This is a genomic window from Bradyrhizobium retamae, assembly GCF_001440415.1.
GTDB lineage: Bacteria > Pseudomonadota > Alphaproteobacteria > Rhizobiales > Xanthobacteraceae > Bradyrhizobium > Bradyrhizobium retamae.
Window position 1 is genome coordinate 115,344 of the sequence record NZ_LLYA01000225.1, and the last position, 111,445, is coordinate 226,788.

Annotated in this window: 101 protein-coding genes and 5 pseudogenes (1 of these 106 running past the window's edge); 49 read left to right on the forward strand and 57 right to left on the reverse strand. The window is 62.8% G+C overall.

Features of this window, described 5'->3' with window-relative positions:
- A protein-coding gene (locus CQ13_RS39085) for an AraC family transcriptional regulator (RefSeq protein WP_057848074.1) crosses the window boundary here: on the forward strand, positions 1-483 show its final stretch. Its footprint begins 528 nt before the window's first position; the window shows 483 of its 1,011 coding nt (coding positions 529-1,011); the start codon falls outside the window, past its left edge; its stop codon occupies positions 481-483.
- 583 nt (positions 484-1,066) lie between these two features.
- Here the strand turns inward: CQ13_RS39085 and CQ13_RS39090 are convergent.
- The 4 genes from CQ13_RS39090 to CQ13_RS39105 all read right to left on the reverse strand — a co-directional run bounded on the left by CQ13_RS39090 (position 1,067) and on the right by CQ13_RS39105 (position 4,173).
- A complete protein-coding gene (locus tag CQ13_RS39090) occupies positions 1,067-1,537 on the reverse strand; it encodes an MgtC/SapB family protein (protein ID WP_057848075.1) in 471 nt (156 codons plus the stop codon).
- Positions 1,538-1,623: 86 nt separating this feature from the next.
- Positions 1,624-2,541 carry a hypothetical protein gene (locus tag CQ13_RS39095; RefSeq protein WP_057848076.1) on the reverse strand — a complete coding sequence of 306 codons (918 nt, stop codon included), beginning with the start codon at positions 2,539-2,541 and terminating at the stop codon, positions 1,624-1,626.
- A gap of 280 nt (positions 2,542-2,821) precedes the next feature.
- On the reverse strand, positions 2,822-3,094 hold the full coding sequence (locus CQ13_RS39100; RefSeq protein WP_063800251.1) for a PilZ domain-containing protein: 273 nt from the start codon (positions 3,092-3,094) through the stop codon (positions 2,822-2,824).
- Between the two features lie 308 nt (positions 3,095-3,402).
- Positions 3,403-4,173, reverse strand: coding sequence for an SDR family NAD(P)-dependent oxidoreductase (locus CQ13_RS39105; protein WP_057848078.1), 771 nt, complete (start codon positions 4,171-4,173; stop codon positions 3,403-3,405).
- A 149-nt stretch (positions 4,174-4,322) separates the two neighbouring features.
- On the opposite strand from CQ13_RS39105, the gene CQ13_RS39110 reads away from it, so the two are divergent.
- From CQ13_RS39110 to CQ13_RS39130, 5 genes are all read left to right on the forward strand, one after another.
- Positions 4,323-5,720, forward strand: coding sequence for a CoA transferase (locus CQ13_RS39110; protein ID WP_057848079.1), 1,398 nt, complete (start codon positions 4,323-4,325; stop codon positions 5,718-5,720).
- Between the two features lie 167 nt (positions 5,721-5,887).
- A complete protein-coding gene (locus CQ13_RS39115) occupies positions 5,888-7,099 on the forward strand; it encodes an efflux RND transporter periplasmic adaptor subunit (RefSeq protein ID WP_430649741.1) in 1,212 nt (403 codons plus the stop codon).
- Between the two features lie 29 nt (positions 7,100-7,128).
- Positions 7,129-10,251, forward strand: coding sequence for an efflux RND transporter permease subunit (locus tag CQ13_RS39120; protein WP_057848081.1), 3,123 nt, complete (start codon positions 7,129-7,131; stop codon positions 10,249-10,251).
- Positions 10,252-10,355: 104 nt separating this feature from the next.
- A complete protein-coding gene (locus CQ13_RS39125; RefSeq protein ID WP_245309616.1) occupies positions 10,356-11,843 on the forward strand; it encodes a hypothetical protein in 1,488 nt (495 codons plus the stop codon).
- Positions 11,844-11,858: 15 nt separating this feature from the next.
- Positions 11,859-12,767 carry a methylenetetrahydrofolate reductase gene (locus tag CQ13_RS39130; RefSeq protein WP_057848082.1) on the forward strand — a complete coding sequence of 303 codons (909 nt, stop codon included), beginning with the start codon at positions 11,859-11,861 and terminating at the stop codon, positions 12,765-12,767.
- Here CQ13_RS39130 and CQ13_RS39135 read toward each other — a convergent pair.
- Entirely contained in the window at positions 12,755-13,666 is a 912-nt protein-coding gene (locus tag CQ13_RS39135; RefSeq protein WP_245309617.1) for an amidohydrolase family protein, read from the reverse strand. The genes CQ13_RS39130 and CQ13_RS39135 overlap by 13 nt on opposite strands.
- Positions 13,667-13,869: 203 nt before the next feature.
- Here CQ13_RS39135 and CQ13_RS39140 point away from each other — a divergent pair, with 203 nt between their 5' ends.
- Positions 13,870-15,468 (forward strand): FAD-binding oxidoreductase, encoded by a 1,599-nt coding sequence (locus CQ13_RS39140; RefSeq protein ID WP_057848084.1) that lies wholly within the window; start codon positions 13,870-13,872, stop codon positions 15,466-15,468.
- 62 nt (positions 15,469-15,530) lie between these two features.
- On the opposite strand, the gene CQ13_RS46275 is transcribed toward CQ13_RS39140, so the two are convergent.
- The 7 genes from CQ13_RS46275 to CQ13_RS39175 form a co-directional block, all read right to left on the reverse strand.
- Positions 15,531-15,680, reverse strand: coding sequence for a hypothetical protein (locus tag CQ13_RS46275; RefSeq protein WP_245309618.1), 150 nt, complete (start codon positions 15,678-15,680; stop codon positions 15,531-15,533).
- Positions 15,681-15,796: 116 nt separating this feature from the next.
- A complete protein-coding gene (locus CQ13_RS39150) occupies positions 15,797-16,972 on the reverse strand; it encodes a LysM peptidoglycan-binding domain-containing protein (protein WP_057848085.1) in 1,176 nt (391 codons plus the stop codon).
- Between the two features lie 146 nt (positions 16,973-17,118).
- Entirely contained in the window at positions 17,119-17,463 is a 345-nt protein-coding gene (locus CQ13_RS39155; RefSeq protein WP_057848086.1) for a hypothetical protein, read from the reverse strand.
- Positions 17,453-18,553, reverse strand: coding sequence for a hypothetical protein (locus CQ13_RS39160; RefSeq protein ID WP_057848087.1), 1,101 nt, complete (start codon positions 18,551-18,553; stop codon positions 17,453-17,455). The genes CQ13_RS39155 and CQ13_RS39160 overlap by 11 nt, the downstream gene beginning before the upstream one ends.
- Positions 18,546-18,968, reverse strand: coding sequence for a hypothetical protein (locus tag CQ13_RS39165; RefSeq protein ID WP_057848088.1), 423 nt, complete (start codon positions 18,966-18,968; stop codon positions 18,546-18,548). The genes CQ13_RS39160 and CQ13_RS39165 overlap by 8 nt, the downstream gene beginning before the upstream one ends.
- Positions 18,969-19,001: 33 nt before the next feature.
- Positions 19,002-19,403 carry an alpha/beta fold hydrolase gene (locus CQ13_RS39170; protein ID WP_057848089.1) on the reverse strand — a complete coding sequence of 134 codons (402 nt, stop codon included), beginning with the start codon at positions 19,401-19,403 and terminating at the stop codon, positions 19,002-19,004.
- A 284-nt stretch (positions 19,404-19,687) separates the two neighbouring features.
- Positions 19,688-21,103, reverse strand: a complete 1,416-nt coding sequence (locus CQ13_RS39175; RefSeq protein WP_057848090.1) for a TolC family outer membrane protein — start codon at positions 21,101-21,103, stop codon at positions 19,688-19,690.
- A gap of 343 nt (positions 21,104-21,446) precedes the next feature.
- On the opposite strand from CQ13_RS39175, the gene CQ13_RS39180 reads away from it, so the two are divergent.
- The gene (locus CQ13_RS39180; protein WP_057848091.1) at positions 21,447-23,318 is read left to right on the forward strand and encodes an acetyl-CoA hydrolase/transferase C-terminal domain-containing protein; all 1,872 of its coding nucleotides are present in this window, start codon (positions 21,447-21,449) and stop codon (positions 23,316-23,318) included.
- A 96-nt stretch (positions 23,319-23,414) separates the two neighbouring features.
- Here the strand turns inward: CQ13_RS39180 and CQ13_RS39185 are convergent, their stop codons facing one another.
- A complete protein-coding gene (locus CQ13_RS39185) occupies positions 23,415-24,194 on the reverse strand; it encodes an enoyl-CoA hydratase (protein ID WP_057848092.1) in 780 nt (259 codons plus the stop codon).
- A 113-nt stretch (positions 24,195-24,307) separates the two neighbouring features.
- Positions 24,308-24,985, reverse strand: a complete 678-nt coding sequence (locus CQ13_RS39190) for a hypothetical protein (protein WP_057848093.1) — start codon at positions 24,983-24,985, stop codon at positions 24,308-24,310.
- A gap of 348 nt (positions 24,986-25,333) precedes the next feature.
- Here CQ13_RS39190 and CQ13_RS39195 point away from each other — a divergent pair, with 348 nt between their 5' ends.
- Both CQ13_RS39195 and CQ13_RS39200 read left to right on the forward strand, forming a co-directional pair.
- On the forward strand, positions 25,334-25,879 hold the full coding sequence (locus CQ13_RS39195; RefSeq protein ID WP_057848094.1) for a sigma-70 family RNA polymerase sigma factor: 546 nt from the start codon (positions 25,334-25,336) through the stop codon (positions 25,877-25,879).
- Between the two features lie 2 nt (positions 25,880-25,881).
- The gene (locus CQ13_RS39200; RefSeq protein WP_057848095.1) at positions 25,882-26,520 is read left to right on the forward strand and encodes an NrsF family protein; all 639 of its coding nucleotides are present in this window, start codon (positions 25,882-25,884) and stop codon (positions 26,518-26,520) included.
- A 14-nt stretch (positions 26,521-26,534) separates the two neighbouring features.
- Here the strand turns inward: CQ13_RS39200 and CQ13_RS39205 are convergent, their stop codons facing one another.
- Positions 26,535-27,644, reverse strand: a complete 1,110-nt coding sequence (locus tag CQ13_RS39205; protein WP_057848096.1) for a DUF2336 domain-containing protein — start codon at positions 27,642-27,644, stop codon at positions 26,535-26,537.
- Between the two features lie 58 nt (positions 27,645-27,702).
- Complete coding sequence (locus CQ13_RS39210) at positions 27,703-28,851, reverse strand: GGDEF domain-containing protein (protein WP_057848097.1); 1,149 nt, start codon at positions 28,849-28,851, stop codon at positions 27,703-27,705.
- A gap of 418 nt (positions 28,852-29,269) precedes the next feature.
- On the opposite strand from CQ13_RS39210, the gene CQ13_RS39215 reads away from it, so the two are divergent.
- The 4 genes from CQ13_RS39215 to CQ13_RS40320 all read left to right on the forward strand — a co-directional run bounded on the left by CQ13_RS39215 (position 29,270) and on the right by CQ13_RS40320 (position 33,396).
- Positions 29,270-29,839, forward strand: a complete 570-nt coding sequence (locus tag CQ13_RS39215) for a sigma-70 family RNA polymerase sigma factor (protein WP_057848098.1) — start codon at positions 29,270-29,272, stop codon at positions 29,837-29,839.
- Positions 29,836-30,546 carry a zf-HC2 domain-containing protein gene (locus tag CQ13_RS39220; protein WP_057848099.1) on the forward strand — a complete coding sequence of 237 codons (711 nt, stop codon included), beginning with the start codon at positions 29,836-29,838 and terminating at the stop codon, positions 30,544-30,546. The genes CQ13_RS39215 and CQ13_RS39220 overlap by 4 nt, the downstream gene beginning before the upstream one ends.
- A 35-nt stretch (positions 30,547-30,581) precedes the next feature.
- Positions 30,582-32,312 (forward strand): S8 family serine peptidase, encoded by a 1,731-nt coding sequence (locus CQ13_RS39225; protein WP_057848100.1) that lies wholly within the window; start codon positions 30,582-30,584, stop codon positions 32,310-32,312.
- A 538-nt stretch (positions 32,313-32,850) separates the two neighbouring features.
- Positions 32,851-33,396 carry a TIGR03809 family protein gene (locus CQ13_RS40320; RefSeq protein WP_063800248.1) on the forward strand — a complete coding sequence of 182 codons (546 nt, stop codon included), beginning with the start codon at positions 32,851-32,853 and terminating at the stop codon, positions 33,394-33,396.
- A gap of 18 nt (positions 33,397-33,414) precedes the next feature.
- Here CQ13_RS40320 and CQ13_RS39235 read toward each other — a convergent pair whose 3' ends face one another.
- The 6 genes from CQ13_RS39235 to CQ13_RS39260 form a co-directional block, all read right to left on the reverse strand.
- Positions 33,415-34,785 (reverse strand): TIGR03808 family TAT-translocated repetitive protein, encoded by a 1,371-nt coding sequence (locus CQ13_RS39235; protein ID WP_057848101.1) that lies wholly within the window; start codon positions 34,783-34,785, stop codon positions 33,415-33,417.
- Between the two features lie 231 nt (positions 34,786-35,016).
- Positions 35,017-35,661: a pyroglutamyl-peptidase I gene (locus CQ13_RS39240; protein WP_057848102.1), complete on the reverse strand. Its 645-nt coding sequence runs from the start codon at positions 35,659-35,661 to the stop codon at positions 35,017-35,019.
- Positions 35,658-36,650: a methylmalonyl Co-A mutase-associated GTPase MeaB gene (gene meaB / locus CQ13_RS39245; RefSeq protein ID WP_057848103.1), complete on the reverse strand. Its 993-nt coding sequence runs from the start codon at positions 36,648-36,650 to the stop codon at positions 35,658-35,660. The genes CQ13_RS39240 and meaB overlap by 4 nt, the downstream gene beginning before the upstream one ends.
- A 48-nt stretch (positions 36,651-36,698) precedes the next feature.
- Positions 36,699-38,210: a tripartite tricarboxylate transporter permease gene (locus CQ13_RS39250; RefSeq protein WP_057848104.1), complete on the reverse strand. Its 1,512-nt coding sequence runs from the start codon at positions 38,208-38,210 to the stop codon at positions 36,699-36,701.
- A 3-nt stretch (positions 38,211-38,213) separates the two neighbouring features.
- Positions 38,214-38,699, reverse strand: coding sequence for a tripartite tricarboxylate transporter TctB family protein (locus CQ13_RS39255; protein ID WP_057848105.1), 486 nt, complete (start codon positions 38,697-38,699; stop codon positions 38,214-38,216).
- 42 nt (positions 38,700-38,741) lie between these two features.
- On the reverse strand, positions 38,742-39,737 hold the full coding sequence (locus CQ13_RS39260) for a tripartite tricarboxylate transporter substrate binding protein (protein WP_057848106.1): 996 nt from the start codon (positions 39,735-39,737) through the stop codon (positions 38,742-38,744).
- A 221-nt stretch (positions 39,738-39,958) separates the two neighbouring features.
- Here CQ13_RS39260 and CQ13_RS39265 point away from each other — a divergent pair, with 221 nt between their 5' ends.
- Positions 39,959-40,429: an SRPBCC family protein gene (locus CQ13_RS39265; protein WP_057848169.1), complete on the forward strand. Its 471-nt coding sequence runs from the start codon at positions 39,959-39,961 to the stop codon at positions 40,427-40,429.
- A gap of 11 nt (positions 40,430-40,440) precedes the next feature.
- Here the strand turns inward: CQ13_RS39265 and CQ13_RS39270 are convergent, their stop codons facing one another.
- The 9 genes from CQ13_RS39270 to CQ13_RS39310 form a co-directional block, all read right to left on the reverse strand.
- A complete protein-coding gene (locus CQ13_RS39270) occupies positions 40,441-41,214 on the reverse strand; it encodes a DUF3298 and DUF4163 domain-containing protein (protein ID WP_057848107.1) in 774 nt (257 codons plus the stop codon).
- 55 nt (positions 41,215-41,269) lie between these two features.
- Entirely contained in the window at positions 41,270-43,426 is a 2,157-nt protein-coding gene (gene scpA, locus CQ13_RS39275) for a methylmalonyl-CoA mutase (RefSeq protein WP_057848108.1), read from the reverse strand.
- A 224-nt stretch (positions 43,427-43,650) separates the two neighbouring features.
- Complete coding sequence (locus CQ13_RS39280; RefSeq protein WP_057848109.1) at positions 43,651-44,118, reverse strand: GFA family protein; 468 nt, start codon at positions 44,116-44,118, stop codon at positions 43,651-43,653.
- A 2-nt stretch (positions 44,119-44,120) separates the two neighbouring features.
- Positions 44,121-45,983, reverse strand: coding sequence for a methylmalonyl-CoA mutase subunit beta (locus tag CQ13_RS39285; RefSeq protein WP_057848170.1), 1,863 nt, complete (start codon positions 45,981-45,983; stop codon positions 44,121-44,123).
- Positions 45,984-46,075: 92 nt separating this feature from the next.
- Complete coding sequence (folK, locus tag CQ13_RS39290; protein ID WP_057848110.1) at positions 46,076-46,567, reverse strand: 2-amino-4-hydroxy-6-hydroxymethyldihydropteridine diphosphokinase; 492 nt, start codon at positions 46,565-46,567, stop codon at positions 46,076-46,078.
- Between the two features lies 1 nt (position 46,568).
- Entirely contained in the window at positions 46,569-46,940 is a 372-nt protein-coding gene (folB, locus tag CQ13_RS39295; protein WP_057848111.1) for a dihydroneopterin aldolase, read from the reverse strand.
- The gene (folP, locus tag CQ13_RS39300) at positions 46,937-47,791 is read right to left on the reverse strand and encodes a dihydropteroate synthase (RefSeq protein WP_430649742.1); all 855 of its coding nucleotides are present in this window, start codon (positions 47,789-47,791) and stop codon (positions 46,937-46,939) included. The genes folB and folP overlap by 4 nt, the downstream gene beginning before the upstream one ends.
- A gap of 88 nt (positions 47,792-47,879) precedes the next feature.
- Positions 47,880-48,287 (reverse strand): DUF4332 domain-containing protein, encoded by a 408-nt coding sequence (locus tag CQ13_RS39305; protein ID WP_057848113.1) that lies wholly within the window; start codon positions 48,285-48,287, stop codon positions 47,880-47,882.
- Positions 48,288-48,338: 51 nt separating this feature from the next.
- Entirely contained in the window at positions 48,339-48,704 is a 366-nt protein-coding gene (locus tag CQ13_RS39310; protein WP_057848114.1) for a hypothetical protein, read from the reverse strand.
- A 326-nt stretch (positions 48,705-49,030) separates the two neighbouring features.
- On the opposite strand from CQ13_RS39310, the gene CQ13_RS39315 reads away from it, so the two are divergent.
- From CQ13_RS39315 to CQ13_RS39330, 4 genes and pseudogenes are all read left to right on the forward strand, one after another.
- Positions 49,031-50,653, forward strand: coding sequence for a helicase HerA-like domain-containing protein (locus tag CQ13_RS39315; RefSeq protein ID WP_057848115.1), 1,623 nt, complete (start codon positions 49,031-49,033; stop codon positions 50,651-50,653).
- Positions 50,654-50,729: 76 nt separating this feature from the next.
- Positions 50,730-52,052 carry a glycosyltransferase family 87 protein gene (locus CQ13_RS39320; RefSeq protein ID WP_245309620.1) on the forward strand — a complete coding sequence of 441 codons (1,323 nt, stop codon included), beginning with the start codon at positions 50,730-50,732 and terminating at the stop codon, positions 52,050-52,052.
- Positions 52,053-52,058: 6 nt separating this feature from the next.
- Positions 52,059-53,462: a M20/M25/M40 family metallo-hydrolase gene (locus CQ13_RS39325; protein ID WP_057848117.1), complete on the forward strand. Its 1,404-nt coding sequence runs from the start codon at positions 52,059-52,061 to the stop codon at positions 53,460-53,462.
- A 58-nt stretch (positions 53,463-53,520) separates the two neighbouring features.
- A pseudogene (locus CQ13_RS39330) lies at positions 53,521-54,049 on the forward strand (REP-associated tyrosine transposase).
- 165 nt (positions 54,050-54,214) lie between these two features.
- Here the strand turns inward: CQ13_RS39330 and CQ13_RS39335 are convergent.
- Both CQ13_RS39335 and CQ13_RS39340 read right to left on the reverse strand, forming a co-directional pair.
- Entirely contained in the window at positions 54,215-55,198 is a 984-nt protein-coding gene (locus tag CQ13_RS39335) for an NAD-dependent epimerase/dehydratase family protein (RefSeq protein ID WP_057848118.1), read from the reverse strand.
- A 108-nt stretch (positions 55,199-55,306) separates the two neighbouring features.
- Complete coding sequence (locus CQ13_RS39340) at positions 55,307-56,956, reverse strand: glycosyltransferase family 39 protein (protein WP_057848119.1); 1,650 nt, start codon at positions 56,954-56,956, stop codon at positions 55,307-55,309.
- 358 nt (positions 56,957-57,314) lie between these two features.
- Between CQ13_RS39340 and CQ13_RS39345 the strand changes: the two genes are divergently transcribed.
- Both CQ13_RS39345 and CQ13_RS39350 read left to right on the forward strand, forming a co-directional pair.
- Positions 57,315-58,187, forward strand: coding sequence for a DUF308 domain-containing protein (locus tag CQ13_RS39345; protein WP_347337093.1), 873 nt, complete (start codon positions 57,315-57,317; stop codon positions 58,185-58,187).
- 171 nt (positions 58,188-58,358) lie between these two features.
- On the forward strand, positions 58,359-58,772 hold the full coding sequence (locus tag CQ13_RS39350; RefSeq protein ID WP_057848121.1) for a Ros/MucR family transcriptional regulator: 414 nt from the start codon (positions 58,359-58,361) through the stop codon (positions 58,770-58,772).
- A 21-nt stretch (positions 58,773-58,793) separates the two neighbouring features.
- Here the strand turns inward: CQ13_RS39350 and CQ13_RS39355 are convergent, their stop codons facing one another.
- Together CQ13_RS39355 and CQ13_RS39360 are read right to left on the reverse strand one after the other, a co-directional pair.
- The gene (locus CQ13_RS39355) at positions 58,794-59,222 is read right to left on the reverse strand and encodes a SufE family protein (protein ID WP_028348922.1); all 429 of its coding nucleotides are present in this window, start codon (positions 59,220-59,222) and stop codon (positions 58,794-58,796) included.
- A gap of 82 nt (positions 59,223-59,304) precedes the next feature.
- Entirely contained in the window at positions 59,305-59,736 is a 432-nt protein-coding gene (locus tag CQ13_RS39360; protein ID WP_057848171.1) for a DUF5330 domain-containing protein, read from the reverse strand.
- Between the two features lie 419 nt (positions 59,737-60,155).
- On the opposite strand from CQ13_RS39360, the gene CQ13_RS39365 reads away from it, so the two are divergent.
- The 3 genes from CQ13_RS39365 to CQ13_RS39375 are packed head-to-tail and all read left to right on the forward strand — an operon-like array spanning position 60,156 to position 63,072.
- Positions 60,156-61,967 (forward strand): sensor histidine kinase, encoded by a 1,812-nt coding sequence (locus tag CQ13_RS39365; protein ID WP_057848122.1) that lies wholly within the window; start codon positions 60,156-60,158, stop codon positions 61,965-61,967.
- Positions 61,960-62,694, forward strand: coding sequence for a peptidoglycan-binding domain-containing protein (locus CQ13_RS39370; protein ID WP_057848123.1), 735 nt, complete (start codon positions 61,960-61,962; stop codon positions 62,692-62,694). Before CQ13_RS39365 ends, CQ13_RS39370 begins: the two co-directional genes overlap by 8 nt.
- Before the next feature lie 33 nt (positions 62,695-62,727).
- Positions 62,728-63,072, forward strand: a complete 345-nt coding sequence (locus CQ13_RS39375; RefSeq protein WP_057848124.1) for a DUF1491 family protein — start codon at positions 62,728-62,730, stop codon at positions 63,070-63,072.
- Here the strand turns inward: CQ13_RS39375 and CQ13_RS39380 are convergent.
- Positions 63,069-64,043 carry a DUF2336 domain-containing protein gene (locus CQ13_RS39380; protein WP_057848125.1) on the reverse strand — a complete coding sequence of 325 codons (975 nt, stop codon included), beginning with the start codon at positions 64,041-64,043 and terminating at the stop codon, positions 63,069-63,071. The two genes, CQ13_RS39375 and CQ13_RS39380, sit on opposite strands and share 4 nt — an antisense overlap.
- 243 nt (positions 64,044-64,286) lie before the next feature.
- Between CQ13_RS39380 and CQ13_RS39385 the strand changes: the two genes are divergently transcribed.
- From CQ13_RS39385 to CQ13_RS39400, 4 genes and pseudogenes are all read left to right on the forward strand, one after another.
- Complete coding sequence (locus CQ13_RS39385; protein ID WP_057848126.1) at positions 64,287-64,487, forward strand: hypothetical protein; 201 nt, start codon at positions 64,287-64,289, stop codon at positions 64,485-64,487.
- 16 nt (positions 64,488-64,503) lie between these two features.
- Complete coding sequence (locus CQ13_RS39390; RefSeq protein WP_057848127.1) at positions 64,504-65,277, forward strand: hypothetical protein; 774 nt, start codon at positions 64,504-64,506, stop codon at positions 65,275-65,277.
- Positions 65,278-65,714: 437 nt separating this feature from the next.
- Positions 65,715-66,290, forward strand: a complete 576-nt coding sequence (locus CQ13_RS39395; RefSeq protein ID WP_057848172.1) for a cytochrome P460 family protein — start codon at positions 65,715-65,717, stop codon at positions 66,288-66,290.
- A gap of 188 nt (positions 66,291-66,478) precedes the next feature.
- A pseudogene (locus CQ13_RS39400) lies at positions 66,479-67,928 on the forward strand (amidase family protein).
- A 535-nt stretch (positions 67,929-68,463) separates the two neighbouring features.
- Here CQ13_RS39400 and CQ13_RS39405 read toward each other — a convergent pair.
- Together CQ13_RS39405 and CQ13_RS39410 are read right to left on the reverse strand one after the other, a co-directional pair.
- Positions 68,464-69,282, reverse strand: coding sequence for a Crp/Fnr family transcriptional regulator (locus CQ13_RS39405; protein WP_057848128.1), 819 nt, complete (start codon positions 69,280-69,282; stop codon positions 68,464-68,466).
- Between the two features lie 357 nt (positions 69,283-69,639).
- The gene (locus CQ13_RS39410) at positions 69,640-70,497 is read right to left on the reverse strand and encodes a LysR family transcriptional regulator (protein WP_057848129.1); all 858 of its coding nucleotides are present in this window, start codon (positions 70,495-70,497) and stop codon (positions 69,640-69,642) included.
- A 92-nt stretch (positions 70,498-70,589) separates the two neighbouring features.
- Between CQ13_RS39410 and CQ13_RS39415 the strand changes: the two genes are divergently transcribed.
- Positions 70,590-71,447, forward strand: coding sequence for an MBL fold metallo-hydrolase (locus CQ13_RS39415; RefSeq protein ID WP_057848130.1), 858 nt, complete (start codon positions 70,590-70,592; stop codon positions 71,445-71,447).
- 228 nt (positions 71,448-71,675) lie between these two features.
- On the opposite strand, the gene CQ13_RS39420 is transcribed toward CQ13_RS39415, so the two are convergent.
- From CQ13_RS39420 to CQ13_RS39430, 3 genes are all read right to left on the reverse strand, one after another.
- Entirely contained in the window at positions 71,676-72,290 is a 615-nt protein-coding gene (locus CQ13_RS39420; RefSeq protein WP_057848131.1) for a DUF1254 domain-containing protein, read from the reverse strand.
- A complete protein-coding gene (locus CQ13_RS39425) occupies positions 72,287-72,865 on the reverse strand; it encodes a DUF1214 domain-containing protein (RefSeq protein WP_057848132.1) in 579 nt (192 codons plus the stop codon). Before CQ13_RS39425 ends, CQ13_RS39420 begins: the two co-directional genes overlap by 4 nt.
- 152 nt (positions 72,866-73,017) lie before the next feature.
- Positions 73,018-75,303 (reverse strand): transglycosylase domain-containing protein, encoded by a 2,286-nt coding sequence (locus tag CQ13_RS39430; RefSeq protein WP_057848133.1) that lies wholly within the window; start codon positions 75,301-75,303, stop codon positions 73,018-73,020.
- A gap of 276 nt (positions 75,304-75,579) precedes the next feature.
- Here CQ13_RS39430 and CQ13_RS39435 point away from each other — a divergent pair, with 276 nt between their 5' ends.
- A complete protein-coding gene (locus CQ13_RS39435) occupies positions 75,580-76,095 on the forward strand; it encodes a YcgN family cysteine cluster protein (RefSeq protein WP_028348904.1) in 516 nt (171 codons plus the stop codon).
- Positions 76,096-76,256: 161 nt separating this feature from the next.
- On the forward strand, positions 76,257-77,831 hold the full coding sequence (locus tag CQ13_RS39440; protein ID WP_057848173.1) for an MDR family MFS transporter: 1,575 nt from the start codon (positions 76,257-76,259) through the stop codon (positions 77,829-77,831).
- 18 nt (positions 77,832-77,849) lie between these two features.
- Here CQ13_RS39440 and CQ13_RS39445 read toward each other — a convergent pair whose 3' ends face one another.
- Complete coding sequence (locus tag CQ13_RS39445; protein ID WP_057848134.1) at positions 77,850-79,484, reverse strand: thiamine pyrophosphate-requiring protein; 1,635 nt, start codon at positions 79,482-79,484, stop codon at positions 77,850-77,852.
- Positions 79,481-79,846 carry a hypothetical protein gene (locus CQ13_RS44070; protein WP_156434180.1) on the reverse strand — a complete coding sequence of 122 codons (366 nt, stop codon included), beginning with the start codon at positions 79,844-79,846 and terminating at the stop codon, positions 79,481-79,483. The genes CQ13_RS39445 and CQ13_RS44070 overlap by 4 nt, the downstream gene beginning before the upstream one ends.
- 36 nt (positions 79,847-79,882) lie before the next feature.
- Here CQ13_RS44070 and CQ13_RS39450 point away from each other — a divergent pair, with 36 nt between their 5' ends.
- On the forward strand, positions 79,883-81,481 hold the full coding sequence (locus CQ13_RS39450; RefSeq protein WP_057848174.1) for a porin: 1,599 nt from the start codon (positions 79,883-79,885) through the stop codon (positions 81,479-81,481).
- 62 nt (positions 81,482-81,543) lie between these two features.
- Here the strand turns inward: CQ13_RS39450 and CQ13_RS44075 are convergent, their stop codons facing one another.
- Positions 81,544-81,711: a hypothetical protein gene (locus CQ13_RS44075; RefSeq protein ID WP_156434181.1), complete on the reverse strand. Its 168-nt coding sequence runs from the start codon at positions 81,709-81,711 to the stop codon at positions 81,544-81,546.
- A gap of 216 nt (positions 81,712-81,927) precedes the next feature.
- Here CQ13_RS44075 and CQ13_RS40325 point away from each other — a divergent pair, with 216 nt between their 5' ends.
- Positions 81,928-82,092: a Flp family type IVb pilin gene (locus CQ13_RS40325; protein WP_063800249.1), complete on the forward strand. Its 165-nt coding sequence runs from the start codon at positions 81,928-81,930 to the stop codon at positions 82,090-82,092.
- A 235-nt stretch (positions 82,093-82,327) separates the two neighbouring features.
- Here CQ13_RS40325 and CQ13_RS39455 read toward each other — a convergent pair whose 3' ends face one another.
- On the reverse strand, positions 82,328-82,564 hold the full coding sequence (locus CQ13_RS39455) for a hypothetical protein (protein WP_057848135.1): 237 nt from the start codon (positions 82,562-82,564) through the stop codon (positions 82,328-82,330).
- A 40-nt stretch (positions 82,565-82,604) separates the two neighbouring features.
- Positions 82,605-83,570: a non-homologous end joining protein Ku gene (gene ku / locus CQ13_RS39460; protein WP_057848136.1), complete on the reverse strand. Its 966-nt coding sequence runs from the start codon at positions 83,568-83,570 to the stop codon at positions 82,605-82,607.
- A gap of 250 nt (positions 83,571-83,820) precedes the next feature.
- Between ku and CQ13_RS44910 the strand changes: the two genes are divergently transcribed.
- The 4 genes from CQ13_RS44910 to CQ13_RS39475 all read left to right on the forward strand — a co-directional run bounded on the left by CQ13_RS44910 (position 83,821) and on the right by CQ13_RS39475 (position 87,969).
- Entirely contained in the window at positions 83,821-83,973 is a 153-nt protein-coding gene (locus CQ13_RS44910; RefSeq protein ID WP_176722012.1) for a hypothetical protein, read from the forward strand.
- A gap of 283 nt (positions 83,974-84,256) precedes the next feature.
- Positions 84,257-84,928, forward strand: coding sequence for a response regulator transcription factor (locus CQ13_RS39465; RefSeq protein WP_057848175.1), 672 nt, complete (start codon positions 84,257-84,259; stop codon positions 84,926-84,928).
- A gap of 98 nt (positions 84,929-85,026) precedes the next feature.
- Positions 85,027-86,400, forward strand: a complete 1,374-nt coding sequence (locus tag CQ13_RS39470; RefSeq protein ID WP_057848137.1) for a sensor histidine kinase — start codon at positions 85,027-85,029, stop codon at positions 86,398-86,400.
- A gap of 162 nt (positions 86,401-86,562) precedes the next feature.
- Positions 86,563-87,969, forward strand: a complete 1,407-nt coding sequence (locus tag CQ13_RS39475; RefSeq protein WP_057848138.1) for a hypothetical protein — start codon at positions 86,563-86,565, stop codon at positions 87,967-87,969.
- 23 nt (positions 87,970-87,992) lie between these two features.
- Here CQ13_RS39475 and mntR read toward each other — a convergent pair whose 3' ends face one another.
- Complete coding sequence (gene mntR, locus CQ13_RS39480) at positions 87,993-88,481, reverse strand: manganese-binding transcriptional regulator MntR (RefSeq protein WP_430649743.1); 489 nt, start codon at positions 88,479-88,481, stop codon at positions 87,993-87,995.
- Between the two features lie 220 nt (positions 88,482-88,701).
- Here mntR and CQ13_RS39485 point away from each other — a divergent pair, with 220 nt between their 5' ends.
- Positions 88,702-91,872: a TonB-dependent receptor domain-containing protein gene (locus CQ13_RS39485; protein ID WP_156434182.1), complete on the forward strand. Its 3,171-nt coding sequence runs from the start codon at positions 88,702-88,704 to the stop codon at positions 91,870-91,872.
- A 52-nt stretch (positions 91,873-91,924) separates the two neighbouring features.
- On the opposite strand, the gene CQ13_RS39490 is transcribed toward CQ13_RS39485, so the two are convergent.
- From CQ13_RS39490 to exbB, 3 genes are read right to left on the reverse strand one after another with little or no spacing between them, the layout of a single operon-like run.
- Complete coding sequence (locus tag CQ13_RS39490; protein ID WP_057848140.1) at positions 91,925-92,680, reverse strand: energy transducer TonB; 756 nt, start codon at positions 92,678-92,680, stop codon at positions 91,925-91,927.
- Positions 92,677-93,102, reverse strand: coding sequence for a TonB system transport protein ExbD (exbD, locus tag CQ13_RS39495; protein ID WP_057848141.1), 426 nt, complete (start codon positions 93,100-93,102; stop codon positions 92,677-92,679). Before exbD ends, CQ13_RS39490 begins: the two co-directional genes overlap by 4 nt.
- A 5-nt stretch (positions 93,103-93,107) precedes the next feature.
- Positions 93,108-93,974 (reverse strand): tonB-system energizer ExbB, encoded by an 867-nt coding sequence (gene exbB, locus CQ13_RS39500; RefSeq protein WP_082637905.1) that lies wholly within the window; start codon positions 93,972-93,974, stop codon positions 93,108-93,110.
- A gap of 305 nt (positions 93,975-94,279) precedes the next feature.
- On the opposite strand from exbB, the gene ccmI reads away from it, so the two are divergent.
- From ccmI to CQ13_RS39525, 5 genes are all read left to right on the forward strand, one after another.
- Positions 94,280-95,383: a c-type cytochrome biogenesis protein CcmI gene (ccmI, locus tag CQ13_RS39505; protein WP_057848142.1), complete on the forward strand. Its 1,104-nt coding sequence runs from the start codon at positions 94,280-94,282 to the stop codon at positions 95,381-95,383.
- Between the two features lie 40 nt (positions 95,384-95,423).
- Positions 95,424-95,915 (forward strand): cytochrome c maturation protein CcmE, encoded by a 492-nt coding sequence (gene ccmE / locus CQ13_RS39510; protein ID WP_057848143.1) that lies wholly within the window; start codon positions 95,424-95,426, stop codon positions 95,913-95,915.
- A complete protein-coding gene (locus CQ13_RS39515) occupies positions 95,912-97,894 on the forward strand; it encodes a heme lyase CcmF/NrfE family subunit (protein WP_057848144.1) in 1,983 nt (660 codons plus the stop codon). The genes ccmE and CQ13_RS39515 overlap by 4 nt, the downstream gene beginning before the upstream one ends.
- Positions 97,895-97,898: 4 nt before the next feature.
- Positions 97,899-98,396 carry a cytochrome c-type biogenesis protein gene (locus CQ13_RS39520; RefSeq protein ID WP_057848145.1) on the forward strand — a complete coding sequence of 166 codons (498 nt, stop codon included), beginning with the start codon at positions 97,899-97,901 and terminating at the stop codon, positions 98,394-98,396.
- Positions 98,397-98,470: 74 nt separating this feature from the next.
- A complete protein-coding gene (locus CQ13_RS39525; protein WP_057848146.1) occupies positions 98,471-98,992 on the forward strand; it encodes a DUF1993 domain-containing protein in 522 nt (173 codons plus the stop codon).
- 281 nt (positions 98,993-99,273) lie between these two features.
- Here the strand turns inward: CQ13_RS39525 and CQ13_RS39530 are convergent, their stop codons facing one another.
- Complete coding sequence (locus tag CQ13_RS39530; RefSeq protein ID WP_197427589.1) at positions 99,274-99,846, reverse strand: hypothetical protein; 573 nt, start codon at positions 99,844-99,846, stop codon at positions 99,274-99,276.
- Positions 99,847-100,323: 477 nt separating this feature from the next.
- Between CQ13_RS39530 and CQ13_RS39535 the strand changes: the two genes are divergently transcribed.
- Both CQ13_RS39535 and CQ13_RS39540 read left to right on the forward strand, forming a co-directional pair.
- Positions 100,324-101,919: a Do family serine endopeptidase gene (locus tag CQ13_RS39535; protein ID WP_057848148.1), complete on the forward strand. Its 1,596-nt coding sequence runs from the start codon at positions 100,324-100,326 to the stop codon at positions 101,917-101,919.
- 290 nt (positions 101,920-102,209) lie between these two features.
- Positions 102,210-102,902 carry a response regulator transcription factor gene (locus tag CQ13_RS39540; protein ID WP_057848149.1) on the forward strand — a complete coding sequence of 231 codons (693 nt, stop codon included), beginning with the start codon at positions 102,210-102,212 and terminating at the stop codon, positions 102,900-102,902.
- Between the two features lie 29 nt (positions 102,903-102,931).
- Here CQ13_RS39540 and CQ13_RS39545 read toward each other — a convergent pair whose 3' ends face one another.
- Positions 102,932-104,281, reverse strand: coding sequence for a tyrosine-type recombinase/integrase (locus CQ13_RS39545; protein ID WP_057848150.1), 1,350 nt, complete (start codon positions 104,279-104,281; stop codon positions 102,932-102,934).
- A 169-nt stretch (positions 104,282-104,450) separates the two neighbouring features.
- On the opposite strand from CQ13_RS39545, the gene CQ13_RS39550 reads away from it, so the two are divergent.
- From CQ13_RS39550 to CQ13_RS39560, 3 genes and pseudogenes are all read left to right on the forward strand, one after another.
- Positions 104,451-104,732 carry a hypothetical protein gene (locus tag CQ13_RS39550; protein WP_057848151.1) on the forward strand — a complete coding sequence of 94 codons (282 nt, stop codon included), beginning with the start codon at positions 104,451-104,453 and terminating at the stop codon, positions 104,730-104,732.
- 551 nt (positions 104,733-105,283) lie between these two features.
- Positions 105,284-105,739: a HipA domain-containing protein gene (locus CQ13_RS39555; RefSeq protein ID WP_057848152.1), complete on the forward strand. Its 456-nt coding sequence runs from the start codon at positions 105,284-105,286 to the stop codon at positions 105,737-105,739.
- Positions 105,740-105,839: 100 nt separating this feature from the next.
- A pseudogene (locus CQ13_RS39560) lies at positions 105,840-106,085 on the forward strand (IS630 family transposase); the annotation flags it as partial.
- 60 nt (positions 106,086-106,145) lie between these two features.
- On the opposite strand, the gene CQ13_RS39565 reads toward CQ13_RS39560, so the two are convergent.
- From CQ13_RS39565 to CQ13_RS39575, 3 genes and pseudogenes are all read right to left on the reverse strand, one after another.
- On the reverse strand, positions 106,146-106,829 hold the full coding sequence (locus CQ13_RS39565; protein WP_057848154.1) for a helix-turn-helix domain-containing protein: 684 nt from the start codon (positions 106,827-106,829) through the stop codon (positions 106,146-106,148).
- A gap of 124 nt (positions 106,830-106,953) precedes the next feature.
- Positions 106,954-107,343: a response regulator gene (locus tag CQ13_RS39570; RefSeq protein WP_057848155.1), complete on the reverse strand. Its 390-nt coding sequence runs from the start codon at positions 107,341-107,343 to the stop codon at positions 106,954-106,956.
- A gap of 83 nt (positions 107,344-107,426) precedes the next feature.
- Positions 107,427-107,904: pseudogene (locus tag CQ13_RS39575) on the reverse strand (LuxR C-terminal-related transcriptional regulator); the annotation flags it as partial.
- 243 nt (positions 107,905-108,147) lie between these two features.
- Here CQ13_RS39575 and CQ13_RS39580 point away from each other — a divergent pair.
- A pseudogene (locus tag CQ13_RS39580) lies at positions 108,148-108,591 on the forward strand (Rieske (2Fe-2S) protein).
- Here the strand turns inward: CQ13_RS39580 and CQ13_RS39585 are convergent.
- Positions 108,560-109,150, reverse strand: a complete 591-nt coding sequence (locus CQ13_RS39585) for a hypothetical protein (protein WP_057848156.1) — start codon at positions 109,148-109,150, stop codon at positions 108,560-108,562. The pseudogene CQ13_RS39580 and the gene CQ13_RS39585 sit on opposite strands and share 32 nt — an antisense overlap.
- Positions 109,151-109,645: 495 nt before the next feature.
- Complete coding sequence (locus CQ13_RS39590; RefSeq protein WP_082637906.1) at positions 109,646-111,322, reverse strand: ATP-dependent Clp protease adaptor ClpS; 1,677 nt, start codon at positions 111,320-111,322, stop codon at positions 109,646-109,648.
- Positions 111,323-111,445: the final 123 nt, after the last annotated feature.

The window sequence follows — 111,445 nt, forward strand, 5'->3', positions numbered from 1 at the left end:
GGATATTCGGTCCTTCTCTCCAAGATGGCGGAAGCGCTCTTCATCGAAGCCATCCGCCGCCATATGGAGGCGCTGCCGGCAGAGCAGACCGGCTGGCTTGCAGGTGCGCGGGATCCGGTCGTCGGCGGCGCACTGGCGCTCCTGCACCGCAAACCCTACCATCGTTGGACCGTGGAAGAACTTGCCACCGAAACCGCGGTTTCGCGCTCGGTTCTTGCCGAGAGGTTTTCCCGGTTTCTTGGCGAGCCGCCACTGACCTATCTTGCCCGCTGGCGATTGCAGCTCGCCGCCAGAATGCTCCAAACGACCACGGAGTCGGTGGTAGAGGTAGCGTGCGAGGTCGGGTATGACTCAGAAGCCGCGTTCAATCGGGCATTCAAGCGCGAATTCGGCGTCCCCCCAGGACAATTCAGGCGATCATGCTCCCGATCGCAACTGGTTGGAGGTGCTGGGCCAACTCACAGCCCATCGCGTGCGGTGTGAGAGGACGAGCTCGCCGATCCGCCGGTCCGTCTCTACCAGTAGATCAATCCCCTTCGTGTCGCCGCGGCTCCGCCTTTCGCAAAGGCTGCTGCAAGCCTCTGCTTTTCGGCGCAATGTGCCGCGAGGGTTTCGTATAGCCTTGCCTCCACAAATGGAGCGTGTTCCCTGGGGCTGGACACCGCAGCAGCGGTCGCCGATATCAGGGCACTGATTTGGCGTATCAGCAGATCGTCTGTCGATGGCTGCATATGCTCCTCCTTCGATCTCGGTTCCGACTGATGCTCGTGAGTCGACTCACCTACCTGTGGAACCGTCGATGCTGAGTGCGACGTGCTCGCGCGCCATTGAAATTCAGTGCGAGAGGGGAGGACCTGCGCATCTCCTGCGACCGAGCAAGGCAGTATCCCGGTAGAGTATGTCGATGAGGTTCCACATGATCAAACCCCACATTTGATCATTGTGTCACGCTACCATGATATCGTTTCCGGATTTCTTCGTGCGCTGAGAAAATGGCTTCGCCGGACGCGCGGAATGTTTCATGCGCCGCCGGCGGCGAAACGCCTTCACGGCGCCGTGATTGCCTTTATCGCTTTTTGGATCGGTTTCCGGATTCGTCGTCCGTTGAATCCACCTTGAGGTCGCTTTCTTCCTTGATCAGGGTGAGCAGCCTCAGGGTCAGGAACGTAAAAATTGCGATCATGACCGCGACGTCGTAGCTGCCTAGCCCAACCGAAAGGCCAATCGCGCCGGTGGCCCACAGGCTTGCTGCCGTCGCGGTGCCCTGCACGGTATCGCCGTGCTTGAGGATCGCGCCTCCGCCGATGAAGCCGATGCCGGTGATCACGCCCTCGATCACTTTCGACATGCCATCGGGAGAATTCACCATCAGATGCTCGCTGGCCTGCACGAAGCCGCAGCTTGCCAGCGCGACCAGCGGGAAAGTTCGCAGTCCAGCACTCCGCGTCCGCTTTTCACGATCCCACCCGATCGGTATCGCCAGCACGAAAGCTGCGGCCAGTACCAGGAAATGAACGCCTATCTGAAACCGGTCCAAAACACGCCCTTCCGAAACAAAACTATGCGCGATACAGGAGGATAACGCGGCAATGCGACGTAAGGTTCAGCGCGGCGGCTGTTGTGTCACCGGGTGCTGCCGACGACAGTCGTGCTCGGCGCTGCGCTCGTGATCGCGGCTTCGGTTCGGTACTGCGGCAAATGATGATCGAGCGAATAGAAGACGCACAGCGCGAGGCTGGACCAGACTGCCAGGCTGAAATAAAGCGACATCCAGGCAATCTCGTCCTTCCACTCGGCAAGGTCGTGCGTCACAATCCAGCGCGTGCTGACGTCGCGCAGGCCCTCGCGCGGCGTCAGGCGCTTGTCGCCATCGGCGTCTCCGGTCCGCCAGCGCTTCAGGTACATCGGGACGTCGATCGTCATCAGAAACGCCAGGAAGCCCACAATGCCCGCGATGGCGACGACGAGGCCTACGCGAGCCGCACCATTGAATTCCGGAAGCAGGCGGCAAAGGCCGACGCCGACGGCGAAGAAGGCAACCGCCCATAGCGAATTTTCGATGGCGTTGCCGAGATAATTCCTGGTCAGCACCGCATACCATGAAAGGCATTCCGCGATCAGGATCAGCGGCACGATCACCCACGCGACATTTACGGTCGTTTCCGCGCCGGTCATCGTGCCGAGCTGGTGCAGGATGATCGCCCATTGCGCCACAAAGCAGATCTCGGCCACGGTTGCCACGGAACGTCCGACCATGACGCTCGACAGCCAGGTGTCGAACAGGCAGATCCGCTGCACATCGGCGCGCGGCAGAAACGACCTGAAGGCGCAGCCGAACACATAGGCCGCGCAGAACAGCAGCATCATCCCGATGCCGGACGTGCCGCCGGCAGCGCCGGTCGGCTGGACGGGAAGCTCGCGATACAGAGCGAACCAGATGGCGATATTGACGCCGCTCACCAGCGTCAGCAGGCCCCACCACCAGGACACGGGATTCGACCAGGCCAGGGAACCTGACCGCGCCTGCCATTCCAAGCTCATTCGCCGCTCCGCCGTAATCGAATTGACATCTGACTGTAATAATACAGTCACATATCGAAGCCAATGGCGACGAGAGTAGGGCGGGGCGGAAGGGCACTCCGAGACGCAGCAGAGATGCCGCGCTCAGGCCGAGGTCCTATGCTGGTGTTAGGGCAAGATTAACAGGCGGCTGCGAAATTCTATCCTCCTCATGGCGGTGCGGATGCGCAAAACGCCGTCTCCGGACGATGCTTCGCATCGCCGGGAGAACCATGAGACCCCGCGGCGAAAGCGCCGCTCCTCAAGACAGGAATTTCACGCCGTAGGTCTTGCCGCGACGCCAAACCACCTCGCACGACTGGCGCGTTTTATGGTCGGGCACCAGCGCCAGTTGAAAGCTGTCCCTGACGTCGAATGCGACATCGGTCACGATCTTGGCGCCGCCCGGTGAGACGTCCAGGACAAAGCATTCAATCCTCGTCACCCCGTCGTCGATCGTCATCCATGTCAGCCGTTTGCGGAGCTCGCGTCGCGGTTCGCGCTGCACCTTTGTCCTTTGCTCGTCGACAATCATCGTGGCCATCCGTCATTGGACCCCGTGGCTGGGTCATCGAAGCAGGCGTCACAGTGGGGGTAAGTTCGTAAAGTTCAGTTAGCTTATCGATTCAAATTGGCCGGTTTGGTTTGCGAGTTGTAAGCCGAGCTCTCACAACCCTGCCAGTCCCGTCGGCACGTTAAGGTCTCCGCAATACGGCGCTCCGTCCGTCATTCCGGGGCGCGCGCAGAATCGTAAGGTGGGCAAGCGCAAGCGTGCTCAACATTCACGACCGGGATGGATGGTGGGCACGGCGCGATGCGCCTTTGCCCACCCTACCAACTTCCTCAAAAATTCACGCGGTTCGAAATCGCGCCGTCGACGACGAGGTTCGAGCCGGTCGTGAACGAGGAGGCCGGGCTCGCCAGGAACACGGCTGCGTTGGCAATTTCCTGCGGCGTCGCCATGCGGCCGGTCGGGTTACGCGCCAGCGCATCCTGGTAGCGTTTCGGCATGTTCTGCTCGACCATGTTCCAGATGCCGCCCTTGAAATAGACCGTGCCCGGCGACACCACGTTGACGCGGATTTTCTTGTCCGCGTATTGCCGCGCCAGTCCCTTGGCCATGTGGATCAGCGCCGCCTTGATCGGGCCGTAAGAGCTGGCGCTATCCGCCTGCGCCGCCGAGATCGACGATATGATGATGAAGGCCGCATCGCCGGTCTTCTGCGCGCTCGCTTCGAGCAACGGCCGCGCGGCCTCGAACGCGTTGACGGCGCCGAGCACGTCGAGCCGGAAATTCTGCTCCCATGAGGCGGGATCGCCGCCTTGCGCCATGGCGCCGGCATTGGAAAACAGCATGTCGATGCTGCCCAGCTCGGCGGCCGCATCCGATAGCCATGATTTCAGCGCGGCCGCGTCGGTGACGTCAACCGCCGCGCCGGTGGCGCGCACGCCAAGCCCTTTCAACTCGGCAACGGTGGCCGCGACCTGATCCGCATTGCGGGCGCAAACGGCGACGCCCGAGCCTTCGCCCGCCAGCGTTTCCGCAATCGCCCGTCCGATGCCGCGCGTGCCGCCGAGCACGACGGCGTTTCTGCCTTTCAAACCCAAGTCCATTTTGTTTTTCCTTCGTTTGATCCGACCATACTGTAGCGACCGTGGTCACGACGAAAGCTCGAACCGAAGAACCGTCCCCGGATTTCGTTCGCGCTCCATCCGGGCTACGCTGGCGGGCAGAACTTGAAGGTTAGGGGAGAGGCACGCCGATGCAAAGCCCCAGAGAAATGCTCTCCGATATCTGGACCTCCATCGGCGGCGATCCGTGTGCGCTCGGCAAGCTCACGCTGACCGGCGACGAACCGCAATTGCCGTCGTCGTTTCGCGTCGCTGCGGCGGCGCAGGTCAGCGTCGCCGCAACCGGGCTTGCAGCCGCCGAGATCTGGAAAATGCGCAGCGGCGAGACGCAGGAGGTCGCGGTGGATATGCGCCATGCCGTGGTCGAGTGTCGGAGCGAGCGTTATCTGCGCGTCGACGGCAAGCCGCCACCGCCGGCCTGGGACGCCATCGCCGGCATCTACAAGACGCGCGATAACGGCTTCGTACGCCTGCACACCAATTTTCCCCATCACCGCGACGCCGTCTGCAAGGTGCTGAACTGCAAGCCGGAGCGTGACGCGGTGCAGGCCGCGCTGTTACAATGGGACGGCGAGGCGTTCGAGACCGCGGCCTATACGAGCGGTGGCGTCGTCGCCTTCATGCGCACGCATGACGAATGGCTGACGACACCACAGGCCAAGGCGCTCGCCGGATTGCCGCTGATCTCAATCACGAAGATCGGCGAGGCTCCGCCAAAGCCGTGGCCCAACGGCGAGCGGCCGCTCGCAGGTATCCGTGTGCTTGATCTGTCGCGGGTCATCGCCGGTCCCGTTGCGGGGCGAACGCTCGCCGCGCATGGCGCCGACGTGCTGTTGATCTCGGGGCCCGATTTGCCGGCGATCCCCTGGCTCGTCATCGACACCGGGAGGGGCAAGCTGACGAGCTTTGTCGAACTGAAGAGCGAGCAGGGGCGTGGCGTGCTGCGCGATCTGCTGGCGCAGGCGGATATCTTTTCGCAAGGCTATCGACCGCGCGCGATCGCCAGCCTCGGCTTCTCGCCGGAGGATGTCGCACGCATCAGTCCCGGTGTCATTTATGTCACGTTGTCGGCCTATGGTGCCGCCGGACCCTGGGCGGCGCGGCGCGGCTTCGACTCGCTGGTGCAGACCGCGACCGGATTCAACCATGCCGAAGGGCAGGCCGCCGGTGTTGACGGACCGAAGGAACTGCCGGGGCAGATGCTCGACCACGCCACCGGTTACTTCATGGCGTTCGGCGCCATGATGGCCAAGGTGCGCCAGGCGCGCGAAGGCGCTAGTTGGCACGTCGAGGTTTCGCTGGCGCAAACCGGACGCTGGCTGTGGAATCTCGGCCGCGTCACCGACGGTCTTGCGATCGAGGATTTGAAGGGGGAAGCGGTGAAGCCGTTCATCGCGGAGGCGGGCTCCGGCTTCGGGCCGCTGCGGTACGTGACGCACTCGGCGCTGTTGTCGAAAACGCCAGCCTTCTGGGCGGTCCCGGCGATGCCACTCGGCAGCCACCCGCCGCAATGGCCCGTACGCGAATAGGAGGTCCCCCGCTCAAAGCCTGCCTCTTCAAATTTTAATCGCGTCCGGTACGGCTATTTCGCTTTTTTGGGTTGTGAGGGATGCCAATTGGGCACTATAGCGCCGGTGAGACAAATTGTCGCTGGAACCCATGTCGTATGTTTTTCGGACTTTGCAAGCAATTACAGATGGTTAGTCCAAAAATGGTCGTGGTCATTGCCGTGATGGCAGTGGCTGGGGTGGCCGCTTACGGCGCCATCCATCTTGGCGGCCCAAAGCGCGGGCATTCGGAGATCTCAAGCCAGTCCCGCAAGGGCTCGCAGCGCTACACGCCGAGCCCAGCCGAATGGGCCAGCCTGACCATTCAGCCCGTCACTGAACGCGACTTCCGCGCCGAGCGCGTCACCGAAGGCAAGATCGCAATCGACGAAGACCGCTCGACACCGGTGTTCTCGCCCTATGCGGGCCGCGTCACCAGGTTGCTGGCCAAGCCAGGCGATAGCGTCGTCAAGGGCCAGCCATTGTTCGTGATCGAGGCCGCCGACAACGTTCAGGCGCAAAACGATTTCGTTGCAGCGATGAGCACGATGAACAAGGCGAAGTCCGCGCTTGATCTGGCGCAGTTGCAGGGAGCGCGCGCCAAGGACCTGTTCGAGGGCAAAGCCGTTCCGCTGAAGGATTATCAGCAGAGCCAGGCGACGCTGATCCAGGCGCAGAATGACGTGCGCTCGTCGGAAACGGCGGTCCAGGCAGCGCGCAACAAATTGCACCTTCTCGGCCTCACCGACGACGACATCGCGACCTTCCAGGAGAAGGGCCGCATCAATCCCGAGATCACCATCTTCGCACCGATCGCGGGCACCGTGGTCCAACGCAAGATCGGCCCGGGGCAATACGTCAACGCCGGCGCCAGCGACCCCGTCTATGTGATCGGCGATCTCTCCACCGTCTGGATGACGGCCTTTGTCCGCGAAAGCGATTGCGCAAACGTCGCGGTCGGGCAGGAGGTGACGTTCAATGTGCTGGCGCTGCCGGGCCGTTCGCTTTCGGCGCGGATCAACTACGTCGCAACCGCAATCGACCCTACGACGCGGCGGCTGCTCGTCCGCGCCACGATCGACAACAAGAACGGTACGCTGAAGCCTGAGATGTTCGCGAATGTCACGATCTATTCGGCAGGCGGCCGTCCGGCGGTCGGCGTGCCGAAGCAGGCGTTGATCTATGAAGGCGATCAGGTCCGGATCTGGGTCGCGAATCCGGACAAGACGATTGAACTGCGTCAGGTCAAGCCTGGCCTCACCAATGGCGACCTCGTCGAGGTGGTCGGCAATTTGAAGCCCGGCGAGCAAATCGTCACCAAGGGCGCACTGTTCATCGACCGGGCCGCATCCGGAAGCTGATGCCTCGCTCATTGAAAGCTTCGATCTGAATGGATCGCCTAGTCGCCCTAGCCGTCAGCCGCCGCTATTTGATGGTCGGCATGTTCATAGCCGTGCTGGTCGGCGGCCTGATCGCGTTCAAGCAGCTCAACATCGAGGCCTATCCCGATCCGACCCCGCCGATGGTCGACATCGTGACGCAAAGCCCGGGGCTGTCGTCGGAGGAGATCGAGCGCTACATCACGATCCCGATCGAGACCCAGGTCGCCGGCATCAAGAACCTGCGCACCATCCGCACCATCTCGCTGTACGGATTGTCTGACGTCAAGCTGCAGTTCTCGTTCGACTACACCTATGACGAAGCGCTGCAGCAGGTCTTGAACCGGCTGTCGCAACTCGCGCCGCTACCGGGCAACGTGCAGCCGACCATCTCGCCGCTGAGCCCGACCGGCGAGATTTTTCGCTACCGCCTGAAGGGCCCGCCGAATTACAGCGTGCTTGACCTCAAGACGCTGCAGGACTGGGTGTTACAACGCCGCTTCCGCGCTGTGCCCGGCGTCGTCGACGTCACCGGCTGGGGCGGCAAGACCAAGACCTACGAGCTGCAGGTCGATTTCAACAAGCTCGTCGCCAACGGGCTGACGTTGCCGCAGGTGCTGCAGGCCGTCGGCAACGCCAACATCAATGTCGGCGGCAACACCGTCAATATCGGCGCGCAATCCGCCGTGGTGCGCGGTGTCGGGCTGATCCGCTCGATCGACGACCTCAACAACACGATGTTATCGCAGTCCGGCGGCAATCCGGTGCTGGTGCGCGACATCGCCCATGTCACGATCGGCGAGAAGCCGCGGCTCGGCATCGCCGGCCTCGACCAGGACGACGACATCGTGCAGGGCATCGTCCTGATGCGACGCGGCGAGCAGAGTTCGCCGACCATTGCACGGGTCGAAAAGCTGGTTCACGACATCAATCATTCCTCGATCCTGCCGCCCGGCGTGCAGATCGAGCGCATCTACGACCGCAAGGATCTGATCGACATCACCACGCATACGGTGCTGCACAACATGGTGGTCGGGATCATCCTGATCGTGTTGCTGCAATGGGTGTTTCTGGGCGATCTCCGCAGCGCGCTGATCGTCGGCGCAACGATTCCCTTCGCGCTGTTCTTCGCCGTGATAATTCTGGTGCTGCGCGGCGAATCCGCCAATCTGCTGTCGGTCGGTGCGATCGATTTCGGTCTCATCGTCGACGCCACCGTGATCATGGTAGAGGCGATCTTCCGGCGGCTGACGCAGACCACCGCGCTGTCGGAAGCCGAGCGCAGCGACATCTCGTTCGACACCACGATTGGGATGAAGAGCCACGCCATCCTGTCTGCGGCGGCCGACGTGTCGCGCTCGATCTTCTTCGCCGCCGCGATCATCATCACAGCCTTCCTGCCGCTGTTCACACTGAGCGGCGTCGAAGGCAATATCTTCGGGCCCATGGCGCGGACCTATGCCTACGCGCTGGCCGGTGGGCTGATCGCGACGTTCACGGTGACGCCGGCGTTGAGCGCGATCATCCTACCCTCGCATCTGGATGAAGCCGAAACCTGGATCGTGAAACAGCTCGACCGGCTCTATGTGCCGGTGCTGAAATGGGCGCTCGCAAATCGCAGGATCGTGCTCACCGGCGCGGCCGTTCTCGTGCTCATGACCATCGCGTTCGCGCGGCTGCTGGGGCTGGAATTCCTGCCCAAGCTGGAAGAGGGCAATTTGTGGATCCGCGCCACGCTGCCGCCGACCATCTCGCTGCAAGAGGGCAATGTCTACGTCAACGACATGCGCAAGATCATCCGCGCGCGTCCTGAGGTGGAATCGGTGGTGTCGCAACACGGCCGGCCCGACGACGGAACGGACGCCGCCGGTCTCTTCAATGCGGAGTTTTTCGCGCCGCTCAAGCCGAACAGCGAGTGGCCTGATACCCATGACAAGGACGAGCTGACAGCGCAATTGCTGGGGCAGTTGCAAGACAACTTCCCGGGCGTCGAATTCAACTTCTCGCAATACCTGCAGGACAACGTCTCGGAGGCCGTCTCGGGCGTCAAGGGCGAGAACTCGATCAAGCTCTACGGCAACGACCTGCAGGCGCTGACGGACACCGCCAACAAGATCAAATCCGTGCTCGGCACCGTGCAGGGTGTCACCGACCTTGCCGTGTTTACCTCGCTCGGCCAGCCCACCATCCAGATCGATATCGATCGCGCCCGTGCGGCGCGCTACGGCCTGTCGCCCGGCGATATCAACGCCACCATCAAGGTCGCGATCGGCGGCGACAGCGCCGGCGACCTCTATGAGCCCGGCAGCGACCGGCATTTCCCGATCATCGTTCGCCTCGCCCCGGAATACCGCAAGAGCGCGGAGGCGATCCATAACTTGCGGATCGGCGTGGCCGGGCAGGGCGGCACGATCACGCAGATCCCGCTCAGCGAGGTCGCCTCGATCAACCTGATCTCGGGCGCCGCCTATATCTACCGCGAACAACAGGAGCGCTATCTGCCGATCAAGTTCTCGGTCCGCAACCGCGATCTCGGCAGCGCGATCCATGAAGCGCAGGACAAGGTCGCCGCCGAGGTGCAATTGCCGCCGGGATCGCGGATCGAATGGGTCGGCGAATTCGGCAATCTGCAGGACGCCATCCGGCGGCTGTCGATCGTGGTGCCGATCAGCCTGGCGCTGATCGGTGTGCTGCTATTCTTCAACTTCGGCTCGATGGTCGATACGCTGCTCGCGATGAGCGTGATCCCGATGGCGATCTTCGGCGGCGTGCTCGGGCTGTTGATCTCGGGAATTCCCTTCAGCGTGTCGGCGGCAATCGGATTCATCGCGCTGTTCGGAATCGCCGTGATGGACGGCATCATCATCCTGTCGCAGTACAATCAACTCATCGACGAAGGCTATGAGCGGATGCGGGCGGTGATCCGCACCGGCGAACTGCAATTGCGGCCGGTGCTGATGACCTGCGTGGTGGCCGGCGTCGGCCTGCTGCCGGCGGCGGTGTCGGAGGGAATCGGTTCGCAGGTGCAAAAGCCGCTGGCGATCGTGGCAGTCACCGGCATGATGCTGGCGCCGCTGGTGATCCTGGTGACGTTGCCGGTGCTGATCTCGGTGTTTTCGCGACGCGCACGCTAGATCCGTGTGGGCACATGCCCATGTTTGCTGCCCACTCGGTTTGTGGTTGACGCGATCCGGCGGCCGTCCCTTGATGCCGGCAGGGACAACCGCAGGAGCAAGCCATGCGGATCGAGGAAAGCCAAGGATCCAGCCAAGTATCTAGCCAAGGATCCAGCCAAGGATCCACGGGGCAACAAAACGGCCACGCGCCGCCAGCGAAATCGGCGCCCACGGCGGAGCAGATACTCGGAGAAATCCGCGACTATTGCCGCCAGACGCGCACGGCCGAATCGACCTTTGGGCGGCTGGTGGTCAATGACGGCAAGCTGGTGTCGCGGTTGCGCGATGGCGCCCGGATCACGACCGGCACGCTCGACAAGGTCCGCGCGTATCTCGCCGAGCACCGGCCGGAATCGGACGGCGCGCCGGCCAATTCGCTCTCGGCCAAACCACTGAACGATACGGCCGCCGCCAATGCCGTCGCGCCGCCGGGCTTCCGATTTTTCGACAACCGCCAAAAATACCTGCTGTTCGTCTCGACCTGCAGCGAGAAGACCGAGGTCGGCAATCGTATTTCGCTCGAGCTCGGCAATCTGCAACCGGCACCGCCGGCGCTTCGTATCTTCGATGCCGGCGTCGGCGACGGCACCGTGCTGTCACGCGTGATGCGGGCGGTGCATGCGCGATTTCCCACCATGCCGCTCTATGTCGTGGCGAAAGAGATCAGTTACGAAGACGTCCGCCTGATGCTGGAGAAGATGGCGGACCGCCTGTTCGAGCATCCCGCCACCGTGCTGGTCGTGACCAACCTCTACTACGCCGAGGCGCCGTGGCTGACACCACGCTCGGTCACGTCAGCGCAAGGCCTGATCTGGAAAGACGTCACGCTATCAGGCAACACCGCACACGGTTTCGCCGAGCAGATCGGCGAGCTCGAAAGCTTCCTCGCCGTGAACTGGCGCGCAGGCATCAGCCCGACCACGGGCAATCCGGTCTATCAGCGCCCGGTGATCCTGACGCTGCGGCGCGAGGATCATTCCTTCCTGCTCGATCCGATCATGCCGCGGCCCGGCCGCGTGATGGCCGATTACGATCTGGTCATCGCCTCGCAGCCCTATCGGGCGCGGGCGAGCGTCGAGTTCAAGGCTTCGAAAGTGGTGACACCGCTGGTCAAGGCGCTGCGCCCGGGTGGGCGGCTGATCGGTATCCATTCGCATGGCAAGGATCCCGGCATCGAGATCATCGATCAGGTCTGGCCGGGCGACGATCCCTTCAAGACCGACCGCTACGCGATCCTGCGACAGGTCAAGCACGAGCTTGGCGCGGCCGCACGCCACTACAATTTCAATGCGTCCTCGGATGCACGCTCGATCTTCCGCTATCAGATGCACACGCTGCCGGACGAGGTCAGCGGCCCGATCGGCACCTCGACGCTGTTCGCGGCCTGGAACGCCGCGATCTATGTGGCGCAGATCGAGGATAACAGGTTGTCGGAAGTGGTTCGTGACGGCCGTTACCTCGAAGCCACCGACCGTGTGCTGAAGAAGCATGGCGGCCTCTGGTTCAACGACGAAACCTATGTGATCTCGCGCCGCCGCGCGCCGGCATGACAAAGGGAGGCGCCATTGATCGTCTCCGATCAAGCATCCGCCAGATTAGCCGCACTGCTGCCGAAGGCCTCCGTCGAAATTTCCTCGCGCGGGCATCAGATCGCGGAACTAACCGATCATTTCGCTGGAGGCACCGACGTCACGATCACGTTCCTGCCCGGCGATAATTATCGCCGCAACATCGAGACGGCTGCCGCACTGCGCCGCGCCGGCTACAATCCGGTGCCGCATATCGCGGTGCGCGAAATGGTCTCGCGGGAAGCGCTCGATGATTTCCTGGCGAGGGCGCGCGGCGAAGCCGATGTCTCGCGCATCCTTCTGATCGCCGGCGATGTCGCCGCTGCGAGAGGCCCGTTCAAATCGACGCGCGATGTTGCCGCCAGCGGCTTGCTCGAGGTACACGCGATTGCATCCGTCAGCGTTGCCGGTCATCCGGAGGGACACCCCTATCTCGATCTGCCTGACGCGCTGAACAGCCTCAAGGCATGGCGCTACTGGGGGCGGCGGACGGGAACGCGGGTCGATGTCGTCACACAATTTTGCTTCGAGAGCACGCCGATCCTGGAATGGATCGCCGCTATCGATCGCGCGGGCATCGATCTGCCTGTCATTGTCGGCCTGGCTGGACCGGCAACGCCGGCGACATTGACAAAGTTCGCGCTCCGTTGCGGCATCGGCAATTCCATGCGCGCGCTGCGGGCCCAGATCGGCCGGTTCGGCCGCCTGCTGACGGACACCGGACCTGACGACGTCGTCAGGGGATTGCGAGCGGCGCCTGCGGCGGCGACCGTACCGATCGCCGGATTCCACCTGTTCCCGTTCGGCGGCCTGCGCAAGGCCGGTGACTGGCTGCGCAATTACGACCGCGATCTGTTCGGACAGCAGCGGGCCGCGATGTCGAGTGCCGGGCTTCAGAACCCGTAGAGCTGGGCGGGGTTGTCGACCAAAATTGTCTTGCGGATCGCCGCATCCGGCGCCCACACCGGAAGCTGATTTAAGAGCCGCCCGTCGTCGATCTGAAACAGCGGCGTGACGTCGGTAATCTTCTTGTCCGCAGGCGTGACCGAGTTCGGGTGCGGCCAATCGGTGCCCCAGACGATCCGGTCGGGATTGGCGGATATCAGCGCCTTGGCGAGCGGGATGCAATCGGTGTAATCGGGCACGAGTTTGGAGGCGCGATAGGCGCCGGAAATCTTCACATAAGCCTTGCCCGATTTGACGAGATCCACGAGGTCGGCAAAGCCCGGCTGCTCGACGCCAAGGGTTGCCTTGGCGCCACCGAAATGATCGAACACGACCGGCACCGGGGAGGCCATCACCAGATCCTTGATCGCGGCGATCATCGCCGGGTTGGTGTAGATCTGCACGTGCCAGCCGCGCGCTTTCATGCGCTCGACGGCGGCTGTGAAGCGTGGCCGGGCGACGCTCGGATCGTTGACGCCGCTGGTTGCGAGATTGAGGCGGACACCGCGAATGCCGGCCTTGCCCATGACATCGAGATCGCTCTCCGACGTCTTGTCGTCGATCACCGCAACCCCGCGCGCGGTCGGCCCCCGTGCCGCCATGCCGAACAGCGTGGCCGAATTGTCAGTGCCGTAGATCGAGGGCGTGACGATCACCACGCGCTCCATGTGCAGCGCCTTGTGCAGGGCGGTCATTTCCTCGGGCGAGGCCAGTTCGGGCGTATAGACGCGGCCGGAGAAGAACGGGAATTCGGGATCAGGGTGGATATGGGTGTGGCAGTCGCAGGCGCCCGCGGGCACATCGAAATTCACCGGCGTCGCCGGCTGCGCCGCTTTGGCAGAGGCGGTTCTATTGTTCATGATCACTCCGGCTGCGATGGAGGCGAACATCATACTGCGTCGCGTCCAGCATTGTTGTTCTCTCACATGTATTCGGCAGCTCCGCAATTGTCCGCTCCGGCTTATCGCTTCGGTAACGCAACCGGTCTATCGAACCAGAAGCCGCCCAAATTTGACTAAAGATCCGCCTGCCCGGAATATCTCGCAATCCCTGGAATCAATTCATGCAGAAATTTTCGCAAAAATTCAAAACCGGCGTCTCCGTGGCCGCCGTGGTCGTCGTGCTGCTCGGCGTTTACAGCTATCGCAAACTTCAGGCGCTGGCGGCCGATCCTACCGGGGAAAAGGATTGCGGCCCGGCGGTTGGCGGCGGCGAGCAGGCGAAAATCGATTTGGAGCGGATCAAGGCGATTGCGCCGCTCAAGGACGTGACATGGTCGCAGCTTGGCGGAAGCATCAATGATGCGAGCTGTCTCAACAAGACCGAAATCTACGGCGCGGTCGAGGTGCGCAGCGTCGAGGATATTGCGAAGACGCTGGCATTTGCGCGCGACAACAAGCTCTCCGTCACCACCGCGGGCGTCCGCCACAGCATGGGCGGGCACGCCTTCCGCAAGGGAGGCATTGTGCTCGATATGCGCGGCTTCAACAAGATCGTGCTCAACGAGAGTTCGCGATCGGTCACGGTGCAGCCGGGCGCGACCTGGCACGATATCCAGAACGTCTTGCATCCGCGCTTTGCGGTGCGCGCCATGCAGTCGACCGATATCTTCACCGTCGGCGGCTCGATCTCGGTCAATGCCCATGGCATGGACCATCAGGCCGGCGCGCTTGCGAAATCGATCAAGTCGATGAAGGTGATGCTGGCGGACGGTTCGCTGCGCACGGTATCGTCGACCGAGAATGCGGATCTGTTCAATCTCGTGGTCGGCGGCTACGGCCTGTTCGGCGTGATCGTCGAGGCCGAACTCGATATTGCCGACAACCTCGTCTACCAGACCGGCCGTCGCGTGATGGACTACAAGGAATTTCCGGCGCTGTTCGCCGGAGAGATCGAGAAGGACGCCAATATCGGCCTGATGTACGGCCATCTCTCGACCGCGCCGAGCACGTTCCTAAGGGAATTGCTGCTCTATACCTACACAAAAATCGACGGCACTGATTTCAAGCGCCAGCCGCTCGGCGAGGTCAGCGGCACCAAGCTGCGGCGACTGACCATCAACCTGTCCAAGCAAGGGCCGCTGTTTCAGGAAATAAAGTGGCTGTCCGAGAAGCACATCGAGCACCGCATGGAAAACTGCACGGTGACGCGCGCGCAGGCGATCGGATCGGCGGAGGCCTGCCTCGTCAACCGCAATGACCCCATGCACGATTCGGTGCCTTATTTGCGCAACTCGCTGCCTGACGATACCGACATCCTGCACGAATATTTCATCCCGCGCAGCCAGTTCGTCTCGTTTGTCGACGGTATGCGCAAGGTGCTGACTGACAACAAGACCAATCTGCTGAACGCGTCGGTCCGCGTCGTGCACCAAGAGAACAATTTCCTGACCTATTCGCCGGAGCCGGCATTCTCGCTGGTGCTCTACATCAACCAGACCACGGACGAAGAGGGCAACCGGCGGATGAAGAAGGCGACGGAGGAACTGATCGACCTTACCATCGCGCACAAGGGCCGGTTCTTCCTGCCTTACCAGCTCTACTATTCGAGAGACCAGTTGCAGCGCTCATACCCGGAGATCAACGCTTTCTTCGCAGCGAAACGGAAGTATGATCCGGGCGAGTTGTTCACCAATACGTTTTACCAGAAATACGCGTCGTAATGCCTGTCTGCCATCCCGAGCATCGTGCATCACTCAGCAAAGCGAGATGGTAATCATGGACATCACAAAAAATCGCGCAGCCTCGCAATTTCAACGACGAGCTCGGCGGAGATTTTTTTAGGGATCAAATCGCCCTGTGGGGCGGTGTGAATCTCGTAGAGATGGCATTGGCTGAGCGGTTGCTCCAGAAACTTGGTGATGCATTCGTCCAAGGTGCCATCAAGGACCGAGTACGGGATCGACCAGACAGCGTCTTTGACGCGCTCGTTGTTTTTCGAAGGCCATTTCTTTAGAACGGCAGGAGCCTGAAAGTCCGTTGGAGCACTCCTTAAGGATTGGCTTCCCGGTTGGGAATAACAAAGGTTTGGCCGGGATAGATCAGGTTAGGATTGCGGATTTGCTCTCGGTTAGCCTTGTAAATCGTGGCGTAGCGTGTGCCCGCGCCGAGGGTGGCCTGGCTGATGCGCCACAGGCTGTCACCGCGCGATACCGTGGTGGTCGTGATCTTCGGCACCACGACGCTGGAGGAGTTCGTGACGTCCGGCAGGACGCCGGCCGACGCATCCGCCACCTGGGACTTCGGCAGGGCGGCGGAGTCCGGTTTGGAAGGTGAGGTGCGCGGCGGTACCGACGCGGTAGCCACCGGGTCGGGCGCGTTGAACGGCACCTCGGCGCGTCCACGCACCACGCCGGACTTCGAATCCACCTCGTCCAGCCTTACCCGATAATTCCCGGGCCCGATTCCTTCATTGATCGTGACGGCAAAGCGTCCATCCGCCGCCGCCGTTACCGACGCAATAAAGCTGTCGTTGAGATAGAGCCTCATCGGAGCGCCTGAGCGCGCGCGGCCGCTCACATGGAATTTGCCGCCGGCCTCGATCTCGACCGCCTCCACAACAACCGCAGCGCTGTCCGGCTTCGCCTGAGATGGCTGTGACATCACGATGGTAGGTTTGTTTGGCGTCATCAGCGCCACAACCGGCCGTTCCTTCAGGTTCGGCTCAAGCGCCACCGTCACGCTCTGCTTGGACACGGTCTCTCTGCCGTTGGGCTGCTTGGCGCGCAATGTCAGGTCATAAGTGCCTGGCGGAAGCGGGGGCGGGATCATCGCGAATTGTCCGGGTTGATCCGCGACGACGCGATCATGCAGTTCGCCATTGCGTAGCAGTTCCACGGTGACGCCGGGCGCCGCGCGTCCCGCGATGACCGCTTCGCCGTTCGGCTCGATGCGGGCGACATCGAACGCCGGCTCGCCGTCGCCGGTTTCGGGCGTGGCGGTCGATCCGGCCAGTGCGGCCGCCACCGCGTTTGTCTCCGCCTGCACGCTTGCGAGTGCGGGCCCCTTAATGCGCTCGTCAGTGGCCGGCTTTGGCGCGACGCTTGCTGCCTTGTCAGCAGTCGGCTCGCGCCCAATGTACTGCATGGCGACGATCGTTCCGATGCCACTCGCCGCAACAAGCCCTATCAGGGGCACGACCAACCGGTTCATTGATGTCTTGATCATGGTCTTTAGCCCGTCGGCCGGAAGGTCGGCCCGCCACCATTATACAGGTATCTCGGCCGAAATGGGTACTCAAGACGAGAGATAACCCGCAGGCACAGAAGGATTAAGCCGTCTAGGGCAGGCCGGCCAGGCTGGAACCCTGGTCCTCAAAGCTGTACGGTCAACAGCTTCGGCGGCAGGCCGCTGCAGCCGCCCGCCTGTTCGGCGTCGAGCACCAACAGCGCGCCGGCCGCGTAGAGACGGCCGACGAAATCGGCGTCGTCGGAACGCGCTATGGTGACGTAGTTGTGCGACACAAGAATGCGGCCGTTGGCCTTGGCGATCGCGGCCAGCGCCTGGGACGGCGGGCCAATGACCGCCATTGACTTGCCTGGGGCTGAGCCGAAGGTCAACGCGGTGACAACGGCAAGCCAGCCGCACACGACGAGGGCGATCGCGCCGGCAATCCGGCCCCAACGCCCATCGCCGCGCTGACGTCCGTCAGTAGTCATAGAAGTGCTCAATGTTTGCACCCCTGGCCTTGAGCTCGCGGTTGATATCGACGAGCCGGTCGATCCTTGCCTTCAGGCCCGCCCGGCGGAAGCCGGGCTTCGCATCGAGCTCCAGTGAAAATAGCTCCGTCGTACCCTTGATATCGAGCTTGGCGGCGTCGGGTGCAATCACCGTGATAAGGATATCTTGATTGCCCGCGATCTCCGCAACCCCATAACCCTGATCCAGCAGCCGCTGCAGGATGTCGGTGAAAGCCTTGTAGCGCGGCGTCTGCACGAGCTGCCATTGTGCGTTGAGCGCCCGGATCGGCTCGATGCGCGGTTCTTTTGCCAATACCTCCGGCGGCAGCGTCGCGACGGCAAACATGATGTCGCGCGGCTCGTTGTCATTGCTGGCGTCTAGCGCCTTCTGAATCAGCGCGGCGTAACCGATCTTGACGAAGTATTCCGCGCCGAGCGCGAAGTCGCGCTCCCGGCTACGCCAGCTGCTCGGCGTCGGCGCCGAGATTGCCATCAGGCCGTCGAGCTTCTCGCTGAATGGGTATTTGTACCAAGGGACGGTATAGAGGAACGCGGCATAGTCCTGCAGCACGGCGCGGCCGAATTCATCCTGCGGGGTACGCTTCTCGCCTCTGATCCATTCGAACACGCGGCCGATCGTATTCTCGTAGAATCCCTTGACGGCGTATTCGACGGAATAGCTGACGCCGATCACGTAAATCATCGTCTTCACTTCGGCCAGCGATTCTCCCGTTGCGGGCACGGCGCGATTGATGGTGCAGAAGCTGCGCCAGAAACCGAAGATGTGGCCGAGATAGTTGAAATGGCTTTCGCTGGAGCGGTCAAGGAAGCGGCCGAAATCCTCGAAGGAGTAGACGATGTACCATTCGGGGAACGTGAAGAACGTGTTGTTCAGCTTGCGCCGGTAGCCCGGCTCATCGATCGCGGGCAGGGTGACAGCCGGCGCAGTAGAGATCGCTGTACTCGTCGCAGGCCGGCAAATGCCCTCGACATAGGCCAGCGGCAAAAGCACCGTCAGCGCAATCAGGATCGCGACGACAGCCAGGATGCGCCGCAGCCACTTAAGCATGAACGGCGGTCCGCGTCCGCGGCGCGAGCAGATAGCCGATCAGGATGGCGACGCCGCCGAGAGCGAGATGCGGGGCGTTGGCGAAAAACCGCGTCGAGAGCGGCAGGTTGAGGACGCCGTTGATCAGGATGCCGAAGTCGAGATAACCGCTGCCGGTGAGCAGGCCGAGCACGCCATCGGCAAAATAAAACACGCCGAATAATTGAAAAAACAATTCCGAGGCGCGGCGTGAGGTCATCGCCGCAATTGCGGCCCATAGCGCCGACACCAGATGCAGCCCATCGGCATACCAGGTGCGGCGAAACAGGCCGAAGATCATGTCATTGACATCGATGAAGGCCGGAATGTAGCCGGTGAGGATCACGAAGCCGAGCAGGGCGGCGTAGCCCCAGGCGCACAATCTAACGATGTCCATGATGTCTCCGGCCGATTCGAATCTCGGGCCAGTCTAGAGTTTTCCAATCGTCTTGAGCAGGGCGTCATTGAACAGGCCGGGGTCCTCGATTTGCGGAATGTGACCAAGACCCGGCAGCAACGTCAGGTCCGTATCTGTTGGCAGCAGCGTTCGCAGATCGTGGCCCTGCTCGACCGGGGTAATGGTATCCTTGTCGCCCCACAGGATCGCGACGGGGACTTCCAGCTTCGCATAGGCATTGCGGTCCGCGCTCGCGGCGTTGGTGTCGGAGCCGAGAAAATAATACAGCCGGTCGGCGATATCGCTCGTGCTGTCACGCTGCGCCAGCGGCCGTTGCAGGATCGCGACATACTCCGGCAGCGCGCGCTCCTTCTTGGCGATCATCGATTGGAGCAGCATTTGCGTCGCGATCGGATTGGTGATGGTCAGCGACACCAGGATTTCGCGGATCCAGGACCAGCAGGCCGTTGGCCGACCAGCGCAGGACGTTTGAAACCACAGGGCCTCGCAAATCGATCGAACAAAACGGCAGTCGGAAACGGACCGAGTTTTGGAACAATGGGGGTTACCGTCGACTGAAAATACCCGACATGATCAGCGTCCGGTTATTTGCATGATCGGCGAGAAGATCTGGCACGACCGTGGGGGAGGTAGCCACAGCATTTCTCGTAGTCGGTCTTTCTTACCCTCCAGGGAGGGTAAGTTACGAGCAATACAACCTACTGTCCCGATGGCGTCCGCAGGCCATGCCAGGCGTCGCGCACTTGGTGGTAGTGCACTTCCGGCAGATAGTCCGGCGTTTTGAGGCCGAGATTCTTGACGTCGAGCCGGCCGATCGCGCTCAGCAGCGTATAGGAAGCGATGACGCGATCGCGCTGCGCGCCGATCAGCCGCGCCTTTGCCAAGATCAGGTCCTGCTGCGCATTCAGCACGTCGACCGTGGTGCGCTGGCCGCCCGCCGCCTCCCGCTGCACGCCCTGCAGCGCGACGGTGGCAGCGCGCACTTCAGCTTCGGATGCCGTGACCGCAATCTTGGCACCTTCATTGGCGACCCAGGCGCCGACCGCGGCGGTGCGGGCCTGGTTGCGGACCTGGTCCAGCACCTGCCGGCTTTGCGCTGCGATTTCCTTAGCCTGACGGGTCTGTGAGGCGGCCATGCCGCCATCATAGATCGGCTGCGTGAGCTGGCCGGTCACGGAAGCCTGGTCGGTCCCGAGGGTGCCAAGCGTGGGATCCGAGTCCTTGCTGCGGCTGGCGCTGCCTTGCAGCGTGATCGTCGGCATCAGGCTGCCTTCGGCGACGCGGATGGAAGTCGTGGCGACGTCGAAATCGAAGCTTGCCGCCATCACGGCGGGATGCCCGCGGAAGGCCTGCCCGGTGGCGTCATCGCGGCTGCGCGGCAGCAAGCGGTCGACGGTGTCAGCGGGGCGGAGCACAGTGGGCGCGTTGCCAATGACCTGAAGATAAGTCGCTTGGCTGACGGCCAGATTGACCTCAGCGGCATTCAAATCGGCGCGGCCCCGGCTCAGACGCGCCTCGGCCTGCGCAGCGTCGGTGGGCGTGACGTCGCCGGCATTCAGACGCTTCTGGGTGATGCCGAGGGTTTCCTGCAGAAACGCCACGTTGGCGCGCTGGGCTTCGACCAGCGATTGGTTGGCGAGAACGTTTGTGTAGACCGTGACTGCATCCAGCAGCACGCCCTGACCGACATTGCGCAGCGCCTCGCGACCCGCCTGCACCTGCAATTCCGCCACGCGTACACTGTTGGCGGTCCTGAAGCCGTTGAACAACGTCTGGGACACGGTCACGCCGATGGTCCAGGGCTTCAGGTTCGCCGACTGGACGGTGTTGTCGGGCAAGAGGTTGCGCACCGCCTGAAAGCCGGCGGAGAGAGTAGCGACGATCTGCGGCCGATAACCCGAAAGCGCCTGCGGCACGTTCTCGTCGGTGGCGCGCTGGCGGGCGCGTTCGGCATTGAGCGCGGGATTGGTCTGGTAGGCCTTGGCCAGCGCCTCGGGGAGGCTTTCACCATGCGCGGCTGGCGCGGCAAGCGCGAAGCAAGCCACAGCAAGGCAAATGCCCGATCGAAGCAACCGTCTTTCAACGTAGCCAATCCTAGCAGCGCGCCTGGTCATTTGATTCCGTAGTCAACACAAGAACGTGATAACCCTGCTTCGAGTCATCCCGTTCTATCTTCTTGTTTGAGCATGATCCGGAATGCCGGTTACCCGTCATTTCCGGATCATGCGCTTGTCCGTCCGCCCCCGCCGACATCCTCGGTTCGTCTACCTGTTTAGGGGGCACCCTGGCCACAGGCAAACTGCCGCGCGACATCAGTACATTAATTCGGTGAAATCCGTGCTTGGCTGTTGCCGGTTCGTCACAGACGAATCTCCGGTGAAGATAGGCTATAGCTCTCGTGGCTGGCGTCCGATTCCAGGACGGCTGCCTGCCAGCTACGCCGCAGGTTCGCATTCGATGCCAAAGCTGTTTTCCGATCCCGAAGCGATCGCGGAGGATATCATCCGTGATGTCGGAACCAATCTCGTGGTTGGATTGCCGCTCGGGCTTGGCAAGGCCAACCACGTCGTCAACGCTCTGCATGCACGCGCACTGGCCGACCGTTCGATCAAGCTGACGTTATTTTCGGCACTGACGCTGGAAAAGCCGCGGCCCTCGAGCCTGCTCGAACAACGTTTCATCAGCCCGGTGTTCGATCGCCTGTTTGGTGGTTATCCGGACCTCGCCTATGCAAATGCACTGCATGCCGGAGAACTGCCGCCCAACGTCAGGGTGATCGAGTTTTTCTTCCTGGCGGGCAAATGGCTGCACGCGCCGTTCGCGCAGCAGCACTACATCTCCGCGAACTATACCCATGCTGCGTCGTATTTGCTGGCGCGCGGGCTCAATGTCGTCACGCCATTGGTGGCCAAGCGTGTAGTCGATGGCGCGACGCGTTACAGCCTCAGTTGCAACACCGACACAGCGCTTGATCTGCTGCGCGCCCGCGCGGAGGGGCGCGCTTCGTTCAAAGTGTTCGCGCAAGTCAATTCAGAACTGCCGTTCATGCCGGGTGCGGGCGATCTGCCGGGGGAAGAATTTTCCGCCGTGCTCGACAGCCCCGCGACGGATTTCCCGCTGTTCGCCCCGCCGGCCGAGCCGGTCAGCGACACCAAATACGCGATCGGGCTTCACGCCGCGAGTCTCGTGCCCGATGGCGGCACGCTGCAGATCGGCATCGGGCAAGTCGGCGATGCGCTGGCGCAGGGGCTGATCGTCCGTCATCGGGACAGTGCGCAGTTCCGCGCCATCATGAAGCGGCTCGCGCCCGGCTCGGAGCCGATCGAGAGCGCGCCGTTCGCGAAGGGGCTGTATGGGGTCAGCGAAATGCTGATCGAGGCGTTTCTCAGCCTGATCGAGGCCGATATTCTCAAGCGCGAGGTCGACGGCGTCGTGCTGCACGGCGCATTTTTCCTCGGGCCGAAATCGTTTTATCGCGCGTTGCGCGAGATGCCGGCCGACCAGATCGCGCGCATCCAGATGACGCCGGTATCGTTCACCAACGAGCTCTATGGCGGCGAGAATGCCAAGCGCCGCGCGCGCATCGATGCCCGCTTCGTCAACAACGCGATGATGGCGACGCTGATGGGGGCGGCGGTTTCCGACGGTCTCGACAATGGCCAGGTCGTCAGCGGCGTCGGCGGTCAGTACAATTTCGTCGCGCAGGCGTTCGCGCTTCAAGGCGCACGCTCGGTCCTCACGCTGGAAGCGACGCGGCAGGCGGGCAGGAGGACGCACTCCAACATCCGCTGGAACTACGCTCACGAGACCATCCCGCGGCATCTGCGCGACGTGTTCGTCACCGAATACGGTGTTGCCGATGTCAGGGGCAAATCGGACGCCGAGACCATCGCGGCAATGCTCGCGGTCACGGATTCCCGTTTCCAGAACGAACTGGTGAAGATTGCCAAGGATGCCGGCAAGCTGCCGAAGGAGTTCGAAGTTCCGCGCGCGCATCGCGAGAACTTTCCGGAGCGGATCGCGGATGCCTTGAAGCCCGCGCGCGAGGACGGACTGCTGCCGCCGTTTCCGTTCGGGAGCGATTTTACCGAGGTCGAGCAGCGGCTGATACCGGCCTTGCAGTTGCTGCGGGAAGCGCAGCGGATGCCGCTGCTTTTGCCGGGGTTGCTGTGGCAGGGAGTGACCCAGCCGCCGGATGCCTCGAACCGCGAATGCCTGGCGCGACTGGGTCTCGATCGTCCGACGACGTTTGCCGAGCGCGCCTATCGCGCGCTGGTCAATGCGGCGCTGGCGCGGAGCGGAAGGTCCAGTAGGGTGGGCAAAGCGTAGCGTGCCCACCATCACTTTCGCCGGACGCCAGAATGGTGGGGCACGGCGCTCCCGCGCCTTTGCCCACCCTACGAAACTTCGCTCGCAATGACGGCGTCACCTGTTCTTGTTCACCGGCTTGCGCTTCTCGATGAACGCCGCCATGCCTTCGGCGCGATCTTCCAGCGCGAAGGTCGAGTGGAACAGGTTGCGCTCGACATTCATGCCCTCCGACAGCGGCGTCTCGAACGCGCGGTTGATGGCTTCCTTGGCCATCGCAGCCGCGGGCCGCGACATCGAGGCGATCTTTTCCGCGGCCGAGAGCGCTTCTTCCATCAATTTGTCGGCCGGCACGACGCGGCTGACGAGGCCGGAACGCTCCGCTTCGGCCGCATCCATCATGCGTCCGGTGAGGCAGAGATCCATCGCCTTGGACTTGCCGATCGCACGCGTCAGCCGCTGGGTGCCGCCGATACCGGGGATGGTGCCGAGCGTGATTTCGGGCTGGCCGAATTTGGCGGTGTCGGCGGCGATGATGATGTCGCACATCATGGCAAGCTCGCAGCCGCCGCCGAGCGCATAGCCGCTGACGGCCGCGATCGTCGGTTTCCGGCAGGTGGCGACGCGATCGCCGCCGATGGCGGTGAAATCGCTGGAGAACATGTCGATGAAGTTTTTCGGCTGCATCTCCTTGATGTCGGCGCCGGCGGCGAACGCCTTTTCGCTGCCGGTGAGCAGGATGCAGCCGATCTTGTCGTCGGCCTCGAGGTCGTCGACCGCGGCGGCGATTTCACGAAACACGCCGAACGACAGCGCGTTGAGCATTTTCGGCCGGTTCAGCGTAATGATGCCGACCGCGCCCTTGCTCTCGACAATGATGTTTTCGAACGTTGCCATGATCCACCCCGGGGTAGGCCTTTTCGCGGGCAATGTGCCCGCTGCCGGGGTGGGCTTCAAGTGGGCTGGAACGGATCCCGGATGCGGGGATGCCGTGTCCGGTATTGCGATAGCTACGCCATGAACATGCGTGCGGCCGAGGCCATCGTCAGCAGGGCGCCGAAGGCGATGAAAATCTTTCCGATCAGCGAGGTCTTGTCTAGGGTGGAACTCTCGTTGTTGGCGGCCTGATCGGGGGCTTCCGATGCAGGTTTGGTCGAGGCCATCGACACCGTCTGCGTGGCGGAGTCCTCGGGCGCGGTCGCCTGCAGCGCGCGATCGACATCGTTGAGCTGGTCGGAGGCAACTACGGTAGCATCGGCCGGCGCCTCGGCGTCAGCCGGCTTGTCCACCGCCGATTGCAGAACGGTGTTGGCCTTCTCAGACATCGCCGCCGACATCCCCTTGGCGCTGTCGGCCGGCGCGTCGGCTGCGGTCATTTGCGCGTTGGCGTTGGCGAGCCATTCGGGCATCCCGGGCGGAGTGCCGCCACTCGCATCGGCGACCTGCTTTTCCTCAGGCTCTTTGTTCTCGGCGGGTTTCGATGCGGTACGCGTAGATTTGCGATGGGCAGAGCGCTTCTTCAGGGAACGCGAACTCTGTCTGGCGGACTTTTCGGACGTCGCGCTTTCCGGTTTCGACACCGCGGCATCATCGGCACCGGCCGCCGTCGCCGGCGGTGGTCCTGCGAAACCCAACAAAAGCCCTGCCGCAAGAATGATGGCCGACCCCGCGCTGGCTCGGATCGTCATGTCGAATCTCCCCATTGGCCGCCGCCCAGCGGCGAAATGAGACCCCCCAGGTGTCCACAGCACGGCGGAAAATGGGAATCTTCGGGCAACACCGGGCAAAACCTGGGCAATGTCAGTCAGTCGACGTACTGGCGGGCATTTTGCCGACGCGAAATTAGCAAGCTGCGCCGGATGCGAGCCTGCGCAATCGATGTTATGAGCCTGCCATCGCGCAGCCGGTTGTCCCCGATTCCCTGGATAGGGGAACCAGCCCAAGCTGCCGACGGGACCTTCGATCACGAGTTCGTGATCGAGTCATCCTGATGTAACAAATTGAAAGATCGACCGAATTGCAGGGTAGGAGCGCGGGTGCGCGAACGGGATGACGAATGGACCGGCCTGATGCGGTCGGCCATTGCAGGCGACAGCGCGGCGTATCATCGCCTGCTCAAGGCCGTCACGCCCGTGCTCCGGGCTGCGGCGCGCCGCGGTCTGGCGCGGGCAGGGCAACCGGTCGATCAATCCGAGGACATCGTGCAGGACATTTTGCTGGCGGTCCACCTGAAACGGCATACCTGGGATGTCACCGCCCCATTTGCCCCATGGCTGTTCGCGATCGCCCGCAACAAGCTGATCGATGCGCTGCGCCGCCGCGGCCGGCGCATTTTCGTCGATATTGACGATTTCGCCGAGACGCTGCCGGGCGAAGCGCCGGCCGAAACGGCTTCGCCGAGCGAAGTCGCCGCCCAGCTCCAGACGCTGCCGGCGCGGCAGCGCGAGGTGCTGCAGTCGATCGCCGTCGACAGCGCCTCGATCAAGGACACGGCCGCGAAATTTTCGATGAGCGAGGGCGCGGTGCGGGTGGCGCTGCACCGGGGGCTGACCAGCTTGACGGCGAAGTTGCGGGAAAATTGAGCATGGATACCGATCAGCTCATTCGAACGTTGGCGGCGGACAACGCGCACCGCGCGCGCCCGGTCGGCTTTGCCCTGATGCTGGCGCTCTTGGCCGCGGCGCCGGTTTCGCTGTTGATGTTCTTCACCGAGCTCGGCGTCAGGCCCGACGTGATGGTTGCGATGCGCAATCCGTTCTTCGACCTGAAATTCGCGGTGACGCTGGCGCTCGCGATCTCGGCAATTGCCGTCAGCCTGCATCTGTCGCGGCCCGAGGCCTCGCTGCGCGGATTTGGTTGGCTGCTGCTGGCGCCGGTGGGAATTTTGACCGCCGGGATCGGCGGCGAAATGATGATGCCGCAACGGTTGCCTATGATGACGCGGCTGGTCGGCAAGAATTCGTGGGTCTGTCTGACCGCGATCCCGCTGTTGTCGTTGCCGATCCTGGCCGGCGCGCTGCTTGGATTGCGTCACGGTGCCCCGTCGCGGCCTGCATTGGCGGGCGCCATCGCCGGACTGTTGTCGGCGGGATTGGCGGCAACGCTCTATGCCTCGCATTGCACGGATGATTCACCGCTTTTCGTCGCGACCTGGTACACGATCGCGACCGCGCTGGTGGCGGCGATCGGCGCGCTCGCCGGAGCGAAGCTGCTGAGATATTGAAGCGTGCTACGAACCTACGCCGGCACGTTCTGCTGCATGCGGTGGAAGCGCAGCACCTGCTGCGCGGTCGAAGGCCGCAACCGCTCATAGGTGTCCTTGCAGGCGGCAAGATCCGTCGGCTCCGCGCCGGATAGTTCGTCGCGCATCCTGATGATGCTCTTGACCGTCGACCATGACAGCCCTGCGACCTTCGCCAAAATCATCACGCCTTCGGCCCGGCTCTCGATCATCATGTTCTCGGCGATTGCGACCGGCAAGTTGGCGAGCGCCGCAATCGAGGCGTTGGCCTCGTCGAATTTCCCGGCGTCGGCAAACGACGCCACTTCGGATTCGTCGAGCCGGCCGTGCTCGTACAGCGACTTGATCAGTGCGTGCGCAATCTCAGTGTCCTTGGTGATATCAGAGGTCGCCGAGCGCGCGCGCCGCGTTGCCTCCTTGACCGCGGTCGGCACCGCGGCCGCCTGCTGGGGATTGGCGGCCTCCAGCCGCTGCCGCACCGTATCGGAGGCCTTGGCGAGCAGTTTCAGGTAGAGATGCCGCGGCACGGGTGGACGCATGCCGATGCAGGCGGTGAGATCGTCGTCGCCTTTGGCGCGGCTGACGAGGCGGGTAAAGCCGCGCTCGGTGAATTTTGCGCCGGGATTGTTGACGGTCGACTGGATCACCTGATCGTTGCCGCGCTGGACCAGCACGTCGGTGACCGCGCCGCTCAGCGTCTTGCGGGTCGAGATCGCCATCAAATGTGCCTGGCTCTTGCTGCGCGCATTCTCGATCAGGGTCTTGTCGTCGAGCCGCATCGATTGCGACAGCACAGGGCCCGCCACCTCGATGACGTCGTCGAATGCAAGCGCGCGGATGGTGAGCGGCGGGGCAGTGTCGATCGGGGCGAGACGGTTGGCCAGCAGCATCTTGGCCGAGGTTTCGATGTGGTCGATCAGGCACTGGAAGACGTCGTCGAACAGCCCGACCTGCTCGTCCGAAAAATCCACCGCGCCGTTGATGAAGAGATCGGTCACCCGGCGCAGTGTCTCTACCCGGCGAGCGACCGTTCCGTGCGCAAGCGTGGACTGCAGTTCGTCGAGCAGATTTCCGGGAGAAGGAGAGGTGGCGGTCTTCGAAATCATGACTCTGTCCTGGAGCAAAAGCGGCGGGGTTTCTTCGCCGGAGCTGAAATATGTCGGATCAGGCGCTGGTAATCCGGTTACGTCCCTGCGCCTTGGCTGCATAAAGCGCGCTATCGGCGCGCGCGAGAAATGTGTCTGATGTCTCGTTCGGACGCAGCGTTGCAACGCCTGCCGACATCGTCACCTTCATGCCGGGCGAGAACGCGCTCCAGTCGAGATCGGCAATAATGGCGCGCAACCGGTCGAGCGCCTGCATGGCTTGGCCGACGTCCATGTCGGGCAGCACCAGCAGGAATTCCTCGCCGCCATATCGGCCGAACCGGTCGATGCTGCGGATGTTGGCAAACATGGTGATCGAGAATGTCCGCAGCACCTCGTCGCCGGTCGGGTGACCGTAGGCGTCGTTGATGCGCTTGAACCAGTCGAGGTCGATCAGCGCGATCGAGCAGGGCGATCCGCTGCGGCTCGCGCGGGCAATCTCCTCCTGCAGCATCCGCATGATGCTGCGGCGGTTGGACGACCCGGTCAGCTCGTCGAGTTCGGCAAGCTCCTCGATCCGCTTGTACGCCGCCTTCAGTTTGAAGCTGCGGTCATAGAGCATCTTGCGCATGGTAGAGCCATACAGTCCCACGAAGGCGCATTGTCCGATGGTGAGGACAAAGGAAAGCATGGCCGCGACGCGTTCGGTCTGGGTGGTAATCGGCAGGCCGATAGGGGTGCTGGCAAACAGGAAGATTGGCGCTAGGCCTACGATGGTGAGGGTCCAGGTGATAATCGCTTGCCGGGACGTCATTCGCAGCGCGCCGAATCCAAAGATCAGGAATATGACGCTCAGGAAGGCAAATCCGATCTGTGGCGCGGCCAGTAGAAAACAGAGCTGGAGCGCGACGTGGCCGGCGACCTGGAAGATCGTGAGATAGTGGTCCTCGAACCGGTCGTTGAAGTGAGCTTCCGACAACACGACAAAGACCGACACCAATCCGATGCCGGAAAGGAAATAGGTCGATGGAATGATGATCGGGACGGTGCCGGCGTAGCAATAGACCAGCAGGACCGAGGTGATGAGCAAATAGCTGACGCCTTGCACGGCCAGCATCTGGCGGCGCTGGCCGGCCCGGCGCTTCAATACTTCCAGCGGCGGGCGGGTGACGCGCGCGGTCGCATTGTGGGGGCCTTGCCCTTGAAGCAATGATGCCGCGCTGTTCATGTCCCGCCGCTGTTGGTGATGCCGGACGAAACTTTAGGGAATAAAGCCTTTAGGTTTGGTATCTTTTGAGGTCGAATCGGCTCCGTTAGAAACCCGGCCATTGCACTGATTCGCAACGGAAATCTGCCGAATTCCGATAGTGCGGAACCTGCCCGTGCGGGGACCCTGGGGCGTCACGCGGATGCTGCCCTGCCGGCGAAGCCTTGCTAAGGTTGGGTGGCGCGTTTTCAGGAAAGTGTTTCCGTAATATGGTACCAATTCTGGGGTTTGGCTCCTTTCTGGCGGCAAAATGGCCTGGCACTGGCGATCTGTGGGGTAGATCACACATGCGATTCCGGTATTGCCGTAATGTGAAGAATCTCACTCTTCCCATCGAACCGCCGGCCACCCCCGTCCGACCAACCTTGCGAGACGGCCATTGAGTACGACACAAGCGGCTTCAGACGAAGTTCTGATCGCTCGGATCGCTCAAGGCGACCGGCTCGCCATGCAGGTGCTTTACGGAAGGCACCATGTCAGGGTGTTCCGTTTCGGGCTTCGGCTCGTAAGGGACGAACAGGTCGCGGAAGACCTCATCAGCGAGGTTTTTCTCGATGTGTGGCGTCAGGCTGGCAAGTTCGAAGGCCGATCCGCCGTTACCACCTGGCTCTTGGCGATTACGCGGTTCAAGGCTCTTTCGGCACTTAGGCGCCGCAAGGATGTTGGGCTGGACGAGGAAACCGCGAACGCGATCGAGGATACGTCCGACGATCCGGAAGTGGTGGTGCAGAAGAAGGATACGGGTGAAGCGCTGCGCAAGTGCCTGACGGCCCTTTCGCCAGAGCATCGGGAGATCGTCGATCTCGTCTACTACCACGAGAAGTCCGTGGAAGAGGTAGCCGAAATCGTCGGCATTCCGGAGAACACTGTCAAGACGCGCCTGTTTTATGCGCGCAAGAAATTGGCCGAGTTGCTCAAAGCAGCAGGCATAGAGCGAGGTTGGCCATGATGGCAGCGAGCACAAAAATGCTGGATCACGAGCCCAGCGAAGTCGAGATGCTGTTGCCCTTCCACGCGGCCGGCACCCTGAGCGCGCGCGATGCACGCCGCGTCGAGGAAGCGCTTGCCGGGGATCCCGGGCTTGCCCGGCAGTATGCCGTTATCCGCCAAGAATACGCCGAGACGATCGGCCTTAACGAGAGCCTGGGTGCGCCGTCCGCGCGCGCCATGCAGAAGCTGTTTGCCGCAATCGACGCGGAGCCTGCACGTGAGCCCTCGCGCTCGGTGAGCCTGTCCGCGCGGGTGTCGGAATTTTTCGCAAGCCTGTCGCCGCGTACGCTCGCCTGGTCGGCGAGCCTTGGCGCCGTGGCGCTCGTGCTGCAGGCCGGCGTGATCGGCGCCGTACTGATGAAGAGCCAGACCGCGTTGTTCGAGACGGCGTCGCTGAGCCTGAACGAGCGGTCATCGGCGCCGATTACGCGCGATCTCGGAGGCAGCCTCGCGCCGCCGCGCGCGCTGGTGCAGTTCGCGCCTGAAGCGCGCATCGCCGACATCACGGCGCTGCTCGACAACTACCAGGCCTCGATCGACGGCGCCAAGGGCGGCATGTTCCGGCTGCAGTTCGGCAACAAGGCGATGAGCAAGGACGAAGTTGCTGGCCTGCTGAGCAGGCTGCAACGCGAGAAAATCGTCAGCCTGGCGGTGGCAACGCCATAAGGCCGCCTGGCGTGGGCCGGGCAAGCTGAGGTCCCATGGTTCATGATGGCGTGAGTTGGTGGACAAGGACCCAGCGTGCGGCATGGGTATTGTCGGCCGCGCTGCTTCCGCTGATCGCTGTCGGACCTTCGGCGGGGCATGCGCAAAGCATCATGCGCACCCCCAGTCTGAACGTCGGCTCGCGCATGCCCACCATCAATCCGACGGTAGCGCCGCGGATCAGTCCAACCGTCGCGGCGCGGCCGGCCGTGCGCGCTGATACCGTCGCACGGACGCCGCCGTCCCGGATCGGCACCATGAGTTCGACCCTGCGAGTCCGTTCGGGGGACGGCGTGCAGTCGACGCTGCCCCATGCGCGGTTTTCGCCCAACCTCTATCCGGCTTGCGGATATGCGCTTCGCGGTCCCGACGGCGAGTGCTTCGATCGTCCGGTGATGTCGGCCGGCGGCGGCAACGGCACCTCGGCCAAGAAGCGCAAGGGCGGATCGGGCAACAACAACGCACAGGCAGCGGTCAATCTGCGCGCGGTCAAGAACGAACTCGTCGCCGAAATCGACGGCGCGTTATCCACCGCCGAAGCCGACGAACTGGCGCGGCGTCACGGCCTGGAGCGCATCGCGTCGCAGAACTTCCCGCTGCTCGGCGGCACCATCGGTCTGTTCCGCATCGTGGATAACCGGCCGGTGGACACCGTGCGCCGCGAACTCGCGACCGACGCCAGCGTGCGTTCGGTGCAGCTCAATTTCCGTTACTTCCTCCAGGATCAGAAGGCTTCGACCGCGGGCGATGCCGCGCAATACGCCGTCGCCCAGCTTCGGCTGCCACAGGCGCACGCGCTCGTCCGCGGCATGAACGTCACCGTTGCGGTGATCGATTCAGGCGTCGACGCCAAGCATCCCGAACTCGCCAATTCGGTTGCCGACAGTTTCGATGCGCTCGGAAGCAAGGAAGGTCCGCATGTCCATGGCACGGGCATTGCCGGCGCGATCGTGGCGCATGCCAAGCTGATGGGTAGCGCACCGGAGGCGAGGTTGATCGCGATCCGCGCGTTCGGCGCGGGATCGAAGGGCGCGGAGAGCACGTCCTATGTAATCCTCCGGGGATTGGACTACGCGGCCGAGCACGGCGCGCAGATCATCAACATGAGCTTTGCCGGTCCGAAGGATCCGCTGATCGAGCGAGGCATCGCCGCGACGGCGGCCCGTGGCATCCTGATGGTGGCTGCGGCCGGCAATGCCGGTGCGAAATCGCCGCCGCTCTATCCGGCCGCCAATCCCCATGTCATTGCGGTGAGTGGCACCGATGCGCAGGAAAGACTGTTTGCCGCATCGAACCGGGGCAACCACATCGCGGTTGCAGCACCGGGCGCGGATATCTTCCTGCCGGCGCCCGATGAAAAATACCAGATCACGTCGGGCACCTCGTTCTCCGCCGCCTATATCAGCGGCGTCGCGGCGCTGATGATGGAGCGCAATCCTTCGTTGAAGCCGGGCGATGTTCGCGCAATTCTGACCAGGACCGCCCGCGATCTCGGCACTCCCGGCCGCGACGATCAGTTTGGGGCAGGTGGGGCCGATGCCTTTGCTGCCGTCACGGCCGCGGCCGCCGCACCGGCGGTTCCGCTTGCTTCGGTTTCCGGTAAGCCGGCGGGGGAAAAAACGCCTGCGGTTGACCCGTCTAAGGATAACACTTCCGTGAGCCGGGCGCTGAATGATCCCTCGCCGTCGATTGCATCCGAAAAATCGGCCGCAAACGCTGCAAAATAGCCCTGTTACGCAGCGATTTTCCCGCGATCGTCCCCGAACCTAAGGTTAAAAAATCGTCCGGCGTTTTGAACGTCCGGCGAGGGTGTTGCGACTTATCTAGGTGGGAGCGGTAATCCCTCCCCATAGGCTGTATTCGGCGCGAGCGCCCATCCACCCCAAGCGCCCATATAGCTTGACCCGTCCGGTTGTCCCCCCGGACGGGTCTTTCATTTTCAGCACAGGTTTTTGGACGAAGGAGCGTTTCGTACGGCACCCTGACGGCTTGCGATTGCAAGTTTCCGACTCATCTGCGCGATACGCAATTTTCCCGTGCATCTTCTCAAATGAAATCTCGCCGCGCGACGCGGCCACGCTGCTGTGCTGTTTGACCGCGAATAGAGCAGATTAACCCGTATTTGCGCGGGTTTCTTCGATTGCTGCGCACTCCCGTAGCTTCACGCACTGGACAACGAAAAAGTTTTCCACAGAATATACCAGTCACATCCCACTGATTCGTCTCGGTTGCGTCTGCGTCCGTTCCTCTCTTACGGGCTGATTTATGGCACATCCTGCAGACGTGGCACGTGGCCGCAACATCGTTGCGCGCTGGTGCAGCCTTGCCGAGCAACGGTTGGAATACCTCACTGAACTGTTCGAGACCGGACGCTGGCGCCGTTTTCACACCGAGCGCGAATTCCTCGAAAACATCCAGGAAGCCAAGGCCGCCGTCGCAACCTGGCGGGACCTGTTGAGCCGCGGGGCTTCGCTCGACAACACTCAGATCGACATGGCCTGGCTCGGCCGCCGTCGAACGACGCCGCTGCTGCTGACGCCACTGCCGCGCGACGAGGGCTATCGCCCGCCGGTTGTGCAGCTTCAGCCGCAACTGCAGTCGCCACCGATTGTCGCGGCGCCGCCGCCGATTGCAACCACGCCGCCGCGCGACGTTCCCGCTGATGTTCTGGTCGCGCTGGAAAGCCAACTCGTCGCGGCGGACCATGCGCCGTCCGTGCCGGATGTGCTGGCGCTGGAGGAAATGCCATTCCCGGCGATCGATTTCGACGCGATGAAGGAACGCTACCCTGCGTTGCGCAACGCGCTGTAGGCGGGCGAGGAGGGCGAACTACCGCCGCACCGCGTTGCCTCCGACCACGACCTGCGCATAACGTTGCGCGCCTTCGGCTGACAGGTCGGTCGTAATCGTGCGGGCGTGATCGAGCCCAACCACGGCGCCGCGCGGGGTTTCCGAAATCATGTTGTTGTTAACCAGCGCTGTCCCGGCGCCTGGCAGCACCGATACGCCGACGCCGACGAAGGCGTTGCGGATCACGTTGCCTGATATCGCGACGTCGCGGAGATACTTGCCCCATCCGGCGATGATGCCGAACGACGGAGCATTCTCGATCACATTGCCTGTGACTGTGGAGTCCGCCTCGACATAGATGCCGATCCCGGCGTCGTCGTCGGGCGCAGTGCCGATCGGCCGCTTCGGCAGGAGATTGCGGATGATGTTGCCCTGGACGACGGCAATCCGTCCGCCCTCGTTGAAATTGCACACGGAGACGCCGACGGCGGCGCCATCCACCGTGTTGTTGGCGATCACAGCGCCTTCGAACGCAAATTCCGAATAGAGCGCGACCTCGCGGACATTGCTGACGCTGTTGTCCGTGATGTGAATATTCGACGCCGAATTGCCGCGCACCGCTGAATAGTCGCAATTCTTGATGCGGTTGCCGCGCACGATCACATTGCCGGCGCGGAAGGCATTGATGGCGTTGCCATGCTGCCCGGAGCCGCCGGGGCCGGCCTTGATGTCCTCGATGCGGTTATCGAGGACGAGGGTGCCGTCGTCGCCAATCGCGGTGCGCAGGATTTCGATGCCGTTGTCATTGGTATCGGTGATGGTGTTGCGCGCCACGATCAGGCCGAGCGCGTCGAAGGATACGACGGCGGTCGTCGCGATTTTCGTGAAGACGTTACCGGAAATATCGCCCGAGACCTGTTCGAGCCAGATGCCGTTGCCGCCGCTGCCTGATATTTCGCAATCGGCGATCCGGACGTCGCGACCGCCGAGGCAGTGCACCAGGCCGCGGCGCGTCGGCAGCGGAATGCGACCGCCATCGAAGGTGATGCCCGTCAGACCGACGCTGTTGGCGCCTTCGCTCTGCAGCATCGAGGCGCCGCCGGTGAACACCAGCTTGGTCGCGCCGCGGACGCCGACCAGTTGCGTGCCGTTCGAAAGGTGCAGCATGCCGGTGCGATAGATCCCCGGTGGCAGCGCCAGCGGCACCTGCACGCGTGCAGCCTCGTCGATCGCGCGTTGCAGTTTTGCGGTCTGATCGTCGGGGCTGCCGGGGCGGACGCCATACTGCGTGACGTCGCGGCCGAGCGTGGAGGTAAGGGGCGCTGCGCGCGCAGCGTCAGGCGACATCGCCAGCGCACCGGCTGCACCGGCGGCGGACGCTCCAATGAGATGGCGGCGGTTCATGTCCATGGCTGATGACCCTAGCGCGATGCAGTCGTGTCATTCGCGTTTCATAGGTATCGCGAAGGGCGGCTAGGCATGGTGAACACCGCGAAGAAAGCCGACGATTGTTCGGGGTAGGGTTAATGTTGGGTGCGGCCAAAATTCCTAGGGTGGGGCAAAGGCGCGCTAGCGCCGTGCCCACCATTGGATCCGCGGGGAATGATGGTGGGCACGCTGCGCTTTGCCTACCCTGCGAAATTACGCAGCCCGCCGCGCCAGCCGCACCATCTCCATGAGCATCGCTTCGCCGGCATCGACCAGCTCTTCCAGCGTGATGCGCGGAAAACCTTTTCGTCTGACCGCGCCGCTGCGCGCCAGCGGCGGGATGTGAATGAAGGCGGCGAGGCGTGGGCCGTCGCCGGCATCCACGGCTTCAATCGCGCGCCAGCTCAGGAAATTGCAGAGATAGCTTCCGGCGTCGCGCGAGGCGCGGGCATCGAGGCCCGTGGCCTTGGCCGCATGCAGTAGTTTGGCCGTGTGCGGACCGAGCCTTTGGGCATCGGCGCCATCGGCGATCGATCCCTTGCGCGCGCGGGTTTGCGCGGCGTCGGGCCAGAGCATGGTGACGGCATTACGGGCGCGGGTTTCGATCCGCAGATGCGACGTGCGAGAAGCGAGGCCGAACATCAACAGCGCATGCGGCCGGTGCTTTTGCAGCGCCAGCGGCAATTCACGATCGACCGCGTTGTAGGTGACGGGAAAGATGTGGCTGCACAGTTCAACTTCGGCAAAGGCCGGACGACGCAGCCGCGTCAGCCGCGCCACCAGCGGCTGCGTCGGATTGTAGGGCGCGCCGGGAAACGGGCCGAAGCCGGTGATGAGAATGCGAAGCTTGTCGCTCATCGCATCCACTCCGCGATCTGCTCGGCGGCGACCGCCGGCGTGATGCGGCCGTCGGCGACCTCGGCCTCGGTCTTCTTCACTTTGGCGCGGATCGTGGCATCGGAGCGCAGCCGCGCCATCATGCGCTGCTCCAGCATCGACCACATCCATTTCACCTGCTGCTCGCGCCGCCGGCCTGCGAACTCGCCCGAGGCGTTCATGGCGGTGCGGTGATCCAAAATCTTCTGCCACAGCGTGTCCATGCCCATACCGGTCAGCGCCGAATAGGTCACGACCGGCGGATGCCAATGCTCCGAGCGGGGACTGAGAATATGCAGCGCGCTGCGATACTCGGCCGCCGCCAGATTGGCGCGCTTGACGTTGTCGCCATCGGCCTTGTTGATCGCGATCATGTCGGCGAGTTCCACCAACCCCTTCTTGATGCCCTGCAATTCGTCACCGGCGCCGGGCAGCATCAGGGCGAGAAAGAAATCGGTCATGTCGCAGACTGCGGTTTCGGACTGGCCGATGCCGACGGTCTCGACCAGCACCACGTCGAAGCCGGCCGCCTCGCAGAGCAGCATCGCCTCGCGGGTTTTTGCGGCGACGCCGCCGAGCGTACCGGACGAGGGCGAGGGCCGGACGAAGGCGGCTTCGGAATTGGCCAGCCGCGCCATCCGCGTCTTGTCGCCAAGAATCGAGCCGCCGGTGCGGGCCGAGGAGGGGTCCACCGCGAGCACCGCGACCTTGTGGCCGCGCTCGATCAGGAACATGCCGAGCGCATCGATGGTGGTGGATTTGCCGACGCCGGGCGAGCCGGTAATGCCGACCCGCACCGCCTTGCCCGTGTCGGGCAACAGCGCCTGCACCAGATCGCGTGCCGCGGCCTGGTGGTCGGAACGCCTGCTTTCGATCAGGGTAATCGCACGCGCCAGCGCCGCGCGGTGGCCGGAGCGGAGTTCTTTGGCGAGTTTCCCGACATCGGGGGAAGGATTCTTCGGCAGGGTCATGACTTGGTTTACAACGCCCGCGCCGTGCAGGCGAGGGGGCCCAGTCCTTCAGCGCGCCGACGTGGCAGGGACGGGGCTGCGTTTGAGCTTCCGCCATACCCAGACCAGCACCGGCCAGATCAGCGCGCCGATCGCCATGGCGGCGAGGATCGCGGCGATCGGCCGCTCGAAGAACGGCAACACGCTGCCATCGGATTTGATCAGCGAAGTGACGAAACTCTGCTCGATCATGGTGCCCATGACGATGCCGAGCACCATCGCGGCGACCGGGTAGCCGTTCTCCTCCATGACATAGCCGATGACCCCGAAGGTCGCGACGATAACCACGCCGAATATGTTGTTGCCGATGGCGAACGAGCCGACCGCGCAGCACAGCATGATTACAGGCATCACGGTTGCGCGCGGCGCGCGCAGCACGTGGCTTGCGAGCCGGATCATGATGATGCCGAGCGGAATCATGATGATGTTGGCGATGATGAACATGAGGTAGATCGCATACATGCTCGACGCTTTTTCGGTGAACAGCGTCGGGCCGGGATTGAGGCCCTTCATGTAGAGCACGCCGATCGCGATGGCCGCGATGGTGTCGCCGGGAATGCCGAACAGCAGCGAAGGCACCCAGCCCGAGGCGATGCTGGCATTGTTGCTGGCGCCGGCTTCGACCAGGCCCTCGACGTGGCCGGTTCCGAACTTCTCAGGTTCTTTCGAAAAACGCTTGGACATGGCGTAGCTGACCCAGGCGGCCATGTCGGCGCCGGCGCCCGGCAGCACGCCGATGATGATGCCGACGATGTTCCCGCGCGTCATCTGCCAGTTGTACTTTTTGGTGAGCTTCCATTGGCCCGCCAAGATGCTTCCGAACCTGCGCCGCGGGATTGGCGGCGGCTCGGGCGTGAGCATCGCGCGCATGACCTGCGCCACCGCGAATACGCCGACCAGCGCCGGGATCGGTTCGATGCCGCCAAACAGGTTGGTCATCCCAAACGTGAAGCGCGGCACGCCGCCGGGGTTTTCGATACCGATGCAGGCGACGAGCAGACCGATGAACATGCTGGCGATCGCCTTCACCGGGGAAGACCGCGCGACCAGCGTGGCGCACATCAGGCCGAGGAAAGCGAGCCAGAAATATTCGAAAGTCGAGAACGACAGCGCTATTTCGGCCAGCGGCGGCGCGAGGATCATCAGCGACAGCGTGCCTGCGATGCCGCCCACGGCGGAGAACCAAACGCCGGCGCCGAGCGCAAGCTCGGCCTCGCCCTTGCGCGTCATCGCATAGGCTTCGTCTGCGTAAGCCGCCGAGGCGGGCGTGCCGGGAATGCGCAGCAGCGCGCCGGGGATGTCACCGGCGAAGATCGCCATCGTGGATGCGGCGACGATGGTGGCGATCGCGGCGATCGGCGACAGATAGAAGGTGACGGGGACCAGCAGCGCGGTCGCCATGGTCGCGGACAGCCCGGGCAGCGATCCGATGACGAGGCCATAGACCGATGCCGCGAAGATGGCGATGATGACTTCCCAGGTGGTGATGAGCGCGAAGGCTTGCGTCAGGGTATTGAGCATCGATCACCAGGGCATCGGCAAAACGCCGGGCGGCAGCGGCACGCGCAGCAATTTTGAGAAAATCAGGTGGATGCCGATCGGCGCAAGCAGCGCGAGCGGCAGTGCAACCTTCCAGCGGGCGCCGAGCGCGGTCGAGGTCACGTAGACGATCATCGCCGCCGTGAGGATGAAGCCGAGCCGGTCGGCGATCGCCACGTAGAACAGCAAAAGCGCCGGCGGGAGCAGGACACGCAGGCCGTAGAGCTTTCCGGTGGGCGGCTGCGGCTGGCCGCCCTCGACCGGAATGAGGTGCTCTTCCTCTTCAAAGCTGCGGCCGATCCCGAATGCAATCGCGAGCCCGCAAAGGGCCAGGCCCGTTCCGATCACCAGCGGGAAGACGTTGGGCCCGACCGGCTGGCCGGGCACCGGCGGCAGTTGCCAGCCGCCATAGGCGGCGGCTGCGCCGAGGCCAACGAGAAACAGACCCGTGACGCGATCGGGTAGACGCATGAACTGGCTCCGCGGATATCGGGCGATGTCAGCCGATCAAGATCAGGCCTTGGAGAGACCGGCGGCCTTCATCGCCACGCCCATCTGGGCGTCGCCTTTTTCCATGAAGGCGGCGAACTGGGCCGCATCGCCCCACACCGTTCCAAAGCCGCGATTGCTCATGAAATCCTTGAACTCCTTGGAGTCGTAGACCTTCTTCAGCGACGCGGTGAGTTTCGTCGCCACCTCGGCGGGCAGGCCCTTGGGACCGGCAATGCCGCGCCAGGCGCCGGTCGAATAATCGATGCCCATGGCTTCCTTCAGCGTCGGCACATCGGGGAATGCAGGGTTGCGCGCCGTAGCCATGACGGCGAGGCTGCGCGCCTTGCCGGCCTCGATGATCGCGCGGGCTTCCGGCACCGAGCAGGTGGTGAGGTCGAGACCTCCGGCAGCCAGATCCTGCATCGCGGGTGCGGCGCCGTTCGACGGCACCCAGGCCACGTGATTGGGGGCAAGTCCCATCGCCTGCATCCAGCCAACCAGTGCGAGATGCCAAATGCCGCCCTGGCCAGTGCCGGAGGCCTTGAACTTGCCGGCGGGAGCGGCCTTGATCGCATCCGCCAGTTCCTTCACGGTCTTGTAGGGCGAGGTGGAACTGACCTGGATGCCGGGCGGATCCTCGTTCATCAGCGCCAGCGGCGTGTAGCTCTTGGGCGCCAGTTCGGTGAGCCCCTGCCAGTGCATCATCGAGATTTCCACCGTCAGCATGCCGATGGTGTAGCCGTCGGGCTGTGCGGTCGCGATCGCGGAATGGCCGACAACGCCGGAGCCGCCGGTGCGGTTGACCACGTTGAACGGTTGGCCGAGATCCTTTTCCAACAGCGCCGCGACAATGCGCGCGGTCGCGTCAGTGCCGCCGCCGGCGCCCCAGGGCACGATCACGGTCACCGGCCGGGACGGATAGGCCTGCGCCAAAGCCGGCTTGAAACCAAAGCCCGCGACAGCCGCAGCAGCAGCGGATGAAGCCGCGAAGGCGCGGCGCGTGATCTTTTTGGACATCGATGGTCCTCCCTGCGGCGTCCGTGATGCCGGGCGCTCTTGTGATGCGACATTCTAGGCGGCTTTGCGTTGTGGTCGCAAGGCATTGGCGAACGATGGGGATCACCGCCGCCGGGTGGCATCTCGCCACATCCGGAAATCGGGTGGCGGCGATCGGGCCACCTGAAATAGGTATCCATCTGCGGCCAGTCATCGAGCCGCGCTCGATTGCGGAGAGAACCATGACGACAGCCTATTACAGCACCGTGCTGAACCATCCCCTAAAAACCGTGTGGACCTTGATCCGCGATTTCAACAACTATCCGGCCTATATCGACGGCGTTACCGAAAGCGTGATCGAGGATAATAAGGGCGGCGACGAAGTCGGCGCCATCAGGCGCTTCTGCTACCTCGGCAACTGGATCAGGCAGCGGCTCGCGGACCATTCCGACCAGGCGCACTCACTGACCTATGCGGGCATTGATCCGTTTCCATTTCCGTCCGAGTCGCAGTCCGACGTTCCAGCGCCGACGCGTTATGAGGGGACGATGCATCTGATTCCGATCGTCGAAGGCAACCGAACCTTCATCGAATGGTCCGTGAAGCTCGACACTGCGCCACAGGACGAGGATCGTTGGCGCGCGCTGTTCCAGTCCTGGATTCCGGACTGGGCCCATTCGCTCGAGCGAGCGCTAGGCCGCCGTGCTGCTTGACGGCGCGGCCATCATTGTGGCCGGCCTTCGTCGTCTTTCGGTCGGGTTCCACCGAAAATTCTGACGCCCTCCGGCGTCAGATATGGCTTCAACGTCTCCCAGGGCACGAAGGCGACATACTCGCCTTCGGCATAGGAGCCGACGGCGTAAGGTGCGTAGTAAAAGTTCAGGCCGGAGCTCTTGCCTTCCTCGGTCGATGGCGCCAGTGCGACGGGCCCGATCTTGAGAAGCTTTGGTTCGATGCCCTCGATGGCGCTGGCGTCCGTGTCTTCCGCGCCGCGTTTCTTTTTCTCGGCCGTGAGAGAGGCAATGACGCCTTGCCGCATCGCTTTCATCGTCGGGCCGTTGTCAGCCGTTTCGGTGAAGAACGGACGGATGCTGATGCGCTTGCCCGCTGACTTGTCCCACAGGATCGTGTCGGACGAAGAGTTGGGATGCGCGCCGCCGGTATATTCGTAGTCGGCCCTGACGATGCTGACATAGCGGCCATCGACCACCGAGCGCGTGTCGTATTTCCGTTCATACGACCACGCGTTGCGGAACAGGTCCGGGTCCTGCTTGCGTTCCTTGTCGGCATCGGCGCGGTTCTTCTGCGCCCACGCTTTTCCGTCCGCCAGGCAGTTCGCCGCCAGCGCCGGATCGGCCTTGATCTTCGCGTCGAGGGTGACGCTGGCCTCGAGCCATTTGGTCTTGATGGAAAAGTCCGGTTTGGGCTCGGCGGCGATGGCACAGAGCGATGCGAGGCATGCAAGCGCGGCCGCAAGGGTCGCTCTGCTGGCCAACATGACAGAGGCAGAATGGCGCAAGGGAAATCCTATCGAGCAGATACCCGGCGGAGGGCTACTCCGCCGCCTCGCTATGGCCGAGCCGGGCGTTGAGCTTGCGGATGAGCTCTTCGGCGGCGTCCGAGATCACGGTGCCGGGCGGGAAGATCGCTTCGGCGCCGGCCGCATACAGCGCCTCATAATCCTGCGGCGGGACGACGCCGCCGATGATGATCATGATGTCCTCGCGGCCATGCTTTTTCAGCGCGGCCTTGAGCTCCGGTACGGCGGTGAGATGGGCCGCCGCCAGCGAGGAGACGCCGAGGATGTGGACGTCGTTCTCCACGGCCTGCCGCGCTGCCTCGTCGGCGGTGGCAAACAGCGGCCCGATATCGACGTCGAAGCCGACATCGGCGAAGGCGGATGCGATCACCTTCTGGCCGCGGTCGTGGCCGTCCTGACCGATCTTGGCGACGAGGATGCGAGGCCTGCGGCCCTCCGCAGTCTCGAACGCATCGATCAGCGCCTGCACTTTTTCGACCCGGTTAGACATGGCGGACGCCTCCCGCTTGTAGACGCCGGTGATGGACTTGATCTCGGCGCGGTGACGCCCGAACACTTTTTCCATCGCGTCCGAAATTTCGCCGACGGTGGCTTTCGCCCGCGCCGCGTCGATCGCCAGCGCCAGCAAATTGCCGTTGCCTTCGCCGGCGCTGCGCGTCAGCGCGGCGAGCGCCTGGTCGACTTCCTTCTGGTCACGCTCGGTGCGCAGCCGCTTCAGCTTGTCGATCTGCAGCCGCCGCACGGTGGAGTTTTCCACCTTGAGCACGTCGATCGGTGCTTCGTTGACCGGCTTGTACTTGTTGACGCCAATCACGGCCTGCTTGCCGGCGTCGATCCGCGCTTGGGTCTTGGCGGAGGCCTCCTCGATACGCAGTTTGGGCACGCCGGCCTCGATCGCCTTCGCCATGCCGCCGAGCGCTTCGACTTCCTGGATATGGCCCCAGGCCTTTGCCGCGAGATCCCGCGTCAGCCGCTCGACGTAATAGGAGCCGCCCCAGGGATCGATGATGCGGTTGGTGCCGCTCTCCTGCTGCAGGAACAATTGCGTGTTGCGGGCGATGCGGGCCGAAAAATCCGTCGGCAGCGCCAGCGCCTCGTCGAGCGCATTGGTGTGCAGCGACTGCGTATGGCCTTGGGTCGCCGCCATCGCCTCGATGGTGGTGCGCATCACGTTGTTGAAGACATCCTGCGCGGTCAGCGACCAGCCGGAGGTCTGGCAATGCGTGCGCAGCGACAGCGAGCGCGGGTCTTTCGGGTTGAACTGCTTCAACAGTTTTGCCCAGAGCAGCCGCGCCGCGCGCATCTTGGCGACTTCCATGAAAAAATTCATGCCGATCGCCCAGAAGAACGATAGCCGCGGCGCGAAGCGGTCGACGTCGAGGCCTGCCGCAAGTCCAGCCCGCAGATATTCGACGCCATCGGCCAGCGTATAGGCGAGTTCGAGGTCTTGCGTAGCTCCAGCTTCCTGCATGTGATAGCCGGAGATCGAGATCGAATTGTACTTCGGCATCCGCTGCGAGGTGTAGGCAAAGATGTCGGAGATGATCCGCATCGAGGGCGCCGGCGGATAGATGTAGGTGTTGCGCACCATGAACTCTTTCAGAATGTCGTTCTGAATGGTGCCTGACAATTTCTCCGGCGGAACGCCCTGTTCCTCGGCGGCCGCCACGAACAGCGCGAGGATCGGCAGCACCGCGCCGTTCATGGTCATCGACACGCTCATCTGGTCGAGCGGAATGCCCGCAAACAGCGTGCGCATGTCGTAGATGGAATCGATCGCAACGCCCGCCATACCGACGTCGCCGGACACGCGCGGATGATCGGAATCGTAGCCGCGGTGGGTAGCGAGGTCGAACGCGACCGAAAGACCCTTCTGCCCGGCGGCGAGGTTACGGCGATAGAACGCGTTGGAATCCTCTGCCGTGGAGAATCCGGCATACTGCCGGATGGTCCAGGGCTGGTTGACATACATGGTCGGGTAGGGGCCGCGCAGATAGGGCGCGCTGCCCGGCCAGGTCTCCAGGAAATCGATGCCTTCGAGATCGGCCTCGCTGTAGGCGGGCTTGACCGGGATGCCCTCGGGCGTCAGCCACGGCTCAGCGCTGGCAGCCGGCATCGACGCCGCCACCGGCTCGAACGCGACGTCAGCGAAATTGGGAATGCGGGTCATTCCTTGGCTTCCTCAAACTTGCGATTTCGTTCAATCAATCGCTGTACATTCTTCCTGTAGTCGGGATCATCCCGATAATCTTTCGAGAGACCGTCCGCTCCCTTTCCTACGAGCGAAGCGATCCATGCGAAGGGACTAAGTACCCATTCTGCCCATTCTAGTATTGGCTTCATCGCGGAATCTCGCTCAACAGTACCACAAGCGATCGGGATATTTGTTACCTCTCAATCATGGTCCGGATGCTGGTGGCTGACGATGGTCGCCATCTTCTCCGGGCCGTAATTCTGCTGCGTGGTCTGGCTCGGCAAATTGGCGATGCCGACCACCCAGCCGAGCCGGGACTCGGTTCCATATTGCCGCGTCGGTATCACCAGGTCTGGGCGGTCGAACGCTCCGGTCATGATCTCGATCCGGGGGCCGCCGATCAGCCGGTAGGTCAGCGGCGTGCCGCAGGAGGAGCAGAAATCGCGCTCCGCGATGGAGGAGGATTGGAACGAGGCCGGCTTGCCGCGGGTCCAGGTGAAATGCTCATGCTCGATATCGGCGAGGGAGGCGAAGGGCGCGCCCGATGCCTTCTGGCACATCCGGCAGTGGCAGATGCTGACCTTGGGCGGCACTTTCGACACCGCAAAGCGGATGGCGCCGCACTGGCAGCCGCCGGTCAGGACCGTTTTGTGGTTGCTTTCCGTCATGCTCACTCCATCCGCTGCCAGGCCGCTTGCAGCATCGCCAGCGCGTTGCCGCCGGCAAAGATGAAATCGGCGACACCGGCCGAGCGGAGCGCGGCCTCCTGTTCGCCGGGCCGCCCTGCGAGATAGATATGTCTGGCGCCGGCCGCTTGAAGGGCCTTTGCCGCGGGCGCCGCGTGTTCCGCATAGACCTTGTCGGACGAGCACAGGCAGGCGGTCATGGTCCCTGATGCCTTGAACGCGATGGCAAGGGCCGCGGGATCCGTAAAACCTTCCGTGTCGATCGCCTCGATGCCGCCGGTCTCGAAGAAGCTCTTAGCGAACGTGGCGCGCGTGGTGAAATTGGCTGGTTTGCCGAGGTTGGCGAGAAAGATTTTCGGCCGGGCACCCGATGCCTTGAGCTTTTCGTCCGATTTGTCCCGCAGCGCCTCGAACGGCGCGGCCAGCCGTATCGGCGGAAGGGAATCGAATTTGATCTTGGCCTCGCCATAGGGCGGCAGCACGATCGGCTTGGCATCGAGCACCGTGATATCGTTCTCGTGCAGGTTCGGGAATTCGCTGGCGCCGGTCAGCACGTCCCTGCGCTTGGCAATATTGGCGTCGCGCGCGGCCCGCGTCGTCGCCACCTTGCGCTGGATCAGGTTCTGCTCGAGCGCGGCGAACATGCCGCCGGCCTTCTCGATCTCCTGGAACAGCGACCATGCAGCTTCGCAGAGTTGCCGCGTCAGCGTTTCGATGCCACCGGAGCCGGCTGCCGGATCGCTCACCTTGGCGAGATTGGACTCTTCCAAAAGCACCAGTTGCGTATTGCGCGCCACGCGTCGTGCGAAAGGATCGGGCAATCCCAGCGCCAGCGTGTGCGGCAATACGGTGATGGCGTTGGCGCCGCCGAGGCCGGCGGAGAAGGTCGCCATCGTCGCGCGCAGCATGTTCACATAAGGGTCGCGCTGCGTCAGCATGCGCCAGGCGGTATCGGCGGCGATGAACAGCGGTTTGGGCGTCAGGCCACAGGCCTGCTCGATCCGCGCCCACAACAGCCGCAGCGCGCGGAATTTTGCCAGCGTCAGGAACTGATCGGTATCGGCGGCAAGCCGTGCATAGACTATGCTTTGTGCATCTTCGAGCGCAATTCCCGCTTGGTCGATCGCGCGCAGGTAAGCGACGCCGGAGGCGAGCACGAATGCCAGTTCCTGCGCTTCCGATCCGCCGGCATCGTGGATCACCCGTCCGTCGGCCGCTGCGAACGGACCCTTAAAGCCCATGGCGGTGAGGCCCTGGATCGCGCTGGTAACCGCGGGCACGATTTCGTCCCAACTATAGGGACTGGAGCCCGACACCGCACAGGATCCCAGCGGGTCGAGACCGAAACGGATATCGCAGGCCGCGGGATCAAGTCCTTTGCGTTTGATGTATTCGGCGACGTGAATGGCCGCCACGCGCGACTGCGGGCCGATCTGCAGCTCGATACCGATGCCGGCGTCGAGATAAATGCCGTCGAGAACCGCTTCGACGGCTTCGGCCGAAGGATCCAATCCAAACCCGTGGGCGCCATTGGCGCCAGCGAACACCAGTGTCAGCCCGGTGGCGCCATTTTCGAGATCGTGCAGCGCCTGCGCGTTGGCCGCTTTGGCGTCGGGATGATCGATCCGCTGCATGATCTGCCAGGGCGCCGCGGCGGCACGACCGGCGACCGGCGTGGCGTCCTTCGCGCGGCGATAAATCGGATCGATTTTCAATCCGTCGGACGTCCTGCTGACCAGTTTCTCGAACGGCGCGCCTTTCAGCACCCCGTCGACCAGCTTGCGCCAGTCCTCGTAGGTCGCCGCCGGAAACTCCGCGGCCAATGTCAGCTCATCGTTATCGGTCATCCGGCCCATTATTCCCTGGTCGTCTCTTGATTTGGCCGGAAATTGCCACGGGGCGGCCGCCAAGCCAAACGGTGTTTTGGGTCGTTTCGGGGTCAATCGAGGTCGGGTAACCGCTCAATTCCCTCGGTCGACAATTGTGCCAGCGCATCCCGCACGCGGCGTCCCGCAATGACACGGTCGGGAACGATCTCGGCTAGCGGCACCAGCACAAAGGCGCGCTCGAAAGCCCGCGGGTGCGGCAGCGTCAGTTCCGGCCTGTCGAGGCTGACGTCATCATAGGCGATCAGGTCGAGGTCGAGGGTGCGCGGACCCCAGCGTGTCTCATGGGCGCGGTCGCGGCCGAACTTTTTCTCGATCTTGTGCAGCGTGAACAACAGCGCATGCGGATCGAGGCTGGTTTCGATCTCGATGCAGGCGTTGATGAAGGGCGCCTGGTGTTCCTCGCCCCAGGGTGGGGTGATGTAGTCAGAGGAACGCGCGAGCAGCGCAGCCTGAGTCATGCCGCAAATATTGGAGATGGCCTTTTTGAACGTCGCGCGGACATCGCCGACATTGCCGCCGAGCGCGATCAGCACATCGGCCATGTCAGGGCGATTGCCGTTTGCGCATGAGTACCACGCCGACATCCTCGAAGATCTCGGCGATCGGCGCATGCGGCTTGTGGACCGTGACCTTGACCGAATGGACGCGTGGGAACGCCGCGAAGATCGCGTCGGAAACGGCGCCGGCCGCACGCTCCAAAAGCTTGTAGTTGGTGTTCGTGAACGCGGCGGTCGCGGTCTCGACCACGCTGGCATAAGACACTGTGTCGGACAGACGATCAGAGTGCGAGGATTCTGACAGGTCGACGGAGAGTTCGAGATCGATCACGAACCGTTGCCCGACTTTGGTCTCGTGCTCCATCACGCCGTGGCGGGCATGGATGACGACGCCAGTGATGAAAATCGTATCGCTCATTGCCGTTCCCTGATTGCCGCAGCCACGCGCAGCGCCTGTACGGTTTCGGCGACGTCATGTGCCCGGATGATCCGCGCCCCGTTTTGGGCCGCCAGCAGATGGGCTGCAATCGAGCCGCCGAGGCGCTGATGCGGTTCCGACGGCGTCACCGTGCTGATGAAACGCTTGCGCGAGGCGCCGACTAATATTGGAAGGCCGAGCGACTGCAACTCGCCGAGCCGCGCCAGCGCGGTCATACTTTGCTCGGGCGTCTTGCCGAAGCCGATGCCAGGATCGAGCACGACTTTGTCGGATGAAATTCCGGCTTTTGCTGCGATGTCGAGCGAACGCGCAAAGAAAGCGGCGATATCTTGCATGATGTCGATCGCAGGATCGGCGCGCTCGCGGTTATGCATGACGATGACGGGCGCACCACGCTCCGCGACCAGTCCGGACATGCCGGAATCGCGCTGCAGTCCCCAGACATCGTTGGCGATGGCGGCGCCCTGACCGAGCGCCCAGGCAACGACGGCCGATTTCATGCTGTCGATCGACACGGGAACGCCGAGCGCGACGATATCGGACAGTACCGGCTGCAGGCGCTTCAATTCCTCTTCCGCCGAGATCGGTTCCGATCCGTAGGGCCGGGTGGATTCCGCGCCGATGTCGATGATGTCGGCGCCCTCGGCGATCATCCGCCGGGCTTGGGCCAGCGCCCGCTCCGGGGTGGCGAATTGACCGCCGTCCGAGAATGAATCCGGCGTCAAATTCAGCACACCCATCACCGCCGGATAGGGCCTGGACAGCAGCGCAGGCAGCACCGATTGACCGGCCGGACCGGACGCGGCAGGAGGTTTGGGCTTGGCTGCCATCATGCGGTCGCTTTGCGCGGTCCGCGCCGTCGAGTCAAGGCGTGAGGCCGTCACCGCGGGACCGGCCTGGCGCTTCAGTCGCTGATCTTCAATAGCTGATTTTGGGCGGCAGCTTGCGCGCCTGCTCGATCAGTTGCTCGACCGATCGTTCGGAGGGCAAAACCCGGACGAGTTTGCACTTCGTGTTCACGTCTTTCATGTTCTGGGCGAGTCGCGCCGGATTGCGATGGGCGAGTTCGCGTACCGTGGTGACGCCCGCGGCCCGCATCAGGCCCACCTTGGCCTTGCCCATACCGGGAATGCGCATGTAGTCGGAAAAATTGGCCCATTCCAGCAGTTGCTGCTCGCTGATGCCGGTCTTCGCTGCGAGCGACTTGCGCCCTTTCACGGTGCGAGCGGCTTCCAGCAGCGCATCGGTCGTGCGAATGCCCAACGATTTCAGTTTCGAGGCAGAGTAGGCGGTCAAGCCGTCGATCTCGGAAAGGGGATAAGTCATGATACCAGATGAAAAAAGAATGTGCCCGGGCCGAATGTGCTCACCAGATGACTACGCGAACTGGCTGAGGCTTGGTGTCCCTGAAATGATTTCGCCCATTTGATCCGCTCCGATTTTGTCGCGACCGAACCTGAAAAGTTCACGCGCCACGCTTTGAATTTCACTCATGCCCAGACCGAGCGCCATCAGCCTGGTGCCAACTGCCATCAAGCCTCCGCCCATGAGCTTCGCGAAGCTGCCATTGCTGCTGGAAGCCGCAATCGCAGCTTCGGCGCCCGGAATTTGGTCGATCAGAGCCTGAACCTTGTCGGAGGGGCCCTCGTTGCGGAGAAAACCCAGAACGATGCCGATGGTTTTTTCAGCGACAGCGCAATCGATACCGGCCTTGGAGGCCAGTCGCCCTACCAGTTCGTCCATATTTGCCCCGTCCCCAAGCCGGCTTTACCGGGTCGTCTATGCAAATTTGATCTTGAGCGCCTGCGATCTGAAATACAAGCGATCCGCAGGTGCGAAGGCTTAGATCGAGTCGCGAGTGTTGCAGCAATGCAAGAGTGAATGCCGGTTTCACGCTGACTTGCTGCGCTGCGCTCTCGATTTTTCCGCCGAAGGTTGGAAAAAGGTATGAGAAGCATGAACGAAGAGGCGGGCGAATGCTCACGTATGTACCGCCGACGGTTTCAATCGGCGGGTAGGATGCGGTATGATCGCTAACCAAATCCCCCGGCGCGCGAAGAGGCGATGCGATGATGACTTCCGATCACAAGACGGCCGACACCGACGACAAGATCTTCATCGGAAAAGGCGAACAGACGGCTTGGCTGACGCTGGCGCTTGCCAATCGGCATGGCCTCGTCACCGGAGCGACCGGCACCGGCAAGACCGTGTCGCTGCAGGTGATGGCGGAGGGCTTTGCCCGCGCCGGTGTTCCCGTGTTCGCGGCCGATATCAAGGGCGATCTGTCCGGAATTTCCGAGATCGGCGAGGCCAAGGACTTTATCCTCAAGCGCGCCGGCGAGATGGGTCTCAATTTCCAGCCCGACCAGTTCTCGACGGTGTTCTGGGACGTGTTCGGCGAGCAGGGCCATCCGGTTCGTGCCACGGTCACGGAAATGGGGCCGCTTTTGCTATCGCGAATGCTCGACCTGAACGACGTACAGGAAGGCGTGCTCAATGTCGCATTCCGTGTGGCGGACGAAAACGGCCTGACGCTGATTGACATGAAGGATCTGCGATCGCTGCTGGATGCGATCGCGCCAGCCGGCGGCAGAAGAGGGCCGGATGCCGAGGAGGATGAACTCGCCGAAATCCGAAAGGCGGCGCAGAGCTTCGGCAATGTCAGCAAAGCAACGATCGGGACCATTCAGCGCCAGCTTCTGGTGCTGGAAAATCAGGGCGGCACTAAATTCTTCGGTGAGCCGGCGCTTTTGCTGAAAGACTTCATGAAGACCGACAGCGACGGCCGGGGAATGGTCAACATTCTGGTCGCCGACAAGCTGATGCAGAACCCGCGGCTCTACGCGACGTTTCTGCTGTGGATGCTGTCGGAGCTGTTCGAAGAGCTGCCGGAAGCCGGCGACCTGCCGAAGCCGAAACTGGTCTTCTTCTTCGATGAGGCGCATCTGTTGTTCAACGATGCGCCGAAGGCATTGCTCGACAAGATCGAGCAGGTGGTTCGGCTGATCCGCTCCAAGGGCGTCGGCGTCTATTTCGTCACGCAAAATCCGATCGACGTGCCGGACAAGGTGCTGGCCCAGTTAGGCAACCGCGTGCAGCACGCGTTGCGCGCCTTCACGCCGCGCGACCAGAAGGCGGTGAACGCGGCGGCGCAGACCTTCCGGCCGAACCCCAAGCTCGACACCGCTCGCGTCATCATGGAACTCGGCAAGGGCGAGGCGCTGGTGTCGTTCCTTGAAGGCGGCGGCACGCCGACCATGGTCGAGCGCGTCATGATCCGGCCGCCGACGGCGCGGATCGGGCCGATCACGCCGGAAGAGCGCAAGGCGATCATGGGCAGGAGCCCGGTCAAAGGCAAATACGACACCGCGGTCGACGCCGAATCCGCCTACGAGATGCTGCAGAAGCGGGTGGCTACGACGGCTGCGCCTGCGGAAGGGCAGGATGGTGGCGCTGGCGGCGGCATTCTCGGCCAGATCGGCTCGATCGTCGGCACGATCTTCGGCACCAGCGTCAGGCGCGGCAGGCTGACGACTGGTCAAGTCATCGCTCGAGACGTCACCCGTTCGGTCACCAACAGGGTCGTCGGTGGCATCGTCGCCGATCTCGGCAAGTCGGTCGGCGGATCGCTCGGCGGTTCAGTTGGTCGCGCGCTGGTGCGCGGCGCGCTCGGCGGCTTGCTGCGGCGATAGGACTTTTTCGAGCGAAGTGGCAGTCGGTTCGCGTGAAGAGCTGCGACGTAATCTCCTCTGAATCCGGAACGAGCGTGTGCTGAGATATCCGTCGCTGCGAAGGCCGCTCGATCTGCTGTTTCTGCTATGTTGCATCGCGCTGACGGCCGACGTGCTGGTCCCGGAAATCTGGGGCAACGGCAAGACCAAGGACTATCCGCTCTGGTTCTGGGCGGGGCAGCAGGTGCTGCAGGGCAAGAATCTCTACCCTGACGACCCCGCCACCTATTTCGAATTCATCTATCCGCCGTTGTCGGCGGTGCTGCTGGCGATCCCGAGCTTTTTCGGCAAGATCCCGCTTTATCTCATCCTTTCGTTTCTCAACATCGTCGCATGGTGGATGACGGCGCAATTATCGCATGCGATGGCGGGATCGGGGAAGAAGCCCGGGCCATGGCTGGAAGCGCTGCCGGGCTTCGTCACCGTCACCTTCGTGTTCGACATGTTCGACCTCGGCCAGCCCAATCTCGTGCTGCTGGCGCTGATGCTCTACGGTTTCTGGCTGCTGCGCGATCACCGCGGCTGGATGGCTGGAAGCATGTTTGCGCTCGCTACCGCGATCAAGGTGTTTCCGGTCGCGGTATTGCCTTATCTGGTGTGGCGAAGACAGTGGGCGGCAGCCGCGAGCATGCTGGTTTTCATCGGCGTGTTTCTGTTCGTGCTGCCGGCGCCGTTTCGCGGCTTCCAGCACAATTTCACGGAGCTAAGGACCTGGTACCAGGGCATGGTGGGTTCGAGTTCGGAGAAGGGGTTCGGGCAGCGCGACGCGCAGAACTGGTCGTGGGTCAACCAGTCGATCATCGCGGTGACGCACCGGCTGACGCGGCCGGTCAACTACAACCAGGACAATCCGGCCAAACCCGCGCGCACGATGAACATCATCGACGTCAACTTCGGGACGGCGAACTGGATCGTAGTGGCGATCTCGCTCGCGATCGGGGTCGGCTATCTTGCCATCATGCCGCCGGCCTCGCGCCGCACGGAACGGTCGGATGCCGAAGAGATCGGCATCCTGTTTTGCCTGATCACGGTCGCTTCGCCGCTGGCCCGGCAATACTACTTCCTGTGGCTGTTCTTTCCGATCACTGTTTTGGTCCACCGCGCCGCTTACGATCCGCGCCCGGCGGTCAAAACCGGGACATGGATATTACTTGCCATTGCGGGCGCCTTGCTGTGCCTGTCGCTGCCGCTGTTTCCAGTTGATCTGCAGGCCTATGGCAACAATCTCGCCGCCACCATCCTGCTCGTGGCGGGGCTGGTCTGGCACATATTGCGTCCGCCTGCCGAAGACGTTGCCTTGCCTCAGGCCACGGGCAAGCTACAACTTGACGCTGATAACAAGGCTCACAGCCAGGGATAACAAGCCATGTCCAACGCCAAGATCCAGCCGGTCCTCGATCACATCGACGCCGATTTCGACAACAGTCTCGAGCGGCTGTTCGCGCTGTTGCGGATCAAGTCGATCTCGGCCGATCCGGCTTTTGCCGGCGATTGCAAGGCGGCCGCCGATCATCTGGCGAAGGATATCGCCACACTCGGCTTCAAGGCCGAGGTGAGGCCGACGGCGGGGCATCCCGCGATCGTCGCCAAGCTCAATGGCAGCAGCGACGGCCGGCCGCACGTTCTGTTCTACGGGCATTACGATGTGCAGCCGGTCGATCCGCTGAATCTGTGGCACCGGCCGCCGTTCGAGCCCGTTGTCACCGACCATGCCGACGGCCGCAAGATCATCGTCGCGCGCGGCGCGGAGGACGACAAGGGCCAGTTGATGACTTTCGTCGAGGCCTGCCGCGCCTGGAAGAAGGTCACAGGGTCGCTGCCGGTCGACGTCACCATCATTATCGAGGGTGAAGAGGAGATCGGATCGAAGAACTTCGTGCCGTTCCTGGAAGCGAACAGGGCCGATCTGAAGGCCGACTTCGCGCTGGTCTGCGACACCGGCATGTGGGACCAGAACACGCCGGCGATCACGACTTCGCTGCGCGGGCTCGTCTATGACGAGGTCAAGATCAAGGCTGCCAATCGCGACCTGCATTCCGGCATTTTTGGCGGCGGCGCGCGCAACCCGATCCGGGTGCTGACCAACATTCTCGGCGGCCTGCATGACGAGAACGGCCACATCACCATTCCCGGATTCTACGATGGCGTAAAAGACCTGCCGCCGGATATCCTGGCGCAGTGGAAGAACCTGAACCTCACGCCGGAGTCGTTCCTGAAGCCGATCGGCCTTTCCATTCCGGCCGGTGAGAAGGATCGCCTGCTGATCGAGCAGGTTTCCTCGCGCCCGACCTGTGACATCAACGGCATCATCGGCGGCTACACGGGGGAGGGTTCCAAGACCGTGATCCCGGCGGAAGCTTCCGCGAAAGTTTCGTTCCGGCTGGTGGAGGGACAAAATCCGGAGAAGATCCGAAAAGCCTTCCGCGACTATGTCCGGGCGCGCGTGCCTGCCGATTGCAAGGCCGAGTTCACCGACCATTCCAACGCGCCGGCGATTGCGCTCGACTGGAACATGAAACCGCTGGCGGCCGCTAAGCGCGCGCTGACGGACGAGTGGGGCAAGGAAGCGCTCCTGATCGGCTCCGGCGCCTCGATCCCGATCGTCGCGGATTTCAAGCGCACGCTCGGCCTCGACACCGTGCTGGTCGGCTTCGGCCTCGACGACGACAACATCCATTCGCCGAACGAGAAGTACGACCTGAAGAGCTATCACAAGGGCATCCGCTCCTGGGCGCGGATCCTGGGCGCGTTCGCGGAGGGAGCAAAGTAGCTTGTAGGATGGGTAGAGCGAAGCGAAACCCATCACCTTACCGCATGGGCAAATGAAGATGACCAGTTACCGTCGCAATTTCATCCCGGCGGTTGTTTCTTCTTTACGGTCAATCTTGCCGACCGGCGGTTGCGGTTGCTGATGGAATACGTCGAGACCCTCCGCGCTGCGTTTCGCGAGACCCGTCAGCGTCATCCGTTCGCGATAGACGCGGTGGTCGTTCTGCCAGATCATCTGCATGCGGTCTGGACGCTGCCCGATGGTGATCGGGATTTTTCGACGCGCTGGCGGCTGATCAAGTCGACGTTCTCACGCCGTATCGCGCCCGACGAGGCTGTCTCAGCCAGCCGGGCCGCCAAGGGCAAACGCGGCATCTGGCAACGACGCTATTGGGAACATACGATTCGCGATGAGGACGATTTGGTGCGTCACATCGACTACATTCATATCAATCCGGTAAAGCATGGCTTTGTAACTCGAGTTAGAGATTGGCCGCATTCGTCGTTTCATCGGATGGTAAGGCTTGGAATTTATCCCGAAGATTGGGCATTGACCTTACGGCCGGGAAATTCGGCGAACGGTCTTGATGAGGCGACGTGATGGGTTTCGCTGCGCTCTACCCATCCTACGACATGGATCAAAACAAAAACGCCGCCCGGGATTGGACGGCGTTTTGATTCCAGACGTGTAGAGGGTGTGTGACAGACAGTTTAGCGCATCCGCGGGGCTTGTCCACCGGTTACTCTCGCCGCTCACTCTACCGGGTAGGGTCCCTCGCGAAAGACACGGTCGTGATAACCCTTGCTGCCAATCTCCCGCGCGAGTGGACTGCGGATATCATCGCCGGCCTGCAGCCGCGCAATCAGCGCGCGGAAATCATGGCGCGGTTGCCAGCCGAGTTCGGCACGCGCGCGGTCGTTGACGTAGACGCGATCGATGCCTGGAATCATCGTCCAGCCGCGCCGCGCAAATTCAGCCTCAAACTCCGGCACGTAACGGCCGACCACGCGCGGCGCGTCGTTGCGCAGTTCCGCCGTGTCGTTCCGTGAGAATGGCGTGGTGGCGCTGATGATGTATTTCGCGAAACCGGCCGAGGGCGCGCGGTCGGCCGCCATCAGATGCGCGCTGACCACGTCTTCGATATCGACGCGGCGATAGAGGAACTCGTTGGTCTTGATGTTGGCGTCGGTGTAGGCCTCGCGTGTCGCGCGATTGTCATCCTCTTCAGGGAAGAAACGCGAGGTGCGCAGCACGATGGTGCGAAGCGCGTGATTGCGCGCAAAGAGCTGGCACAGATCCTCCGCGGCAGCCTTGGTGACGCCATAGATATTTTTCGGCACCGCCGCGACATCTTCGGTGATCCAGGCCGCCGGCTCGCCCGGCGGTGGCACCAGCGCCTCGCCGAAGACGCTTGTGGTGCTGGTGTAGACGAATGCCCTGACGCCGGCAGCCGTGGCTTCTTCGAGCAAACTGAGCGTGCCGGTGATGTTGACGTCGATAAATTCCTGGCGGCTGCGGGTCGCCACATGCGGCTTGTGCAGTGTCGCGGCGTGCAGCACGGTCGTCACGCCCTTCATGCAACGGCGCACGAAAACGCGGTCAGCAATCGAGCCCACATGGTGCGTAAACACGCCGGGCAGAACGTCAATGCCGATGGCCTCGCGCCGCTGCGCCTGCAGCGTACGCATCAGCGCCTCGCCGAGATGGCCGGAACTGCCGGTCACCAGTACGGTCACGCCGCCATAACCTTTCGCGCGCTCGAGAATTGTTGATTTTCGAGAACGAGCGTAGCCCTGCGCCAGCTCAGCAGCAAGCCGCGGGCCGGGCGCGGCTGTTATGCGGGATCAGGGCGCCGGAATCGCCAACAGCGTCGAGATGGCGCGGCCGCGGATGTCGTAGACACGCGCGAACACGACGTCGTCGCGCTTGATTTCCACCATGACCGGCGCGGTGAGGCCTTTGCAGTAGAACTCGCCCAGCGTCATCGCGAAGTCGGCGGACTGGCTGTCCCAGCCGATCGTGAAGTCCGGGCCGAGCGCCACCTGCGCCGGGCGCTGCGGGCCGCACACCGCGACCTTCCACTTGCGTCCCAGTGGAGGAAATTCCTGCCGTTCGACCAGTTCCTCGCGCAGACCGTCGGAAGCCTGCTTCAGCGCCAGTCCCCAGTAATCCAGCATAAACATCTTGTCGGCGCCGCGAACCGTGCCGGCAATGTGATTGAAATGGGTGTATTCATAAGGGTGCAGGCGGATCATCTCGCTGAGTGGCAGCAGCAGGCCGAACGTGAACACCGCCAGTGCGGCCGGTTGCCAGCGGCGGCGATTGTTCTTCAGCCAGTTCATACCCCAGGCGAACGATGCGCCGGCTAGCACGGCCATCGGCGGGATCACGAAAACGAAATGCCGGATGCCGTTGTAGAGCGCCGGCCGCTTCACCATCGCGATCACCAGCGGCAGGCTGGCCGCCAGCGTCAGCATCAGGAAGATAGTCTTGCGGCGTGCTGTCACGTCCACGCGCGACAGCGACATGAAGGTGCCGACGACGCCAGCGAACAGAAGCGCGAGCAATATCTCGGGAAGCTGCAGCGCGAACAGGGTCGGCAGATACGACCACGGCATGTCGGGCACCGAGACCAGCGCGCCGTCGAACATTTCCTTCCAGGGCTTTTCGAAGAAATGCGAGAAATAGGTCAGCGCCTGGAACGGATGGCCGGGCTCCATGATCGACCACGGCCACACCAGGCCCATGATCAGGTATCCAAACACGAGCCCCGGGACCAGGACGTACACGACATGGGCGAAGCGGCGGATCGCCTCTCGCGAGCCTTGCGTGCGAACGTCCTCGATCAACAGCGGGACGAAGCCCACCATTGCATAGACCACCGCGAGCCCGCCGAGAATCCGGCAGCCGATCGAAAGGCCAGCGCCGAGGCCTATGATCAGGATGGTACGCGGTGAGGGCGCGGGATACTCCTCGGCGAGGCGCACCAGACCCAGGATCAGGATCACCATCGAGACGGCAAACGGCGCATCCTTCGGGTTCATGAACATGTGCCCGTAGAAGGTCGGGCACAGCGCCAGCAGCAGCAGCGTCGCGAGCCCGGCAAGCGGGCCGCCGACGCGCCGCGCCAGCCGCCAGGTCACGGCAAGGCCGATCAGCCCGACGACGGCGCCGAGCAGGCGGCGCGTTTCGAACAATTCGAGCGGAATGACCTTGTGCAGCAGGGCCGCCGCCATGTCGAAGCCGCCGCCATACATGTAGAGATTGGCGAACGACAGCGCGCCGGTGTCCCTGAAGCCGGAACCGTACATCCGCAGCAGAAGATCGGCATATTCGGCGTGCGTGTAGTCGTCCCAGCCCAGTCCATAGTCGCGGAAGGTCAGGCCAGCAACGAGCGTGACAACGGCCAACGCGAAGATGGCGAGGTCGTCACAGGTCCGCTCCATCGAGCGCCGCGCAGGCGTATCGAGAGCAGAGGTCGTAATGGATGACATGGCGATTGGTAACCCAGCGTCCCCTATGGCCCAGCTTGGATATTCTTGAGCCTCATTCCCCGGGTACCCATATAGCCCAGTTCCATTACCAAGTAATTGGGAATTGTGGCGTAAATCCCTGATGCAATGCAACAAAAGGGCAGTAATTGGTAGTCGGTAAAGTTACGGGCGCCGGAGTGAACGGCACCTGAATGGCGCGAAACACGTGCGACCGGGATCCCTGCAACCGAACAACGCCATGCGGAACCCAGTGTGCAATTTGGCGGGTGGCGATGCGCGCAACATGACGGTATCGTGGCGCTGGGCGGCTTGCGAGCGTTTCGGGCGCGGCTGAGGGGTTAGTCCTATGATGGTTGTTATGTTGGTCGCCGGAATCGGCCTCGTTTTGGCGGGGCTGCTGGCGATCGGCTTCGGGATCCCGATCAAGGAATTCAGCACCGGCAACACGCTGATCATGGCCGGCGTGATCGGCGTTTGCACCGGTGCGATAATGCTCGCGCTCTGGATAGCGGTCCGGGAGCTGAAGAACGTTGCCCGGCGGCTCGGCGCCAGTATGCCTGAAGCGCGCGGCGAGGCCGCGGGGCGGCCGGTGCTTCCTGCCGCCGCGACGCAGGATTCCGCTCTCTTCGGAGGCGGTTTCCCGGCCGTTGAACAGCCCACTGGTCCCGGATCATTCTCCCCAACCGCACCGCCGCCTTTCTCGCCAGCGGGAGCGCCGCCCTGGCAGAACGAGGCTGTCCTGCGCGATCACCCGATCCCAGAGCCGACCCACCCCGAACCGCCACCATCGGCTCCGAAACCGAAACGCAATTTGCTGTTTTCCACAACGTCACGAAGAGAGCGCGAGCGCGCGCAGGGGCGGGCCAGCGATCCGCTGCCGCCGGACCTTTTGTCATCGGACCTTCGTTCCAATGCGCCCGCCGTGCCGCCGGCCGAGCCGGGCGAACCGCCACGGCCGTCGTTCGAGCATGCCTGGCCGAAAGCGGAGCGCGCAAAGCCCGGCGAAACTCCGCTGCAGCGCCGCGGCGGCCACACTCCCCCCGCGGAAGCCAATGGTGGACCGCCGCGCACGGAGGATCAGCCGGCGGTGACAGTGCTGAAGTCCGGCGTCGTCGATGGCATGGCCTATTCCCTCTACTCCGACGGTTCGATCGAGGCCCAGATGCCGGAGGGGATGATGCGCTTCGCCTCGATCGACGAACTGCGCGCGCATCTCGATCAGCGGTCCTGAACCGGCAATACTTGTCGGACGGCGACTATTGAAAATAAAGCAGCGCCGTTGTTGTCAATTTCCCGGCACTTCGTTCATATACGCCAAGTGTATAAGATGCCGCCGATGTATAGGCGCGGCCGGATACTGTCCGAACCGTACAGATGCATCGTGATCCCAGAAGGTTGAGCCATGACCGATCCCGCAGGCAAGACGCCCGTCGAACTGACCGCCAATATCGTATCGGCCTATCTCAGCAACAATCCGACCCAGGCCTCGGAAATCCCGAACCTGATCAGCCAGGTCCATGCCGCGCTGATGCGGGTGTCGAGCGGCCGGCCCGAGGCCCCGCTCGAGCCAGCCAAGCCGGCCGTATCGGTCAAGAAGTCGATGACGCCGGAATATCTGGTCTGTCTGGAGGACGGCAAGCGCTTCAAGTCGCTGAAGCGCCATCTGCGCACGCAGTACAACATGACGCCGGAGCAATATCGGGACAAATGGGGGCTGCCGCCGGATTATCCCATGGTGGCGCCGAACTACGCGGTGGCGCGTTCGCAGCTCGCCAAGAAGATGGGACTTGGCCAGCAGGCGCGGAAGCGGAAGTAGGCCCGGTCAATGCGACGGTGTCTACGAGGCCGCGGCAAGCGCCTCGCGCGCGTCGGAGCGGATGCGTTCGACCATGGAGCGTAGGCCGTTGGAACGCTGCGGCGTCAGGTGCTCGCGGAATCCGAATTCGTCGAATACCGCGAGCGCATCGGTTGAAAGGATGTGCTGCGGCGTGCGGCCGGAATAGAGCGTGAGCAGGATCGCGATCAGGCCGCGCACGATGTGAGCGTCGCTGTCGCCCAGATATTTCAGCCTCGGTTCGCCGTTGCCGCTGCGGTCGATCTGCCTGGAAAGCCAGACCTGGCTGACGCAGCCATTGACTTTGTTCTCGGCGGAATGCTCGGCCTCCGGCATCGGGTCGAGCGTGCGGCCGAGTTCGATGACGTACCGGTAGCGGTCGTCCCACTCGTCAAGCAGTTCGAAATTGTCCCTGATTTCGTCGATCGTCATCTTGGCCCGCGTCCCTTTCAGCACGCCTTATATAGGATGCGGACCGCACGAAAGCGACGGAAACAGGACCGGTTCCGCAGCCTTATTTTGAAGCCAAGGGCGTCCGCGGCATCCGCCATTCGATCGCCATATCGTCCTCCGTCAGCGCATCAGTGGGCGAGGTGGCCGCGATCACGGCCTCGGCGTCGCCGGCGGTGCCGATGGAGCTGGTATGGTCGGGCTTCTTGTCGGGGACGGCGGGCGGCTCGGGCTTCTTGTCGGTAATGATCTTGTATAATTGGCGGGCGCCGTCCTGGGCGCGCTGGCCGATCGCGGTGGCGGCCTGGCCACCGACCTCGCAGGCCGCCGGCTGGCGCTTGCAGAACTGGCCCATGTCGGAGACGGCGGCGGTCGCAGCCGATACGGCCTCGGACGCGCCGATCTGCGGCACCTTGTCCGATTCAGGCGTCTTTTCTCTGGGCAACAGCACGAGCACGAGCCCGAGCCAGAATGCCATGCGAAGCAGAAAAAACATCTCGCGACCCCGGTCGTCTCTTATGGTTGTGTTGCGGTTAAGTCCGCTAGCTTTGTTTCTGACTAACAGCCCTCGATAAATCGCAAGTGTTTGCATTGAGGTAAAATCGCCGAAAATTTTCTGAAAACCGCAACGATTCGATTCGGCGTAAATTTTCGATTGACGACCGCCGCGCGAAAATTCGCGCCGCTCGCGCATCCACCATTTCGAAACCATAGATCGATCGCGCTGGAAACCTGTCGTTCACCATCCGGGTCGAATGACCGTCGCGTGAGACGTCAAACCTCTGCGGATGCGCGTTGTTGGTCGGCCATGCGCCGGGCCTTAGCGTTCGCTTAAGCTCACTCTGACACGGTGGCGCGAAGATAAGGGGGCGTTCCGGCGCGTCTGTCTGACGAACAAGCCGAAGCGCGAGAGCCGTGATTGTTTTGAGTATCATCCGCGATTTTCTCGATGCGCTGCTGCATCCCTCGGCACGATATGATGCGCTGACGAGTGCGCGCCATCGCGCCTTCATGGCGCCGCGGCTGCTCGGCAGCCTGGTGGCGCTTGCGGCTTTTCCGGTCTATCTGGCGATGCGCGGGGCGCCAACGGCGCTCGAGGTCACTGCCTTCGCCTGGCAGATCGCACCCATCCTGTTGTCCTGGTTCCTGTCGCGCACCGGCCGCTACGAGGGCGCGCATATCCTGTCCGCGCTGGCTCTGGCGGGCCTTGTCATGATGGTTGCCGTGACCACCGGCGGCATCGAATCGTTCGCCGCGGTCTGGCTCATCGTCATTCCCCTGGAAGCGGCGCTGTCGGCCTCGCGCCGCGTGGTCGTGTTTGCCTCTGCGCTTGCGCTGTCATGCGCCGCCGCGCTGATCGCGCTCGGGCATTTTCACCTGCTGCCGATGGCGGAGCCGAACGCGGCGCTGCGCGGCTTCCTGATGGGTGCCGGCGTTGCTTCGGCGACGCTCTATGCGGCGGGACTGGCTGTTAGCGCGGAATCGCTGGCGCGTACTTCCGTGTCGCTGCTCTATCTCGAGGAAGACCGCTACCGTCTGCTTGCGCGAAACATGAGCGACGTTATTTCGCGTCACAACCGCAGCGGCGCCGTGGAGTTCATTTCGCCAGCGGCGGAAGCCATGCTCGGTACGCCCGGCGCCCGGCTCACCGGCCATGGGCTGTTCGACCGTGTCCATGTTGCCGATCGTCCGGCCTATCTCACGGCCCTGTCGGATGCAGCGCGCGGCAGCGAGCAGCGGAGCGTCGAATTCCGCCTGCGCCGCGACGCGAGCCGCGGCCAGAACGCTTCCGCCGATTTTATCTGGGTCGAGATGCGTTGCCGACCGCTCGAGCAGGTTTCGCCCGAGGCCGAGGTCGTCGCCGTGATGCGCGACGTCACCGACCGCAAGATCCAGGAGCAGGCCCTTGAAACGGCGCGGACCGCCGCCGAGCAGGCGGATGCCTCCAAGACGCGGTTCCTGGCTACCATGAGCCACGAACTGCGCACGCCGCTGAACGCCATCATCGGCTTCTCCGAGATGATCGTGCACGAAGAGGCGATGATGATAGACGCCGCGCGCCGCAGGGAATATGCGCAGTTGATCAATGATTCCGGCCAGCATCTGTTGTCCGTCGTCAACGGCATCCTCGACATGTCCAAGATGGAAACCGGCAATTTCGAAATTTCGCCGGAGCCGTTCGCGCCGCGCGCGGCACTGTTGCACTGCTGCAATTTGCTGGCGCTGAAGGCGCGCGACAACGGCGTTGACCTGATCACCCGCGCAGCGGAGGACTTGCCCGTGATGAACGGCGATCCCCGCGCGTTCAAGCAGATCGCGCTGAACCTCATCACCAACGCCATCAAGTTCACCGAGCGCGGCGGCAGCGTGACGATTTCCGCCGCGGTCGAGGGACCGCGGCTGATCCTGAGTGTCACCGATACCGGGGTCGGTATCGCCGCCGAGGATCTCGCGCGGATCGGCGATCCGTTCTTCCAGGCCGGCAAGACCTATCAGCGCAAGCACGAAGGCACCGGCCTCGGCTTGTCGATCGTGAAGGGTCTGGTTGGATTGCACAACGGCGAGATGAAGGTGCAGAGCAGGGTCGGCGAGGGTACCACGGTGGCTGTTACCTTGCCACTTGACTTTGCGTCTTCGCTGACCACTTCGAACAACGTCGCGACGCTGAAGCCGGCGCTGCGACCCGAATCTCAGGATGAAGTCGATCAGGTGAAGAAACGTGCCTAGGCGTATTGACGACGATGACGAGATGCCGCGCCGCCGCCGTCGCGGCGCGAAAGCGGTTGCGATCGAAGCGGAGGAAGAGCGCGGCCTCGTGATGCGCATTCTCCTGCACAGTCCGAAAGACATGATCGCGGGCCTGCTCGCGGCTGCCGCAATCTGCGCTATTGTCGCCAATGCGCTGTTCCTGCAGGCCGGCCGCCATCCCTCGCCGATGTTCGGTTCGGTCGTGACGCTGCCGGCGCCGCAAGCTGCCGTCGTGAGTCCGCTGCCGCGCCCGCGCCCGGTCGAAATAGCAAGGCCGGTCGATTCTGATCCGCCGGAAATCAGGCCGGTCGAGGTGAGAGGGGCTGAGCCCAAACACGTCGAGATCAAGAGCGCCGAGCCCAGGAACAACGATTCCAGGAACAACGATTCCAAGAACGCCGATCCGATGACCAATCTGGTGGTCAAGTCGACCGGCGCGCCCGCCGCGGCCCCTTCCAATGTGGTGCGACCGCCGGCGCCGATTCCGACGAATGGGCAAAGCGCCGGCGCGCGTCGCGTCGCGGCGGTGCAGCGCGCACTGACCCAATATGGCTACGGCCAGTTGAAGCCGACCGGCGCGGTCGGTGCGGACACCCAGGCCGCGATCTCGAAATTCGAGCGTGACCGCAAGCTGCCGGTGACCGGCCAGATGTCCGATCGGCTGGTGAAGGAGCTCACGGCGATGATCGGGCATCCGATCGACTAGCATCTGTCCGCTCGTCGGCCTATCGTCGATCTCATGCGATTGAAATCATCCATCTGGGTGGCCGCTTACCTGCGCCGCTGCCAGAACGAGGGAATCTTTGGCGCCGTGCGCAAGCGCGGGGCAGAGGAGGCGGGGGCGGTGTTCGTCAAGGTGGCGCTGCTCGACGGCAACGCCGTGCTGTATGCGCCTGCGCCGCAAACCGTCTATGACGAGAGCCGCCCAGCCGAGCGGCTGTTCGCGCCGGCCTCGCCGCAGCCGGTGCCCGAGCAATCGGTGGAGGAGCGTCTCGCCAAGGAACTCCGTTTCGATCCCGACGCCTGGATCGTCGAGACCGAAGATCGCGCAGGGCGGCACTTCCTGGATCTGGCGAAGGGCTAGCGCTTCGAGCCGTCGGTGCCGGTGCGTACCGGTGCGGTTCCAGGCTGCACCGCGGGACGTGTGTGCGAACCCGCCGCACGCGCGCGGTGCCGTTCTTCGTCGTACAGCGCGGCGCGATATTTGGCGCGGCTGACTGCCATGGTCGAGCCGCGCCATGCGGCCAGCATGACGAGCGCGGATCGTTCGCTCAAACGGTCGTAAAGTCGCGCCAAGCGATAGACGTTGTGTACGGATGAGCCGAATTCCGGATTGAGGAACAGCAGCACGCGCTGGAAGATTGCGCTCGGCATGTCGAGCGCTTTCGCTGCGCATGCCAGCGGCTCGCCGCCGGGATCATTGACAACTTGCGTCGCGATCCGCGATGGCAGGATCAGAGCGTCGCCGAGTTCGAGCGCGAAGTTTTCGGCGTCCTCGGCGAACGCGGCCATTTCCAGGATGTGAAGCGCGCGGGCGGCGCGGGCTGCGGGAATTCGCGCCGAGGCCTTCAGCGGCGTATCGGCGAGATTGTGCAGGATCAGCGCGCGCTCGCTGGGACCGGCCGTGAAGAACATATCGCTGATTTCGGCAGCGTCGTTGGGCCGCATTGCCAGGTTGGACGCCATCCGCAACTGCGCCTCGGTCGGCGCCTTCACCATCGGCGCGTCGGTCGGGGGAGCGGTGATTGCAGCCGCGAGCGGCAGGGGCTGGTCGGGGTGCCCACGCCGCAGGCCGAGCCTGTCCATGATCTCGGCCGGTGTCGCCGGATAGATCGCGAGCCGCGCCCGCACCGCCGCGCGGGTGGCGTCGTCGACCTGGTCGATCAGGCGGGACGTCAGCTCGACGAACTGCCGCTCCTCGTCGGCGGAATGGGCGCTGGTCTGGACATAAAGGTCGGTCAGCACGCGCAGCAAGGTCGGGCGGATATCGACGCCCTCGCGGCGCGAGAGCGTCATCAGCCCGTCGAATCCCGGAAACAATGGAGCTGCGGTCATGTCAGGTGTACGCGACTTCGATAATCCTTCGCGTCAGCCTACGCAGCGCGTTTTAAGAGTTGGTTAAGGAAAACAGCCCCTGAAGAAATCCGATAAAATGCGAGCTTTCGGCGGGCGGCATGAGCCGCGCAACCCGTAACTGTACCGCCTGCACAAATTAAGATGCCGTTAACCACGTTCTGTTCTGAATAATGGCATGTCGCCGGTCAAAATCGTGACCGCGGCAACCAGAGAGAACGGAATATGGGCACCATCATTGAATTTCCGGCGGATGCGGCTTCGCGACGGCCGGGCTCAACCATGGATGGCGCTCCACGCGATGGCCTGGGAACCGTGCTGATCCTTCCCGTTGTCCGCATCGAACGCGAAGCCGGCGAAACCGGCGACGGACGCGGGCCGGAAGAGGGGACGGCGCCCGGTCGCCGTCGCCGTCGGCGCCCCTGAACGACGGACGTTTGAAATGCCGGAGCTGTGCCTCCCGATCCGGACCACCGGGCTTCGGTCATCCCCGGCTCTCATGCTGCTTGTCGTAAGTGCAGCGCTCGGAGGCTGCAGCGGCGGCGATTTCGGCCGCACCCGCGCTGACATGCGTAACGACGACATGCACCGCTGGCTCGGCGCTGAGGCCACGGCCAGCGTCGGCCTCAAACCTTCGCATTTCCAACTCACCGAAAATGAACGCCAGCTTCGCGATCTCGCCTATCCCCTGATCGAACCGCCGCATTCGCGGCCCGCCTGGAAGAGCGTGTTCGGTGATTACCAGCCGCTGCCCTCGCCATGGCGGCAGAAGGTGGTGTTCGATCGCACCACCTATGGACGCGCTTTGATCGACGAGCCGCACCGCTCGCACACCTCGCGTTATCAGCAGTTGATCGAGGACGTTCGCAACGACATCACGAGGTTCGAGCCGTTCTTTGCCTCCGCCATCCGCGTCATAGAACTCGACCGCAAGCGCAGCGCCAGCCTGAAGATGGTGTCGGAATTGTCGCCGCGCGAACAGGCGGATGCGATCGCGCGCATGGAAGAGAACACGCTGATCGTGCAATGGGTCCAGCAATGCCTGGAGCGGCGTATTTCCTCGTATCGCTGGGCGCTGGAGCGGCTGGTGATTCACGCGCCGGACGGTATCGCCGCCGATGCCGACCGTCTGATCGGCGAACTCGCCGCGCAAACCGCCAACCCACCGGTCGCCGCCCAGCCTGTGATCGGGCGCGCGGTGACGGTGAAGGGATAAAGCGTGGACTCATTAGCACGCAGCCAGATGCGGATTGATGCAAGCTTGATCAACGCCAGATAGCTTGCCGCGAGTTTTCGAGGCTCCAGTTTTGGAGCTTGGGTCACCTTTGTGGCGGCCCCATCAACCCGAAATGGCCAGCGATGGTGCCGCCCGGCGTCGTTTGTCACTAAGCGCCGGCTACCACACCGATGTCGTGCGCTACTGGTGTTGCAGTACCGGATAGAACTCCACGGAGGAAATTCCGATATGCTAAACCGGCCTTAATCTTCCGGCGTGCTCCGACATTGTTATTTTGTCCGCTGGAATGCCAATCAAGGAGCCGGGGCTCACCTGGACTAACAAAAATCAACTCCGTGGACCGCTCATTCGACCGAGCCGTCAAGGCTTACAACAACGAGGCCGAGCAGGCTCTCGGCTGGCATAGGAGGTTGATCATGACGCGCTTCTCGACATTACGTTTAGTGAGCGCGTTAGCCGCGCTTGCGTCCGTAGCATTGCTTGCCGTCTTGGGCGGCAAGGCCATTTCCGCGCAGGACAAGTACACTGTGCAAGTGCCGAATGGGCTCGCGTTCTCGGAGTTCAGGGGATACGAGGACTGGCCAGTGATCGCGATCAGTGAGAGCGGAGGCAAGATCGCTGTGACCGTAGGGAATCCGGTAATTATCGACGCCTATAAGGAAGGCGTGCCCGGCAATGGCAAGCCTTTCCCAGACGGCGCCAAGATGGCGAAAATTCATTGGAACCCGAAAGTACAAGAAACCTGGCCCGGTCAGCCAACGGTGCCAGGTGCGCAGCATGACGTTGGTTTCATGGTGAAGGACAGCAAGAGGTTCGCGGACAGCGGCGGATGGGGATGGGCCGCGTTCGACTATGATGCGGCGTCCGATACGTTTAAGCCCGCCACAGTAGCGAGCAGTCCGCCGCAGGAGAACGACGCGAAGTGCGGGCTCGGGTGCCACACGGTCGTGCAGAACCGCGACTACGTATTCACGGAGTACGGAAGGAGGTGAGATCGGATAGCGGGAGCTAACGAGGCTGATTCAGCGCGGAATAGCAGAACAAAATACCGATGTGCCGCAGGACAAGCGGATCGATCGCGTCGGCATTGGTGGCAAACACGACATTCGAGACAAAGCCCACATTGCGTATTCCGCTCAAGTCCGGCGGTCATGCCGGCAAACGAGGAAGGATAACAGGAATGAGTACGATCGAGGCTGGCGCCGCTAATCTTCAAGGGCACGAGCTTGGCGTAGCAACTGTTTCTGGAGCCATTAGACGGGGCGAAATCACGGCTGAGGCTCACGCGACCACGCTTATACAGCAAGCGCGGGTTAATTCCGATCTAGCTTCGTTTATCACAATTGATGAGACTGCAGTCCTTGAAGCAGCCCGAGCAGCGGACCTGGCGCGGGCTGCAGGCAGGAACTTGCCTCTTCTCGGTGTCCCGATTGGCGTCAAGGACAGTTATATGACCCGCGCGCTTGCAACATCGTTCGGCACCTCCGTGCTGAAGGATTTCGTGCCGACCCGTGATGCTCTTGTTGTTGAATCTATTCGCGACGCCGGTGCCCTTGTTTTCGGCAAGAACAATCTCGTCGAAATGTCGTATGGTCTGACCGGCGATAACCCTCATCACGGCCAGACTAAAAACCCCTACAACAAAGCACACGTAACGGGGCTCATCATCGGGTGCGGGCGCATCGGTCGCTGCTCGGATCGTCCCTGCCTCGCTTGGCGGTGATACGGTTGGCTCGATCCGCGTGCCGGCGGCACTATGCGGTGTCGTGGGCTTCAAGCCAACGCCCGGTCGCTGGTCGGGCGATGGGGTCGCGCCAATCTCGCACACTCTTGATACCACTGGCGTACTTGCGCGCAACGTCGATGACTGCATCCTGCTGGATGGTGTCGTGGCCGGATCACCCTCTCCGACAATTGGCGCACATCCCGATCTAAAAGGGCTCCGCATTGCTTATGCTCCGAAGCAATACCTTAGCGGCGTCGATAGCGAAGTCGAAACTAACTTCCGCGAGAAGCTGCTGAGATTGAAGAACGCGGGGGCGCAGATCGTTGAGGTCGACCTTGGCGAGGACTTTGGGGAACTAACCGAGCGTGCAACATGGACCATCTTTGCCAAGGAGACCCGACCGGCAATTATGGAGTTCCTGAAACTTCAAGGGATCCCGGTTTCATTCGACGACATCCTTGAGAATTTGGGCCCAGCAATCAGGGGAGCTTGGGAACAGATCGTGCTACCTAGCGGCCGCGGTTATAGTTCGGATGATGCCTACAATGATGTCCTGAACAAGGATCGCCCGGAGCTCCAACGTCGCATGATGCAGCTGGTGTTCGATCGCGCCGACTTCCTCATCTTTCCGACGACACCGTGCACGGCGCCCGCAATTGAAACGCAGCGCAGATTCGTTGTCGGCGGCAAGGAAGTCTCCGATCTTGTGCTCGCAAAAAACACAATCCCAGCCAGTTGCGGCGGTTTGCCAGGAATTAGCCTGCCGGCCGGGCTTTCGCGAAGCGGATTGCCTTTCGGCATTGAGATCGACTCCGCTCCAGGGCGAGACAGCCAATTGCTAGCTTTCGCACGGCGTGTGGAGTCAGTGCTTGGCCCCGTGGCCCCGCCACCTGGCTTTTCATAAGCTCCGCTTCGCGCCGGGCTCCACCAGTTTTTTCTCGCGATGCGGAATGAAGCACGTCGGAGATCGTCACAAGGCGTATGCGGCGCGCCTTCCCGCTAGACGTGAAAACTGACGCTAACGATCGTAAGATCGTCCGCTTCGGAGCGACCTCCTCAGTCTCAGAACGTCCGCCATGAGGCGGATTGCGCGCCTCGAGAGCGCATAGCGTCGGCGAGCTTGCCCTTCTGACTGATCAGACCAAGCTTTGCGCGTGGCACTTCTGGAATGCATCAGCGAGCGGCGTTGCTCCTCGGACTGCGGCCGCGAATGTCCTTCTCGATGGCGAACAACTTGGCGATGTGCTTCAGCATTCGCGAATGTCCGTACTTGGCACCTTTGAGACATGCCCGCCTAGCTTTAGAATGTCCGTTCACCGGGGTAGGCCGGAAGTCGCCTTGGTCCGGCCAAACGACGCACCGGAAATTGTTGCCTCGCAAGACCCGCACTGCGTCGGGATGTCCTGTTACCAAAAGTGCGGGACATCAAGAGCCAAAGGTTAAGCTATGTCATCCGTGGCTAGAGTCTGCCGCGCGGCTTTCTCTTGTGCGACAATTCCTTCGAGCCGTGAGATGTTTTCCAGCAGGCGCTGGCTGGTCAGGACGAGAAAGTAATAGCCGAACTGCGGATTTTGAAAGTAGATTTCGAGCAGCCTTTCATAAGTTATGGTCAGGACTTGTCCGTCTTCTATGCATTCGACGGTCGCGGTTCGCCGTTTATTGGGAGTAAGGAAGCCAAGTTCGCCCATGAGACGTCCCGGCGGAATTTCGACGCTGATCTCCGTGACCAGGAACTTTCCAGTGACCGTCAGGAACATCTCGGTGGCCGCATCATCTTTCTTGAACAATTTATCGCCGCTGCGATATTTGCGCTCGGTCATGAATGGTTTGAGCCATTCCAATGAGGTATCGCCCTCCGTCGCGATGCGTGCCCTCTTGATCAGATTGAGCATCTGGCGGAGGCGAATTGCATTGATCGGCAGCAACAGCAGATACAGGATAAAAGTCCCGACGTTTCCGGAGAGCGCGCCAAAGGCGACGAAGAATGTACAGCCGGCCATGTTCGCGACGCGCAGCGGCACCATTGTATGCATCAGCAAGGTAGCGACAAGAAAGATGGCGCCAACCAGGGCGAACATATTGGCAAGCGTGATGTTGGCCAGCACAATCTCCAGCAGCCGGTTGAATAGTGCGTCGTAGGTGATGTTGTTCGGATCGAGACCCATCTGAACCAGAATCTTTGCGATCCTGAGATTGTCCGCCGCCGCATCAAGAATGCGGTCTAGTATCGTCGAAGAATCTGCACTGCTGGACTCCATCGGATCATCCTCCGCGCAAAGCCGTCGGTATTCGTCGGATATCCCGGATACTGATAATTGAAGTCGTATAACGACCGTTTGAGTAAGATTACCAGCGGTCTCGGTGCAATCGATCGATTTTACCTCGGGCGGTGAATTCGGCAATTGCCCGCTCTCTAGTTCGCTTTACCGTTGCATCTGCCCTGAGCTGAAGAGAGGTAACGCCGGCTCCCAGGCGGCTTTCGCAAGTGCAGAGCAATAGTGTCGCAAAAATCGGGAACTTCCGAGTCTGGCACATCGCGTCATTTCGGTGCGATGCGGAATTTGGTCGCTACTAGGGCATAGCGGACATCGATCAGCCGCGAGTACGCATCCTTGTCAGCTACGCCGGGCCTTCGATTTGGCGCGGCCCGCTTTGGGCCGGTGCTGCTGCAGTTTCGCGATGAACTTCTGCAAGACTTCAGACGGCGGTCGTGCCGCGCTGTAGGCGAGCCCCACTTCGCGCTTCACGTCGACGTCGATCTCGCGCACCGCGACATCGGAATTGGCGCGCGCCACGCCTTCGGGAACGATGGCGATCCCGACACCGGCGGCAACCAGCGCCATCGCCCAGTCTTCGGATTCGGCAATCGCCGCGGGCTGGCGTGACGCCGATGCGGCACGGCCAAAAAATGCGCTCTGCTCGCAGTGACAGCGATCGACCATGGCGACGCCGGCGAGATCAGCGGTGCGCAGCCGCTCCTTCAGCGTCAGCGGATGCGACGGCGGCAGGGCTGCGACGTAGCGCTCGACCCAGAGCGGAACGAAATGTTCGTCGGCGCGCAGCAGATTCTTGGAGACGATCCGCGCGTCCGCGGCATCATCGACGCCGACGAGGCGGAGCGCGACGTCGGCGGTTCCGGTCAGCGGCTTCAGAAGCGCAATGGTTCGCGGCCGGTCGAGCGTGCGCATCAGGCCCAGCGTCAGCGCGTTCCGCGTCGCAGGTTTTCGGAACAGGTTTTTCGCGGCGTCCGCCTCATCGACGATGCGGCGGGCCACGGCGTGGAATTGTTCGGCCGCTTGCGTCGGCGCCACTCCCTTCTTGTGCCGGATGAACAGCGCGGTGCCGAGCTCGGCTTCCAGATTGGTGATCGCCGCCGAGATCGAGGGCTGCGAGATGAAGCAGCGCTTGGCGGCCGCCGTCAGGTTGCGCTCCCTGAACACGGCCGCGAAGTATCGGAGTTCGCGGATATCCATAGGCTGATCCTATCGATGATATCGGATATCGATATTTTACCTATGATGTATAGGATGGCAAGCAGAGCGCCTGACCTCGAAGGAGACATGTCATGCGCGTTCACCATCTCAACACCGGCACCATGTGCCCGATCGGACGTCGCCTTGTGAATGGCACCGGCAGCATTTTCCAACGCGCGCGCATGGTGTGTCATTGCCTGCTGATCGAGACCAATGACGGGCTGGCGCTGGTCGATACCGGCATCGGACTGGATGACATTGCGAACCCGCCGCGGCTCGGGCCCAAATGGGTCCGGCAGACCACGCCGCGGCTCGATCCGGCCGAGACGGCCGTGCGGCAGATCGAGGCGCTCGGCTATTCCAAAAGCGACGTGCGGCATCTATTGCTGACGCATCTCGATCGCGATCATGCCGGCGGCATTCCGGATTTTCCGAATGCGAAGGTGCACGTCCATCGCCGCGAGCACGACATGGCGGTGACCGGCCGGATGCCGGCGCCGAAGGGCCGCTACATCACCGCGCAATGGCAGCATGGTCCGCAATGGGCTTTTTACGGCGAGGGAGGCGAGGACTGGTTCGGCTTCAAGGGCGTGCGCGCGCTCGGCGACCGCGAGCCCGACATTCTGATGATCCCTCTGCCGGGCCACACGCTCGGTCATTGCGGCATCGCCCTGCGGAGCGGGGGCAAATGGCTACTGCACGCGGGCGATGCCTATTTCTTCCACGGCCAGGTGCAGGCTTCGCCTCGGGTCCCGCTGGTGCTCGGCATGTTTCAGTGCCGCGGCGACATGGACCGCGCCATGCGGATCGAAAACCAGCAGAGGTTACGAACGCTCAAGGCCAATCACGGCGATGCGGTGACGATCTTCAACAGCCACGATCCCGTGGATTACGAGAATTGCCGCTGTGGCCAACACCAGGATGTGCCGGCTCACGCTAGAGCAGGATGAGGTTAGGTTGGGCCGTGACGACGGACTATCGCGTGCCGGACGCAAGCGGCGTGAGTGCTGCGAGCCGGGGCCCAATCTACTTTGCATGGGGTTGTTTTCGCGATTTTGTGTCTGGGCCCTGCGGTGTACCGCCGAAGAGCATCTGCACTGCGTCCGGGACAAGAGATCGTTAGCTTCGCGCTGATGGCGAATCGATTCGACTCCAACCCATCCCGCGCGAGGCCGTGATCAGCGCTTGGACCGCGGCGCGGGGGCGGGGGCCGGCGCGGGCGGTTCGGGTTGCTTGGCCGGTGGAGGCTCGACCTCCGTGGTGCAACGCGACGCCGCGAGCGCGGCTTGCGCCTGCGGCATCAGGCCGGGCTCCGGAGCCAAGGCCTTCAGCACGATCAGGCCGGTCGTGGTGGGGGAATCGATGATCAGCCGGTCGGCGGCGGTGACTTCCTCGTCTTCCGGCAGTTCGGAATGCTGCTCTTCCGTCATCAGGTCGAGCTCGATCACCTTGCGGCCGGCCGAGCGGTCGTTGATCGCGTAATAGGCAACCTCGTTGCGGGTATAGAACGACACCGACGTATAGGCCTGGCTCACCGGCACGGTCAGCTTGAGCGGACCGTCGGACAGATTGTAGCGGCAGATCGCGACTGCAAAGGCCGGGTCCATGAACGGCATCGGCGCGTTGTTTGGTTCGGCGAGCGGCAGCGCCGTGACGGCGTTCTCTTTGGTCATCGGCGTCAGCCGCGAATAGGCGTCTTGCGTCGCGATGCGCGGCAGCGCGAGCACGCTGACGAGATGCACCACGCCGCCCAGCAGCACGCCTGCGATGATGGTGAATGCCAGCCGGATCATGGGCAGTTCACCGTGGTGATGGCGGGCATCGGCGCGTCGCGCTGCGTGCGCGTCGCAACGCCGACCGGCGTATCGTAAAGCCGCAGCATCAGCGCGTAGCGCTCGATGCCGCCGGTCGGCAGCCAGTTGCCGGCCCGCGAACGCGCCGCCACCCGGATCTCGAACCCGCCGTCGGAGCTGCGGACGATTTCCTGGCTGGTGAAGCCGTAGCGTTGCAGCGAATTGGCGACCAGATGCCCCTTGCGGTCGAACAGCGTCAGCGTCCAGAACCGGGCCGCCGGCGTCACCCCGCTGACGATTACGTCGCAGCGCCCGTCGAGCGGCTTATTCTTGTCGTCGGTGGTGGCCGTGAAGGCGATGCCGTCGCCGGTGCCAACGGGCAATTCGCCGCTGCGGGCAATCGAGGCGCGCGAATAGGGATCGATTTCGGAACTGCCGGCCTTGGGCCGTGCGGTCCAGGCGCCGATCGTGAGCGTGCCGAGATCGGTGCCGCGCGTCGCCGTCAGGTAGGTCGAGCCGAGACCTACGGCCGTGGCAAGCGCCAATGCCAGCAAGGTGATGAAGATCAGCCGCACAGGCCAGTGCTCCGCAATCTCACGGCATCAGATTCCGCTTGAACCGGCTTCATCCGAAACCTGAAGCGCTTCTCTTGTTTCGAACGTGTCGAGGCGGACGCTTCGCATCTGTTCCGAGGAACGCCGGTTAAGCTTCTGCCGGGTCATGCCTTTTAATTCTTCCGCTCCGCCGGCGCGGCCTGCTCGCCAGCGGCTGCGACATAGTTCTCCGGAAACGCCAGCGCGCCTGACGTGATCGGCTTGGAGGGCTGCTTCTGGTCGTTGGACGAGGTCTTGCCCGCAGCCCTGCCGGCCTCGTCGAGCAGTTTCTCGACGCGCACCAGAATATCCGCGCCGCGCTTGGTCAATACCGGCGGCGGCCCCGGCTTGGTCTCCGGCACCCGTGCCGCGCCATTGGCCGCGGCGCTGGTGGATTGGGCGGGCCGCGGCAGTTTCGTGCCCATGCCGAAGCCTGGGATCTCCTTCACCTCGACGCCCTGATGCGCGACGACCATGATGTCGTGCCAGGTTTGTGCGGGAAGCGAGCCGCCGGTCATGCGGTTGGTGGGCGAGTAGTCGTCGTTGCCGTACCAGACCGCGCAGGTGAAATTGCCGGTGAAACCGACGAACCAGGCGTCGCGGTAGGCGTTGGTGGTGCCGGTCTTGCCCGCGGTCGGGATGCCGTCGATCGCGGCGCGGCGGGCGGTGCCTTCGCTGACGACGTGGCTCATCATTTCCGACATGTCGGCGGCGACGGAGGCGGGAATGGCTTGCACCGGCTTCTTGCCGTCGCGGTCGAAGCGCCAGACCAGGTCGCCGGCGCCGGTGCGCACTTCCAGCACCGCATGAGGTTTCACCGCCTTGCCCTTGTTCGGGAAGGTCGCATAGGCGACCGCGTGTTCGAGCACGGTGACCTCATCGGAGCCGATCGGCATCGAGGGCGTATCGGGCAGGGGAGCCGTGAGGCCGAACCGGCGTGCCACCTCGGTAATCTTGGCGCGCCCAGCCTTGGCCGGGTTCGCCACCTTGCCGCCGAGCGCAATCGACAGCTTCACCGGCACGACGTTGATCGAGCGGGTGATCGCCTGGGTCAGCGTCACCGAGCCGGAATAGGAATGGCCATAGTTCTGCGGGCACCAGTTGCCGATGCAGACCGGGCCGTCGACCACGATCGAGGTCGGCTTGTAGCCGTTCAAAATCGCCGTGGTATAGACATAGGGCTTGAATGATGAGCCCGGCTGCCGGTAGGCGTCGGTGGCGCGGTTGAACTGGCTGGCGCCATAGTCGCGTCCGCCCACCATGGCGCGGACGCCGCCGTCGAGGTCCGCGACCACGACGGCTGCCTGTGTCGCGTGGTAGTCGCGGCCGAACTGGCGGAGCTGGTTTTCAACCGTTTCCTCGGCGGCGCGCTGCACGTTCATGTCGATGGAGGTACGGACCACGAAGACGCGTTCGGTGTAGGACTTCGGGAAGGTATCGACCAGCCTGCGCATTTCCTCAAAGGCGTAGTCGAGATAGTAGTTCGGCGAGTTCTCGTCGCGGCGATCGACGGCGAAGGCCGGGTTGCGCCGGGCGCCGAACACCTGGCCTTCGGTCATGAAGCCGGCATCGACGAGGTTGTCGAGCACGATGTTGGCGCGGGCGCGGGCGGCGGGCAGGTTGATGTGCGGGGCGTATTTGGTCGGCGCCTTGAACAGCCCGGCCAGCATCGCCGATTCCGCCAGAGTGACATCGCGTGCCGACTTGTTGAAGTAGAAATGCGCGGCGCCGTCGACGCCGAACGTGCCGCCGCCCATATAGGCGCGGTCCAGATATAGCTTCAGGATTTCGTTCTTGGTCAGCCGCGTCTCGAGCCAGATCGCAAGGAAAGCTTCCTTCACCTTGCGCTCGATGGTGCGCTCGTTGTTGAGGAACAGGTTCTTCGCCAATTGCTGCGTGATCGAAGAACCGCCCTGGCGCACGCCGCCGGCCTGCGCGTTGGTCACGAGCGCGCGCGCGGTACCGGGGATGTCGATGCCGAAATGGTCATAGAAGCGGCGGTCTTCAGTCGCCAGCGTCGCCTTGATCAGATTGTCCGGAAAATCTTCCAGCGGGATCGAGTCGTTATGTTTGATGCCGCGGTTGCCGATCGGGTTGCCGTAGCGGTCGAGGAACTGCACCGCGAGATCGGATTTCTTCAGCCAGTCGTCGTCGGCGGTCTCGCGAAACGCAGGGGTCGCCAGCGCCAACATCACGATCAGCCCGCCAAGGCCGATCGTGGCGGCTTCCGAAAACGGTTCGATGAAGACCCAGCGCTTCCAGCGGCCGACATAGAAGCGGTCCATGAAGGTGGAGTAGCGCTCGTACAGCTCGCGCAGGCCCTTGCCCGACGAGAACAGCGTCGAGTCGATACGCGCATCCAGATCCAGAAGGAAGTTCCGGATCTTCTGCTTCAAGTCTGGAGGTACGATCTGGCGCACCGGGACCCTTGATCTGTTCTAGCCGCGCCCGGCGGAGCCGGACGAGACGTCTTGCTTGGATGTTGCGGCAAACCCAAGGCGCTTTTACGTCCTCGGGGACTCGCCATTGTTCTATCCGAGCGGGGGCTATAAACCAATGCTCTCGCTCACCATTTTGAACGTCAGCCCTAACGCTGCCGTTGGCTTTTGGCTCCGTAGTGAGCCCCCGCTTGCGCCCACGTCGCCGGACCTCCTAGAAGGGCCGCAGCCGACCGACCCGAGAAAACGATTGATTGCATGACCGCGCCGCGCAAATCGCCTTCCGGCCAGGAAGGTTTCTTCTGGAAAACCAAGACGTTGGAGGAGATGTCCAGCGCCGAATGGGAAAGCCTGTGCGACGGTTGCGCGCGCTGCTGCCTGGAAAAGCTCGAAGACGAGGATACTGGGAAGATCTACTTTACCCATGTTTCCTGCAAACTGCTCGATTCCGGCCTGTGCACCTGCAAGGACTACCAGAACCGTTCCGACAAGGTTCCGGATTGTGTCCGCCTGACGCCCGAGAACGTCCGCACCCTGAGCTGGCTTCCGCCGAGCTGCGGCTACAAGCTGGTCGCCGAGGGACGCGATCTCTATTGGTGGCATCCGCTGATCTCGGGCGATCCCAATACCGTGCATGAAGCCGGCGTTTCGGTGCGCGGGCGGGTCCAGGGCACCGAGGACGAGATCCCCGACGAAGACCTCGAGGACCACATCGTGCAATGGCCGGCCTTGTTGCCGAAGCGGGCGCGGCTCAAGAAGAGACCTAAAGCCTGAACCTCCCGCCCTGATCGATCACGGAAACGCGACGATATTCTCGCGGGATGCACCCATGCGCATGAGGCGCTGCCCCGAGAGGAATTTGCCCTCTAAGGTGCTCGCTATATGGCGATTCCATCTCGGCGGCTTTGGTCGCGCAGAACAATATTACGTCCGACATGAACCAGCACCAGCGGCAGGGCCGTGAACCTGCCGACCAGGCGACATTGCCCGACGATATCGGCGGCGAGCTCTCGCGCATCACGAGAGAGGTCATTGAGGTCAGCGATGCGCCGCCGATTGCGCCGCCCGCGCCGCTGACCCCGGCCGAGGTCCGCACCATCCTGATGAGCCTGTTGCTGACGATGTTCCTGGCGGCGCTCGACCAGACCATTGTGGCGACGGCGCTGCCGACCATTGGGCGCCAGTTCAACGACGTCAGCAATCTGTCCTGGGTCATCACCGCCTATCTGCTGGCCTCGACCGCGGTTGCACCCGTGTTCGGCACGCTGAGCGACATCTACGGCCGCCGCGTCATGATCACGGTTTCGCTTGCCCTGTTCACGGTCGGCTCGATTCTTTGCGCGGTGGCGCCCAACATGCCGGTATTGATCGTTGCGCGCGGGCTGCAGGGGCTTGGCGGCGGCGGCATCATGCCGGTTGTGCAGACCGTGATCTCCGACGTGGTTAGCCCGCGCGAGCGCGGCAAGTATCAGGCCTATTTCAGCGGCGTCTGGATGGCGGCTGGGCTGATGGGCCCTGTGCTCGGCGGCGTGTTCGCCGAGCATCTGCACTGGTCGATGATCTTCTGGATCAACGTGCCGCTTGCTGTCGGCGCGCTGTTTCTGCTGCTGCCGAAGATGGGCAAGATCCCGGTGTTCCACCGCCGCCGCAAGGTCGACTGGTTCGGTGGCGTACTGCTGATGGCGTCTGCCGTCGTGGTCATGCTGGTGCTCACCTGGGGTGGCAACCGTTATGCCTGGCTGTCGCCCGCGATCATGGCGATGATCGGCGCCTCGGCGGCGCTGGCGCTCGCCTTTGTCTGGCACGCGCGCAATGCCGAAGAGCCGTTCCTGCCGCTGCCGCTGCTCGGCGGAACAGTGGTGCCTTACGCCATGGTGGCCGGCGCCTGCGCGCTCGGCGCCATCACCGGGCTGACCGTGCATCTGCCGCTGTATTACGAGGTCGTCTATCATCTGACCGCGAGCGAAGCGGGGCTTGCGCTGATTCCGCTCGCCGCGATCTCCACCTGTGGTGCCGCGATCGCCGGACGGACGATGGCGCGCGCGAAGCACTACAAGCGCGTGGCCGTAGTGGGCACTTCGGCGGCGGCGATCTTCGGTATGGTGCTGACCGTGGCGACGCTGCCGCTGTGGGGTTTGCTGATCGTCCTGTCGCTGTTCGCGCTCGGGCTCGGCACGACGTTCCCGGTCAGCGTGGTGTCGCTGCAGAACTCGGTGGCGCGCCCGCAGATCGGCACCGTCACGGGGGCGATGAATTTCTTCCGCGCGCTGATGTCGTCGTTCACGGTCGCTGCCTTCAGCGCGATCCTCTTGATGGCGCTCGGCGCCGGCATCTCGCTCGGCGAACATCGCGGCCCAGCGAACGCGATCCCCGTCGCCGACATGATCACCGCGTTCCGCTATGTGTTCGGCGCCGCCGCCGCGCTTTTGGCCTGCGCCGCGCTTTGCATCATGGCGATGGAGGAGCGGCCGCTGGCCGGCCCCTCGACGCCGGCGGAGATGGCGGAGTAGGGGGAGGGACGTAACCCCTCAGGTCCCGGGCCTCGAAACCTCGGTCTCCTTGCTGGTGATGAATTCCAACAGCACCGGGACGCCTTCCTGCGTCTTCTGGATACCGCGCTTGATGGCGGGGATGATGTCTTCCGGTTTCGTCACCCGCTCGCCATAGCCGCCGAACGCGCGCGCCATCGCGGCGTAGTCGCCGGAAATGTCGGTGGAACGGTATTTCTCTGTCGAGATCGGCATCACCTTCAGCTCGATCGCCATTGAAAAATTGTTCAGCAGGATCGACATGATCGGGATGCGTTCGCGCACGGCAGTCTCGAAATCCATGCCGGTGAAGCCGATCGCGGCATCGCCCCAGACGTTGATGCAGAGCTTGTCGGGTTTTGCTAGCTTGGCGCCCATCGCAAGGCCAAGGCCGTAGCCGAGCTGCGTGGTCTTGCCCCAGCCGATATAGGACAAGGGCTCGACCGATTTCCAGAACGGCGAGAGCTGGTCGCGCGGGCTGCCGGCGTCGTGAGTGATGATGGTGTTGTTGATGTCGACGGTGTGCTGCAGGTCCCACAGTACGCGATAAGGGCTCAGCGGGGCCTCGTTATGCGTCAGCTTCGGCATCCATTTCGCCAGCCACTCCTTGTGCGAGGCCGCGATCTCCGCGGCGACTGCGGTTGCGTCCCGATCGGACGTAACGGTCCTGCCGATCTCTTCCAACAAGGCATCGAGCACCAGGGCAGCATCGCCGACCAGGCCGATTTTGGCCTCGACATCCTTGTTGAGATGATTGGGATCGAGCGTGGAATGAATGATGGTTTTGCCCTTCGGCATGGCGATGCCGAAGGAGGTCTCGGTGAACGAGCAGCCGATGCCGAAGATCACGTCGGCATCGCCCAAGAATTTTGGCACCGCGCGCGGCACGGCGAGGCCGCCCGAGCCCAGCGATAGCGGATGCGTCTCCGGAAACGACGACTTGCCGCCAAGGCTGGTCGTGACGGGAATGGCGAGGCGCTCGGCCAGCCGTCTGAGCTGCGGCCAGGCCTTTGCGTAATGCACGCCCTGGCCGGCATAGATCACCGGACGCTTCGCTGCGACGAGCACGGCCGCCGCTTCCTTTACATGCACGGGATCCGCACCGTAGCGGGTGCGCAGCACCGGTGTGTAGTTGAGAGGCTCCGGCACTTCCTCGTTCCACATGTCGGCCGGGATTTCGACAATGACCGGTCCCCCGCGGCCGTTCTTCAATTTGGTGAACGCTCTCCGGAAGATGTTGCAGACTTCTGCCGCGATGTTGATTGGCTCGGACGACTTCGAGAACGCCTTCATCGTTTGGCTGGAATTGAAGTTCGGATCGATATTGGCGAGTCTCCGCGCGTAGCCCATCGGCAGCACCAGCACGGGGACTGATTCGCCGTAGCATTGCGCCACGCCGCCCATTGCGTTCTCGGCGCCGGGCCCGTGCTGCATGCAGAACGCGCCGATAGAACGGCCCGAAGTAACGCGCGAGATCGCATCCGCCATGTGAACGCCGATGCGTTCCTGCCGCACCATCACCGGGCGGATATCGGCATTGGCGGCATATTCGATGAGATGATTGACCGGATAGCCGCAGAGGATTTCGATTCCTTCGCGCTTCATGATTTCTGCGATGGCGGCGCCGAGCTTCATGACGGTCTTCTCCCCTCGATACGGGCCGGTTTGGTCCAGCCGATTTGCGACAGTTGGACAGGATTTTCCGACCCGGTAAAGCGCGGACGGCGCGTGCGTTCGGAAGTGCTGATATGCGTTTTGCCGCTCAAGCCAAAAGATGAGGCAACCGGGGGAGAATATTCGTGCTGTGAGCGCCCGAGCTGCAGGCGAAAGTGGATCGTCTTGACTCGGCTTCGACGCTGCTGCGTTGCGAAAAAATCACAGACGCCTGCCAACTGAAGCGGCTTCACGGTCTTGTCATTCTCGCTGGAAATTTTTGCACTAGGTGTGTGCGCATGCATTTGCATGAAACGCGGGGCATCGCGGGACACAATTTGCATATGTCGCGGGGCATCGCGAACAGGAGATATATAACAATGAAAACAGCGCGAACTTTAATTTTAAGCTCGGCGGCGGGGCTGATCGCCCTGGGCGGCGCACAAGCGGCCGACCTTCCGGTCAAAGCCAAGGCAGTCGAATATGTCAGGGTCTGTTCGCTCTACGGCGCCGGTTTCTTCTACATCCCGGGCAGCGACACCTGCATCAAGCTCGGCGGCTATCTGCGTGCGGACGTCACGTTCAACGGCGGCGCGCACGGCGCCCCTGCCTGGAGCGGCGATATCGGTCAGCAGAACCGCTACGCCAATTACTTCGTGGCCCGCTCCCGTATGGCGCTGACGGTCGATACCCGTACCGCTACCGAATACGGTGTGGTCCGCACCTTCGGTCAGGCTGATATTCAGTTCACCACGCTCGGCGGCAGCACATTCAACCCCAATTCCCTCGCGACTAACCTCGGCAACAACGTGAACCTGCTTGACCAGGCCGGCGGCGGATATGTCGCGGTCGAATTCGTTTTCATCCAGTTCGCCGGCTTCACCTTCGGTAAGTCCGCCTCAGCCTATGCTACGCCGTGGCAGGGTTTCCCGGGCAATATCAACTCCTCCTTACTCGGCGGCCAGAACACCGATACCGGCGTCAACAACATCCAGTACACTGCCGAGTTTGGCAACGGCGTATCGGCTTCGATCGGTCTCGACGACCCGACCGTGTGGGATCGCACCGCCGTCTACAATCTGAGCATTCCCGGCGCGATCGGCGCCAACGGCACGGGCTCCAACGCCTATGCCGGCGTGCATGCGCCCGACATCGTCGGCAGAATCCGGGTGGACCAGGCCTGGGGCCTGTTCCAGCTTTCGGCTGCCGCGCATGAAGTGAGCGGTTCGTACAACACGCTCGGCGCGGGCTCTGTCCCGACCGCGTTTTCCGAAATCAGCGGCCACCCCGAGAGCAAGTGGGGCGGCGCGGTGATGGCGGCGTTGCAGATCAAGAACATTCCGACCGGTGCAGGCGACGACATCAAGCTCGACGTATCCTACGCCAAGGGCGCCACCAAGTACGTCATCGCCACCAGCGGCACCTCGCCCAACTTTGCGATGTTCGGCGATAGCGGCTTCGGCTATCAGAGCGTCGGCTTCGGCGCGACGACCGACGGCGTCTACTTCCCGGGAGCGGCCGGTACCGGCGGTATCGCTTTGACGACGGCCTGGGGCGTCCGCGGTGCGTTCAATCACAACTGGAATCCGAACTGGTCGACTAGCCTGTTCGGCAGCTATTCCGCCGTCAGGTACGACGGTGGCGCGAACGACAATCTGCTCGGTGCGGGGACCTCGACGGCCAAGGGCGCTTATTGCGCTGCTTTCGCCGCCAGCCACCCCGGTCAGGCGTTGGCCGGGAATGCTGCGGGCAACTACACCTGTAACCCCGACTTCAACGTCTCGCAGCTCGGCGTTGTTACCCGCTGGACCCCGGTCAAGAACCTGACGTTCTCGGGCGAAGTCCAGTGGTTCCATCTCGATCAGAAGATGTCGGGCTCCTCGGTGTTCACGGCGGCCGCTCCGAAGCCGAACGCGCTCTACGAGTTCAAGGATCAGGACACTGTCCTGCTCCAGTTCCGCGCCCAGCGTAACTTCTAAGAACGATCCATGGACCGGGCTCTTGCCCGGTCCCTTGTTCAACGCCGTGGCGGGCGGGGTGACTACCTCGCCTCGCTGCGGCGGCTGAGCATCGCCGCAATCAGGTCAAGTACCTGATCCAGGATAAGGTAATTCGCGGCCGCCGAGATGTCGGCGGCGCGCTGCTCCTCAGTCTCGTCGTGCAAGAGACCGATGTAATTCCTTCCCGCTTCGCGCTTCTGCGCAATCATGTGCGCTCACTCCGCAAGACGCCGATCGGGCGAGGGTGACTGGTCGGCACACAATCGATGGTAAATTTTCCTTACCGTAGGATTCCGGGGCGGAATTCCTCGTCGCCCTTAATCAATCGTTCATTCTGTTCCACAAGGCCTCTTCAACCGTTCCGACCTAGAGTTTAGGCAGTATGGCGCGAGAGAATTTCGGGGAGCGTCGACAGGAGTTTGTCCATGCGTCGAGTACTGGAACGATTTGTCGGCGATGAATGCGGCGCTACCGCCATCGAATATTGCCTGATTGCGGCCGGCATCAGCATCGTGATCGTCAGCGCCGTCAACGGCATCGGCACCACGCTCAGCACGAAATTCAGCGACGTCAGCACCAGACTCAAGTAGCGGGCAAGGCCGCACAGACATCATGCTGGAACTGCTGTTTGGGCCGCTGACGGTGTCCTGGGGCCATCAATTCTAGCCTGCGTCCAGCAAAATCCGTGGTGCGTGATCTCCGTGATATTGGTCGCAGCCTTGTTGATCGATTCGATGGTCAACGACCGGTCGTCTGGTGGTTGCGATGGCGGGTTGGACTTTGGCAGCGGGGGCGGGACGGCGGCGGGGATTGAAACCGGCGCTATTATTTGTCTTTTGGGTCCGCATTGAGGGCCCGCAGCATCGCGATCCGCGCGAACATCAACCAGCCGCCGCCGGTCTCGGCCGCGTTGATCAGATTCTCCACCGCGACCTGCCAGTGCGCCTCGTGCTGCACTTCCTCCGGCAATGCCATGACATAGTCGGCGGCCTGCTGCAGCGTCGCGAGCTTACGGCCGCCACGAAGCGGTATCGGATCATCGAACGGGGTCGACCACGGCATCGCGCGCTAGATGGTTCTATCTATCGCGCTCCTCGCCCGATCATCCGGCCTTTTTGGTGCGAGCGGCGGTACGCACCGGCTTTTCCGCCTTCTTCGACGCTTCCTTCGCCGTCTCCTTGGCGGCGCGCTTTCCGTTACCGCTGATCGGCAACAGCATCTCGCGCTGGCCGGCGGCGGCCTTCTTCGGCTTCTTGCCCTTGGTCTTGGCGGCGGCAGGGGCGGCCTGCTGTTCGCTGGCAAGGCTGCGCTTGAGCGCGTCCATCAGATTAATGACGTTGCCGGCGGTCTTCGGCGCCGCCTTGGCCTTCGTGCTCAGGCCGTTGCGCTTCTGGTTGATCAGATCGATCAGCGCCTGCTCGTAGCGGTCCTCGAACTGCTCGGGCTCGAATGAGGCGGATTTCTGCTCGACGATATGCTTCGCCAGATCAAGCATGTCCTTGGTGATCTTCACGTCCTGGATATCGTCGAAATATTCCTTCTCGTTGCGTACTTCATAGGGGTAGCGCAGCAGCGTTCCCATCAGCCCCTTCTCGAGCGGCTCTAGCGCGATAATGTGCTCGCGGTTGGTCAGTACCACGCGGCCGATCGCGACCTTGTCCATGCTCCGGATGGTTTCACGGATCACCGCAAACGCATCGTGGCCGACCTTGCCGTCCGGCACGAGATAATAGGGGCGGATCAGATAGCGGCCGTCGATATCGGATTTCGGAACGAATTCGTCGATCTCGATGGTGCGGGTCGATTCCAGTGCGATGTCGTCTAGCTCATCCTTCGACACTTCGATGTAGGTGTCGGTATCGATCTTGTAGCCTTTCATGATGTCTTCGCTGGCGACTTCCTCGCCGGTCTCGGCGTCGACCTTGGCGTATTTGATGCGGTGGCCGGTCTTGCGGTTGATCTGGTTGAACGAAACCTTCTCGGTATCCGAGGTCGCCGGATAGAGGGCGACAGGACAGGTCACGAGCGACAGGCGCAGAAAACCCTTCCAATTGGCGCGGGGGGCCATGGGCTACTCCGAAATACGCAACAGACGAACGGGAAGGATACCACCGGATCACCCCGTCTCAAACATGCCGGGCTAGGGAATCTCGGAACGCCGTTAACCCTTCCGCGCGGCGGCGGGCCTGCGACCTTTTGAGCACGGCGGCCGCGCGACACGCCCAATACCCGGAACATCACTTTCGATCATGCGTTGCTTCCACAGGCGATGTCGGAGCATTGGCTGACATTACAGGTACTTACTCGAAGAGGTTCCCATGGCAACGAAACGACATGGCCAGATCGTCGAAACCCCGACTGAGGCGCGCCAAGCCGAGCCCGGCCCGTCCGTGCTTGCACTCCTGACGGTATCGACCGGGCTCGCGATTCTGATCCTTGGCATCGTCTGGTTCATATTCTTCCGCACGTAAGGGACTGACTGAGGCTGCGCGACCGGGACGCTTATCCGCGCGGCTGGACGTGTCGTGTCCCGCTTTTTCGGGAGCCGTTGCCATAAGCAACCTGCCGGGCCCCCCTTGGGGCATCCGATCGGGCATGTTAGGCGTTGGGCCTGCGGTTTGCGGGCGCGCCCGGGCCCGCGGAAAGCGTTATGACGAAAGTCGCACTGCCCGGTGTGCCTCGTTCATGGCCCGTTCACCCCGCTGAGCCTCATCATGAGAACTGATATTGTAGGGCTCACTATTGGAGGCCAGCTTGCGCCTGCTTGTCGTTGAGGACGATCCGGATCTCAACCGTCAGCTTACGACGGCTTTGACGGATGCCGGTTATGTGGTTGATCGCGCGTTCGACGGCGAGGAGGGGCACTATCTGGGCGACAGCGAGCCCTATGACGCCGTCGTCCTCGACATTGGGTTGCCGAAGATGGACGGCATCTCGGTGCTGGAGGCGTGGCGCCGCAACGGCCGCGCCATGCCGGTCCTGATCCTCACCGCGCGCGACCGCTGGAGCGACAAGGTGCAGGGGTTTGATGCCGGCGCCGACGATTATGTCGCAAAGCCGTTTCACCTCGAAGAAGTGCTGGCGCGCATTCGCGCGCTGCTGCGCCGCTCCACCGGCCATGCCCAGTCGGAACTGACCTGCGGCCCGGTCTCGCTGGATACCCGCACCGGGCGGGTCAGCGTCTCAGGCAATCCGGTCAAGATGACCTCGCACGAATACCGGCTGCTGGCCTATCTGATGCATCACACCGGGCGCGTGGTGTCGCGCACCGAACTGGTCGAGCATCTCTACGACCAGGACTTCGACCGCGACTCCAACACCATCGAGGTGTTCGTCGGCCGCATCCGCAAGAAGCTCGACGTCGACATCATCCAGACCGTGCGTGGGCTCGGCTATCTCTTGACGCCGCCCTCACCGGGCGTCTGATGAGCCTTGCTCTTTTATTCGAGCATGATCTTATCCGAAGGCCCGTCTCCATCCCCAGGATTGGAGCCTGGGGATACGCTTTTCGGGATCTTGTTCTGATGCGCGGAAGTTCGCTCGCCACGCGGTTGTTCCTGTCGGCGACCGCGTGGGTGGTCGTGATCCTGATCATCACCGGCGTGATCCTGTCATCGGTCTACCGGAACGCGACCGAGCGCGCCTTCGACCGCCGCCTCAACCTCTACCTCCGCACCCTGATCGCCGAAGTCGCAACGCCGGACGAGCCGCTTGACCAACAGTTCCAGTCGCTCGGCGAACCGCTGTTCGAGCTGCCCTTGTCCGGCTGGTACTGGCAGATCGTCCGGACCGACGAGAAGGCCGAAACAAAGGCCTCGCGTTCGCTGTGGGACAAGAAGCTGCCGAAGCTCGAGGATATCGGCGCGGAGTTGACCCCGGCCGGGATCCGCCTCGGTTACGTCGACGGTCCGGAGGGCCAGGATCTGAGGGTGGTCGAGCGGCCGGTCGACCTCGGCGCCGACGGCAAGTATCTGGTTAGCGTGGCCGGCGACGCATCCGAGATTTTCGACGAAATCCGCGCCTTCGATTATTACCTCGGCGGCACCTTCGCAGCGCTGGGAATCGTGCTGCTCCTGACCACGATCTTCCAGGTCCGCTTCGGGCTGGCGCCGCTCAAGCGCATTTCGGAATCGATCGCCGACATCCGCTCCGGACGCGCCGAACGGCTTGAGGGCCAATTTCCGGTCGAGATCGCGCCGCTGGCGCGCGAGACCAACGCGCTGATCGACGCTAACCGCGAGATCGTCGAGCGCGCCCGCACCCACGTCGGCAACCTTGCCCATGCCATCAAGACGCCGCTGTCGGTGATCGTCAACGAGGCCTCCGCCCACACGGTGGATCCCTTTGCGAACAAGGTTTTGGAGCAGGCTTTTGTGATGCGGGATCAGGTCGCGCATCACCTCGAGCGCGCACGCATCGCCGCGCGCGTCACCATCGTCGGCACCGTCACCGAGGTCGCGCCCGCCATCGAGGCGCTGCGGCGGACCATGGAAAAGATCCACCGGGATCGTCGCGTCAACATCGCAGTCAAGGCGGACCCGCATGCAAAGTTCCGCGGCGAGCGCCAGGATCTTGAAGAGATGGCCGGCAATCTGGTCGACAATGCCTGCAAATGGGCGGCCTCGCAGGTATTCATCGAGGTGCGCACGGAATCGCCGGCCGAGCCCGGCACCGGGCCGCGGCTGCGGCTCATCGTCGATGACGATGGCCGCGGATTATCCGCTGCCGAGCGCGCGCAGGTATCCCGGCGCGGCCAGCGACTGGATGAATCCAAGCCGGGCTCCGGGCTTGGGCTTTCGATCGTGGTCGATCTCGCCGGCCTCTATGGCGGTAGCCTTGTCCTGGGCGACGCCCCGATCGGCGGGCTGCGGGCAGAGCTGGTGCTGCCGGGGATATGAACGCCTTATCGGGCTGAATTGCCTGGGATTGAAGGGGCGCTATCTGGCACTGCCCGGGGCGATTTCGTTATTCCTAAACGGCTTCTTAACGCGCGCACTTCTAAAATCGGCGGTGGACGCGCTTTGCCGTCCGCGTGACACAAACATATCCACACCAGGCGAATGAGCCAGACATCGACAGAGCGGCTGAGGGACTATCTCGCCCAGCTCCCGCCTCAATCGCAGGCGCTGCTGATGCGGGAGTTCGAGCGCGCCATCGAACGCGGGGAAGATCTCGCCGTCGCCAATTTCGTGCTCGAGCAATTGCGCCAGGTCGTGCGCGGGACCGAGGAAGACGACGAGGCGCGTCCGCGCACCGACGATCCGGCGCGGCTGTTGTACGGTCCGCTCGAGCCATTTCTCGTCGAGGGCAATTATCCGGTGCGCGCCGGGCAGATCCGGCGCGCGTCGCTTCTGCCGGTCTGGCAATGGCTGGGCCGCGACTGCGCGCCCGAGGCCGTGCGCGCATTCGAAAGGACACTCAGCGAAATCAGGCTGAGCGGCTCCACCGCAGGTCTCGGAGCCGCGACTCGTAAATTCCAGCTCGCCGCAGCCGAGGCGATCGTCAAGATCGCCACTCCGGTGCAGGGCGAGGACAGGCATCGTGCGCTCTCGCGCATTGGCTCGCCGAATGTAGTCGAGGATTTGCTGTCGATCGGCGCGGTGCTGCGGGCCCGTGAGGCGATGGAGACGCTCGGCAGCCGGCTTCCCGACCAGATTCGGGCGCTGACGCCCTCTCAACTCGAGACCGTGACGTCGGCGCTCAACGTGCCGTCGTTGCAGACGCCGCAATTGCTGCCGTTCGCGCTGTCGCTGATCATGCAGCGATTGGCGGCGCCGTGGCAGATCATCCGTCTCGCGGTCAAGATGGCGGCCTCCGACGACGAGATTCGCGTGGCGGCCACGCCCTACGGCATCGCCGTCACGATCGCGCTGCACGATCTCTCGTTTCTCACGGCCTGCCTGCGCACGGACATCAGGCGCGGCCATTTCGACAATGTCGGCGACCAACTGAAAATCCTGCACGATGGCGTGCGCGGGCTTCGCACCGAGCTCGATCTGCGCAACGATTCCGCGTGGGGCCGCCAGCTCACGTCGATCCGGGCCGATATTTCCAATTCACTGCAGTCGGAGATCGAGAGCGTGCCCGGCCGGGTCCGCCGCATCCTGCGTCAGCGCGCCGACAAGGATATCGCTTCGGCGCCGAAGATCGACGCCGCGGAGGTCGAAGAGATCGCCGCCCTGATCGACTTCGTGGCGGTGTGCCGCACCTATGCCAGCGAACTCGCCATCAACGAAGTCACCCTGCGGACCTATTCCGACCTGCAGCATTACGTCGAGCATTCCACCGAGAGCCTGGTGCAGGCGCTGCGCGGCGCCGACAGCAGGGCGCGCGCCTACCGGCAGATGCAGGCCAAGGCGGCGATCCGCTTCTGCGAAATCCTGTTCGGCCATGACTACGCGTCGCTGATGAGCCGGGCGGCCGAAAATGCCGTGACCGGCGAGCGTAAAACGACCAAGGCGAGCTAGCGATCCGTCTCGATTCTATCGCGTCATGCCTTGCGTCGATCCTTGGCGTCGCGAAGAAATTCGGCGAAGGTCTTCAGCGTCACATCGGAAACATGATGTTCGATGCCCTCGGCGTCAGCCTCCGCGGCTTCCTGCGGAACGCCCAGCGCCAGCAAGACGTCGACCACCAGACGGTGACGGGCGCGGACGCGCTTGGCGAGAGTCTCACCCTTTTCGGTCAGGAACACCCCGCGATAGGGGCGGGCCGTAACCAGGTCTTCGCGCTTCAATCGCGCAATGGTGTCGATCGCCGTCGGGTGCGATACGCCCAGCCTGCGCGCGATGTCGGTCGGGCGCGCCTCGCCGGTCGTGCCGAGCAGATCGGAGATCAATTCGACATAGTCTTCCAGAACCGCTGTCGATCGCGCCGATCGTGCCTTTCCGAAGCGGCGCGCCTGCGTTTGTTCCGCGGGCAGCGGCTGCATCGGTTTGGCCCGATTTGTCGAGGGCTTGCGCACCACTGCACCTTCCAGGCGAATCCATCCAGACGAGGCGCGACCATGGCGTGCTGCCGACCACATTGCAAGTTGGCGGCTTGTCGCCGGTCTGCAACAGGCCGGCGCCTGGAATTTGCGACTCGTTCGCAGCATCTTGACAGTTAACGGTTCAGCATTAACATGTAGCCTTGCCTACGTTTTGGCGTTGCGGCTTATCAAGTGGCTGTTGCTGAAGCGCGATCGGTTGGGGATGAATATGCGCGCGACGCGAATGGCCCTTGCGGGCACATCGGCACTGGCCGTGGTTTGGTTGAGCCACGCTGCGACGCTCGCGCAAACCGCAGCGCCCGCGCCATCGGCGCCCCAGGCCGCGCCGCCTACCGAACCAGCCGCCCCGGCACCGCCGGCAGCGGGGCAAGCCCCGGCGGAGCCGGCTCCCTCGCAGACCGCGCCGGCCCCGGCGGCTGGACCGCAAGCCACGCCGAACGCGCCGGCGGAAATCGACATGCCGCAAGTGACCGTCGAGGGGCGTCAGCCTAAGCCCGCGCGGCGGGCCGCGCGCAGCGAGCCCAGTCGGCGTTCGACGACCGTGGCGGCACCGCTGCCGGGCCCAACGCCCCCGCTCGCGCCGACGTCGCGTTTCAATCAGCCATTCGCGCCGCTGTCGACGATCGGGAGCAACCAGATCCAGACCGGTAGCAGCAACGGTGGATTCGGCAGCCTGTTCACCAATATGCCCGGTGCAACTTCGGCAGGCCTTGCCACGGAATCGTCGCGCCCGATCTTGCGTGGCCTCTCGGACGCAAAGGTCCGCATTCAGGAGAACGGCGTTGGTGCTGTCGACGTATCTGACATCGCGCAGGACCACGCGGTGCCGATCGACCCTCTCGCCATCCAGAAGGTCGACGTCATTCGCGGACCGGGTGCGCTCCGCTTCGGCTCGCAGGCCGTCGGCGGCGTCGTCGACGTCAACAACAACCGGATTCCGACCGCTGCGCCGCTCGGGGGGATGGCTGCAGAACTGCGGTCGGGCGTAACGAGCGTCAACAAGGGATGGGAGAGCGGCCTGTTGCTGGATGCCGGCGGCCGCAACGCCGCCGTTCATGCCGACATCTACGGACGCTCGTCCAGCGATTACAGCGTCCCGAGTTACCCGTATCTGGTCCCGCCAATCCCTGCGCCTGCTTTCAACGGCAAGCAGCCGAATTCCGCTTCGCAAAACGCAGGCGCTGCGATCGGCGGCTCCTGGCTTTTCGACGGCGGTTATGCCGGCATCGCCGTCTCCCGCTTCACCAGCGACTACTACGTCCCCGGCATCGCGACCGCGGATGCCCGCCAGCACAACGACCTCGAGCAAACCAAGATCAGTTCCAAGGGCGAGTATCGCCCGGACGCAAGCGTGCTTGCCGCGATCAGGTACTGGACCGGCTATTCGGAGTACCGGCACGACGAGACGGTGCTCGCTACCACCGGCTTCCAGGAGATTGCCGCAACCTTCAAGAACCGGCAGACCGAGGGCAAGCTCGAGTTCGAACTTGCGCCGTTCGCCACGCCGATCGGTGCGCTGACCAGCATTTTTGGCGCGCAGGGCGCCTACCAGCAACTGGATACGGAAGGGCAGGCGATCTTGCTTCCGGCCCAGACCGGAACGGCAGCGGCGTACTTCCTCAATGAAGTCAGGCACACGGACACGCTGCGCACGCAATTGGCGGGTCGCATCGAGGGGGTCAATGTCGCGGGAACGGCATTCACTTTCCCGCCGAATTTTCTCCCACCGCCGGATGAGCCGGGCAGGGCCACCGCCAAGCTCGACTTCATGCCGAAGAGCGTCAGTTTCGGCATCATCAAGGATCTTCCATCCTCGCTGGTCGCCAGCCTGACGCTGCAACGGATCGAACGTGCGCCGCGCGCCCTCGAACTGTTCGCCCAAGGTCCCGACGGTTCGGAGAAGACGTTCAAGATCGGCAACCCGAACCTCGGAATCGAAACCGCGCAGACCGCGGAAATCGGCTTGAAACGTACGGATGGCGATTTCAGGTTCGCCGCAAATGCCTACTACACGTCGTACGACAAGTTCATTTTCTCGCGCGCCACCGGCATCTTTTGTCAGGAAACGTTTGCTTCATGCGGCGCCGGCACCGATTACATCCAAGTCAACTACGATCAGCGTGACGCGACTTTCCGCGGCGGCGAACTGGCGTGGCAGTGGGACGCCGCGCAACTTGGCAATGGCACCCTTGGCCTCGATGGCCAATATGATGTCGTGCGGGCGACCTTCACCGACGGCAGCAACGTGCCGCGCATTCCTCCGATGCGCCTCGGCGGCGGCGTCTACTGGCGCAACGACAATTGGTTCGCGCGCGTCGGCGTGTTGCACGCGTTTGCGCAGAACGACATTCCGCAATTCGACACGCCGACCGCCGGATATGATTTGGTGAAGGTACAACTCGAGCACCGGAAATTCTGGAGGGATTCGCCGTGGGGCGCGGTTGAGGTCGCGACCGGAGTAGTTGGCGACAATCTGCTCAACGCCAACATTCGCAACTCCGTTCAATTCCACAAGGACGAGATCCTGCAGCCGGGTCGTGGCTTAAAGCTGTTTCTCAACGTCAAATACGGTGTCGACCGGCCGAGCGGCCCGCCCGGCACCTGGATAGGCACGGCGAGACGGCCGGCCGGCAACGGCTACTACAAGAGCCCCGCGCTCGAAGCGGTGGCCTGGAACTGGGCGGGCATCTATGCCGGCGGCAATGTTGGATATTTGAGGGGTGAGGGCGTTACCAACGCTGCGTTCAGCGATGTTGCAACCGGTACGTCGCTTGCCGGAGCCCGCCTGTCGTCCACGCACGACACCGCCAGTATTGGCGGACAGGCTGGCTATAACTGGACGTCGGGCCGGATGCTGGCGGGCATTGAAGGCGATTTTGAATATCGCAACCAGCGCGGAAGCAGCGCCACCGTTTGCTCCGGTAACATCTGCAACCCGGCGCTCGCTCCGCTTGACGCCACCGTGACGGCGAGCCTCGACTATCGCTTGGGGTGGGCAGCCTCGGTTCGCGGGCGCGTCGGAACGCTCGTGACGCCGGACCTGCTTGCCTACGCCACCGCGGGCGTTCCGTTCGGCAAGATAACGACGTCAACGGCGGTTGCAGGTTTCGACAATGCGGGTGTCGCAACCACGGCGTCTCTGGATCGGCACTTGTATCGGTTCGGCTGGGCTGTCAGCGCCGGTTTCGAGACCCGGCTTACAGGCAACTGGACCGCAAAGCTCGAATATCTCCACATGGATTTCGGCTCGATGCGTTCGACGCCGCCTGTGGCGGTCAATACGGCGGTTGCGTTTGACGCCAACACGCGGGTGACCAGTGATGGTGTCCGGATCGGGATGAACTACAGATTCGGCGGCGGCGCGATCATTGCGGACTAACGCATCGAACTGATGCTGTGACCAGACGGTCGGATGCCGCCTGCTATCTGCCCTATTTGACCGTGAAGCGGATCGGCTGCCTCACGACAACGAACTCGCCGGGAAACATTGCGGGCGGCGCAGGAAAGGGCTGCGCGCGCTTGAGGAGCGCGAGCGCTTCCTCGTCAAGGGCGCCGGATCCCGAACTTTGAGTTACACGCGCGCTGACAACCATTCCCTTGCGATCCAGCGTAAACGACACCTGCGCCGTCCCTTGCTCGCGCCGCGACCGCGCGGCTTCCGGATATCGCTTGTTCTTTTCAACCAAAGCGAGGACCTGGGTTCGCCACGTCACGACGGCCTCCGAATTTTTGTCATTCGGCACACCCTGGGTCGGTGCCACGGCGACCGGTGCGATCCGATCGTTGATCGCGGGCGGTGCCGATGTCGTGGTCGCCGCCGCCTGCTGCTGCGGCGTCACGTCAGGCTGCGGCTTGCTCTGCAAAGCCACAGCCGCGTCCGGATTGGGAGCGGGCGGCAGCTCGGGCGTTTCATCGGGTGGCGTCTCCTCGGGCTTCGCCACCGGCTGCGCTTCCGACATCACCTGCTCCGGACCGGACGCAATGTCGGTCGGCGTCGTCGCTGGTGCTGCGGCCAACGGCGCCAGCTCGACCACGATCGCGCCCGAAGGTTCGGCAGCCACGGTGTCGTCCGCGTCGCGCCAGGTGGCGAGCGTGGCGGTCAATCCGGCGTAGACGCACAGCACCGCGAGGCTGCTGAACATCCATCGTTGAAGGTCGGAACGATCTTCGGCCGCAAGCTGCATCATGGCGACGAGGCTTGCTCCATTCCGACCAGGGCGACCTTGAGGTAGCCGGCGGCCCGCAACATGTTCATGACCTGCATCACCTCGCCATAGGGGACGAGCTTGTCTGCACGCAGGAAAATGCGGGTATCCTTCTGGCCGCTGGTGCTCGCATCGAGCGCGCCGGGCAGTGCGCCACGCCCCACGGTTTCGTTCCCGACGGAAAGCGACAGGTCCGGCTTCACCGTCAGATAGACCGGCTTGTCCGGCCGCGGCTGCGGCTGCGCGTTCGACGCCGGAAGATCGACGGCGATATCGACGGTCGCAAGCGGCGCGGCAACCATGAAGATGATGAGCAGAACGAGGATGACGTCGATGAACGGCGTCACGTTGATCTCATGGACTTCGGCGAGATCGCCGTTGCCTTGGTTCAGACTGGCGGCCATGGCTGCTACTCCGCCGCTGCGAGGTGCCGCCGCACCAGCACGGTGCCGCTATCGAGGTCGCGGCCGACCAGTCGCGTAATCTCTGCGGATCCATCCCCGAGCAGCGCCCGGTAGGAGGCGATCTGGCGTGCAAAGAGATTGTAGATCATGACGGCGGGAATCGCCGCCACCAGCCCGAGCGCTGTCGCCAGCAGCGCCTCGGCAATTCCAGGCGCGACCACGGCGAGGTTGGTGGTTTGCGACTTCGATATTCCGATGAAGCTGTTCATGATTCCCCAGACCGTGCCGAACAGTCCGACGAAGGGGCCGGTCGATCCGATGGTCGCAAGCACGCCGGTGCCTAGTCCGATGCGCCGGCTTGCCGCCGCCTCGATCTGCTGCAGCCGGGAGGCGATCCTTGCCTTGATCCCCTCCTTGTCCATTCGATCGGTGCTTAATCTCAATTCCGCCAGGGCACCCTCGAGCAACTGGGCAACCGCGCCCTCGGGGACCTGCCGCACGGCGTCTTCCATGTTCCGGACGTCGGCGAGCTCGCGCAGGGCGTGTCGGGCATTCCGTCGCGCCTTGATCAGCTCGATCGTCTTTGCGAGCCACACCGTCCAGGTGACCGCGGTCGCAAAGACCAGACCGATCATCACCGCTTTGACGACGACGTCGGCCTGCATGAACATGCCCCAGGGGCTGAGATCGCGGGGTAGCGCTGCAGCCGCGATCACTGTCCTTTCCGTTGCGTCTTGGGCTGCGGCCGGAAATGACAGCAACAGCAGCGGAAGTGACAGACGCGGAACGCTGCGGCGGAGTTTCAGGCCAACAGGAGTTTTGACAGGGGTGGACGGAACAGCGCCACGTCGAATTGCTTTCCAGGATCGCATCGATCTGCCTCTGTACGCAATTAATGCCTAAGCCCCATTGTGTAGCATTGCCTACGTCTTGGTGCAAACGCTATGGCCAAAGGGCGCGAGATCCCTCGTGCATGCAGGTTCCGCTGCAATTTCCCGTTGATGGGTCTACGAGCCGCGATCCGGCGGATAAGCTCGGGGCGAACTGGCCCAGGAGCTGCGGATCGCTGGCGGGTCTTTCTGCCGCAATTGTCAATTGCCGGACTTGCCCCCGGTGGTGTAAAGCGGCGCATCGGCGCTGGCTTGGGAAGCGCCGTTCCGCCCCCGGGAACTGCTTGATGACGCTGTGGTTTGTGTTCGCGCTGATGACGGTCGCGGCGATTTTTGCCGTGCTCTGGCCGTTGAGCCGCGGCTCGTCTGCGCAGGCCGGCGGCAGCGAGGCGGTCGTCTACAAGGATCAGCTCGCCGAGATCGACCGCGATGTCGCAGCCGGGCTGATCGGCTTGTCCGAAGCCGAAGCCGCGCGTGTCGAAATCGGCCGCCGCCTGCTCGCCGCCGCGGACGGCGAGCGCAACCAGCCGGCGCGCGCCAACCTTGGCCTGCGCCGTGCCTCGGCTGTCGTAGCGCTGGTGGGGTTGCCGATCGCGGCAGTGACGTTCTACCTCGCGCTTGGATCGCCGCGTCTCGGTGATTTCCCACTCGCCTCGCGCACCCGTATGGCGGACGCCAGCCAGCCGCTCGAAAACATGGTGGCGCAAGTCGAAGCGCATCTCGAGCAAAATCCGACCGACGGCCGCGGCTGGACCGTGCTGGCGCCGGTGCTGGCGCGGCTCGGTCGCTTCGATGAAGCGGTCCGGGCCTACCGCAACGTGATTCAACATGCCGGCGACAGCGCCGAACGCCGCTCCGATCTCGGTGAGGCGCTGGTTACCAGCGCGGGCGGCGTCGTCACGGCGGAGGCCAAGGGCGAGTTCGAGCGCGCGGTCGCGCAAGACGCCGACGATCCCAGGGCCAGCTATTTCCTCGGGCTCGCTGCCGAACAGGACGGCCGGAAGGCCGACGCTGCGGCGATCTGGCGGGCGATGCTGTCAAAGGCGCCGGCCGACGTGCCGTGGCGGCCGCTGATCGAGGCGGCGCTGACCCGGGTCGGCGCCCCCGTCGCGCCGGCGCTCTCCGATGATGCAATGGCCGCGGCCAGGGACATGAACGAGGCGGACCGCGGGACGATGATCCGCGGCATGGTCGATCGGCTGGCGGCGCGGCTGAAGCAGGACGGCAGCGATGTCGAGGGTTGGTTGCGGCTGGTGCGGGCCTATATGGTGATGGGCGAACGCGACAAGGCGACGAGCGCGCGCACGGAAGCGCGCCAGGCGGTTGCGGGCGATGCCGAGCGCTTGCGCCAGCTCAATGAAGGCCTGAAAAATCTCGGGCTTGATGGATAGAGCGGATGGCGGAACCCAAAGACGAAGACAGGGGATATTGATGACGCGCAAGCAGCGGCGTTTGACCATGATCGGCGGTTCGCTCGCGGTGCTTGCGGTTGCGGCGGCGCTGGTGCTGAACGCGATGCGCGACTCCATTGTGTTCTTTTCCACGCCGACCATGGCGGCGGAAAAGCATATCCCGCCCGGCAAGCGGTTCCGCCTCGGCGGCCTGGTGCAGCCGGGCTCGCTGGTGCGCGGCGACAACCTTGCCGTGAACTTCAGCATCGCCGACGGCAGCGCCACGCTGCCCGTCGCCTATAAGGGAATGTTGCCGGACCTGTTCCGCGAAGGGCAGGGCGTCGTCGCCGAGGGCGCGCTCGACGCGTCAGGCGTGTTCAAGGCCGATACCGTGCTGGCCAAGCATGACGAGACCTATATGCCCAGGGACGTCGCCGACGCCCTGAAGAAGCAGGGGCACTGGAAGGACGACTACGGCGCGAAGCCCGGCGCCACGGCCGCATCTGCGCCAGTGCAGGGGACCGCGAAGTGATCGCGGAAGCCGGGCATTACGCGCTGGTGCTGGCGCTCGCACTTGCGCTGATCCAGTCCACGGTTCCGATGCTGGGCGCGCGCTGGGGCGATCCTGCACTGATGAATGTCGCGCGCTCCACGGCGCTGGCGCAATTGCTGTTCGTGGCGGTCTCGTTCACGGCGCTGGTGATGCTGCACGTCGCTTCGGATTTCTCCGTCGTCAACGTGTTCGAGAATTCGCACTCGATGAAGCCGTTGCTCTACAAGATCACCGGCGTGTGGGGCAATCACGAAGGATCGATGCTGCTGTGGGTGTTGATCCTGGCGCTGTTCGGCGGCCTGGTTGCCGCCTTCGGCAACAATTTGCCGCTGTCGCTGCGCGCCCATGTGCTGGCCGTGCAGGGCTGGATCGCGGCTGCGTTCTATCTGTTCATCCTGGTCACGTCGAACCCGTTTCTGCGCATTGCGAGCCCGCCGATCGAGGGCCGTGACCTCAATCCGGTGCTGCAGGACATTGGGCTGGCCGTGCATCCGCCGATGCTCTATCTCGGCTATGTCGGGTTTTCGATCTCGTTCTCGTTCGCGATCGCCGCCTTGATCGAAGGCCGGATCGACGCGGCCTGGGCGCGCTGGGTGCGGCCGTGGACGCTCGTGGCGTGGATATTCCTCACGCTCGGCATCGCGATGGGTTCGTACTGGGCCTATTACGAACTCGGCTGGGGCGGCTGGTGGTTCTGGGATCCGGTCGAGAATGCTTCCCTGATGCCCTGGCTCGCCGGTACCGCGCTGCTGCATTCCGCCGTCGTGATGGAAAAGCGCAACGCGCTGAAGGTCTGGACGATCCTGCTGTCCATCCTGGTGTTTTCACTGTCGCTGCTTGGCACCTTCCTGGTGCGCTCGGGCGTGCTGACCTCGGTGCACGCGTTCGCGACCGATCCTTCGCGCGGCGTGTTCATCCTGCTGATCCTGTGCCTGTTCATCGGCGGCAGTCTTGCGCTGTATGCCTGGCGCGCCTCGGCGCTGAAGCAGGGTGGGCTGTTCGCGCCGGTCTCGCGCGAGGGCGCGCTGGTGCTCAATAATCTCTTTCTCACCTCCGCCTGCGCCACCGTGTTCATCGGAACGCTGTATCCGCTGGCGCTGGAAGTGCTGACCGGCGACAAGATTTCGGTCGGCGCACCGTTTTTCAACCTGACCTTTGGGCCGCTGTTCGTGCCGCTCCTGGTCGCCATGCCGTTTGCGCCGCTGCTGGCATGGAAGCGTGGCGATCTCCTCGGCGCGGCGCAGCGGCTGACCGCGGCCGGCATCGCGGCGCTGGTCGCAATTGCGGTGCTGTTTGCATGGACCCATGGCGGAGCCACGCTCGCCCCGCTGGCGATCGGGCTTGCGATATTCGTGATTGGCGGCGCCTTGAGTGATCTCGCCGAACGCACGGCGTTGTTCCGCGTTCCCTTGGCCACCGCGATGGCCCGTGCGCGTGGGCTGCCGCGCGCGGCCTGGGGCACGGCGTTCGCGCATGCCGGCATTGGCGTCGCGCTGATCGGCATCGTCTGCGAGACCACCTGGAATAGCGAGTATATCGGCACGATGAAGCCGCGCGATGTCGCAAGCGTCGCCGGCTATCAGTTGAAGCTCGACGAGATCACGCAACGGCAGGGACCGAACTTCCGTGAGATGATCGCGCAGTTCACGGTTGCGCTCGACGGCGAAACGCTCCAGGTGATGATGCCGTCGAAGCGCAACTTCACCACGCGGGACTCGTCGACGACCGAGGCCGCGCTGCTGACCCGCGGCGCCAGTCAGCTCTACGTTTCGCTCGGTGACACCAATGCGGAAGGCGCCATCGCCGTGCGCATCTATCACAAGCCGCTGGTGCTTCTGATCTGGTGGGGCCCTGTCCTGATGGCGTTCGGCGGCCTGCTGTCGCTCTCGGATCGCCGCCTGCGCGTCGGCGCGCCCAAGCCGGCCAAGGCCGCCCGCGCGCTGCAGCCGGCGGAGTAATGCCTTGAAGCGCCTCATTGCAGCATGTGTGTTCGTTGTCGCCGCGACGCTCTGCGGGCCGGCTCACGCCGTGCAGCCCGACGAGATCATGGCCGATCCGGCAAAGGAGGCGCGAGCCCGCGACCTGTCGCGCGAGCTGCGCTGCATGGTGTGCCAGAACCAGTCGATCGACGATTCCGACGCCCCGCTGGCGCGCGACCTGCGCCTGTTGGTGCGCGAGCGGATCGCCTCCGGCGACAGCGACAGCCAGGTGATCGACTTTCTGGTCGCGCGCTACGGCGAGTTCGTGCTGCTGAAGCCGCGCTTCACGCCGCATACGCTGCTGCTCTGGCTGCTGCCGCCGCTCGCGTTGGCCGGAGGCGGGCTGGCGCTTTGGTTCTACAGCCGCCGCCGTTCGAATACCGGCAGCGTGACCGATCCTTCGCTGTTGCATCTGACGGAGGAGGAACAGACGAGGCTGGAGCGCTTGCTCGCAGCCGATGCGCCGGACAAGAAGCCTTAAACCCGCCATTGCAAGCGGGCAGGCTTCAGCTATGACTCCCCTGTCAAAATAAACATAACTAGGGGAGACGGGACATGGCCTTTTCACTCTACGACGCCAGCGTGGCGAACTATCTACAGACCCTTGGCGCCGTCAGCGGCTTCCTTGAGCGCGGCCTCGTTCATTTCCGCGAAAAGAACATCGATCCGGATAGCATGGTCGAGGCGCGGCTGGCGCCCGACATGCTGCCGCTGCGCTTCCAGATCATCTCCGTCGCCCAGCATTCGCGCGGCGCTATCGAGGGCGTGCAAAGCGGAGAGTTTCGTCCGCCCGCGTCCAACACGCCGTACGATTATGCGGGATTGCAGGGATTGGTCGCGCAAACCCGCGAGGCTTTGGAGGGCTGGACTCCGGAGGCAGTCAATGCGCTCGGCGGCCGCGACGTCGTCTTTCACATCGGTGATCACAAGCTGCCCTTCACCGCGGAGGGCTTCCTGATGTCGTTTTCGCTGCCCAATTTCTATTTCCACGCCACCACCGCCTACGACATCCTGCGCACCAACGGCGTGCCGCTCGGCAAGCGAGATTTCATGGGCCGGATGAAGATGAAGAGCTGAGGCGGGCCTTCAGGGCGACGGCGCGCAATTGTTGCGCGTCCCCGCAACGATGCGCTCGACACCAACTTCGAGAATTTTGTTGACGTGGTCGGCTTCTTCGATCCGGCCAATACGGACACGCTCGAGTATGTGTTCGACATCAACGGCAACGGTATCCAGATCAGCTAAAGCTGCAGGGCACAACAGCGGCGCAGGATGAAACTTCCTGCGCTGTTCTCTGAGATCTGATGCCGTTATGTTGTGGTTTCGACGCGGTTTTTCCTGAGCGAGAAATGCGTGGGTTAGACGACTAGAGACATGTCGACACCGCCATAATCCCGCAGGTAGTCAGTCAGCGACCGTATGTCGTTTGCCATGATCGCTAGGACGTCCTGCTTTTGCTCTTCCGACGTCGGCACGCCGGCATCATTCACCCAGGCCGTTCCGTCCTTCTTGAACGTATACTGCTTTCCGTCCAAGGCGAAGATATAGGCGTCCGCATCGCCAATCTTGGATGGATCGACGCCAATCGGCGCGGCCTTCTTCAAGACGTCGGCGATTTCCGCGGCTGTGAGCTGCACGGCTGGAACTGGAGTGGTGTTCTGCCACTTGACGTAAGATTCCTGCGCGCGCTTCAGCCAACCGGCGACATTCTCCTGCATTTGATCGTTCGTTGCCGCGAAGGACCTTTGCATCTCTGCGCGGGCCACCGCCATGTCTGCCTTAGCCGCAGCAAAACGATCAGCGAAACGATCCTCCGCCGCCTGCGACCAAGCATCCAAGGCTTGCTGCGCGGCGTCCGGGCCTTGCTTGAAGGCGGCCATCAGACGGTCCAGCGCGTTCTGCGACAATGACAGCTGCGTGGCCCGGGCCACGATCGCTGTCGTTCGGCGTCGTGTTCGGTGCGGGCTGTTTTGTTGTCGTCCACATCGAGAGCCGTATAGGCGAGGGGATCCAATGTGGCGACTTGCCTGGAAACGGCGCTGACCATGGCTTTCTTCCTGATCTTTGTCGTTGACGGCGGTAATTGAAGTTCGCCTTCGGCGACCCGCAACCAGCTCTCACTGTTCGTGCATAGGTTGTGGCACGGATTAGTTTAACGTAAGATTTACGGGCGCTGCGATGGCTGGCTGCTTGCCTGGCCCGGTGTGAGCGCCCTGTCCTCTGAAAGTTGTTTTTCGGTCGGCGCTAACCCATTGATTGCTTGCGCTATTCTGCCGCATCCATAAGCCGCCGCATTACAAAAGTTTAATTCCCTAGCCAGCGCGCGGTAAGGCGGCAGGCCCCATCTTCCGTCCTGTCAGATGCCCAGTCCGCATCGTCGAAATTCACGCTCTGGAGATTTTAGAAACATGACCGAACGTCCCATCGATCTTTCCTCGCTACCGTCGTCCGGTGCAGCCCGCCGTTCGCTGTTCTCCGCCCGCAAACTCGCGCTGATGGCGTCCGTCGTCGCCGGCCTCGGCGCCGCCGTGTATGGCTTCTCGCCGCAGCAGGGCCCGGCTGATGTCTTCACCAGCGCGGCGCACGCGCAGGTCAATACCGAGGTTCGCAAGGTCGAGCGCCCGATCGGTTTCGCCGACATTGTCGAGCGCGTGAAGCCGTCGGTGATTTCGGTGAAGATCAACATCGCCGACAAGAGTTCCAAGGACGACAGCGCCAACAAGGACGATGACTCGCCGTTCCCGCCGGGCTCGCCGATGGAGCGCTTCTTCCGCCGCTTCGGCGGTCCGGATGGCTTGCCGCCCGGCCTGCGTGGCGGACCGCGTGGCCCCCGTGGCCCGGTAACGGGTCAGGGTTCCGGCTTCTTCATCTCGCCTGACGGCTATGCCGTGACCAACAACCACGTGGTTGACGGCGCCGACAAGGTCGAAATCACGATGGAAGACGGCAAGACCTACACCGCGAAGGTGATCGGCACCGATCAGCGCACCGACCTCGCGCTGATCAAGGTCGAGGGCCGCACGGATTTCCCGTTCGCCAAGCTTTCGGATTCCAAGCCGCGGATCGGCGACTGGGTGCTCGCGGTCGGTAATCCGTTCGGCCTCGGCGGCACTGTGACCGCCGGCATCGTCTCGGCCTCCGGCCGCGACATCGGCAACGGTCCATACGACGACTTCATCCAGATCGACGCGCCCGTGAACAAGGGTAACTCCGGCGGTCCGGCGTTCGACACCAATGGCGAGGTGATGGGCGTCAACACCGCGATCTATTCGCCGTCCGGCGGCAGCGTCGGCATCGCGTTCTCGATTCCTGCCTCGACGGTGAAGTCGGTAGTCGCCCAGCTCAAGGACAAGGGCACCGTTAGCCGCGGGTGGATCGGCGTCCAGATCCAGCCGGTGACCTCCGACATCGCCGACAGTCTCGGCATGAAGAAGGCCGAAGGCGCGCTGGTGGCGGAACCGCAAGCCAATAGTCCCGCGTCCAAGGCCGGAATCGAATCCGGCGACGTTATCACGGCTGTCAACGGCGAGCCGGTCAAGGATGCACGGGAACTCGCCCGCACCATCGGCGGTCTGCAGCCGGGTACGTCGGTGAAGCTCAACGTCCTGCACAAGGGCCAGGAAAAGGTCGTCAACCTCACGCTCGGCCAGTTGCCGAACACGGTCGAGGCTAAGGCCAACACCGACCGGGAAGACAAGGGCAGCGCGAACAAGGGAACCGACGTGCCGAAGCTCGGCTTGACGGTCGCCCCCGCCAACAGCGTGGCCGGCGCCGGCCGGGAAGGCGTCGTCGTCACCGAGGTGGACCCGAAGAGCGCGGCGGCCGAACGCGGCTTCAAGGAAGGCGACGTCATTCTTGAGGTCGCCGGCAAGACCGTCGGCACCCCGAGCGAAGTCCGTGAGGTAATCGACGCCGCGCGGAACGAGAACAAGAACAGCGTTCTCATGCGCGTGAAGAGCGGCGGTTCGTCGCGCTTCGTCGCGGTGCCGCTGGCGAAGGGCTAAACGAGGACTAGATACCAGATGGAGGGTTACGCCGGCATTCGTCGCCCCCGCCGACGTCTCCTTCCGGGGAGCGGGTCCAAAACTCGCTCCCTCTGGCAACCTTCCTTCGGAATACGCCCCCCTCCGTCGGAAGGGCCTAAGGGCGGTGAGGTCCCCCAGCCTCATCGCCCGCTCTTTTCACTTGATCGCGATACCGCGCCGTCGCCTTGCATGTGCAGGGCGGCCGCGCCATGGTGAGAGGAACAAATCCTGTGAGCGCCCCCGCAGCAATCCCCACACCCGTCACCCAGATGCGCCTGTTGATCATCGAAGACGACCGCGAGTCCGCCGACTATCTGGTCAAGGCGTTCCGTGAAGTCGGCTATGTCGCCGATCTCGCCAGCGATGGCGAGGAGGGGCTATCGATGGCCGAGAGTGGCGACTACGACGTGCTGGTGGTCGACCGCATGCTGCCCAAGCGCGACGGCCTGTCCGTGATCGGGAGCTTGCGCGAGAAGGGCAATCGCACGCCGGTTCTGATCCTCTCCGCGCTCGGCCAGGTCGACGACCGCATCAAGGGCCTGCGCGCCGGCGGCGACGACTATCTGCCAAAGCCCTATTCATTCGCCGAGTTGCAGGCCCGCGTCGAAGTGCTGTCGCGCCGCAATGTCGGCCCGGCCGAGGAGACCACCTATCGCGTCGGCGATCTCGAGCTCGACCGTCTTTCTCATCGTGTCGCCCGCGGCAAGGATGAACTGACGCTGCAGCCGCGCGAGTTTCGCCTGCTCGAATATCTGATGAAGCACGCCGGCCAGGTGGTGACCCGCACCATGCTTCTGGAAAACGTCTGGGATTATCATTTCGATCCGCAGACCAATGTCATCGACGTGCATATTTCGCGGCTGCGCTCCAAGATCGACAAGGGCTTTGATCGGCCCTTGCTGCACACGATCCGCGGCGCCGGATACATGATCCGTGACGGAATTAAAGGCCCAAGTAATTGAAAACACTACACGTCGTTAGAGTGCGTTAGTTACTTCGTTCGTGATCCATCCCCAAACCTTATACGGGCGATATTGTCCGGCCCTTCGTCCTGGTTGCGGAGGTAGATCATCGTCGTTTCTATTTTCTCGTGCCCAAGCGCCGGCCGTATCTGCTCAGGCTTCGCGCCTTGCTTCTCTGCGTGGCTCGCAGCACCCGCGCGACTGTCACGGTTCTGCACGTCATCAGGAACGCCAACAGCTCTCGCGATCTCGCGCCAGTGTTCGGCAAAGACCTTTTGAATCCACGGCCGCCCCGTGTGCTCAGCAATGACCATCGGACCGCTGCGCTTCTCGATCGGTATTCGCTCAATCTCCGCCACGACGAGTGGAAACAGCGCAAGCGTTCCCCTCACGCCTTTGCCGGCGTCGGGATTTGTGGTCGCGAACTTACCTCGTAGCGACTTGCTTAGCCGGTGATCCAGCACACCAGCATTGACCTCTTCCCATATGAGGCCATGTATCCACTTCTTGCTCTTGTGCGTGACGGCGGACAAGCCCGGCTCTGATATTGGTATCCATTCTCCAACAACGTCCTTTTGTCGAATCATGAACGAAGTCATCAACGCTTGCGCCAACGCTATCGAGTGGTCGCCGCGGCGGTGCGCCTCTTTGATGATTAGAACCGCCTGCTCCAGGGTAAGCTTTTGCTTGCGGCGCCTCGGGTTCTCAATCTCCATTTTGGACAGAACCTTGTGAAGCTCCTCACAGCGCGGCAGCTCTGACATTGCTCCGAACGTGAACAGGATCCTCACAAAGGACATATAGCCATGGGCTCGAGCAACCCGACGCGGACCGCCTTCCACTTTTGGTTTGGCCCAATTTTCTGCCCAACGATTGAAGTCCCGGAATGTGAGTTTCCGACCCTCTGGCGCTTCTGGCGTGATGCGCGCTTGACCGACCATCTTCTTTAGATAGAGGACGCGCGATCGATAAGTTTTGCGTGTATCATATCGAAGCTTGTGAAAAGGGCTATCCGGATCGGCCAAATAGATATCGACGAGCGAGCCTACCGTCCCATCAAAAGTCTTCTTGGCGTCGAACTCGTCCGGCGACATGATGAGGCCATTGGAGAAAGCCAGCATTTCGCTCTGCAGCTTTTGACAGCTCGCCGCTATGTCCTTCCAATCATCGTCGCTTGGCAACGAATACGGTTGCCCGGCTGGCGGCCAGAGCCGCTGCGTCTTAAGCGTATAACCCTTCTCCAGGATATCGGGACGACATACCCAGTACCCGACGTATGGGTCAGTTGGTTGCTTTATCGTCTTCCTGCCGCGGCGCTTGCTTCGCCGCTGCCAGACGAGGCCGGGTGTTTCCAGGCCTTCGGGCTTGAGGGGTTTCATCGAAGTTCTCCTCCCAGGTGGTCGCTGGGGCTATGGGGGTGATGTTCGACGACGGTAATCCGCCAAACTCCTCCATGAAATACCTGTAAACGGCGGGCCAAAAGCGCCGATCTCCACAAAGCGAGACGGGTTGTGGAAACCTCCGCCGGCCGGGGAGAGGTTTGTCTAATTGCCGCAATACGTTACGGCCAAGTTTTTCGGGCAGACCCAGCTCTTCGATGATCTCCACATCAAGCATGAAGAGGCCGTGGCGGCGAACCCTCTGACGAGGTTTCCCGGCGCGTGGATCCTCGCGCGCGACTTTACCTTCACCGTCGAGGACACCTCTTGCCGCGCGTTTGACATCAGCTTTGGTGAATCTGGTTCTCGACATCCAACCTGTAACTGCAAGTCGAAAACAAAGTCTTTTGAACGACTCATTCAAGCACAGCGCCAACCGTGTCTCCACTGAAGGCAGAGAAAGATTGGAGCGGCTTCGGATAGCTGAAAGATCCGCAAGGCCATCATCCGCCAGCAAAATCGAATGAGGAGACAGTGATCATGTTTTGTTGACGGCAGCTCACTGGGGTGACAGGACCGCGAACCACTTCAATAGCGACACCCCAGATTCTGACAGGGCGTCGCGTTTGGTTAGTGGCGACAAATACGTTTGTAGCTTGATCTCATTGCCTTTCTTTGACTGGAGCTGATCAAATTAGCCCATGAATGTGGGGTGATCGGCGTTCGAACGGAGCTACACAAGGCGACCTTCGCCGGAGCGACACCATTGCCCGCGACTACCGTCGGACGAGCGCGCCGCTGTCCGGAGCGATCCACATGGCCACGAGAGCATGATCTGCGCAGTGCGAACCGTCGTCCCAATTGTTCGGCTATCCGTGCAAGCGAAGCTCTTCGTCGAGCAGGATAGCGAAAGCATCACAAAGGAGATCGCGGTCGTACGAGTGCTGCAGCGATCGCGGCGATAAGCGGTCTGACGCTGCTTCGAGCGGAAGAGGCGGCGGAATGCGTGACCGCTGGTCCTACGTGTTGCTCGCGGAAGAATTGCGCCCGGTCGTGGAAGAGCCAAAGCGCGACGCGCCGGAGCTTTTTCGCCGCATGCTTTTCAATGCGCTGATCTCGAATATCGACGACCACCCACGCAACCACGCGATTATCGCGAAGGACCGCCACTGGAAGCTTTCGCCGGCCTATGATCTCGCACCGTCTCCTGTCATCGCGCAGGAGCGGCGCGATCTTGCGATGGATGCGGGCGACCAGGGGCGGTTCGCGAACGCGAAAAATCTTCTGTCGCAACGCGCGCGATTTCTCCAGGAAGAGGAAGAAGCGAAAGCGATCGTCGCGGACATGACCGAAAAAGTGCGCGCGACCTGGTACGATACTGTCCAAGCCAAGGGCGTCACAGAAAAGGACGCGGAAACCATTCGGGGCGCTTTCGTCTATGAAGGTTTTTCGCGCTGAGTGAACGCGCAATACGCGTAAACAGGTTTCGCTCCGTTACGAGAGGACGCCTTTCGCCAGCTAATCGAAGATGTCCGACGTGAGCGTGAGCGCGCGAATCTTCCAAAAAAGCGTAGTGGCTGGCGAACGCGATCGTCCCGACGTCGCAAGGCGGCGAGCCCAGTGGATCAAATATCAAGATCGCATCGAGCCTGAGCGCCTGGTTTTCATCGACGAGACTTGGACCAGAACCGATATGGCCGCATTACGGGAATGGGCACCGCGTGGTCGCAGGCTTCTCGCCAAGGTTCCACACGGCCGCTGGAAGACCATGACCTTCCTGGCCGCCTTACGCCATGACCGGATCGACCCAATCGACGTCGGCCAAGCTGAATTCGCTCCACTTGGCTTCGCCATATGAGGCAGATCAGATGTCCATGTTGCGCAGGCGCTGACGATTGCGCAGCACGATCTGCCGGGCGCCGGAAAAGCCCAGCACGCCTTCGTCGTTCAACTGCGACAGTGCGCGCGAGACCGTCTCCAACGTGAGCCCAAGATAGTCGCCGATGTCGCGGCGGCACATCGGCAGCGCCATCATGCCGGCGACTGCAAGGCGACGATCCATCTCCAGGAGGAAGTTGGCGACCCGCTCCATCGCGCTCTTGCGACTGAGCAGCAGCATTTCCTCGGCGTGCTTGAGATCGCCCGCCGTCATGGTCCAAAGCTTGTGGGCGACCTGGACGTTAGTGCCGGCGACCTGTTCGAGGCTGCGGCGCCTTACCAGGCGCACGGTGGTGTCGATGATGGCTTCGGCGGCCAAGCGGTGCTTGGTGCCGGATACCAGCCCGAACACGTCACCGGACAAATGGAACGCACCGATCTGCCGGCTGCCGTCGGACAACAGCTTGTAGGTGCGCACGGCGCCGCGGATCACCTGGTAGACATATTCGGCGGGCTCATCCTTGCCATAGATTTCTTCGTCATTGCGGTAGGTGAACTCAGTGGCGATCAGGCCGGCGTGGCTCGAGAGGCCGCAGAACGGTTTGGAAGGCGCAAACGCGCTAGGAGCGGGCCTGTTGATGTTGAGGGAAGGGGCGGATGGGGTGAGCATAAGCCATCTCCTTTGCGGCGAATGGCGCGTTGGTAAACCGACCAACCGAGCCCGAAAATACCGCTCCATGCCTTAAGGGTGATGCCCTACGTAGAGTCCCGGAGCGATGGGATTTTTACGGCGCTCAGAGCTGGGGATCACCGTTGATCGCGTCCCAGATGCGGGAGGAAAGGCTGTCCTCAATATGGGGCTTGATGAGGACGTGACGGATGCCGGCGGTGGCTGCCTTGGCCGGAATAGACGCGTCGGGGTAACCGGTGATGAGAATGATCGGCGTGTCGGCTTCGCGCCGGCGCAAGAGGCCAGCAAGGTCAATACCGCTCATGCCCGGCATCTTGTAGTCGATCACCAAACAATCGGCACCGCCCACGGTCATGGCGTTCAAGAGCGCTTCGGCGCTGCGGAACGTGCCGACACAGAAGCCGTCGGTTTCCAGGAGAAATTGGAGCGATCTGAGCACGTCGGTGTCATCATCGACGACGTAAACGAGTGGCATTCTGGGAGATGAGGGCATCACACGCTCTATGGGCTTTCTGACCGGGCATCTGGTCCATCGCGCATTTATAAGGTCCTCCGAATGGAGTCAGTTGATTCAGCTCAATTTTTCAGCACTCCCGCCCGCATGGCGAGGCCGACGAGTTCGGAAAGGCTGGACGCCTGCATCTTGGTCATCAACTTGGCCCGGTAGACCTCGATGGTGCGCGGACTGATATTGTAGTCGCGAGCGATCATCTTGTTGGAGAGGCCGGCCACCAATCCGTCCATCACCTGCCGCTCGCGCGCTCAGCGAAGAGACCCGCGCCTGCGTCATCCCCTCGTCGCGGGCGCCGGCCTCAGCCTGCCGGAGCGCGGCGTCGATCATCGCGACCAGGCGGTCATCCTCGAACGGCTTTTCCAGGAAATCGACGGCGCCGAACTTCATCGCCTCGACAGCCAGGGGGACATCGCCATGGCCGGCAATGATGATGATGGGCAAGGTGGCACGGCTCGCCTTGACGCGCTTCAACAGCTCGATTCCGTCGATACCCGGCATACGGATATCCGAGGCCACGCAACCGAATTGGATTGTGGGCAAAGTCGGACGCGAAGAGATCAATTTTTTGTAGCAGCCGCGGAGATGCGCGTCGTGAGCCCCGTAAAGCGACAGTGCTCGCGCGAACCCGTCGATCGTGCACGGGTCGCACCTAGTGGTGGTCGCGCTTGCGACGCTGCGCGTCGAATTCCCCAGAAGGTGAGGTGATCCGGCACCCTGCGCGATTCTTGCAGGGCTGATCGCAGGGTGATTAATGAAAGGCATCTTGTCATGAATGAGCAATGGATGCAGCCGAATACCGCCTATGCGATCTGCGGCTTCTACGACATCCCAAACCAGCAAGCCATGGGCTTCCATCTCATGATCATCGACGAGGACGGAAGCCATAGGCCGTGGTCCATTGTTGTGGTGCGCTGGGGCAAGCGGGTGTTTGGCTATCTCAATAAATGCCCGCATAACCGGGTCAACCTGGACTTGGAACGTAACTAGTTCCTCGATCCCAAGGGCATCCGGCTGATGCGCAGTAAGCACGGCTCGACCTTCGAGCTCGGCACCGGCCGCTGCGTTGATGGCCGGTGCAAGGGCAGCGGGCTCACGCCGGTCGCGTTGACGGTGCTGGACGGCGACATCTGCGTCACCGGCGTGCGGCTTGTTGTAGGACGAGAACGGATCCCACCGGCGAGAGCTGAACCAGCGCTCAGACCGGCCGGTTCTCGTTGCGGTTTTTGACGGGCCCCATCCTCTTCAGCCCGTCTTCGTAGGAGATCTCGTCATAGGATGCATCGACATTCCTGGCCGCGTCGAGCAAGTAATCGAGCCTGCCGCCCGCATCGAGCTCCTTGATGTCGTTCTTGTTGACCCCGACCAGGTCCATCATCTCCTTCCAGACAGTGGATTCATCGCACGGCAGCACGTGGAAGGTGATATCACCGAGTTTGGTTCGGTATTTCGCCAACAGGTCTATGTTGTTGCAAAACATGAAGTAGCTGCCACCAGGGCTTAGCGCGCCGTCAAGAACGTTTGCGATATCAGCAAGATAAGCGAAGCAGTGCAGATAGCCGGCCAGCACCGGAATGTTGCTTTCGCCTTCCTGCGCGACCATCAGCACCTGCTCGATCGAATAGTGGGGCGGCCGCTTCTCGTCCGCGACCTGGGTCTGGAATTTTAGTGCGATATCGCCGCGAAAGCCGAACCGGCCCTGCTTGGTGGTCCCGCCCTTGAATATGGCATTGAGCAGGCGCCCCTCCTTGTCCAGCCGGCCTAGCGCGGTGTTCTCGATTGCAGTCATGAAAATCGTCCTCGATCTAAGCTCATCACCGGACACCTCGGCCGGCGCAACACGTGCAATGCAAATTGTTTGCCGCCGCGACTGGAATGGTTCATCCGCGTAACACTTAAAGAAAACACGCAAGCGCGCCGCGATCCCTCGAAGAGCCTCGTCAGGAACCCGACACGGGTCGCAAAGCCACTCTGCGCGATTCGAAAAAGACAGGAACTATCAAGCGCGCGCTGGCATGCAGCTTGCGAATTCGCAAGCAATCGACTGATGCAAAGGAAGGGTGAGCCACAAGCAACCTGACGGATAGCGTAATGGATGCAGTCAAGACCGCGATCTCAACGTCGGCGCAGCCGGCGAGCGGGCAGTCATTGTTGCTTCGGCCTCGTCGCGGCGGTTCGCGTTCACGGACCGCCTCGCTGCTCATCAATCATAGACGCGTCGTCGACACCCGGCGCATGCGGGAGTTGGCGCAGCCCTTGGCGGGTGATCTTCCTCCCTTCGCTTTCATTCAGACCCCGCAGCCATCGCTCCGGCCCCACCCAAGAGCTTCACGTTGAGGCGGCCGCCGGTGAACAGCATGTCGTCGAGCGCTTCCTCGATGTCAGCTGTGGTCACTGAGTTTCCGCCGTCACGAGCGATGCATGATTGCGCAATGCGCCGCATCAGCTCCTTAATGAAAGCGGCGCTGACGCCCTCAGTGCGGCGCACCGTCTCGGCTACGATCTTCGCCTCAAGCGGCAGGCCCATGCCGTAAAGCCGGATCAGCTTGTCGCGGCCGGTCGTATCAGGCAGCGGCATCTCGATCGCCTGGTCGATGCGGCCGGGGCGACCGGCCAGGGCGCCCTCGAGTTGCTCGGGGCGGTTGGTGGTGAGCACGAAGAGGATGTCAGCGTCTTCCTTCAAGCCGTCCATTTCATTTAGGAGCTTGTTCAGCGCGGCCTCCTCACATGATGTCAAGTCGTCGCGCTTGCTGGCGATCAGATCGACATCCTCGATCACCACCATGGTAGGCTGCAGCAGGCGCGCGAGCGCCATATAGGCGCTCAGCTCACCGACCTCTTCGGCGGTGATGATTAGCGTGGTGTGTCCCGGTAGGTTGGTGGCGAGATAGCGGATGGTGTGGGTCTTACCGGTGCCGGGCGGGCCATAGAGCAGGATGCCCTTGCGGGTCGACTGGCCGAATCGGCGGAGTGCGCCGCGCGTGGCGACAAAACTCAACACGTTGCGATCGAGCAATTTGATAGCCTGTTCCCGCAGGATCACGTCCTCGCGCCTCACTGGTGCCAATCGATGCACCATGATGCCTCTTGAGCGGCCGCTGTAATCCGCACCTTTCTCGAATGAGAGGATCTTGCCGCGATAAGAACGTGCCGCGTGCACCGCCCGTTCCAGTTCGTCAAAGCTGCGCTGAACAAAGGCTTCGCCGCCAGACCCCGCAGGGGCAGCGATTTCAATCCGGATCCTCGACTCTTGCTTGAACTCGAACTCAGTAGAGAGCACGACGGCATAGAAAAATTCGCTCGCCCGGCAAAGCCACAGTCCATTGTACAGGCATTTGACCGGCGCCGTCTCGCCAGTATCAACCTGGTGATATTGCGGCGGCACCAGCGAAACCGCATGCTTTCCACGCTGTTTCATCCGAGCGAATGAAAGCGTCTCGTACCTATGTTCTTCATAGGCGCCGAAGAAGCGGACCGGATCGGCGAATAGCTTATCGATCGCGACCTGAACATCGGCCTGCATGTGGCCCGGGAATTGCCGCACAGTAGTGACGAGTTCGCTCGGCGGTATATTGGTGAAGTGCCACTCAAGCGCTTCGAAGGCATATTCGAATTGCACGTCGGACAGGTCGGGGCCGTCCGCTTCGCCCGCGGCTTCGCCCGTGATCAGCAGGTGACATCCTTCAGCTCGGATACGCTCTTGCGCCGCCTCGAGGAGCGCCTTTGCGACTGAGGGAGGATAGCGTCCGCAGACGGCCTTGCCATGCTGCAAGACGAGTTTGGCGAGCCTAATGGCATCCCGCTCCTGTTTGTCGAATACCTCGCGCAGCAGGCGTACCACGAAACCGAGAGTCGTCTTGTCGTCATTGTGCAAAACAAGCTGAATGGGCGGACCGCCTGCGCAGATCTTGTCCACAAAGACCCCCGGTGCGTGTTCTAGTTGTTCCGCAGTGTTCGTCATGAAAGTGGTCTCCGATCTAAGCTCATCACCGGACACTTCGGCCGGCTTAGACACGCAATGCAAATTGCTTGCCGCCGCGTTCCTTACGCTTCATCGGCGGAATCCATAAAGAAAGACACGCAA

What these genes read in the sequence shown, in the direction of transcription:
- CQ13_RS39360 (WP_057848171.1), bottom strand. Translation starts at nt 59,736, where the DNA reads ATGTTTTTTCTGCTTCGCATGGCATTCTGGCTCGGGCTCGTGCTCGTG.
- CQ13_RS39175 (WP_057848090.1), bottom strand. Translation starts at nt 21,103, where the DNA reads ATGACCAGGCGCGCTGCTAGGATTGGCTACGTTGAAAGACGGTTGCTT.
- CQ13_RS39350 (WP_057848121.1), top strand. Translation starts at nt 58,359, where the DNA reads ATGACCGATCCCGCAGGCAAGACGCCCGTCGAACTGACCGCCAATATC.
- CQ13_RS39115 (WP_430649741.1), top strand. Translation starts at nt 5,888, where the DNA reads ATGGTTAGTCCAAAAATGGTCGTGGTCATTGCCGTGATGGCAGTGGCT.
- folB (WP_057848111.1), bottom strand. Translation starts at nt 46,940, where the DNA reads ATGAGCGATACGATTTTCATCACTGGCGTCGTCATCCATGCCCGCCAC.
- ccmI (WP_057848142.1), top strand. Translation starts at nt 94,280, where the DNA reads ATGACGCTGTGGTTTGTGTTCGCGCTGATGACGGTCGCGGCGATTTTT.
- CQ13_RS39415 (WP_057848130.1), top strand. Translation starts at nt 70,590, where the DNA reads ATGCGCGTTCACCATCTCAACACCGGCACCATGTGCCCGATCGGACGT.
- CQ13_RS39555 (WP_057848152.1), top strand. Translation starts at nt 105,284, where the DNA reads ATGCGTGACCGCTGGTCCTACGTGTTGCTCGCGGAAGAATTGCGCCCG.
- CQ13_RS39095 (WP_057848076.1), bottom strand. Translation starts at nt 2,541, where the DNA reads ATGAGCTTGGAATGGCAGGCGCGGTCAGGTTCCCTGGCCTGGTCGAAT.
- CQ13_RS39125 (WP_245309616.1), top strand. Translation starts at nt 10,356, where the DNA reads ATGCGGATCGAGGAAAGCCAAGGATCCAGCCAAGTATCTAGCCAAGGA.
- CQ13_RS39385 (WP_057848126.1), top strand. Translation starts at nt 64,287, where the DNA reads ATGGGCACCATCATTGAATTTCCGGCGGATGCGGCTTCGCGACGGCCG.
- CQ13_RS39250 (WP_057848104.1), bottom strand. Translation starts at nt 38,210, where the DNA reads ATGCTCAATACCCTGACGCAAGCCTTCGCGCTCATCACCACCTGGGAA.
- CQ13_RS39440 (WP_057848173.1), top strand. Translation starts at nt 76,257, where the DNA reads ATGAACCAGCACCAGCGGCAGGGCCGTGAACCTGCCGACCAGGCGACA.
- CQ13_RS39160 (WP_057848087.1), bottom strand. Translation starts at nt 18,553, where the DNA reads ATGCTTAAGTGGCTGCGGCGCATCCTGGCTGTCGTCGCGATCCTGATT.
- exbD (WP_057848141.1), bottom strand. Translation starts at nt 93,102, where the DNA reads ATGGCCGCCAGTCTGAACCAAGGCAACGGCGATCTCGCCGAAGTCCAT.
- CQ13_RS39375 (WP_057848124.1), top strand. Translation starts at nt 62,728, where the DNA reads ATGCGATTGAAATCATCCATCTGGGTGGCCGCTTACCTGCGCCGCTGC.
- CQ13_RS39470 (WP_057848137.1), top strand. Translation starts at nt 85,027, where the DNA reads ATGCGCGGAAGTTCGCTCGCCACGCGGTTGTTCCTGTCGGCGACCGCG.
- CQ13_RS39220 (WP_057848099.1), top strand. Translation starts at nt 29,836, where the DNA reads ATGATGGCAGCGAGCACAAAAATGCTGGATCACGAGCCCAGCGAAGTC.
- scpA (WP_057848108.1), bottom strand. Translation starts at nt 43,426, where the DNA reads ATGACCCGCATTCCCAATTTCGCTGACGTCGCGTTCGAGCCGGTGGCG.
- CQ13_RS39475 (WP_057848138.1), top strand. Translation starts at nt 86,563, where the DNA reads ATGAGCCAGACATCGACAGAGCGGCTGAGGGACTATCTCGCCCAGCTC.
- CQ13_RS39325 (WP_057848117.1), top strand. Translation starts at nt 52,059, where the DNA reads ATGTCCAACGCCAAGATCCAGCCGGTCCTCGATCACATCGACGCCGAT.
- CQ13_RS39565 (WP_057848154.1), bottom strand. Translation starts at nt 106,829, where the DNA reads ATGCTCACCCCATCCGCCCCTTCCCTCAACATCAACAGGCCCGCTCCT.
- CQ13_RS39355 (WP_028348922.1), bottom strand. Translation starts at nt 59,222, where the DNA reads ATGACGATCGACGAAATCAGGGACAATTTCGAACTGCTTGACGAGTGG.
- CQ13_RS39305 (WP_057848113.1), bottom strand. Translation starts at nt 48,287, where the DNA reads ATGACTTATCCCCTTTCCGAGATCGACGGCTTGACCGCCTACTCTGCC.
- CQ13_RS39310 (WP_057848114.1), bottom strand. Translation starts at nt 48,704, where the DNA reads ATGGACGAACTGGTAGGGCGACTGGCCTCCAAGGCCGGTATCGATTGC.
- CQ13_RS39315 (WP_057848115.1), top strand. Translation starts at nt 49,031, where the DNA reads ATGATGACTTCCGATCACAAGACGGCCGACACCGACGACAAGATCTTC.
- CQ13_RS39535 (WP_057848148.1), top strand. Translation starts at nt 100,324, where the DNA reads ATGACCGAACGTCCCATCGATCTTTCCTCGCTACCGTCGTCCGGTGCA.
- CQ13_RS39155 (WP_057848086.1), bottom strand. Translation starts at nt 17,463, where the DNA reads ATGACTACTGACGGACGTCAGCGCGGCGATGGGCGTTGGGGCCGGATT.
- CQ13_RS39210 (WP_057848097.1), bottom strand. Translation starts at nt 28,851, where the DNA reads ATGAACAGCGCGGCATCATTGCTTCAAGGGCAAGGCCCCCACAATGCG.
- CQ13_RS39420 (WP_057848131.1), bottom strand. Translation starts at nt 72,290, where the DNA reads ATGATCCGGCTGGCATTCACCATCATCGCAGGCGTGCTGCTGGGCGGC.
- CQ13_RS39445 (WP_057848134.1), bottom strand. Translation starts at nt 79,484, where the DNA reads ATGAAGCTCGGCGCCGCCATCGCAGAAATCATGAAGCGCGAAGGAATC.
- CQ13_RS39150 (WP_057848085.1), bottom strand. Translation starts at nt 16,972, where the DNA reads ATGATCAAGACATCAATGAACCGGTTGGTCGTGCCCCTGATAGGGCTT.
- CQ13_RS39585 (WP_057848156.1), bottom strand. Translation starts at nt 109,150, where the DNA reads ATGACTGCAATCGAGAACACCGCGCTAGGCCGGCTGGACAAGGAGGGG.
- CQ13_RS39235 (WP_057848101.1), bottom strand. Translation starts at nt 34,785, where the DNA reads ATGGACATGAACCGCCGCCATCTCATTGGAGCGTCCGCCGCCGGTGCA.
- folP (WP_430649742.1), bottom strand. Translation starts at nt 47,791, where the DNA reads ATGGCAGCCAAGCCCAAACCTCCTGCCGCGTCCGGTCCGGCCGGTCAA.
- folK (WP_057848110.1), bottom strand. Translation starts at nt 46,567, where the DNA reads ATGGCCGATGTGCTGATCGCGCTCGGCGGCAATGTCGGCGATGTCCGC.
- CQ13_RS39105 (WP_057848078.1), bottom strand. Translation starts at nt 4,173, where the DNA reads ATGGACTTGGGTTTGAAAGGCAGAAACGCCGTCGTGCTCGGCGGCACG.
- CQ13_RS39450 (WP_057848174.1), top strand. Translation starts at nt 79,883, where the DNA reads ATGAAAACAGCGCGAACTTTAATTTTAAGCTCGGCGGCGGGGCTGATC.
- CQ13_RS39135 (WP_245309617.1), bottom strand. Translation starts at nt 13,666, where the DNA reads ATGAACAATAGAACCGCCTCTGCCAAAGCGGCGCAGCCGGCGACGCCG.
- CQ13_RS39260 (WP_057848106.1), bottom strand. Translation starts at nt 39,737, where the DNA reads ATGTCCAAAAAGATCACGCGCCGCGCCTTCGCGGCTTCATCCGCTGCT.
- CQ13_RS39490 (WP_057848140.1), bottom strand. Translation starts at nt 92,680, where the DNA reads ATGATGCAGCTTGCGGCCGAAGATCGTTCCGACCTTCAACGATGGATG.
- CQ13_RS39120 (WP_057848081.1), top strand. Translation starts at nt 7,129, where the DNA reads ATGGATCGCCTAGTCGCCCTAGCCGTCAGCCGCCGCTATTTGATGGTC.
- ccmE (WP_057848143.1), top strand. Translation starts at nt 95,424, where the DNA reads ATGACGCGCAAGCAGCGGCGTTTGACCATGATCGGCGGTTCGCTCGCG.
- CQ13_RS44070 (WP_156434180.1), bottom strand. Translation starts at nt 79,846, where the DNA reads ATGCAAATTGTGTCCCGCGATGCCCCGCGTTTCATGCAAATGCATGCG.
- CQ13_RS39280 (WP_057848109.1), bottom strand. Translation starts at nt 44,118, where the DNA reads ATGACGGAAAGCAACCACAAAACGGTCCTGACCGGCGGCTGCCAGTGC.
- CQ13_RS39270 (WP_057848107.1), bottom strand. Translation starts at nt 41,214, where the DNA reads ATGTTGGCCAGCAGAGCGACCCTTGCGGCCGCGCTTGCATGCCTCGCA.
- CQ13_RS39455 (WP_057848135.1), bottom strand. Translation starts at nt 82,564, where the DNA reads ATGCCGTGGTCGACCCCGTTCGATGATCCGATACCGCTTCGTGGCGGC.
- CQ13_RS39540 (WP_057848149.1), top strand. Translation starts at nt 102,210, where the DNA reads ATGCGCCTGTTGATCATCGAAGACGACCGCGAGTCCGCCGACTATCTG.
- CQ13_RS40320 (WP_063800248.1), top strand. Translation starts at nt 32,851, where the DNA reads ATGGCACATCCTGCAGACGTGGCACGTGGCCGCAACATCGTTGCGCGC.
- CQ13_RS39185 (WP_057848092.1), bottom strand. Translation starts at nt 24,194, where the DNA reads ATGGCAACGTTCGAAAACATCATTGTCGAGAGCAAGGGCGCGGTCGGC.
- exbB (WP_082637905.1), bottom strand. Translation starts at nt 93,974, where the DNA reads ATGCGATCCTGGAAAGCAATTCGACGTGGCGCTGTTCCGTCCACCCCT.
- CQ13_RS39380 (WP_057848125.1), bottom strand. Translation starts at nt 64,043, where the DNA reads ATGACCGCAGCTCCATTGTTTCCGGGATTCGACGGGCTGATGACGCTC.
- CQ13_RS39165 (WP_057848088.1), bottom strand. Translation starts at nt 18,968, where the DNA reads ATGGACATCGTTAGATTGTGCGCCTGGGGCTACGCCGCCCTGCTCGGC.
- CQ13_RS39110 (WP_057848079.1), top strand. Translation starts at nt 4,323, where the DNA reads ATGCAAAGCCCCAGAGAAATGCTCTCCGATATCTGGACCTCCATCGGC.
- CQ13_RS44075 (WP_156434181.1), bottom strand. Translation starts at nt 81,711, where the DNA reads ATGATTGCGCAGAAGCGCGAAGCGGGAAGGAATTACATCGGTCTCTTG.
- CQ13_RS39190 (WP_057848093.1), bottom strand. Translation starts at nt 24,985, where the DNA reads ATGACGATCCGAGCCAGCGCGGGGTCGGCCATCATTCTTGCGGCAGGG.
- CQ13_RS39255 (WP_057848105.1), bottom strand. Translation starts at nt 38,699, where the DNA reads ATGCGTCTACCCGATCGCGTCACGGGTCTGTTTCTCGTTGGCCTCGGC.
- CQ13_RS39395 (WP_057848172.1), top strand. Translation starts at nt 65,715, where the DNA reads ATGACGCGCTTCTCGACATTACGTTTAGTGAGCGCGTTAGCCGCGCTT.
- CQ13_RS44910 (WP_176722012.1), top strand. Translation starts at nt 83,821, where the DNA reads ATGGCAACGAAACGACATGGCCAGATCGTCGAAACCCCGACTGAGGCG.
- CQ13_RS39200 (WP_057848095.1), top strand. Translation starts at nt 25,882, where the DNA reads ATGGATACCGATCAGCTCATTCGAACGTTGGCGGCGGACAACGCGCAC.
- CQ13_RS39265 (WP_057848169.1), top strand. Translation starts at nt 39,959, where the DNA reads ATGACGACAGCCTATTACAGCACCGTGCTGAACCATCCCCTAAAAACC.
- CQ13_RS39590 (WP_082637906.1), bottom strand. Translation starts at nt 111,322, where the DNA reads ATGACGAACACTGCGGAACAACTAGAACACGCACCGGGGGTCTTTGTG.
- CQ13_RS39100 (WP_063800251.1), bottom strand. Translation starts at nt 3,094, where the DNA reads ATGATTGTCGACGAGCAAAGGACAAAGGTGCAGCGCGAACCGCGACGC.
- CQ13_RS39205 (WP_057848096.1), bottom strand. Translation starts at nt 27,644, where the DNA reads ATGATTTCGAAGACCGCCACCTCTCCTTCTCCCGGAAATCTGCTCGAC.
- CQ13_RS39545 (WP_057848150.1), bottom strand. Translation starts at nt 104,281, where the DNA reads ATGAAACCCCTCAAGCCCGAAGGCCTGGAAACACCCGGCCTCGTCTGG.
- CQ13_RS39180 (WP_057848091.1), top strand. Translation starts at nt 21,447, where the DNA reads ATGCCAAAGCTGTTTTCCGATCCCGAAGCGATCGCGGAGGATATCATC.
- CQ13_RS39140 (WP_057848084.1), top strand. Translation starts at nt 13,870, where the DNA reads ATGCAGAAATTTTCGCAAAAATTCAAAACCGGCGTCTCCGTGGCCGCC.
- CQ13_RS39285 (WP_057848170.1), bottom strand. Translation starts at nt 45,983, where the DNA reads ATGACCGATAACGATGAGCTGACATTGGCCGCGGAGTTTCCGGCGGCG.
- CQ13_RS39405 (WP_057848128.1), bottom strand. Translation starts at nt 69,282, where the DNA reads ATGGAGTCCAGCAGTGCAGATTCTTCGACGATACTAGACCGCATTCTT.
- CQ13_RS39570 (WP_057848155.1), bottom strand. Translation starts at nt 107,343, where the DNA reads ATGCCCTCATCTCCCAGAATGCCACTCGTTTACGTCGTCGATGATGAC.
- CQ13_RS40325 (WP_063800249.1), top strand. Translation starts at nt 81,928, where the DNA reads ATGCGTCGAGTACTGGAACGATTTGTCGGCGATGAATGCGGCGCTACC.
- CQ13_RS39225 (WP_057848100.1), top strand. Translation starts at nt 30,582, where the DNA reads ATGGTTCATGATGGCGTGAGTTGGTGGACAAGGACCCAGCGTGCGGCA.
- CQ13_RS39525 (WP_057848146.1), top strand. Translation starts at nt 98,471, where the DNA reads ATGGCCTTTTCACTCTACGACGCCAGCGTGGCGAACTATCTACAGACC.
- CQ13_RS39345 (WP_347337093.1), top strand. Translation starts at nt 57,315, where the DNA reads ATGTTGGTCGCCGGAATCGGCCTCGTTTTGGCGGGGCTGCTGGCGATC.
- ku (WP_057848136.1), bottom strand. Translation starts at nt 83,570, where the DNA reads ATGGCCCCCCGCGCCAATTGGAAGGGTTTTCTGCGCCTGTCGCTCGTG.
- CQ13_RS39390 (WP_057848127.1), top strand. Translation starts at nt 64,504, where the DNA reads ATGCCGGAGCTGTGCCTCCCGATCCGGACCACCGGGCTTCGGTCATCC.
- CQ13_RS39410 (WP_057848129.1), bottom strand. Translation starts at nt 70,497, where the DNA reads ATGGATATCCGCGAACTCCGATACTTCGCGGCCGTGTTCAGGGAGCGC.
- CQ13_RS39340 (WP_057848119.1), bottom strand. Translation starts at nt 56,956, where the DNA reads ATGTCATCCATTACGACCTCTGCTCTCGATACGCCTGCGCGGCGCTCG.
- CQ13_RS39485 (WP_156434182.1), top strand. Translation starts at nt 88,702, where the DNA reads ATGCGCGCGACGCGAATGGCCCTTGCGGGCACATCGGCACTGGCCGTG.
- CQ13_RS39240 (WP_057848102.1), bottom strand. Translation starts at nt 35,661, where the DNA reads ATGAGCGACAAGCTTCGCATTCTCATCACCGGCTTCGGCCCGTTTCCC.
- CQ13_RS39435 (WP_028348904.1), top strand. Translation starts at nt 75,580, where the DNA reads ATGACCGCGCCGCGCAAATCGCCTTCCGGCCAGGAAGGTTTCTTCTGG.
- meaB (WP_057848103.1), bottom strand. Translation starts at nt 36,650, where the DNA reads ATGACCCTGCCGAAGAATCCTTCCCCCGATGTCGGGAAACTCGCCAAA.